General features: G+C 72.7%; 105 protein-coding genes, 2 tRNA genes and 1 riboswitch (2 of these 108 cut by a window edge). Of the genes, 69 read left to right on the forward strand and 38 right to left on the reverse strand.

Annotation, left to right across the window (positions count from 1 at the left end; genetic code table 11):
* The 4 genes in view from ACH4TP_RS11690 to ACH4TP_RS11705 are tightly spaced (at most 46 nt apart) and all read left to right on the forward strand, a layout consistent with a single transcriptional unit that may run on beyond the window.
* Positions 1–35, forward strand: the final stretch of a protein-coding gene (locus ACH4TP_RS11690) for an ABC transporter ATP-binding protein (protein ID WP_398437259.1). 709 nt of this gene lie to the left of the window's left edge; 35 of the gene's 744 nt are visible here — the last part of the coding sequence; its start codon lies beyond the left edge, outside the window; its stop codon occupies positions 33–35.
* Positions 32–895, forward strand: a complete 864-nt coding sequence (locus ACH4TP_RS11695) for an ABC transporter substrate-binding protein (RefSeq protein ID WP_398437262.1) — start codon at positions 32–34, stop codon at positions 893–895. The genes ACH4TP_RS11690 and ACH4TP_RS11695 overlap by 4 nt, the downstream gene beginning before the upstream one ends.
* A gap of 4 nt (positions 896–899) precedes the next feature.
* Positions 900–1,982, forward strand: a complete 1,083-nt coding sequence (locus ACH4TP_RS11700; RefSeq protein WP_398192154.1) for an LLM class flavin-dependent oxidoreductase — start codon at positions 900–902, stop codon at positions 1,980–1,982.
* 46 nt (positions 1,983–2,028) lie between these two features.
* Positions 2,029–2,280: a WhiB family transcriptional regulator gene (locus tag ACH4TP_RS11705; RefSeq protein ID WP_389230764.1), complete on the forward strand. Its 252-nt coding sequence runs from the start codon at positions 2,029–2,031 to the stop codon at positions 2,278–2,280.
* 24 nt (positions 2,281–2,304) lie between these two features.
* On the opposite strand, the gene ACH4TP_RS11710 is transcribed toward ACH4TP_RS11705, so the two are convergent.
* From ACH4TP_RS11710 to ACH4TP_RS11720, 3 genes are all read right to left on the reverse strand, one after another.
* The gene (locus tag ACH4TP_RS11710) at positions 2,305–3,279 is read right to left on the reverse strand and encodes an acyl-ACP desaturase (RefSeq protein WP_389230766.1); all 975 of its coding nucleotides are present in this window, start codon (positions 3,277–3,279) and stop codon (positions 2,305–2,307) included.
* Between the two features lie 236 nt (positions 3,280–3,515).
* The gene (locus ACH4TP_RS11715; protein WP_398437266.1) at positions 3,516–3,740 is read right to left on the reverse strand and encodes a hypothetical protein; all 225 of its coding nucleotides are present in this window, start codon (positions 3,738–3,740) and stop codon (positions 3,516–3,518) included.
* A gap of 16 nt (positions 3,741–3,756) precedes the next feature.
* Positions 3,757–4,608 (reverse strand): helix-turn-helix domain-containing protein, encoded by an 852-nt coding sequence (locus ACH4TP_RS11720; RefSeq protein WP_398437269.1) that lies wholly within the window; start codon positions 4,606–4,608, stop codon positions 3,757–3,759.
* Positions 4,609–4,789: 181 nt separating this feature from the next.
* Between ACH4TP_RS11720 and ACH4TP_RS11725 the strand changes: the two genes are divergently transcribed.
* The gene (locus ACH4TP_RS11725; RefSeq protein ID WP_389230775.1) at positions 4,790–5,263 is read left to right on the forward strand and encodes an ATP-binding protein; all 474 of its coding nucleotides are present in this window, start codon (positions 4,790–4,792) and stop codon (positions 5,261–5,263) included.
* Between the two features lie 10 nt (positions 5,264–5,273).
* Here the strand turns inward: ACH4TP_RS11725 and ACH4TP_RS11730 are convergent, their stop codons facing one another.
* The 3 genes from ACH4TP_RS11730 to ACH4TP_RS11740 all read right to left on the reverse strand — a co-directional run bounded on the left by ACH4TP_RS11730 (position 5,274) and on the right by ACH4TP_RS11740 (position 8,215).
* Positions 5,274–6,935 carry an ABC-F family ATP-binding cassette domain-containing protein gene (locus ACH4TP_RS11730; RefSeq protein WP_398437272.1) on the reverse strand — a complete coding sequence of 554 codons (1,662 nt, stop codon included), beginning with the start codon at positions 6,933–6,935 and terminating at the stop codon, positions 5,274–5,276.
* A 276-nt stretch (positions 6,936–7,211) separates the two neighbouring features.
* Positions 7,212–7,628 (reverse strand): SsgA family sporulation/cell division regulator, encoded by a 417-nt coding sequence (locus ACH4TP_RS11735; RefSeq protein WP_189832601.1) that lies wholly within the window; start codon positions 7,626–7,628, stop codon positions 7,212–7,214.
* Between the two features lie 119 nt (positions 7,629–7,747).
* Entirely contained in the window at positions 7,748–8,215 is a 468-nt protein-coding gene (locus ACH4TP_RS11740) for a (4Fe-4S)-binding protein (protein ID WP_398437275.1), read from the reverse strand.
* Positions 8,216–8,290: 75 nt separating this feature from the next.
* On the opposite strand from ACH4TP_RS11740, the gene ACH4TP_RS11745 reads away from it, so the two are divergent.
* Positions 8,291–9,376: a WD40/YVTN/BNR-like repeat-containing protein gene (locus tag ACH4TP_RS11745; RefSeq protein ID WP_389230785.1), complete on the forward strand. Its 1,086-nt coding sequence runs from the start codon at positions 8,291–8,293 to the stop codon at positions 9,374–9,376.
* Here the strand turns inward: ACH4TP_RS11745 and ACH4TP_RS11750 are convergent.
* Positions 9,373–9,672: a YciI family protein gene (locus ACH4TP_RS11750; protein WP_389230788.1), complete on the reverse strand. Its 300-nt coding sequence runs from the start codon at positions 9,670–9,672 to the stop codon at positions 9,373–9,375. The two genes, ACH4TP_RS11745 and ACH4TP_RS11750, sit on opposite strands and share 4 nt — an antisense overlap.
* A gap of 222 nt (positions 9,673–9,894) precedes the next feature.
* On the opposite strand from ACH4TP_RS11750, the gene ACH4TP_RS11755 reads away from it, so the two are divergent.
* From ACH4TP_RS11755 to ACH4TP_RS11770, 4 genes are all read left to right on the forward strand, one after another.
* Positions 9,895–10,590: an endonuclease V gene (locus tag ACH4TP_RS11755; RefSeq protein ID WP_398437277.1), complete on the forward strand. Its 696-nt coding sequence runs from the start codon at positions 9,895–9,897 to the stop codon at positions 10,588–10,590.
* Positions 10,591–10,765: 175 nt separating this feature from the next.
* Positions 10,766–10,900 carry a morphogenic membrane protein MmpA gene (mmpA, locus tag ACH4TP_RS11760; RefSeq protein ID WP_389230794.1) on the forward strand — a complete coding sequence of 45 codons (135 nt, stop codon included), beginning with the start codon at positions 10,766–10,768 and terminating at the stop codon, positions 10,898–10,900.
* Positions 10,897–11,262: a VOC family protein gene (locus tag ACH4TP_RS11765; protein WP_398437279.1), complete on the forward strand. Its 366-nt coding sequence runs from the start codon at positions 10,897–10,899 to the stop codon at positions 11,260–11,262. The genes mmpA and ACH4TP_RS11765 overlap by 4 nt, the downstream gene beginning before the upstream one ends.
* Before the next feature lie 54 nt (positions 11,263–11,316).
* Positions 11,317–11,697, forward strand: coding sequence for a DUF6191 domain-containing protein (locus ACH4TP_RS11770; protein ID WP_398192142.1), 381 nt, complete (start codon positions 11,317–11,319; stop codon positions 11,695–11,697).
* Here the strand turns inward: ACH4TP_RS11770 and ACH4TP_RS11775 are convergent.
* A complete protein-coding gene (locus ACH4TP_RS11775) occupies positions 11,694–12,116 on the reverse strand; it encodes a hypothetical protein (protein ID WP_398437281.1) in 423 nt (140 codons plus the stop codon). The genes ACH4TP_RS11770 and ACH4TP_RS11775 overlap by 4 nt on opposite strands.
* Positions 12,117–12,214: 98 nt before the next feature.
* On the reverse strand, positions 12,215–13,402 hold the full coding sequence (locus tag ACH4TP_RS11780) for a saccharopine dehydrogenase family protein (RefSeq protein ID WP_398437283.1): 1,188 nt from the start codon (positions 13,400–13,402) through the stop codon (positions 12,215–12,217).
* A 220-nt stretch (positions 13,403–13,622) separates the two neighbouring features.
* Between ACH4TP_RS11780 and ACH4TP_RS11785 the strand changes: the two genes are divergently transcribed.
* Genes ACH4TP_RS11785 through ACH4TP_RS11800 form a run of 4 tightly spaced genes read left to right on the forward strand, consistent with a single transcriptional unit; the run spans position 13,623 to position 19,392 of the window.
* On the forward strand, positions 13,623–14,768 hold the full coding sequence (locus ACH4TP_RS11785; protein ID WP_398192136.1) for a CaiB/BaiF CoA transferase family protein: 1,146 nt from the start codon (positions 13,623–13,625) through the stop codon (positions 14,766–14,768).
* On the forward strand, positions 14,765–15,916 hold the full coding sequence (locus ACH4TP_RS11790) for an acyl-CoA dehydrogenase family protein (RefSeq protein WP_398437285.1): 1,152 nt from the start codon (positions 14,765–14,767) through the stop codon (positions 15,914–15,916). Before ACH4TP_RS11785 ends, ACH4TP_RS11790 begins: the two co-directional genes overlap by 4 nt.
* Before the next feature lie 46 nt (positions 15,917–15,962).
* A complete protein-coding gene (locus ACH4TP_RS11795; RefSeq protein ID WP_389230815.1) occupies positions 15,963–17,177 on the forward strand; it encodes an acetyl-CoA C-acetyltransferase in 1,215 nt (404 codons plus the stop codon).
* A 40-nt stretch (positions 17,178–17,217) separates the two neighbouring features.
* Positions 17,218–19,392: a 3-hydroxyacyl-CoA dehydrogenase NAD-binding domain-containing protein gene (locus tag ACH4TP_RS11800; protein WP_398192132.1), complete on the forward strand. Its 2,175-nt coding sequence runs from the start codon at positions 17,218–17,220 to the stop codon at positions 19,390–19,392.
* Here the strand turns inward: ACH4TP_RS11800 and ACH4TP_RS11805 are convergent.
* The 3 genes from ACH4TP_RS11805 to ACH4TP_RS11815 are packed head-to-tail and all read right to left on the reverse strand — an operon-like array spanning position 19,379 to position 20,929.
* On the reverse strand, positions 19,379–20,113 hold the full coding sequence (locus ACH4TP_RS11805) for a MerR family transcriptional regulator (RefSeq protein WP_389230821.1): 735 nt from the start codon (positions 20,111–20,113) through the stop codon (positions 19,379–19,381). The two genes, ACH4TP_RS11800 and ACH4TP_RS11805, sit on opposite strands and share 14 nt — an antisense overlap.
* 55 nt (positions 20,114–20,168) lie before the next feature.
* On the reverse strand, positions 20,169–20,720 hold the full coding sequence (locus tag ACH4TP_RS11810) for a Clp protease N-terminal domain-containing protein (RefSeq protein ID WP_398192130.1): 552 nt from the start codon (positions 20,718–20,720) through the stop codon (positions 20,169–20,171).
* The gene (locus tag ACH4TP_RS11815) at positions 20,720–20,929 is read right to left on the reverse strand and encodes a helix-turn-helix domain-containing protein (protein WP_030315760.1); all 210 of its coding nucleotides are present in this window, start codon (positions 20,927–20,929) and stop codon (positions 20,720–20,722) included. The genes ACH4TP_RS11810 and ACH4TP_RS11815 overlap by 1 nt, the downstream gene beginning before the upstream one ends.
* Positions 20,930–21,013: 84 nt before the next feature.
* Here ACH4TP_RS11815 and ACH4TP_RS11820 point away from each other — a divergent pair, with 84 nt between their 5' ends.
* Both ACH4TP_RS11820 and ACH4TP_RS11825 read left to right on the forward strand, forming a co-directional pair.
* Positions 21,014–21,496: a macro domain-containing protein gene (locus ACH4TP_RS11820; RefSeq protein WP_389230827.1), complete on the forward strand. Its 483-nt coding sequence runs from the start codon at positions 21,014–21,016 to the stop codon at positions 21,494–21,496.
* Between the two features lie 71 nt (positions 21,497–21,567).
* Complete coding sequence (locus ACH4TP_RS11825) at positions 21,568–22,044, forward strand: hypothetical protein (protein WP_398437288.1); 477 nt, start codon at positions 21,568–21,570, stop codon at positions 22,042–22,044.
* Positions 22,045–22,052: 8 nt separating this feature from the next.
* On the opposite strand, the gene sph is transcribed toward ACH4TP_RS11825, so the two are convergent.
* Positions 22,053–23,045: a sphingomyelin phosphodiesterase gene (sph, locus tag ACH4TP_RS11830; protein WP_389230833.1), complete on the reverse strand. Its 993-nt coding sequence runs from the start codon at positions 23,043–23,045 to the stop codon at positions 22,053–22,055.
* 158 nt (positions 23,046–23,203) lie between these two features.
* On the opposite strand from sph, the gene ACH4TP_RS11835 reads away from it, so the two are divergent.
* Complete coding sequence (locus ACH4TP_RS11835; protein WP_389230836.1) at positions 23,204–23,689, forward strand: hypothetical protein; 486 nt, start codon at positions 23,204–23,206, stop codon at positions 23,687–23,689.
* A 98-nt stretch (positions 23,690–23,787) separates the two neighbouring features.
* A complete protein-coding gene (locus tag ACH4TP_RS11840; RefSeq protein ID WP_398437290.1) occupies positions 23,788–24,738 on the forward strand; it encodes an oxygenase MpaB family protein in 951 nt (316 codons plus the stop codon).
* An 89-nt stretch (positions 24,739–24,827) separates the two neighbouring features.
* On the opposite strand, the gene ACH4TP_RS11845 is transcribed toward ACH4TP_RS11840, so the two are convergent.
* Positions 24,828–26,375, reverse strand: coding sequence for a M1 family metallopeptidase (locus ACH4TP_RS11845; protein WP_398437292.1), 1,548 nt, complete (start codon positions 26,373–26,375; stop codon positions 24,828–24,830).
* 214 nt (positions 26,376–26,589) lie between these two features.
* On the opposite strand from ACH4TP_RS11845, the gene ACH4TP_RS11850 reads away from it, so the two are divergent.
* The 3 genes from ACH4TP_RS11850 (at position 26,590) to ACH4TP_RS11860 (ending at position 30,339) form a co-directional block, all read left to right on the forward strand.
* Positions 26,590–28,614, forward strand: a complete 2,025-nt coding sequence (locus ACH4TP_RS11850; RefSeq protein WP_398437294.1) for a Xaa-Pro dipeptidyl-peptidase — start codon at positions 26,590–26,592, stop codon at positions 28,612–28,614.
* Complete coding sequence (locus ACH4TP_RS11855) at positions 28,611–29,918, forward strand: M14 family metallocarboxypeptidase (protein WP_398192121.1); 1,308 nt, start codon at positions 28,611–28,613, stop codon at positions 29,916–29,918. Before ACH4TP_RS11850 ends, ACH4TP_RS11855 begins: the two co-directional genes overlap by 4 nt.
* A gap of 118 nt (positions 29,919–30,036) precedes the next feature.
* Positions 30,037–30,339, forward strand: coding sequence for a hypothetical protein (locus tag ACH4TP_RS11860; RefSeq protein ID WP_389230851.1), 303 nt, complete (start codon positions 30,037–30,039; stop codon positions 30,337–30,339).
* A gap of 82 nt (positions 30,340–30,421) precedes the next feature.
* Here the strand turns inward: ACH4TP_RS11860 and ACH4TP_RS11865 are convergent, their stop codons facing one another.
* Positions 30,422–31,384 (reverse strand): FAD-dependent oxidoreductase, encoded by a 963-nt coding sequence (locus tag ACH4TP_RS11865; RefSeq protein WP_398437296.1) that lies wholly within the window; start codon positions 31,382–31,384, stop codon positions 30,422–30,424.
* A gap of 70 nt (positions 31,385–31,454) precedes the next feature.
* Here ACH4TP_RS11865 and ACH4TP_RS11870 point away from each other — a divergent pair, with 70 nt between their 5' ends.
* The 4 genes from ACH4TP_RS11870 to ACH4TP_RS11885 all read left to right on the forward strand — a co-directional run bounded on the left by ACH4TP_RS11870 (position 31,455) and on the right by ACH4TP_RS11885 (position 34,758).
* On the forward strand, positions 31,455–31,904 hold the full coding sequence (locus tag ACH4TP_RS11870) for a hypothetical protein (protein ID WP_398437297.1): 450 nt from the start codon (positions 31,455–31,457) through the stop codon (positions 31,902–31,904).
* A 13-nt stretch (positions 31,905–31,917) separates the two neighbouring features.
* The gene (locus tag ACH4TP_RS11875; protein ID WP_398187225.1) at positions 31,918–33,555 is read left to right on the forward strand and encodes an ABC-F family ATP-binding cassette domain-containing protein; all 1,638 of its coding nucleotides are present in this window, start codon (positions 31,918–31,920) and stop codon (positions 33,553–33,555) included.
* 76 nt (positions 33,556–33,631) lie between these two features.
* Positions 33,632–34,360, forward strand: a complete 729-nt coding sequence (locus tag ACH4TP_RS11880) for a 2-phosphosulfolactate phosphatase (RefSeq protein WP_389230863.1) — start codon at positions 33,632–33,634, stop codon at positions 34,358–34,360.
* A complete protein-coding gene (locus ACH4TP_RS11885; RefSeq protein WP_389230866.1) occupies positions 34,357–34,758 on the forward strand; it encodes a hypothetical protein in 402 nt (133 codons plus the stop codon). Before ACH4TP_RS11880 ends, ACH4TP_RS11885 begins: the two co-directional genes overlap by 4 nt.
* Before the next feature lie 74 nt (positions 34,759–34,832).
* Here the strand turns inward: ACH4TP_RS11885 and ACH4TP_RS11890 are convergent, their stop codons facing one another.
* The 3 genes from ACH4TP_RS11890 to ACH4TP_RS11900 all read right to left on the reverse strand — a co-directional run bounded on the left by ACH4TP_RS11890 (position 34,833) and on the right by ACH4TP_RS11900 (position 38,898).
* Entirely contained in the window at positions 34,833–35,282 is a 450-nt protein-coding gene (locus ACH4TP_RS11890; RefSeq protein WP_389230869.1) for a DUF2690 domain-containing protein, read from the reverse strand.
* Positions 35,283–35,494: 212 nt separating this feature from the next.
* Positions 35,495–37,924 carry a helix-hairpin-helix domain-containing protein gene (locus ACH4TP_RS11895; protein ID WP_398437300.1) on the reverse strand — a complete coding sequence of 810 codons (2,430 nt, stop codon included), beginning with the start codon at positions 37,922–37,924 and terminating at the stop codon, positions 35,495–35,497.
* A 107-nt stretch (positions 37,925–38,031) separates the two neighbouring features.
* A complete protein-coding gene (locus tag ACH4TP_RS11900; RefSeq protein WP_389230874.1) occupies positions 38,032–38,898 on the reverse strand; it encodes a hypothetical protein in 867 nt (288 codons plus the stop codon).
* Between the two features lie 111 nt (positions 38,899–39,009).
* Between ACH4TP_RS11900 and ACH4TP_RS11905 the strand changes: the two genes are divergently transcribed.
* Together ACH4TP_RS11905 and ACH4TP_RS11910 are read left to right on the forward strand one after the other, a co-directional pair.
* Entirely contained in the window at positions 39,010–39,981 is a 972-nt protein-coding gene (locus ACH4TP_RS11905; RefSeq protein WP_398437302.1) for a GlxA family transcriptional regulator, read from the forward strand.
* Positions 39,982–40,142: 161 nt separating this feature from the next.
* Entirely contained in the window at positions 40,143–40,769 is a 627-nt protein-coding gene (locus ACH4TP_RS11910; protein ID WP_389230880.1) for a DJ-1/PfpI family protein, read from the forward strand.
* Positions 40,770–40,772: 3 nt separating this feature from the next.
* Here ACH4TP_RS11910 and ACH4TP_RS11915 read toward each other — a convergent pair whose 3' ends face one another.
* Positions 40,773–41,516, reverse strand: a complete 744-nt coding sequence (locus tag ACH4TP_RS11915; RefSeq protein ID WP_398187238.1) for an enoyl-CoA hydratase/isomerase family protein — start codon at positions 41,514–41,516, stop codon at positions 40,773–40,775.
* A 66-nt stretch (positions 41,517–41,582) separates the two neighbouring features.
* Here ACH4TP_RS11915 and ACH4TP_RS11920 point away from each other — a divergent pair, with 66 nt between their 5' ends.
* Positions 41,583–42,248: an HdeD family acid-resistance protein gene (locus tag ACH4TP_RS11920; protein WP_389230886.1), complete on the forward strand. Its 666-nt coding sequence runs from the start codon at positions 41,583–41,585 to the stop codon at positions 42,246–42,248.
* 94 nt (positions 42,249–42,342) lie between these two features.
* Positions 42,343–42,831 carry an ATP-binding protein gene (locus ACH4TP_RS11925; RefSeq protein WP_398437304.1) on the forward strand — a complete coding sequence of 163 codons (489 nt, stop codon included), beginning with the start codon at positions 42,343–42,345 and terminating at the stop codon, positions 42,829–42,831.
* A gap of 117 nt (positions 42,832–42,948) precedes the next feature.
* On the opposite strand, the gene idi is transcribed toward ACH4TP_RS11925, so the two are convergent.
* From idi to ACH4TP_RS11940, 3 genes are all read right to left on the reverse strand, one after another.
* Positions 42,949–43,569 (reverse strand): isopentenyl-diphosphate Delta-isomerase, encoded by a 621-nt coding sequence (gene idi / locus ACH4TP_RS11930; protein WP_389230889.1) that lies wholly within the window; start codon positions 43,567–43,569, stop codon positions 42,949–42,951.
* A gap of 153 nt (positions 43,570–43,722) precedes the next feature.
* Positions 43,723–44,982 carry a GNAT family N-acetyltransferase gene (locus tag ACH4TP_RS11935; RefSeq protein ID WP_398187244.1) on the reverse strand — a complete coding sequence of 420 codons (1,260 nt, stop codon included), beginning with the start codon at positions 44,980–44,982 and terminating at the stop codon, positions 43,723–43,725.
* A gap of 201 nt (positions 44,983–45,183) precedes the next feature.
* Positions 45,184–46,125 carry a cation diffusion facilitator family transporter gene (locus tag ACH4TP_RS11940; RefSeq protein WP_389230895.1) on the reverse strand — a complete coding sequence of 314 codons (942 nt, stop codon included), beginning with the start codon at positions 46,123–46,125 and terminating at the stop codon, positions 45,184–45,186.
* A 399-nt stretch (positions 46,126–46,524) separates the two neighbouring features.
* On the opposite strand from ACH4TP_RS11940, the gene ACH4TP_RS11945 reads away from it, so the two are divergent.
* The 18 genes from ACH4TP_RS11945 to ACH4TP_RS12030 all read left to right on the forward strand — a co-directional run bounded on the left by ACH4TP_RS11945 (position 46,525) and on the right by ACH4TP_RS12030 (position 65,273).
* Complete coding sequence (locus ACH4TP_RS11945) at positions 46,525–48,336, forward strand: DUF5941 domain-containing protein (RefSeq protein WP_398437840.1); 1,812 nt, start codon at positions 46,525–46,527, stop codon at positions 48,334–48,336.
* Positions 48,333–49,085 (forward strand): sugar phosphate nucleotidyltransferase, encoded by a 753-nt coding sequence (locus tag ACH4TP_RS11950; RefSeq protein ID WP_389230898.1) that lies wholly within the window; start codon positions 48,333–48,335, stop codon positions 49,083–49,085. The genes ACH4TP_RS11945 and ACH4TP_RS11950 overlap by 4 nt, the downstream gene beginning before the upstream one ends.
* Positions 49,073–50,134 carry an iron-containing alcohol dehydrogenase family protein gene (locus ACH4TP_RS11955; RefSeq protein ID WP_389230901.1) on the forward strand — a complete coding sequence of 354 codons (1,062 nt, stop codon included), beginning with the start codon at positions 49,073–49,075 and terminating at the stop codon, positions 50,132–50,134. The genes ACH4TP_RS11950 and ACH4TP_RS11955 overlap by 13 nt, the downstream gene beginning before the upstream one ends.
* Positions 50,112–50,924, forward strand: coding sequence for a CDP-alcohol phosphatidyltransferase family protein (locus ACH4TP_RS11960; protein WP_389230903.1), 813 nt, complete (start codon positions 50,112–50,114; stop codon positions 50,922–50,924). Before ACH4TP_RS11955 ends, ACH4TP_RS11960 begins: the two co-directional genes overlap by 23 nt.
* A 47-nt stretch (positions 50,925–50,971) precedes the next feature.
* Positions 50,972–51,817: a glycosyltransferase family 2 protein gene (locus ACH4TP_RS11965; protein ID WP_389231299.1), complete on the forward strand. Its 846-nt coding sequence runs from the start codon at positions 50,972–50,974 to the stop codon at positions 51,815–51,817.
* Between the two features lie 49 nt (positions 51,818–51,866).
* A complete protein-coding gene (locus ACH4TP_RS11970; protein ID WP_389230906.1) occupies positions 51,867–52,799 on the forward strand; it encodes an ABC transporter permease in 933 nt (310 codons plus the stop codon).
* Positions 52,792–53,577, forward strand: coding sequence for an ABC transporter ATP-binding protein (locus ACH4TP_RS11975; protein WP_389230909.1), 786 nt, complete (start codon positions 52,792–52,794; stop codon positions 53,575–53,577). The genes ACH4TP_RS11970 and ACH4TP_RS11975 overlap by 8 nt, the downstream gene beginning before the upstream one ends.
* A 111-nt stretch (positions 53,578–53,688) precedes the next feature.
* The gene (locus ACH4TP_RS11980; RefSeq protein WP_398437308.1) at positions 53,689–54,336 is read left to right on the forward strand and encodes a TetR/AcrR family transcriptional regulator; all 648 of its coding nucleotides are present in this window, start codon (positions 53,689–53,691) and stop codon (positions 54,334–54,336) included.
* A gap of 303 nt (positions 54,337–54,639) precedes the next feature.
* Positions 54,640–55,551, forward strand: coding sequence for a squalene synthase HpnC (gene hpnC / locus ACH4TP_RS11985; RefSeq protein ID WP_398437309.1), 912 nt, complete (start codon positions 54,640–54,642; stop codon positions 55,549–55,551).
* Positions 55,548–56,498, forward strand: coding sequence for a presqualene diphosphate synthase HpnD (hpnD, locus tag ACH4TP_RS11990; RefSeq protein WP_398437311.1), 951 nt, complete (start codon positions 55,548–55,550; stop codon positions 56,496–56,498). Before hpnC ends, hpnD begins: the two co-directional genes overlap by 4 nt.
* A gap of 94 nt (positions 56,499–56,592) precedes the next feature.
* The gene (hpnE, locus tag ACH4TP_RS11995; RefSeq protein WP_398437313.1) at positions 56,593–58,113 is read left to right on the forward strand and encodes a hydroxysqualene dehydroxylase HpnE; all 1,521 of its coding nucleotides are present in this window, start codon (positions 56,593–56,595) and stop codon (positions 58,111–58,113) included.
* Positions 58,110–59,210, forward strand: coding sequence for a polyprenyl synthetase family protein (locus ACH4TP_RS12000; RefSeq protein WP_389230920.1), 1,101 nt, complete (start codon positions 58,110–58,112; stop codon positions 59,208–59,210). Before hpnE ends, ACH4TP_RS12000 begins: the two co-directional genes overlap by 4 nt.
* 107 nt (positions 59,211–59,317) lie before the next feature.
* The gene (gene shc / locus ACH4TP_RS12005) at positions 59,318–61,303 is read left to right on the forward strand and encodes a squalene--hopene cyclase (protein WP_398437317.1); all 1,986 of its coding nucleotides are present in this window, start codon (positions 59,318–59,320) and stop codon (positions 61,301–61,303) included.
* On the forward strand, positions 61,303–61,974 hold the full coding sequence (locus ACH4TP_RS12010) for a 1-hydroxy-2-methyl-2-butenyl 4-diphosphate reductase (protein WP_398187268.1): 672 nt from the start codon (positions 61,303–61,305) through the stop codon (positions 61,972–61,974). The genes shc and ACH4TP_RS12010 overlap by 1 nt, the downstream gene beginning before the upstream one ends.
* Before the next feature lie 7 nt (positions 61,975–61,981).
* Positions 61,982–63,007, forward strand: coding sequence for an adenosyl-hopene transferase HpnH (hpnH, locus tag ACH4TP_RS12015; protein ID WP_365221590.1), 1,026 nt, complete (start codon positions 61,982–61,984; stop codon positions 63,005–63,007).
* Positions 63,004–64,389, forward strand: coding sequence for an aspartate aminotransferase family protein (locus tag ACH4TP_RS12020; RefSeq protein WP_389230929.1), 1,386 nt, complete (start codon positions 63,004–63,006; stop codon positions 64,387–64,389). Before hpnH ends, ACH4TP_RS12020 begins: the two co-directional genes overlap by 4 nt.
* 65 nt (positions 64,390–64,454) lie before the next feature.
* Positions 64,455–65,084, forward strand: coding sequence for a helix-turn-helix domain-containing protein (locus tag ACH4TP_RS12025; RefSeq protein ID WP_389230932.1), 630 nt, complete (start codon positions 64,455–64,457; stop codon positions 65,082–65,084).
* A 33-nt stretch (positions 65,085–65,117) separates the two neighbouring features.
* Positions 65,118–65,273: a DUF6126 family protein gene (locus ACH4TP_RS12030; RefSeq protein ID WP_189803391.1), complete on the forward strand. Its 156-nt coding sequence runs from the start codon at positions 65,118–65,120 to the stop codon at positions 65,271–65,273.
* Between the two features lie 7 nt (positions 65,274–65,280).
* On the opposite strand, the gene ACH4TP_RS12035 is transcribed toward ACH4TP_RS12030, so the two are convergent.
* Positions 65,281–66,102 (reverse strand): tyrosine-protein phosphatase, encoded by an 822-nt coding sequence (locus ACH4TP_RS12035; protein WP_398187275.1) that lies wholly within the window; start codon positions 66,100–66,102, stop codon positions 65,281–65,283.
* Positions 66,103–66,442: 340 nt separating this feature from the next.
* Positions 66,443–66,631, forward strand: a riboswitch (cyclic di-AMP (ydaO/yuaA leader).
* Between the two features lie 4 nt (positions 66,632–66,635).
* Between ACH4TP_RS12035 and ACH4TP_RS12040 the strand changes: the two genes are divergently transcribed.
* From ACH4TP_RS12040 to ACH4TP_RS12050, 3 genes are all read left to right on the forward strand, one after another.
* On the forward strand, positions 66,636–67,568 hold the full coding sequence (locus ACH4TP_RS12040) for a peptidoglycan DD-metalloendopeptidase family protein (protein ID WP_398437322.1): 933 nt from the start codon (positions 66,636–66,638) through the stop codon (positions 67,566–67,568).
* A gap of 152 nt (positions 67,569–67,720) precedes the next feature.
* On the forward strand, positions 67,721–68,515 hold the full coding sequence (locus ACH4TP_RS12045) for an SGNH/GDSL hydrolase family protein (RefSeq protein WP_389230941.1): 795 nt from the start codon (positions 67,721–67,723) through the stop codon (positions 68,513–68,515).
* A gap of 152 nt (positions 68,516–68,667) precedes the next feature.
* Positions 68,668–69,441 carry an SIMPL domain-containing protein gene (locus ACH4TP_RS12050; protein ID WP_398437324.1) on the forward strand — a complete coding sequence of 258 codons (774 nt, stop codon included), beginning with the start codon at positions 68,668–68,670 and terminating at the stop codon, positions 69,439–69,441.
* 108 nt (positions 69,442–69,549) lie between these two features.
* On the opposite strand, the gene ACH4TP_RS12055 is transcribed toward ACH4TP_RS12050, so the two are convergent.
* A complete protein-coding gene (locus ACH4TP_RS12055; protein WP_398437325.1) occupies positions 69,550–70,254 on the reverse strand; it encodes a TetR/AcrR family transcriptional regulator in 705 nt (234 codons plus the stop codon).
* Positions 70,255–70,319: 65 nt separating this feature from the next.
* Positions 70,320–71,498, reverse strand: a complete 1,179-nt coding sequence (locus ACH4TP_RS12060; protein ID WP_398187287.1) for a Glu/Leu/Phe/Val dehydrogenase dimerization domain-containing protein — start codon at positions 71,496–71,498, stop codon at positions 70,320–70,322.
* Between the two features lie 101 nt (positions 71,499–71,599).
* Here ACH4TP_RS12060 and ACH4TP_RS12065 point away from each other — a divergent pair, with 101 nt between their 5' ends.
* Positions 71,600–72,829, forward strand: coding sequence for an MBL fold metallo-hydrolase (locus ACH4TP_RS12065; protein ID WP_398437327.1), 1,230 nt, complete (start codon positions 71,600–71,602; stop codon positions 72,827–72,829).
* 94 nt (positions 72,830–72,923) lie between these two features.
* On the opposite strand, the gene ACH4TP_RS12070 is transcribed toward ACH4TP_RS12065, so the two are convergent.
* Together ACH4TP_RS12070 and ACH4TP_RS12075 are read right to left on the reverse strand one after the other, a co-directional pair.
* Complete coding sequence (locus ACH4TP_RS12070; RefSeq protein WP_389230956.1) at positions 72,924–73,364, reverse strand: nucleoside deaminase; 441 nt, start codon at positions 73,362–73,364, stop codon at positions 72,924–72,926.
* Complete coding sequence (locus ACH4TP_RS12075) at positions 73,361–74,173, reverse strand: LLM class flavin-dependent oxidoreductase (RefSeq protein ID WP_398437329.1); 813 nt, start codon at positions 74,171–74,173, stop codon at positions 73,361–73,363. The genes ACH4TP_RS12070 and ACH4TP_RS12075 overlap by 4 nt, the downstream gene beginning before the upstream one ends.
* A gap of 93 nt (positions 74,174–74,266) precedes the next feature.
* Between ACH4TP_RS12075 and ACH4TP_RS12080 the strand changes: the two genes are divergently transcribed.
* Both ACH4TP_RS12080 and ACH4TP_RS12085 read left to right on the forward strand, forming a co-directional pair.
* The gene (locus tag ACH4TP_RS12080; RefSeq protein ID WP_389230962.1) at positions 74,267–74,725 is read left to right on the forward strand and encodes an Lrp/AsnC family transcriptional regulator; all 459 of its coding nucleotides are present in this window, start codon (positions 74,267–74,269) and stop codon (positions 74,723–74,725) included.
* Entirely contained in the window at positions 74,722–75,510 is a 789-nt protein-coding gene (locus tag ACH4TP_RS12085; RefSeq protein ID WP_398187298.1) for a hypothetical protein, read from the forward strand. The genes ACH4TP_RS12080 and ACH4TP_RS12085 overlap by 4 nt, the downstream gene beginning before the upstream one ends.
* On the opposite strand, the gene ACH4TP_RS12090 is transcribed toward ACH4TP_RS12085, so the two are convergent.
* Positions 75,507–78,314: an AfsR/SARP family transcriptional regulator gene (locus ACH4TP_RS12090; protein WP_398437331.1), complete on the reverse strand. Its 2,808-nt coding sequence runs from the start codon at positions 78,312–78,314 to the stop codon at positions 75,507–75,509. The genes ACH4TP_RS12085 and ACH4TP_RS12090 overlap by 4 nt on opposite strands.
* Positions 78,315–78,581: 267 nt before the next feature.
* On the opposite strand from ACH4TP_RS12090, the gene ACH4TP_RS12095 reads away from it, so the two are divergent.
* The 6 genes from ACH4TP_RS12095 (at position 78,582) to ACH4TP_RS12120 (ending at position 83,871) form a co-directional block, all read left to right on the forward strand.
* Positions 78,582–79,409 carry a glycoside hydrolase domain-containing protein gene (locus ACH4TP_RS12095; protein ID WP_398187848.1) on the forward strand — a complete coding sequence of 276 codons (828 nt, stop codon included), beginning with the start codon at positions 78,582–78,584 and terminating at the stop codon, positions 79,407–79,409.
* A gap of 569 nt (positions 79,410–79,978) precedes the next feature.
* Entirely contained in the window at positions 79,979–81,889 is a 1,911-nt protein-coding gene (locus ACH4TP_RS12100; protein ID WP_398437332.1) for a sensor histidine kinase, read from the forward strand.
* Between the two features lie 6 nt (positions 81,890–81,895).
* Entirely contained in the window at positions 81,896–82,330 is a 435-nt protein-coding gene (locus ACH4TP_RS12105) for a roadblock/LC7 domain-containing protein (protein WP_388846452.1), read from the forward strand.
* Positions 82,331–82,332: 2 nt separating this feature from the next.
* Positions 82,333–82,704 carry a DUF742 domain-containing protein gene (locus tag ACH4TP_RS12110; RefSeq protein WP_389230974.1) on the forward strand — a complete coding sequence of 124 codons (372 nt, stop codon included), beginning with the start codon at positions 82,333–82,335 and terminating at the stop codon, positions 82,702–82,704.
* On the forward strand, positions 82,682–83,305 hold the full coding sequence (locus tag ACH4TP_RS12115; RefSeq protein ID WP_389230977.1) for an ATP/GTP-binding protein: 624 nt from the start codon (positions 82,682–82,684) through the stop codon (positions 83,303–83,305). The genes ACH4TP_RS12110 and ACH4TP_RS12115 overlap by 23 nt, the downstream gene beginning before the upstream one ends.
* Complete coding sequence (locus ACH4TP_RS12120; RefSeq protein ID WP_389230980.1) at positions 83,302–83,871, forward strand: GAF domain-containing protein; 570 nt, start codon at positions 83,302–83,304, stop codon at positions 83,869–83,871. Before ACH4TP_RS12115 ends, ACH4TP_RS12120 begins: the two co-directional genes overlap by 4 nt.
* Before the next feature lie 79 nt (positions 83,872–83,950).
* Here the strand turns inward: ACH4TP_RS12120 and ACH4TP_RS12125 are convergent, their stop codons facing one another.
* Positions 83,951–85,159 carry an acyl-CoA dehydrogenase family protein gene (locus tag ACH4TP_RS12125; protein WP_398187309.1) on the reverse strand — a complete coding sequence of 403 codons (1,209 nt, stop codon included), beginning with the start codon at positions 85,157–85,159 and terminating at the stop codon, positions 83,951–83,953.
* Positions 85,160–85,742: 583 nt separating this feature from the next.
* On the opposite strand from ACH4TP_RS12125, the gene ACH4TP_RS12130 reads away from it, so the two are divergent.
* A tRNA-Pro gene (locus tag ACH4TP_RS12130) sits at positions 85,743–85,816 on the forward strand.
* Between the two features lie 196 nt (positions 85,817–86,012).
* Here the strand turns inward: ACH4TP_RS12130 and ACH4TP_RS12135 are convergent.
* From ACH4TP_RS12135 to ACH4TP_RS12155, 5 genes are all read right to left on the reverse strand, one after another.
* Positions 86,013–86,549, reverse strand: coding sequence for an SLATT domain-containing protein (locus tag ACH4TP_RS12135; protein ID WP_389230986.1), 537 nt, complete (start codon positions 86,547–86,549; stop codon positions 86,013–86,015).
* Positions 86,550–86,616: 67 nt separating this feature from the next.
* Positions 86,617–87,981, reverse strand: a complete 1,365-nt coding sequence (locus ACH4TP_RS12140) for a hypothetical protein (RefSeq protein ID WP_398437335.1) — start codon at positions 87,979–87,981, stop codon at positions 86,617–86,619.
* Entirely contained in the window at positions 87,978–89,126 is a 1,149-nt protein-coding gene (locus ACH4TP_RS12145) for a hypothetical protein (protein WP_389230991.1), read from the reverse strand. Before ACH4TP_RS12145 ends, ACH4TP_RS12140 begins: the two co-directional genes overlap by 4 nt.
* The gene (locus ACH4TP_RS12150) at positions 89,102–90,766 is read right to left on the reverse strand and encodes a hypothetical protein (protein WP_398437337.1); all 1,665 of its coding nucleotides are present in this window, start codon (positions 90,764–90,766) and stop codon (positions 89,102–89,104) included. The genes ACH4TP_RS12145 and ACH4TP_RS12150 overlap by 25 nt, the downstream gene beginning before the upstream one ends.
* An 8-nt stretch (positions 90,767–90,774) precedes the next feature.
* A complete protein-coding gene (locus tag ACH4TP_RS12155; protein WP_398437339.1) occupies positions 90,775–94,173 on the reverse strand; it encodes a hypothetical protein in 3,399 nt (1,132 codons plus the stop codon).
* A gap of 626 nt (positions 94,174–94,799) precedes the next feature.
* On the opposite strand from ACH4TP_RS12155, the gene ACH4TP_RS12160 reads away from it, so the two are divergent.
* The gene (locus ACH4TP_RS12160; protein WP_398437340.1) at positions 94,800–97,346 is read left to right on the forward strand and encodes a discoidin domain-containing protein; all 2,547 of its coding nucleotides are present in this window, start codon (positions 94,800–94,802) and stop codon (positions 97,344–97,346) included.
* Between the two features lie 73 nt (positions 97,347–97,419).
* Here the strand turns inward: ACH4TP_RS12160 and ACH4TP_RS12165 are convergent, their stop codons facing one another.
* Positions 97,420–98,847, reverse strand: a complete 1,428-nt coding sequence (locus ACH4TP_RS12165) for an amidase (RefSeq protein ID WP_398437342.1) — start codon at positions 98,845–98,847, stop codon at positions 97,420–97,422.
* 118 nt (positions 98,848–98,965) lie between these two features.
* Positions 98,966–101,197: an ADP-ribosyltransferase domain-containing protein gene (locus tag ACH4TP_RS12170; RefSeq protein ID WP_398437344.1), complete on the reverse strand. Its 2,232-nt coding sequence runs from the start codon at positions 101,195–101,197 to the stop codon at positions 98,966–98,968.
* A 132-nt stretch (positions 101,198–101,329) separates the two neighbouring features.
* Here ACH4TP_RS12170 and ACH4TP_RS12175 point away from each other — a divergent pair, with 132 nt between their 5' ends.
* Together ACH4TP_RS12175 and ACH4TP_RS12180 are read left to right on the forward strand one after the other, a co-directional pair.
* Positions 101,330–101,884 carry a PadR family transcriptional regulator gene (locus tag ACH4TP_RS12175; protein WP_398437346.1) on the forward strand — a complete coding sequence of 185 codons (555 nt, stop codon included), beginning with the start codon at positions 101,330–101,332 and terminating at the stop codon, positions 101,882–101,884.
* A gap of 75 nt (positions 101,885–101,959) precedes the next feature.
* Entirely contained in the window at positions 101,960–103,684 is a 1,725-nt protein-coding gene (locus tag ACH4TP_RS12180) for an acyl-CoA dehydrogenase family protein (protein WP_389231010.1), read from the forward strand.
* 7 nt (positions 103,685–103,691) lie between these two features.
* On the opposite strand, the gene ACH4TP_RS12185 is transcribed toward ACH4TP_RS12180, so the two are convergent.
* Positions 103,692–103,991 (reverse strand): SCO0607 family lipoprotein, encoded by a 300-nt coding sequence (locus tag ACH4TP_RS12185; protein ID WP_398187339.1) that lies wholly within the window; start codon positions 103,989–103,991, stop codon positions 103,692–103,694.
* A 128-nt stretch (positions 103,992–104,119) separates the two neighbouring features.
* The gene (locus ACH4TP_RS12190; RefSeq protein ID WP_398187342.1) at positions 104,120–104,965 is read right to left on the reverse strand and encodes a serine protease; all 846 of its coding nucleotides are present in this window, start codon (positions 104,963–104,965) and stop codon (positions 104,120–104,122) included.
* 235 nt (positions 104,966–105,200) lie between these two features.
* Here ACH4TP_RS12190 and ACH4TP_RS12195 point away from each other — a divergent pair, with 235 nt between their 5' ends.
* The 6 genes from ACH4TP_RS12195 to recQ form a co-directional block, all read left to right on the forward strand.
* The gene (locus ACH4TP_RS12195) at positions 105,201–105,479 is read left to right on the forward strand and encodes a polyprenyl synthetase (protein ID WP_389231019.1); all 279 of its coding nucleotides are present in this window, start codon (positions 105,201–105,203) and stop codon (positions 105,477–105,479) included.
* On the forward strand, positions 105,472–106,524 hold the full coding sequence (locus tag ACH4TP_RS12200; protein WP_398437348.1) for a polyprenyl synthetase family protein: 1,053 nt from the start codon (positions 105,472–105,474) through the stop codon (positions 106,522–106,524). The genes ACH4TP_RS12195 and ACH4TP_RS12200 overlap by 8 nt, the downstream gene beginning before the upstream one ends.
* 26 nt (positions 106,525–106,550) lie before the next feature.
* Positions 106,551–107,714, forward strand: coding sequence for an oxygenase MpaB family protein (locus tag ACH4TP_RS12205; RefSeq protein ID WP_398437349.1), 1,164 nt, complete (start codon positions 106,551–106,553; stop codon positions 107,712–107,714).
* Between the two features lie 116 nt (positions 107,715–107,830).
* Positions 107,831–107,915 (forward strand) — tRNA-Leu (locus tag ACH4TP_RS12210).
* 149 nt (positions 107,916–108,064) lie between these two features.
* Positions 108,065–109,900 (forward strand): ABC transporter ATP-binding protein, encoded by a 1,836-nt coding sequence (locus tag ACH4TP_RS12215; RefSeq protein WP_398437351.1) that lies wholly within the window; start codon positions 108,065–108,067, stop codon positions 109,898–109,900.
* A 117-nt stretch (positions 109,901–110,017) separates the two neighbouring features.
* On the forward strand, positions 110,018–110,724 hold the beginning of the coding sequence (gene recQ / locus ACH4TP_RS12220) for a DNA helicase RecQ (RefSeq protein WP_398437352.1). 1,357 nt of this gene lie beyond the right edge of the window; the window shows 707 of its 2,064 coding nt (coding positions 1–707); its start codon is at positions 110,018–110,020; its stop codon lies beyond the right edge, outside the window.

Here is a 110,724-nt window from a genome sequence, read left to right on the forward strand (position 1 = left end):
CCACCGTCCCGTCTCTCGAAGGAGTCTCCGCATGACCGTCGTCATCGGTGTCCACCGCAGCAACCCCTCCCTCTACCACCTCTCCCGCCTCGGCTACGCGGAGGAGGAGCTCGCGGCCCTCGGCGAGACCGTGACCTGGCACCCGTACACCGACGGCGTCCGCACCGGTGCCTTCCTCGCCGAGGGCACCATCGACTTCGGCGGCACCGGCTCCACCCCGCCGGTCACCGCGCAGGCCGCGGGCCACGACATCGTCTACACGGCCGTCTCCGCGCCCCGCCCCGACCACGGCGCCCTCCTCGTCCCCGAGGACAGCCCGGTCCGCGCCGTCGCCGACCTCAAGGGCGGCACCGTCCACCTCGCCGTCGGCTCCTGGCAGACCCACCTCGTCGCCAAGGCCCTGGACGACGCCGGCCTCTCGTACGCCACCGACATCACCCCCGTCCGCGCGGACGGGGACAGCGAGGCGAAGCTGCGCGCCGGGGAGATCACCGCCTGGGTCGCCCAGGGCGCCGAGCTCGCCGCCGCCCGCCGCACCGGCGGCCTGCGGACCCTGATCCGTACCGGCGAGGTCATCAGCGACCGGTCCGTCTTCTTCACCCGCCGCGACCTGGCCGAGCAGCGGCCCGAGCTCGTCGAGGTGCTCACCCGGGCGCTGCGGCGGGCCGACGCGTGGGCCGCCGCGCACCCGCGCGAGGCCGCCGAGCTCGCCGCCGCCGACCAGGGCGGCACGGTCGAGGACTGGGAGACCGCGCTGAAGGCCCTGCCCTGGACCATCGAGGAGGTCACGGAGGAGTTCATCGCCGAGCAGCAGCGGGCCGCCGACATCTTCCACCGCACCGGATTCGTCGACCGCGCGATCACCGTCGCCGACGCCCTGCCCCGAAAGGCCTGACCCGATGACGCACCCCGCACCCGAAGTCCTCTGGTACGTCATCCCGCGCGAAGGCGCCTATCCGTGGGAGCCGGAGGGCCGCCGCCCCGTCGACCTCGGCTATCTCACCCAGCTCGCCGGCACGGTCGAGCGCCTCGGCTTCACCGGCGCGCTGCTCGCCACCGACCTGTACGACGTGTGGCCGCTCGGCTCCGCGCTCGCGGCCTCCACCAGCACCCGCTTCAAGCCGCTGCTCGCCGTCCACCCGGGCCTGATCTCCCCGACCCTGCTGGCCAAGATGGCGCTGAGCTTCGACAACCTCTTCGGCGGCAGGCTCCGGTTCAACGTCGTCAACGGATCGACGAACTCCCTGCGGGAGTACGGCCTGCACGTCGAGCACGACGAGCGGTACGAACTGAGCGCCGAGTACTGGTCGATCGTCAAGCGCCTCACGGCCGGCGAGGTCTTCGACCACAAGGGCCGCTTCTACGACCTCAGGAACGCCGGCGCCTCCTTCCGCGACCTGCGCCCCGTCCAGGCGCCGCACGTGCCGCTCTGGTTCGGCGGTTCCTCGGCGCCCGGCATCGAGATGGCCGCCGAGCACGTCGACGTCTACCTCACCTGGGGCGAGCCCCCGCACCTGCTGAAGGAGAAGCTCGACCACGTCCGGGCCCGGGCCGCCGCCCACGGCCGCACCCTCCGCATCGGCCTGCGGCTCCACCTGATCGTCCGGGACACCGAGGACGAGGCCTGGGCCGCGGCCGACCGGCTCCTGGACGTCACAAGCGAGGCGACCTACGCACGGCAGCTCGGCGACCGCGCGGGCGAGGACGGCGTCGGCTGGCAGCGCCAGTTCCGCCAGCACGGCGGCAAGGTGCCCGCCCGGGCACGCGAACTGGAGACCCACCCGAACCTCTGGCCCGGCATGAGCCTCTTCCGCCCCGGTCCCGGCACGGCCGTCGTCGGCTCCACGGCCCAGGTCGTGGAGCGGCTCAAGGAGTACCAGGACCTGGGAGTGGACACCTTCATCCTGTCCGGGAACCCGCTCCTGGAGGAGGCGTACCGGGTGGCCGAGACGGTGCTTCCGGCGCTGGGTATACGCCATTGATCGAACGTTGATGGCGTGTTTACGGCGCTTCGGCAGGCTGTCGGTCATGCAGACGGATACCGACGTGCTGACCGCCCCCGACCTCTCCTGGCGCGAGACCGCCCTGTGCGCCCAGGCCGGCCCGGAGTTCTTCTTCCCGGCCCCCGGAGCGTCGACGCGCGAGGCGAAGCAGCTGTGCGGGGCGTGCGAGGGACGCCTGGCGTGCCTGGAGTACGCGCTGACCCACGACGAGCGGTTCGGGGTGTGGGGCGGGCTCTCCGAGAAGGAGCGGGTCCGGCTCAAGCGGCGGAGCCGCTGAGCCGGGTCCCCGCCGGGGCGCGGCTCAGCCGGCCGCGCGCGCGGCCATCCGCGCCTTGCGGGCGGCGAGCTTCTCGTCGAACTTGCTGGCCTCGCTGTCCAGGCCGTTCATGTAGAGCCCCAGCTCCTCCTGGGCACGCAGGCCGTCCGGGCCGAGGCCGTCGATCTGGAGGACCTTGAGGAAGCGCAGGACGGGCTGCAGGACGTCGTCGTGGTGGATGCGCATGTTGTAGATCTCGCCGATCGCCATCTGCGCGGCCGCCCGTTCGAAGCCCGGCATGCCGTGTCCGGGCATCCGGAAGTTGACCACGACGTCCCGCACGGCCTGCATGGTCAGGTCGGGGGCGAGCTCGAAGGCCGCGCCCAGCAGGTTGCGGTAGAAGATCATGTGCAGGTTCTCGTCGAGCGCGATGCGCCCGAGCATCCGGTCGCAGACCGGGTCGCCGGACTGGTGGCCGGTGTTGCGGTGCGAGATGCGGGTGGCGAGCTCCTGGAAGGCCACGTACGCGATGGAGTGCAGCATCGAGTGCCGGTTGTCGGACTCGAAGCCCTCGCTCATGTGCGCCATCCGGAACTGCTCCAGCTTGTCCGGGTCGACGGCGCGCGAGGCGAGCAGGTAGTCGCGCATCACGATGCCGTGGCGGCCCTCCTCGGCGGTCCAGCGGTGCACCCAGGTGCCCCAGGCGCCGTCGCGGCCGAAGAGGCTGGCGATCTCGTGGTGGTAGCTCGGGAGGTTGTCCTCGGTGAGCAGGTTGACGACGAGGGCGATCTTGCCGATCTCGGTGACCTTGGACTGCGAAGGCTCCCAGGCCTCGCCGTCCTCGAAGAAGCCGGGGAAGTTCCGGGCGTCGGACCACGGCACGTACTCGTGCGGCATCCAGTCCTTGGTGACCTTCAGGTGCCGGTTGAGCTCCTTCTCCACGACCTCTTCGAGCGCGTAGAGCAACCGTGCGTCGGTCCACCCTGTCGAGCTGCCGAGGGGGGGAGAGGTGAGCGTCACGGGGACTCCTGGGGACGGAGAGGGGCATACGGGTGTACCTACGGATTCGTAGGTTACGAAACCGTAGGTTAAGGCCCTGTAAGGCGTCGGCCAAGCCCGTCCCGGCGATGTCCGGTTACGTTCCGTTATGTGTGCTGCTCCGGCGGGGTGCCGGAGACGCAGGTCACGTCCGGGTCGGCGCTCGCCGGCCATCCGGCCGACTACGCAGCGCAGATGTCCGGCGGCTCAGAGCAGGCTCAGAGCAGGTGATCGGCCGCTCCGGCCTTCACGGCCGAGATGAGCGCCCGCAGCGCCTCCACGGAGTCGCTGACGTACGCGTCGGGGGAGAGCGTCGAGCCGATGTAGGCCCGGCCGGAGTCGTCGAGGCCGAAGCGGAAGCAGTTGGCGCCTTCGCTGCAGAAGGCCTCGTTCCAGTCGATGGCGACGGCGGTGGGGTCGGGGGCGGTGGTCGTGGTGTTCATGGTGTGGGGGGTCCCTTCACAGGTCCAGGGATATGGCGCGGACGAACGCGCGTGATTCGGTCGCGGACAGCGCGAGCCCGCGCAGCCGGTCCAGCAGCTCGCGGTACCGGCGCAGTTGCATGTCGGTGTCCAGCAGCATCGAGCCGTGGGAGGAGTCGAGCTGCACGGTGTCGAGCTGCGGCACCGGCGCGGCTACGTAGGTGAACGACTGGCCCGCCCCGGGGAAACCCCCCGCGGTGAAAGGGATCACGCGTACGGAGACGCCGTCCCGCTCGGTGTGGTTCAGGATGTGTTCCAGCTGGGCCCGCGCGACCTTCGGTCCGCCGAACCGCATGCGCAGCGCCGCCTCGTGGATCACGGCCTCGTAGGGCACCGGCCGGTCCCGCTCCAGGACCTCCTGGCGGCGCAGCCGCAGGGCGAGCCGGGCCTCCAGGTCGGGGCCGGGCAGCGGGGGGACGGCGGTGTCGAAGACCGCCCGGGCGTGCTCCTCGGTCTGCAGCAGGCCGGGGATGTGCGTGGTGACCGAGGTCTCCAGCCTCGCGGCGTGGAACTCCAGTTCGGCGATGTCGAGGAGCGCGGGCGGCAGCAGCCCGCGGTGCTCCTCCCACCAGCCCCGGTCCCGCTCCTGGGCGATGCCGGCGAGGAGGTCGACGAGCCCGGTGTCCGGGCAGCCGTAGTTGAAGGCGAGGGTACGGACGCGTTCGGCGCTGATCCCGAAGCGGCCCGACTCGATGTTCGGGATGCGGGTGCGGTCGACGCCCAGGAGGGCGGCGGCCTGCTGGACCGACATCCCCGACTGTTCGCGCAGTCTGCGCAGTTCGCTCCCGAGGCGCCGCTGTCGCGCGGTCGGGCTGTTCCTGGGTGGCACGCTCCGTCTTCCTCTCACTGTGCGGCGTCGAGGCTCCAAATGGACCGTCGTTTTTGGCCGAAATGACACGAGTACCCGCAAGTAGTAGCACTGTGCTCCGCTTGTGGGCTACGGTCGGTAGCGCAAGTCTCACACGGGGCTACCGCGCCCGTGTGCGTGTATCCCCCATGCACCAGGAAATGTGAGCAAACCGATGAAGGGCGCCCTGCGTTGCCTTCCGGCCGCCGCCGCGGCCGGGCCCGTACCTCCCGCCGCGGAGAACCTCAGCTACTCGATGATGCTGCCCGGCGGTGCCTACTGCGCGGGGCTCGCGCGCGAGGCGGTCCGCTCGCTCCTCGACCGGCACGGCCTGGCCGGACTCCGCGAGACCGCCGTCCTCGCCGCCTCGGAACTCGTCTCCGCCGCCTACCGGTTCACCCCCGACCGGGAGATGGTCCTGCGGGTCCGCTGGCAGTTCGAGGCGCTGCGGATCGTCCTCTACGACCAGCACCCGGCCCATGCGGCGCCCGACAGGGCCGAGGAATGCCGCGACCGCCGCAGCCGCAGCATGTGGCTGCTGGCCGCGGCGGTCGACGCGCACGGCGGGGACTGGGGACTCGCCCCCGTCCTCACCCCCGGCGGAGGCACCAAGTCCTGGGCCTTACTCCACCACTAGACCCGGGCGCCTAGACCCCGGCACCGCTCCGGCGAGGGCTCGGGGCCGTCCCCCTGACCTCCTCCGCCGTCGTCGGCCGCAGCTCGCCGTCGAGCAGCAGCCAGCGGGTGATCCCCAGCGACTCCAGGAACGCCACGTCGTGGCTGGCCACGATCAGCGCCCCCTCGTAGGCGTCGAGGGCCGCCGTCAGCTTCCGCACCGACGCCATGTCCAGGTTGTTCGTCGGCTCGTCCAGCATCAGCAGCTGCGGAGCCGGCTCCGCGAGGAGCAGCGCGGCGAGCGTCGCCCGGAACCGCTCCCCGCCCGACAGGGTGCCGACGGGCTGATCCGCCCGCGCCCCCCGGAAGAGGAACCGGGCGAGCCGGGCCCTGATCGTGTTCGGCGTCGCCGCGGGCGCGAAACGGGCCACGTTGTCCACCACGCTCAGCCCGTCGTCGAGCACGTCGAGCCGCTGCGGCAGGAAGCGCAGCGGCACCTTCCGCTCCACCTCGCCCGACAGCGGTTCCAGCTCCCCGGCGATCGTCCGGAGCAGCGTCGTCTTCCCGGCGCCGTTCCGGCCGACCAGGGCGATCCGCTCCGGGCCGCGCAGGTCGAACTCGCCGTCGACCCGCGCCCCGTACCGCAGTTCGAGCTCCCGCAGGTAGAGCACCTCGCGGCCCGGCGGCACCGAGGTGCGGGGCAGCTCGACCCTGATCTCGTCGTCGTCCCGCACGGCCTCGACCGCCGCGTCGAGCCGCTCCTTGGCCTCCGAGAGGCGCTCCGCGTGCAGGGTGCGCTGCTTGCCGGCGGTGACCTGGGCGTTCCTCTTGTTGCTGTTGGCCACGAGCTTCGACGCGACCCTGTTCTCGAAGCTCTTCTGCCCGTACCGCCTGCGGCGGGCCAACTTCATCTGTGTCTCGGACAGTTCGCGCTTCTGGCGCTGCACGTCGGCCTCGGCGACCCGCACCATGCGCTCCGCCGCCTCCTGTTCGGCGGCGAGCGCCGTCTCGTACGCGGACCAGTTGCCGCCGTACCAGTCGACCTCGCCGTCCCGGAGGTCGGCGATCTGGTCGACCCGCTCCAGGAGTTCACGGTCGTGGCTGACCACGACCAGGACCCCGGACCACTTCTCCACCGCCTCGTAGAGGCGCGCGCGGGCATGCAGGTCCAGGTTGTTGGTGGGCTCGTCGAGCAGCAGCACGTCGGGCCGGGCGAGCAGCAGCGCGGCGAGGCGCAGCAGGACGGACTCGCCGCCGGAGATCTCGCCGACGGTCCGGTCCAGGCCGACGTGGTCGAGCCCGAGCTGGTCGAGGACGGCCCGGGCCCGCTCCTCCACGTCCCAGTCGTCGCCGATCGCGGTGAAGTGCTCCTCCGCCGGGTCGCCCGCCTCGATGGCGTGCAGGGCGGCCCGCTCGGCGGAGATGCCGAGGATCTCGTCCACCCGCCGCGAGGTGTCCAGGACCAGGTTCTGCGGGAGGTAGCCGAGTCGGCCGTTGACCCGGACGGTGCCGTCCTGCGGGGTCAGCTCGCCCGCCAGCAGCCTCAGGAGCGTGGACTTGCCGGAGCCGTTGAGGCCGACGAGGCCGGTGCGGCCGGGGCCGACGGAGAGCCGGAAGTCCTCGAAGACCTCGGTGCCGTCCGGCCAGGAGAAGAAGAGGGAGGAACAGGTCAGGAAGGTGGGGTGATGCGCCATACAGGCCTCCGGGGTCGCGCAAGCGTGGGAAAGGGCAACGCGGGAGACACCGGGGCGCGGGCAGTGTGGAGAACGGCTCGTACGCCGAGGTCGAGAACGGCACACGCGGCACAGGGGGCACGCGCGGCTCGGTGTCTCGCAACCTCAGACGAGCAACGTCCTTCTCCGATCGGGTGACGACAAGGTCAGGAACGACCGTACGCCTCGGCCGGAGGAGCGGCAAACGATTTAACGCGGATTCCCCTGCGAGGGGTTCACGAGGGGTTCACGAGCGGTCTACGGGCGGTCGCGGAGCAGCTCCGCCAGGTCCTGGTCCCAGTCCAGGTACTGGTGCTCGCGTCCCGCCGGCACCAGGTGCTGCGAGCGCTCCAGGAAGCGGCGCAGCTCGGAGGTCCGCACATGGACCATGGCCACCCCCTCCGGGGCGTGGAACTCGACCACCGTGCGGTCGTACCCGTACGGACGCAGGCGCACGTCCCCGACCCCGGCCGGGCGCTCGACCCCCTGGACGAGCAGCTCGCGCGCGAAGGCCCAGGAGACCTCGACGCCCTCCAGGGTGGCCGGCGGCGGAAAGGCCATGCTCACGGCGTACGGATCCTCGCGGTCGTACCGCAGGGTGGCGGGGACGGTCTCCATCCGGGGCGCGGACGCGACCAGACGGGCCTGCACGGCCTGCTCGATGACGGCGGACAAGACCGGCTCCTCTCACGCGGGCTTCGGATCCTGTGCGTCTCCCCGACACCAGGGCACCTGACACCCCTCTAGACGAGCGGGACGACCGGAACGTGCACTCCGCTCCGGGGTGAGCTGCGTCACCGCTCCTCGGGGACGTCGTCGTCCTCCGGTTCCGCGCAGGGGCCCGAGTGGTCGCAGTACGGCTGGTTCCCGGAGGCTCCGCAGCCGCAGAGCATGACCCGGGTCTCGTGCCGGTTCCCGTAGGCGCCGGTCACCACCAGGTCGCCCCGCACCACCAGCTGCCCGGCCGGGGTGCGCCGCACCGTGGTGGGGAAGTCCGGGGGCTCGGGCGCGGCGTCCCCGGGGTGGTGGTGGTACTGGAGCGCCCCGGAGGGGCAGCGCCGTACGACCTCCGCGACCAGGTCCGGTTCGGCGGCGTCGGGCAGCACCCACGGGCGCCGGGAGGTGTCGAAGACCTCCGGCAGGCCGCGGACGCACTCGGCCGCGTGCAGACAGCGGCGCGGCTCGAACGTGACGGTGATCCCCTCGCCCTCGTACTCCTTGAGGCGGGGCCGTTCCTCCGTCGTACCTTCACCTTCCGTCATGCGACCAGCCTAGGAACGCCGGGCCGGGGACGCACCCTGGACGGGGAGCGGCCCGGGGCACTAGCTTCCGGCGCCATGACGTCCATGGGGAAGACGAGACGAATGATGTCGGTGGGGCTGATCGGGGCGGCGCTCGCGCTGACCCTGGCCGCCCCGGCGCGGGCCGGGGAGACCCCCGCGGCAGCGGCCGGCTGGCAGCTGACACCGACCGGCACGGACGCCCGCTTCCGGGGCCTCGCGCCGGTCGACCGCAGGACCGCGTGGGCCGCCGGTTCGAAGGGCACGGTGCTGCGCACCACCGACGGCGGCCGGAGCTGGCGGAACGTGTCGCCGGCCGGCGCGGGCGACCTGGAGTTCCGCGACGTCGAGGCCTTCGACGCCCGCCGGGCCGTCGTCCTCGCCATCGGGGAGGGCGAGGCCTCCCGGGTGCTGCGCACCGAGGACGGCGGCGCCACCTGGACCGAGTCCTTCCGCAACACCGACGCGCGGGCCTTCTACGACTGCATGACCTTCTTCGACCAGCGGCACGGGCTCGCCCTGAGCGATCCGGTCGACGGGAAGTACCGCATCCTCTCCACCCGCGACGGCGGCCGCTCCTGGGAGGTCCTGCCGGGCGCCGGGATGCCGGACGCGCTCCCCGGCGAGGCGGCCTTCGCCGCGAGCGGCCAGTGCCTCGTGTCGGCCGGGCCCCGGGACGTGTGGCTCGCGACGGGCGGCGGGGCCACCGCGCGCGTGCTCCACTCGGCCGACCGGGGACTGACCTGGACCGCCACCGAGACGCCGGTCCCGGCCGGCGACCCGGCCCGCGGCGTCTTCGGCCTCGCCTTCCGTGACCGCGCCCACGGCATCGCCGTCGGCGGCGACTACCGCAAGGACCAGCCGTCCCCGCGGGCCGGCGCGGTCAGCGCCGACGGGGGCCGCACCTGGCTGCCCTCGGCCACGCCGCCGCCCGCCTACCGCTCCGGCGTCGCCTGGCTCCCGCACGGCAAGGCGGCCGCGCTCGCCGTCGGCCCGACCGGCACCGACCTCACCACCGACGGCGGCCGCACCTGGCGCACGGTCGACACCGGTTCGTACGACACGGTCGGCTGCACCCCGGACGGCTCCTGCTGGGCCTCCGGCGAGAAGGGCCGCATCGCCCGCCTCGCCACCAAGGGCTAGGAGGGCAGCTCTTCCCGGTACGCGGCGATCCCGTCGGCCGTCTTGGTCGCGTAGAACTCCGTGATCCGGTACGCGCACACGCCCCCGACGCTGAACGGGTCGGCCGCCGTGATCCTCTCGATCTCCGCGCGGTCGACCCCGGCGGCCAGGATGATCCCGCCGTCCCGCGGGTTCTTCCGCCCCGACGCCAGGAACACGCCCTCGGCGTACTGCGCGTCCAGCCACTCGATGTGCGCGTCCATCAGCGCGTCCACCCGCTCGACGGGCGCGGTGTAGGTCAATTCCAGTACGAACATGATCGCCAGGCTACCCGGCCCGGTCCGGGACGCCCGTTCGGCGTACGCCCGTTCCCGGATCGGGGCGAGCGGGCGCGCGGCCGACCACCACGGGCCCCGTCGCCGGCATCGGCGTCGCGGGAGCCCCGAGCGGCCTCACGGACGAGCGGTACGCGGCGGAGGGCACCGCGGCCGTCAGCCACTGACCCCGGCGGGGCGCCCGGTCGTAGGGTGTCCCGCATCATGACGATCATCGAGATTCCGGCGGGCTGGCCCGCCGACGAGAGCGCCGCCCGGGCCGTCCAGCAGGAGCTGCGCGGGCGGCTCGTGCACGACGAGGAGGGACCGGCGGTCGGCGAGGGCCACGTCACAGGCCTCGACGTGGCCTACGACGACGAGCGGGACCTCGTCGCCGCCGCGGCCGTCGTGCTCGACGCGCGGACCCTCGACGTGGTGGAGGAGGCCACGGCCGTCGGCCGGGTCTCCTTCCCGTACGTCCCCGGGCTCCTCGCCTTCCGCGAGCTGCCGACCGTGCTCGCCGCGCTGGACGCCCTGACCGCCGACCCGGGCCTCCTGGTCTGCGACGGATACGGCCTCGCCCACCCGCGCCGCTTCGGCCTCGCCAGCCACCTCGGGGTGCTCACCGGGCGACCGTCCATCGGGGTCGCGAAGAACCCCTTCACCTTCACGTACGAGCAACCCGGCTCCGCGCGCGGCGACTTCGCCCCGCTCCTGGCCGGGGGCGAGGAGGTGGGCCGGGCCCTGCGCACCCAGACCGGGGTGAAGCCCGTGTTCGTGTCGGTCGGCCACCGCGTCTCCCTCGACAACGCCTGCGCCCACACCCTCCACCTCGCCCCGCGCTACCGGATCCCGGAGACCACCCGGCATGCGGACTCGCTCTGCCGCCGGGCCCTCAAGGAAGCACTCGGGGAGGCATGAGGAGGCACGTCCGAGGACGCGCACGCCTGAGCGCGCGTACATCTGAGGACGCGCATGCCTGAGGACGCGCATGCCTGAGGACGCGTACGTCTGAGCACGCGTACGCCTGAGCGTGCGTACGTCTGAGTACGCGTACGGATACCGGCCCGCCGCCCGGCCCGGAAGAGTGGGATCCATGACAACTCCCCTTTCCGCTCCGCCGCGTCCGACCGGGCGCGGCCTGACCCTGGTCCTCGCCACCGCCGGAGCGCTCGCCCTGGCCTGGACCTGCGCCGTCCTGTACGTCCTCACCAGCTGGACGTTCGGATGATCGGGCGGCTGCGGTGCCTCGTCATCGACTGTCCCGACGCCCTCGAACTCGCCGGGTTCTACCGTCAGTTGCTCGGTGGGGAGATCGAGAGCCCGGACCCCCGGTGGGCCGTCGGCGAGGGCTCCGCCGTGCTGCGCGGCGACAGCGGCCCCGTCCTCGCCTTCCAGGGCGTCGCCGACCACCGCCCGCCCGTCTGGGGCGCGCCCGAGCAGCAGTTCCTCCTCGACGTGCGGGTCGACGACCTGGCCGCCGCCCATGAGGCCGTCCTCGCGCTCGGAGCCGTACCGCTCGGCGGGGAGACCGGCGACGCGCGCGTCTACGCGGACCCGGCCGGCCACCCCTTCCGGCTCGTACGGCCCTGACCCGGGGGATCCCCGAGGAGGGAACGCTCCCGTGCCGCCGGCCGTTGGGCGGGCATGGTGATGATGGTCAGCGTGATGGTCATGGCGGTGGTCGTCATGGTGCCGTTCCTGCTCGGCGCGGCCCGGCACGTGGTCCTGCGGACGGGCCGGCCGAAGTGGGTGCGGCGCCTCCTCGCAGCCCGCGCCAAGGACACGCCGACCGGAGCCGGCGCCACCGCCACCGACGAACTCCTCGCCTTCCTGAACGCGAACAAGCGCGTCCAGATCGAGCAGCGCGAGGAGGAGCGACTGATCCGCCACGACGTCCAGGACGGCGCCCCGCCCCGCACCGGCGTCGACCTGGACGCGGGCACCGCCGTGATCCGCTCCGGCGGTCCGGGGCGGCCGGGCGCCCGCCAGGGCCTGCCCGGCGGGTCGGGGTCGGACGGGCCCTAGTCCGCCGTGACCCCCCAGTAGCCGATCTCCGACGGCTCGCCGTCCGCGTACAGGACCGTGCAGCGGCCGAGGCCGCGGCGGGGGAACAGTTCGTGGTCGGCGCGCAGGGCCGCCTCCCACTCCGCGGACGTGGGCTTGCCGTGCGGGCACCAGGCGCGCAGCTCCTCCTCCGTCACCGGGCGCATGTAGGGGCCGCGTTCGGGCTCCGTCGCGTCGACCGTGTGGATCTGGTCCAGGACGGTGGCGGTGCCGCCGGTGAAGATGAACTCGGCCCAGTCCTCGCTCTCCCACAGCTCCGCGACGGTGCGGCCCGGGAAGCCGTGGTCGTCCTCGGCCAGTTCCGCCTCCTGCGCCCGGCGGAACGCCACCGCCGGGTCGCTGTCGTACGGTCCCGTCTGCCACCAGCAATCGCCGCCCATGGTCCTGCCTTCCTGTCGCTCCGACGTTCGGGGGAACCCTAGGGGCGGGGTACGACAACGGGGAGCGGTACGCCGCCGGGTGGAAGTCGCGGGGCCGTTCAGCCCCGGTGCGCCACCCGGAAGCGGATGCCGGCCGCCCGCAGCCGTTCGGTCAGCGCGTCGCCCATCGCCACCGCCGTCGTCACCTGGCCGGAGGTCTTCGGCAGGGGGTCGAAGGCGAGGCAGAGGGCGGACTCGGCGAGCATCCTGGCCGTCTCGTCGTAGCCGGGGTCGCCGCCCGACACCTCGGTGAAGACCCGTCGTCCGCCGCCCTCGCCGACGAAGCGGACCGAGAACCAGCTGCGGGCGCGCCGCTCGGGCGACGGGCCCTGTCCCGCCGAGTAACGGTCCATCAGCCAGGATCGGAAGGGCGGGAGTTGGGCGGCGGTGACGCCCGCGCCGACGGCGGCCGCGCCGCCGAGGGCCATCGGGAGGGTCCTGACGGAGGCGTAGTGCCGGTAGCGGAAGTCCGGTCCGTACCGTTCGAGGGCCGCCGCCGAGCGGGCCACCACCTGCGGGTCGAGCGTCGGCAGCGGCAGCGCCCAGGTGCCGGTCTCCCGGCTGAACCGGGGGCCGCCGAGCGGCGCGCGGGCCCGGCGGCCCACCAGCCTCGGCTCGTGCAGGCGCCGTTCGTGCGCCGCCCGCAGGATCTCCCGGCCCCGGCCGAAGGCCGTCAGCGCCGAGGCGAAGGTGCCGCCGGAGAAGGCGGCCCCGGCCCGGACGAAGCCGTCGACCCGCAGGGGCACGTCCTCCGGCAGCTGCTGGACCGTGAAGTACACGCCCAGGTCGTGCGGGACGGAGTCGAAGCCGCAGGCGTGCACGATCCGGGCGCCGGTCTCCCGGGCCCGCGCGTCGTGCCGGACGAACATGAGGTCCACGAACTCGGACTCGCCCGTCAGGTCCAGATAGTCCGTGCCCGCCTCCGCGCAGGCCTCGACCAGGCCCTCGCCGTACCAGACGTACGGACCGACCGTGGTCGCCACCACCCGCGCGGACCCGGCGAGTTCCCGCAGCGAGCCGGGGTCGGCCGAGTCGGCCACGAGCAGCGGCAGGCCGGCGAGGTGCGGGCGTCCGGCGGCGAGCCGGTCCCGCAGTGCCTCCAGTTTGCCGAGACCGCGTCCGGCGATCGCCCAGCGGCAGTCCACCGGGGCGTGCTCGGCCAGGTACTCCGCGGTGAGTTCGCCCACGAAGCCGGTCGCCCCGAAGAGGACCACGTCGTACGGTCTGGCCCCGGTCCCGCGTCCCATGCCCGCCCCTGTCTCCATCAAGCCCCTCGTCTCGGCCGTACCGCGCCGCCGCGCGCGGTTGTCGTCGGCGGAGGATAGCGGAACCGGGACGGGCCTCCGCCCCGGCCCCGGCCCTCGGAATTTCCAAGCGCTTGCTCGGCCGGGGGGCTTGTGCCGAGTGGAACACGTTCCTAGCATCTCCGGTGTTACATCATTGGTGTCACACACTCCTGGGGGCTCGATGAGCACGACGCACACCGCCCGCAACGGCCCGCTCACCGGGGTGCGCGTGGTCGAACTCGCCGGGATCGGCCCCGGGCCCTTCGCCGCCATGCTCCTCGCCGACCTCGGCGCCGACGTCGTCCGCGTCGACCGCCCCGGCGGCGCCGGCCTCGGCATCGACCCCGCCCGCGACCTCACCAACCGCAACAAGCGCTCCGTCCTCGTCGACCTCAAGGCCGAGGACGGCCCCGCCACCGTGCTCGACCTCGTCGAGCGGGCCGACATCCTCGTCGAGGGCTACCGGCCCGGCGTCGCCGAACGCCTCGGCGTCGGCCCCGAGGCCTGCCTCGCCCGCAACCCGCGCCTCGTCTACGGCCGGATGACCGGCTGGGGCCAGGACGGGCCGCTCGCCCCGACCGCCGGACACGACATCGGATACATCGCGATCACCGGCGCCCTCGGCATGATCGGCCCCGACCCGGACGGCCCGCCCACCATCCCCGCCAACCTCGTCGGCGACTACGCGGGCGGCTCCCTCTACCTCGTCGTCGGCGTCCTCGCCGCCCTCCAGCACGCCCGGACGCACGGCGAGGGCCAGGTCGTCGACGCCGCCATCGTCGACGGCACCGCGCACCTCACCACCATGATCCACGCCATGCTCGCGGCCGGCGGCTGGCAGGACCGCCGGGGCGTCAACCTGCTCGACGGCGGCTGCCCGTTCTACGGCGTGTACGAGACCTCCGACGGCGGCCACATGGCGGTCGGCGCCCTGGAGGAGCAGTTCTACGCCGAATTCGTCCGCCTCCTCGGCGTCGAGGACCTCGCCCCCGTCCGCCGTGACCTCGCCCGCTGGCCCGAGTTGCGCGAGGCCGTCGCCGAGCGCTTCCGGAGCCGTACCCGCGAGGAGTGGACCGCCGTCTTCGACGGCTCCGACGCCTGCGTGGCCCCCGTGCTCTCGCTGCGCGAGGCGCCCTCGCACCCCCACCTGGCCGCCCGCGCCACCTTCGCCGAGCGGGACGGGATCGCCCAGCCCGCCCCCGCGCCCCGCTTCTCCGCCACCCCCGGCACCCTCCGCACGGGCCCCGCCCTGCCCGGTGCCGACACCGCCGAGGTCGCCCGTGACTGGGCCGTACCCAGCCTGAAGACCCAGGAGCCCGAAGCATGAAGCGTCAGCTGTACACCGAGGACCACGAGGCCTTCCGGGCGGTCGTCCGCACCTTCCTGGAGAAGGAGGTGCTGCCCCACTACGCGCAGTGGGAGAAGGACGGCATCGTCTCCCGCGAGGCCTGGCTCGCCGCCGGCCGGCAGGGACTCCTCGGCCTCGCCGTCGAGGAGGAGTACGGAGGCGGCGGCAACCCCGACTTCCGGTACGCCTCCGTCCTCGCCGAGGAGTTCACCAGGGCGGCCGCCCCCGGGCTCGCCATCGGCCTGCACAACGACATCATCGGCCCCTACCTCACCAAGCTCGCCACCGAGGAGCAGCGCCGCCGCTGGCTGCCCGGCTTCTGCTCCGGCGAGATCGTCACCGCCATCGCCATGACCGAGCCCGGCGCCGGCTCCGACCTCCAGGGCATCCGCACCACCGCCGAGGACCACGGCGACCACTGGATCCTCAACGGCTCCAAGACCTTCATCTCCAACGGCATCCTCGCCGACCTGGTGATCGTCGTCGCGAAGACCACGCCCGAGGGCGGCGCCCACGGCCTCTCCCTCCTCGTCGTCGAGCGCGGCATGGAGGGCTTCGAGCGCGGCCGCAACCTCGACAAGATCGGCCAGAAGTCCCAGGACACCGCCGAGCTCTTCTTCAAGGACGTCCGCGTCCCCAAGGAGAACCTGCTCGGCGAGCTCGACGGCGCCTTCGTCCACCTCATGACCAACCTCGCCCAGGAACGCCTCGCCATCGCCGTCGCCGGCATCGCCGGCGCCGAGCACCTCCTGGAGCTCACCACCCGCTACGTCAAGGAGCGCGAGGCCTTCGGCCGGCCGCTCGCCAAGCTCCAGCACGTGCGCTTCGAGATCGCGGAGATGGCCACCGAGTGCGCCGTCACCCGCACCTTCGTGGACCGATGTATCGCCGAGCACGCCGACCAGACCGGCCTCGGACTCGACCCTGTCAACGCCTCCATGGCCAAGTGGTGGGCGACCGAACTCCAGAAGCGGGTCGCCGACCGCTGTCTGCAACTGCACGGCGGATACGGCTACATGAGCGAATTCCCGGTCGCCCGAGCCTTCACCGACGGCCGGATCCAGACCATCTACGGCGGTACGACGGAGATCATGAAGGAGATCATCGGCCGCTCCCTCCTCGGCTGACCCCGTCCCGCACCCCTCGAAGAACCCTCATCGCGAAAGGCTTCCCGTGAGCACCGAAGCGTACGTGTACGACGCGATCCGCACCCCGCGCGGACGCGGCAAGGCCAACGGCTCCCTGCACGGCACCAAGCCCATCGACCTGGTCGTCGGCCTCATCCGGGAGATCCAGTCCCGCAATCCCGACCTCGACCCGGCCGCCATCGACGACATCGTCCTCGGCGTCGTCGGCCCGGTCGGCGACCAGGGCTCCGACATCGCCCGGATCGCCGCCATCGCCGCCGGACTCCCCGACACCGTCGCCGGCGTCCAGGAGAACCGCTTCTGCGCCTCCGGCCTCGAAGCGGTCAACATGGCCGCCATGAAGGTCCGCTCCGGCTGGGAGGACCTCGTCCTCGCCGGCGGCGTCGAGTCCATGTCCCGCGTCCCGATGGCCTCCGACGGCGGCGCCTGGTTCGCCGACCCGATGACCAACCTGGAGACCAACTTCGTCCCCCAGGGCATCGGCGCCGACCTCATCGCCACCATCGAGGGCTTCTCCCGCCGCGACGTCGACGAGTACGCCGCCCTCTCCCAGGAGCGCGCCGCCGCCGCCGTCAAGGACGGCCGCTTCGCCCGCTCGATCGTCCCCGTCAAGGACCGCGCCGGACTCACCGTCCTCGACCACGACGAGTTCATCCGCCCCGGCACCACCGCCGACACCCTGGCCCGCCTCAAGCCCTCCTTCAAGGACATCGGCGAGCTCGGCGGCTTCGACGCGGTCGCCCTGCAGAAGTACCACTGGGTCGAGGAGATCGACCACGTCCACCACGCGGGCAACTCCTCCGGCATCGTCGACGGCGCCTCCCTCGTCGCCATCGGCTCCAAGGAGGTCGGCGAGCGGTACGGACTGAGGCCGCGCGCCCGGATCGTCTCGGCCGCCGTCTCCGGCTCCGAGCCGACCATCATGCTCACCGGCCCCGCCCCGGCCACCCGCAAGGCCCTCGCCAAGGCCGGCCTCACCATCGACGACATCGACCTCGTCGAGATCAACGAGGCCTTCGCCGCCGTCGTCCTGCGCTTCGTCAAGGACATGGGCATCTCCCTGGACAAGGTCAACGTCAACGGCGGCGCCATCGCGCTCGGCCACCCGCTCGGCGCCACCGGCGCGATGATCCTCGGCACCCTCGTCGACGAGCTGGAGCGCCAGGACAAGCGCTACGGCCTCGCCACCCTCTGCGTGGGCGGCGGCATGGGCATCGCCACCGTCGTCGAGCGCGTCTGACGTCCCGTCCGCACCCCTTACTCACGGAGAAGCAGCAGTCATGAGCGAGAGCACCACCATCCGCTGGGAGCAGGACGAGACCGGGATCGTCACCCTCGTCCTCGACGACCCCAACCAGTCCGCCAACACCATGAACCAGGCCTTCCGGGCCTCGATCAAGGCGATCGCCGACCGCGTGGAGGCCGAGCAGGACTCCATCCGCGGCATCATCTACACCTCCGCGAAGAAGACCTTCTTCGCGGGCGGCGACCTCAAGGACATGATCAAGGCGGGCCCCGAGCACGCCCAGGACATCTTCGACAGCGCCATCGAGATCAAGAACGCGCTGCGCCGCATCGAGACCCTCGGCAAGCCCGTCGTCGCCGCCATCAACGGCGCCGCACTCGGCGGAGGCTACGAGATCGCCCTCGCCTCCCACCACCGCGTCGCCCTCGACGCCCCCGGCTCCAAGATCGGCCTCCCCGAGGTCACCCTCGGCCTGCTGCCCGGCGGTGGCGGCGTCGCCCGCACCGTCCGCCTCATGGGCATCACCGACGCCCTCCTCAAGGTGCTGCTCCAGGGCACCCAGTACGCCCCCAAGCGCGCCCTGGACAGCGGACTCGTCCACGAGGTGGCCGCCACCGCCGAGGAGATGATGGCCAAGGCCATCGCCTTCATCGACGCGCACCCGGAGTCCCGCCAGCCCTGGGACGTCCCGGGCTACCGCATCCCCGGCGGCACCCCGTCGAACCCGAAGTTCGCCGCCAACCTGCCGGCCTTCCCGGCCAACCTGCGCAAGCAGCTGAACGGCGCGCCCTACCCGGCGCCGAAGGCCATCATGGCCGCCGCCGTGGAGGGCTCCCAGGTCGACTTCGAGACCGCGATCACCATCGAGTCCCGCTACTTCACCGAGCTGGTCATCGGCCAGACCGCGAAGAACATGATCCAGGCGTTCTTCTTCGACCTCCAGGCGGTGAACTCGGGCGCGAGCCGCCCGAAGGACGTGGAGAAGCGGCAGGTCCGCAGGGTCGCCGTGCTCGGCGCGGGCATGATGGGCGCCGGCATCGCGTACTCCTGCGCCCGCGCCGGCATCGAGGTCGTCCTCAAGGACGTCTCCGCCGAGTCCGCCGCCAAGGGCAAGGCGTACTCCGAGAAGCTGTGCGCCAAGGCCGTCTCCCGGGGCCGTACGACCCAGGAGAAGGCCGACGCCCTCCTCGCCCGCATCACGCCCACCGCCGACGTGGCGGACCTGGCCGGCTGCGACGCGGTCATCGAGGCGGTCTTCGAGGACACCGCCCTCAAGCACAAGGTCTTCCAGGAGATCCAGCACGTCGTCGCCCCCGACGCCCTGCTCTGCTCCAACACCTCCACCCTCCCCATCTCCGTCCTCGCCGAGGGCGTGGAGCGCCAGACCGACTTCATCGGCCTGCACTTCTTCTCGCCCGTCGACAAGATGCCGCTCGTCGAGATCATCAAGGGCGAGCGGACCGGCGACGAGGCGCTGGCCCGCGCCTTCGACCTGGTCCGGCAGATCAACAAGACGCCGATCGTCGTCAACGACTCGCGCGGCTTCTTCACCTCCCGGGTGATCGGCCACTTCATCAACGAGGGCGTCGCCATGGTCGGCGAGGGCATCGAGCCCGCCTCGATCGAGCAGGCCGCCGCCCAGGCCGGCTACCCGGCGAAGGTCCTCTCCCTCATGGACGAGCTGACCCTCACCCTCCCGCGCAAGATCCGCAACGAGACCAAGCGGGCGATCGAGGAGGCCGGCGGGACCTGGGTCACCCACCCGGGCGAGGCCGTCATCGACCGCATGGTCGACGAGTTCGGCCGCCCCGGCCGCAGCGGCGGCGCGGGCTTCTACGAGTACGGCGAGGACGGCAAGCGCGGCAAGCTCTGGCCGGGCCTGCGCGAGCACTTCACCAAGCCGGGGTACGAGATCCCGTTCCGCGACATGCAGGAGCGGATGCTGTTCTCCGAGGCCCTGGACACCGTCCGGCTCCTGGAGGAGGGCGTCCTGACCTCCGTCGCCGACGCCAACATCGGCTCCATCATGGGCATCGGCTTCCCGGCCTGGACCGGCGGCATCCTCCAGTACGTCAACGGCTACGAGGGCGGTGTCGCGGGCTTCGTCGCCCGGGCGCGCGAGCTGGCGGCGACGTACGGCGAGCGGTTCGAGCCCCCGGCCCTCCTGGTGGAGAAGGCGGACCGCGGCGAGGTCTTCACCGACTCCTGAAGGCAGTCCTGAGCTCCTCGCTCAAGGACCGCTGAAAGGCCGTGAGGAGGGCCTGGACCACCATCGGCTGCATGTGCGCCGAGAGCGACTTCATCGCGCTCAGGTGGTCCGGGTCCTCCCCGCTCTCCCGGTACGGGCTCCACACCTCGTCCCGGAAGAGCCGGGACAGCTCCTGGGCGGCCGCGCGCGCGTGCTCCAGGAGCACGGTCCGCGAGGCGAGGATCGTCTCGTGCTCGATGGGCACGTCGAGCAGCTCGACCCCGAGCCGCAGCAGCGCCCCGTCGAGCCGGTACGTGTCGTCCTCGTCGGTCCGGTCCAGCACCCCCATCGCGGCCAGCCGGTCCACGTCCCGCTCGGTCAGCCCCCGCCCGGCCCGCCGCTCCAGCTCGCGCCGGGTGATCGTCTCGGCGGACTCGGGGGCCCAGGAGGCCACGAGGGCCCGGTGGATGGCGAGGTCCTGCGCGCTGAGGTCCTCGGGCAGCTGCTCCAGATACCGCTCGATGGCGGCCAGCGTCATTCCCTGCCGCTGGAGCTCCTCGATCAGCGCGAGCCGCGACAGATGGTCCTGCCCGTAGTGCCCCACCCGCCGCGCGCCGATGACGGGCGGCGGCAGCAGCCCCCGGGTCCCGTAGAACCGCACGGTCCGCACCGTGACCCCGGCCCGCGCGGCCAGCTCGTCCACGGTGTACACGGGCCCCTGCGCGTCGCTCGCCTGCTCCATGGTTCAACAGTATTGCTGTCTCACCATCGCTGTAAAAGACCCTGACGGGACCGGATCAGGAGGGCGCGGGGGAGGACAGGGCCGTGTCGACCGAGGTGAAGGTGACGCCGTGGTCGGCCAGCGCCTCGGCGACGACGCCGCCGAGGGCGGTGAGGGCCAGGAGGAGGTGCTCGTCGCCGATCTCGCGGTCCTTGCGGGCCACGGCCACGCGGAGCGACTTCTCCAGCACGGTCTTCGCCTCGCGGGAGAAGCCGAGACGGCCCGACCGCCCGGCGTCCTTGCGGTCCCCGGCCAGCGCGCCCGCGCCGTGGGTCTCCTCGACGCGCTCGACGATCGCGCCGAGGTCGATCCCGAGCCCGGCCAGGGCCTCCTCGTCCGCCCGGGACAGTCCGGCCCTGCGCCGCGCGTCGGACAGCGCGGAGACCAGGGACGCGCGGCGCTCCGGCGGGCACAGCCGCCCGAGCACCGCCGCCGCGCGGGTGTCCTCGCGGTCGAGCAGGGCCAGGAGGAGGTGCTCCGGGGTGACGACGGCCGCGCCCCCGCGCTCCGCATGCGTGGCCGCGCCCTTCACCGTGGCGCGCGCGGCCTTCGTGAACCGTTCGAACATCACTGCCTCCCGTACTTCTTGTGGACGGCCTGCCGGCTGACACCCAGCTCGGTCGCGATCTCCTGCCACGACCACCCCTGGTTGCGCGCACTGCGCACCTGGACGGCCTCCAGCTGTTCCAGCAATCGCCGCAGCGCGGAGACGGCCCGCAGCCCGACCCGGGGGTCGCGGTCACCGGCCCGTGCGGCGAGATCGGTCGCATCGGTCATGCTGTCAATGTAGGTTGACACCTGGAGATGTGTCAACCCTGGTTGACATGCCCGGTTGTCGGTGCCGCCTCCTACGGTGATCCCATGACCGTGATCGAGTACGTACGCGGGGACGCCACCGCGCCCCGGGGCAAGGGCGTCCGGATCGTCGCCCACGTCTGCAACGACCTGGGCGGCTGGGGCAAGGGCTTCGTGCTCGCCGTCTCGCGCCGCTGGCCGGAGCCCGAGGCGGCCTACCGCCGCTGGCACCGGGAGCGGGCGGGGAACGACTTCGGGCTCGGCGCGGCCCAGTTCGTGCAGGTCTCGCCGTACCTCTGGGTGGCGAACCTGGTGGGCCAGCGGGGCATCCGCACCGGGCGGAGCAGTGGGGTCCCCGTGCGGTACGAGGCGATCGACACCGCCCTCGGCCTGCTGGCGGACAAGGCCGTCGAGCTGGGGGCCTCGGTCCACATGCCCCGGATCGGCTGCGGACTCGCCGGGGGCAGCTGGAACCGGGTGGAGCCCTTGGTCCGGGAGCGGCTGACGGCTCGGGGGATACCGGTCACCGTGTACGACTTCGGCGGGTGACGGGTGTCGGAGCGGACCTTATAGAGTCGGCCGCTGTTCGGGTCGGGGGAACGGGAACACAGGGGAGTCGGATGTACGCGCAACTCAGGGAGACGGCCGGCGAGTTGGCCGGGGTTCTGTGGCGGGAGCACACCGTCTACCGGGAGCGGGGCGGGGGTGTGGTGATCCGGGGCGAGCACGTGGGCCGCTGGATCAGCCTCGCCCCGACCGGGGGTGAGAACCGGGCCCTGATGAGGGCGGGGCGGCTGCTGGACGGGGGGACGACCGCCCCGGCCCGTACGGAGGTGGTCGTCGACCTGACGGTCGGGACGGCGGAGCTCGCGGCGGTCTGCCGCCGGCTGCTCGCCGAGGTCGCGGCGGCGGCCGAGCCGGTGCGGGAGGCGGGGAAGGACAGGAAGAAGGCGGGGCGGACGGCTCGCGCCGCCCGCCCCGCCCGGCCGCCCCGCAGGGAGCGGCACACCAGCCTCGGTTCGTGGTTCGTCCTGCTGTGTGTCGCCGGAGTGCTCGGTGCCTGGCTGTACAGCCTCTTCGGCGGCTACGGGTACTGACGGACAGGTCAGTACGCGGTCACGGGGTAGTGGTCGGAGAGGTTGGTGTAGGTGTACGACGTGCCCCAGCTGGAGACCGTCCACGGCGCGCTCTGCTCCAGGACCACGTTGTTGGTCCAGTTGGCGGGCCGGGCGTTCCCGGCCCGGTAGAGGACGTAGTCGAGGTCCTCGCGCGGGTCGGTCGGGTAGCGGTAGTTCGCGATCGAGTTCAGCTGGGTGTCGAAGGAGTACGGGTGGCCGGTGCGGGCGTCGGCCGCCACCAGGCCCGCGTCGGCGAGCATCGTGTCGTACTCGGGCGTGTGCGAGTCGACGTTCATGTCACCGGCGACGATGACCTGCTCGTCCGCCGGGATGTTCTTGGCGTCGAGGAAGGCGTCGATCGCCTTGAACTGGCGGCTGCGCATCTGCGCCGCCTCGCCCGCCGAGCAGCCCGGGTCGGTCGAGTTCGCATGCGTGCCGAGGACGTGGACGAGGGTGCCGTTCACGTTCAGGACGACGTAGGCGAAGCCCTTGTTCGCGTACCAGTCGGCGCCGCAGGCGTCCTTGTAGACGTACTGCTCCTTGCGGACGATCGGCCACTTGCTGAGGATCGTCACCCCGCCGTCCTCGGGCGTGGTCGAGGAGTAGGCCCCGCCGGTCGCGTCCCAGCCGGTCTTGCTGCGGCCGACGACGGGGGTCTGGTACGGGTACTGGGCGGAGGCGTTCGCCTTGAGGGCGTCCGAGGCGGAGTTGTCGAAGGTCTCCTGGAGCACCACGACGTCCTGCCCCTGGAAGAAGGGGGCGGCGGGGATCGCCTTGGCCCGGTGGTCCTGGCCCCAGTTCGGGTAGAGGGTCTTCGACATCAGGAACGTGTTGTACGTGAGCACCTTCAGGCGCGGCGCCTCGGTGGTCGCGGCGGACGCGGCCGGGGCGGCCGTCGCCAGGGTGGCGGCGGCGAGCGCGAGCGAAAGGACGGCGCCGGGGGCGCGGCGGAGCGCGGCGAACGACACGTGAACTCCCATGAGTACGTGGGGGGTTGGGCTGGCGCCGCACATACAATCAGCCAGGGTTACCTTCCGGTAGCCTTTGGATGCCGGGAATCTGGCCGAGCTCGCAAGATCACGCCAACTCTGGCGCCGGTGCCTGAATTGTCCTGTTTTGGAGCAGGTAGAATGCGCGCATGACCCTCGCGAACTCCACTGTCTTCAAGATGGACCTCGGTCCCCTCAACCCCGTCTGGGCCGAGCTCATCCTCGGCGCGGTGCTGTTCGGGCTCACCTTCCTCATCCTGGCGAAGGGCATCCTCCCGAAGATCAAGCGCACCCTCGACGAGCGTGACGACGCCATCGAGGGCGGCACCGAGCGCGCCGACGACCTGCGCTCCGAGGCCACCGCCATCCGCGAGCAGTACGAGGCCGAGCTCGCCGAGGCCCGCCACGAGGCCGCCCGCATCCGCTCCGCCGCCACCGAGGAGGGCTCGGCCGCCATCGCCGCCGCCCGCGCCGAGGGCCAGGCCGAGCGCGACGCGATCCTCGCCGCCGGCACCGCCAAGATCGCCGAGGAGCGCGCCGCCGCCGAGCGCGAGCTCAACGCCGACGTCGACGCCTGGGCCCACGCCCTCGCCGCCCGCATCGTCGGCGAGCCGGTCGGCGCCGACCGCGCCTGACCCCGTACTTCCACGGAAGGGGCCGTCACCCGGGCCGCAGAGCCCGGGCGACGGCCCCTTCGTCATGCGTGGCAGCCTGGACACATGAGGAGAAGGCCATGGACCGCGTGAAGCCGCTCGACCGGGCCCCGGCCGGTCACGACCCCGTGCCGCCGCCCGTCGGCGGAGTGCTCTGGAGCGTCGCGGGGGACGTCCGGGCCCTCCTCATGCTGCCCGCCGCCCTCACCCTCCAGGTCGCCCACCCCGCGATCGGCGCCGGCGTCGACGACCACTCGGTCTTCCGCACCGACCCCTGGGGCCGCGGCGAGCGCTCCCTGCGCTCGCTCCAGCTGTGGATCTACGGCGGCGAGGAGGCCGCGCGGGAAGGCCGCCGGCTCCGGGAGCTGCACCGGACGATCCAGGGCACCGACGCCCACGGCCGCCGCTACCACGCCCTCACCCCGGCCTACTACTCCTGGGTGCATGCGACCGGCTTCCCCGTCTACCAGCACGGGCTCCGCCTCCTCGCCCGCCCCCTCACCGAGGCGCAGGAACGGCAGCTGTACGCCGAATGGCTCCAGGTCGGCCGGATCCTCGGGATCCACGACCGGGACATGCCGCAGACGATCGAGGCGTTCTGGCCGTACTACCGGAAGGTCCTCGCCGAGGAGATCGAGGCCACCACCGTCGTACGGGAGCTGCTCGACACCGACCTGCCGGTGCCCGCCCCCGACCGGGGCCCGCTCCCGCTCCGGCTCGCCCTCCGCCTCCTCTGGCCGCTCCTCCGCCGCCCGTTCCTGCGGCTGCGCGCCTTCCTCACCGTCGGCCTGATGCCGCCGGACGCCCGGGAGGCCATCGGCCTGGAGTGGACGGACGCCCAGGAACGCACCCTGCGCCGCTTCGCCCGGGTGGTCCGGGTCGTGGTCCCGGCCCTCCCCGAGCGCCTGCGCTACCTCCCCCTGGCCCGCAAGGCCCGCGCGAACGCCGTTGCGGGCAATCGTTCCGCCGGGGCGGAACGGGTGGGCGCAACGGACAGTGCCCTTGCCGGCACCGGAGGCTCCCGCGCCTGAACCCGCACCCCGTGCGAGCTGTGCACGGGGTGCGGGCCAGGGCTCGGAACGCGGAGGCGCCGCTGAAAGGCGCCGCCCCGTGTGCCGGATCAGCGCCCGGCGTGGCCCTGGTGGGCGTCGTCGTGGATCGTGTTCGTCTCCGCGATCTTCTTCCACGACTTCGGCTGCGCGGGCTTCGCCGGCTTCGCGGTGGTGCGGCCCGACGGTGCCGCGGCGGGAGCGGACAGGCCGGCCGCGGTCGCCGAGGAGGCGGCCGGCTTCGACGGCTGGTACAGCCAGGTGTCGAAGAGCCCGGCCAGCGGCCGGCCGGAGACCCGCTCCGCGTACTTCACGAAGTCCGACACGTGCGCGTTGCCGTAGGCGTTCTCCTGCGGCCAGCCCTTCAGGATCGCGAAGAAGGTCTCGTCGCCCACCTCGTTGCGCAGCGCCTGGAGCGCCAGCGCGCCCCGGTCGTAGACGGCGATGTGGAACTGGTTGTCGGCGCCCGGGTCACCCGGCTTCACCGTCCAGAACGGGTCGTCGGCCGCCCGCGTGGCGTACACGTAGTCCGCCAGCTCCTGGGCCGTGCCCTCGCCCTCCTTCTCCGACCACAGCCACTGGCTGTACCGGGCGAAGCCCTCGTTGACCCAGATGTCCTTCCAGTCCTTCACGGACACGCTGTCGCCGTACCACTGGTGGGCCAGCTCGTGGACGACCACCGACACGTTCGCGCCGTTGGCGAACTGCCGCGGGCTGTAGAACGGACGGGTCTGCGTCTCCAGGGCGAAGCCGCTGGTCACGTTGGGCACGTAGCCGCCGAGGGCGTTGAAGGGGTACGGCCCGAAGACCGACTCCAGCCACTCCGCCACCTCGGTCGTGCGCTCGATCGAGGCACGCGCCGCGCCCGCGTTGTCGCCGAGGTCCTTGCTGTACGCGTTGAGGACGGGCAGCCCGTTCGCCGTCTTGTCCGTCGTGATGTCGAACCTGCCGACGGCGAGCGTCGCCAGGTACGTCGCCTGCGGCTTGTTGGAGCGCCAGTTGAAGCGGGTCCAGCCGAGCCGCGAGGACTGCGACTGCAGCACGCCGTTGCTGATGGCCTGGACGCCGTCCGGCACCAGGACCGACACGTCGAAGGTGGCCTTGTCCAGCGGGTGGTCGTTGGACGGGAACCACCAGACGGCCGAGTCCGGCTCCTGCGCGGCGACACCGCCGTCCGGGGTGCGGGCCCAGGCGGACCAGCCGTCGATCTTGAACTCGGAGGGCTTGCCCGCGTAGCGGACGACCACCGTGACCGGCGTGTTCTTCGCCAGCGGGCTCGCCGGGGTGACCTCCAGCTCGTGGTCGCCCGAGGTGGCGAACTTCGCCAGGCGGCCGTTCACCCGGATCTCGCCGACCTTCAGACCGAGGTCCAGGTTGAAGCGGGACAGGTCCTGCGTGGTGGTGGCGAGGATCGTCGCCGTGCCCTCCAGGAGGTCCGTCGCGGGCTGGTACTTCAGGCGCAGGTCGTAGTGCGAGACGTCGTAGCCGCCGTTGCCGCTGGCGGGGTAGTAGGAGTCGCCGATGCCCGGGGCGCCCGGGGTGAAGGAGGCGGCCGATGCCGGGATCGCCAGCAGCAGAGAGGCCGCGAGGGCGCTCGGAACGATGAGTCTGCGGTGCACGGGTGCTCCCCAAGTCATAAGAAACGTAAGACGCACGGGTGGTCGTCGGTCCTTAACTCGGAGCCTATTCAGCCTCCAGACGCACCGTCACGTCCAGAGGACCCCCTGTCACACGATCGCCATTCGGCCGACATGAACCTTCCGCCACCCGAATCCCACCCGAATGCCTCCGGCACTCTTTTGCACGGGACTTGACCGGGGTACGTTCCGGCGCATGCCGATGCGAAAGCGGAGAACCCGCGGAGCCCGACTGACCTGTGGAACCCTCGTGTCCGCGGCCACGGCCGCCCTGTTCGCAAGCCTCGTCACCCCCGCCGGGGCACAACCGGAACAGGCCGCGCCCGCCGCGCCCCTCGTGCGCGAGTCCCGCCCGGTCCACTCGTACGCCGACGCCGTCCGTGAGTCCGTCTGGGTGGACACCGGCCTCGACGGCGACGGCGACGGGCGCGCCGACCGGGTCGCCGTCGACATCGTGCGCCCCCGCGAGCCCGCGGCGGCCGGCCGGAGGATCCCGGTCATCATGGACGCCAGCCCGTACTACGCCTGCTGCGGGCGCGGCAACGAGAGCCAGAAGAAGACCTACGACGCCGACGGCGACCCCGTCCAGTTCCCGCTCTTCTACGACAACTACTTCGTCCCGCGCGGCTACGCCTTCGTCGCCGTCGACCTCGCCGGGACCAACCGCTCCGACGGCTGCGACGACGTCGGCGGCCGCTCCGACGTCCAGTCCGCGAAGGCCGTCGTCGACTGGCTGAACGGCCGCGCCCGCGGCTACACCTCCCGCACCGGGGACACCCCGGCCCGCGCCACGGCCTGGTCCACCGGGAACGTCGGCATGATCGGCAAGAGCTGGGACGGCACCATCGCCAACGGCGTCGCCGCCACCGGCGTCGAAGGGCTGAAAACGATCGTTCCGATCGGCGCCATCTCCTCCTGGTACGACTACTTCCACTCGCAGGGAGCCCCGCTCTACGACGCCAACCCGAGCTGGCTCTCCGACTACGTGAACAGCCCCGAGGCCCAGGGCCGCTGCGGCGCCGTCCAGGACCGCGTCACCGCCGGCACCCCCTACAGCGGCGACCTGACCCCCGCCTGGGACGAGCGCGACTACGTGAAGGACGCGGGCAAGGTGAGGGCCAGCGTCTTCGTCGTCCACGGACAGCAGGACCTCAACGTGCGCGCCGGCCAGTTCGGCCAGTGGTGGGACGCGCTCGCCGCCCACGGCGTCGAGCGGAAGATCTGGCTCTCCCGGACCGGTCACGTCGACCCCTTCGACTACCGGCGCGCCGACTGGGTCCACACCCTGCACCGCTGGTTCGACCACTACCTCCTGGGCTACGACAACGGCATCGAGCGGGAGCCCGCCGCCGACGTCGAGCGCGCCCCGGACGTCTGGACCACCGACCGGCAGTGGCCGCCGCGCGCCACCACGACCACCACCCTGCGCCCCGCCCCCGGTGCCGCCTCCGGCCCCGGCGTCCTCGGCCGCGCGCACGCCGCCCCCGGCTCCACCGCGACCTTCACCGACGACCGGGGCCTGGGCGAGCTGGACTGGGCCGCCCGGATCGACTCCGCGACCCCCGAGAAGGCCGGGTTCGTCACCCGCCCGCTCTCCCGGGACCTGCGGATCGCCGGCTCCTCGAAGGTGACGGTCACCGCGACCCCCACCACCTCCACCGCGCACCTGACCGCCGTCCTCGTCGACCTCGGGCCCGCCACGATCCGGGACTACACGGCCGAGGGCGAGGGCATCACCACCCTCACCGACCGCAGCTGCTGGGGCGCGAGCACACCGGGCGACAGCGCCTGCTTCAAGGAGACGGCGGCCCGGACGGCGGACGTCACGTACGACGTCGTCAGCCGGGGCTGGGCCGATCTCGGCACCTGGGCCGACCCGCGCGAGGGGCGCCCGCTGACCCCCGGCAGGGCGTACACCCTCACCCTGGACCTCGCCGCGGCCGACCACGTCGTCCCGGCCGGCCACCGGCTCGCCCTGATCGTCGGAGGCACCGACAAGGACCTCCTCGATCCTCCGTCGACCACCCCGACCCTCACCCTCGACCTCGCCCGCACCTGGGCGAAGCTGCCCCTGGTCGGCGGCGCCGGGGCGTTCGAGCGGGCGACGAAGGGCCGGGCCCCGGTCCTGCCGTCGCCCACCCGCCTCCCGTCCCTGACCGCCCCCGTCCCGCCGGCCGCCGCCACCGGCCCGCGCCTGCCGGTCCCGGGGGTGGCGCGATGAACCCCCGTACCGGAAAGCGGAGTTCCCGGCGGACGCTCGCCCTCGCGGTGGGCGCCGCCGCCCTCGCCCTGCCGCTCGTCACCGTCCCCGCCAAGGCGGCGGACAGCGCGCCCGCGCAGGCCCTCCCGCGCACCGGCTTCGAGGAGAGCCGGGGCGCCCGCTGGACGAGCGAGGCCGAGGAGAGCGCGTTCCTCGCGGCCGTCGAGCGGGGGAGCGACCGGGTGTCGCTGCGCCGGATCGGCACCACCGGGCAGGGCCGCCCGCTGCGGCTCGCCACCCTCGGTACGGGGGCCACCACCGTGCTGCTCGTCTGCAGCCAGCACGGCGACGAGCCGGCGGGCCGGGAGGCCTGCCTGAGCACGGTGCGCGACCTCGCGTACGCCCGGGACAAGGAGACCTCGCGCTTCCTCGCCCGCACCACCCTCCTCGTCGTCCCCACCGCGAACCCCGACGGCCGGGAGGCCGACACCCGGGGCAACGGCGACGGCGTCGACGTCAACCGCGACCACCTCGCCCTGCGCACCGCCGAGGCGCGCGCGATCGCCGCCGTCCTCCGCGACCGGAAGCCCGCGCTCGTCTACGACCTCCACGAGTACGGCGCCACCCCCCGCTACTACGACAAGGACCTGCTCGCCCTCTGGCCCCGCAGCCTCGACACGGACCCGCGCGTCCACGACGAGTCCCGGACGCTCTCGGAGTCCTACGTCCGGCCCGCCGCCGGGCTCGCCGGGTACAGCAGCGGCATCTACGGCATCTGGACCGACCCGATCACGGGGGAGCCGGTCAAGCAGGTCGCCGGCGACGGCCAGGAGCGGATCCTGCGCAACACGGCCGGCATCAAGCACTCCGTCGGACTGCTCGTCGAGACCCGCGTGAACGCCTTCGACCAGGCCGAGAAGGACGACCCGGCCCTCAACCACCGGCGCCGCGTCGCCACCCAGCACGCCGCCCTGGAAGGGGCCTTCGCCTACCTCGACGAGCGGCGCGGGCCGCTCGCGGCGGCCACCGCCCTCGCCCGGGCCGCCGGCTTCGCCGACCGGGGCCCGGTCTACCTCGGCGGCGCCGACAACGACCCGGCCGAGCCGGCGGAGATCCTCGCCGACCCGCCCTGCGGCTACCGCCTGGACGCCGCCCAGTACGCCGAGGTGGGCGACGAACTCGCCCTGCACGGCGTGACCGTACGGGCGGAGGGCGCCGGGGCGTTCGTACCGCTGCGCCAGTCGCGGCGGGCGCTCGTGCCGCTGCTCCTGGACGCGCGGGCCACCTATCACCTCGTCAGTGGGAGTCCTGTGGAGGAGTGTTGACGATCGGGTGACCCCGGCCCGGTGTGGCGCGATTCCGGTATTTGCCGAGGTAAAGTTACCGGTCGGTACTGACCATGCCTCGAAAGGGCTGTCGCAGCCCTGGAGTTGGAGAACCACCATGCGCCACACCAAGCCCGCGCGCCGCGCCCTGACGGCCCTGCTCGCCACGACGCTGCTCGCCGGGGGCGTGCTGCTCGGCCAGACGGCGACCGCCGAGCCGGCCGCCGCCAAGACCGTCACCTGCAACATCAGCAAGCTGCGGGCGGACGCCCGCAAGGAGCGCGACCGCGCCGCCCGACTCAAGAGGGACGGCGCCCCGACCGAGGCCCGCAAGGCCCTCGCCCACGCCGACGCCCTGGAGCGCCGGGCCAAGCAGTGCGCCGACGCGGACAACAACAGCAGGCCGCCGCTCTGGAAGTAGGAAGCGGTACGTCGCGCGGGGCGGTTGCCATCCGAAAGGACGGCAACCGCCCCGCAGGCGTCCCGGTCCTGCCCCGCGGCCGTCAGGGCATCGCCGTCGCCAGCTCCGTCGCCGCGTCCGCGCAGCCCCAGGCGACCGTCACCCCCGCGCCGCCGTGCCCGTAGTTGTGGACGAGCCGTCCGCCGCCCGGAGGCGTCACCGCCTCGATCCGCACCCCGCCCGCCCGCGCGGGCCGCAGCCCCACCCGGTGCCCGAGGATCCGGGCCTCCGCGATCTCCGGCCGCACCCGCGCGCACCGCGCCACGATCGCCGCCGCCGTCGCCGGATCCGGGGCGAGCCGCTCGTCGCCCTCCTCCGCCGTCCCGCCGAGCACCAGCCGGTCGGAATGCGGGAAGAAGTACGTGGTCTCGTCCGCCGACTCGTCCGCCGCCGTGAACCACTCCTCGATCCCCGGGTTCTCCACCAGGACCAACTGCCCCCGCACCGGCCGCAGTCCGGGATCCGGTACGAGCTCCCGCGCCGCGAGCCCCGTGCAGTCGACCACCACCCGCGCCTGCGTCGTCGCCTCCTCGAAGTCGCTGATCCCGTGCCGCTCGAAGATCCCGCCCATGGCCTCGAAACGGCTCCGCAGGAAGGCCAGGTGGACCGGCATGTCGATCAGCGGCAGGCGCGCCGCGAGCCCCGTGCGGTACGGCCCCGGAACCGCCTCCGGCGGCAACTGCCGCAGCCCCTCGACCTCCCTGGCCCACGGACCGAGACCTCCGAGCTCGGTGCCCGCGTGGACCCCGGCCACCCACCGGACCCCGGTCCGCTCCGGGTCGCCGGCCAGATCCGCGTACACCCGCAGGGAGTTCAGCGCCCAGGCGCCGACCTCGGCCGCCGGTTCGATCCGGTACGGCCACCACAGGGCACCCGCCACCGCCGAGGTCGTCGCCCGCGGGTCGTCCCGGGACCAGATCCGTACCCGACGCCCGCGCTCCGCCAGCCGCGTCGCCGTCGCCAGGCCGACGACCCCGCCCCCCACCACGATCACGTCGTTCTTCATGCCCGGGACCGTACCGGGACCATGACATTTCCGGGACGGCGCGGCCACGGAAGGCGGAAACACTGGAGTCATGCCGGTCCCGTACACCTCCCTCGCCCTCGTCCCCGCCGACCCGACGGGCGGCGGCCACCCCCACCACGACTTCCTCGTCGACGGCAGGCCGCTGCTCCACCGGCTCGACGAGACCGAGGGCTTCGGCACCGTCTCGCCCCTCGCGGCGGACATCCCGCCCACCGTCCGCCCCGAGCACGCCCACCGGCTCCTCCTGGCCGACGGCACCCGCCAGGTGATCCACTCCTGCCCCGACTGCGAGGACCCCGGCTGCGGCGCGGTCACCGCCGTCGTCGCCCGCGAGGGCGGGGACGTCGTCTGGCGGGACTTCGCCTGGCAGACCGGTACCGCCGCCGACCCCGTACGCGAGGGCTACCCCGGCGTCGGCCCGTACCGCTTCCCAGCCGCCGCCTACCGGTCCGTACTGCTCCGGCTCCTCGAATCCCCGGCGTGTCGCCGCGTCGCCTAGGATTCGTTCCCTGATGACTGCCACTCTCGTCGCCAAGGACCTCGCCGCCGGCCACGGCGAACGCACCCTCTTCGCCGGGCTCGACCTCGTCGTCGCCCCCGGCGACGTCATCGGCCTCGTCGGCGTCAACGGCGCCGGGAAGTCGACCCTGCTGCGGCTGCTCGCCGGGCTCGACACCCCGGAGGAGGGCGAGCTGAGGCTCTCCCCGCCCACCGCCGCCGTCGGCCACCTCCCGCAGGAGCCCGAGCGGCGCGCGGGGGAGACCGTGCGGGAGTTCCTCGCCCGCCGCACCGGCGTCGCCGCCGCCCAGGCCGCCATGGACGAGGCCACCCAGGGCCTCGTCGACGGCACCCCCGGCGCGGACGACGCGTACGCGACCACCCTGGACCGCTGGCTCAACCTCGGCGGCGCCGACCTCGACGAGCGCGCCGAGGAGGTCGCCGACTCCCTCGGCCTCACCGTCGGCCTCGACCAGCCGATGACCGCCCTCTCCGGCGGCCAGGCCGCCCGCGCCGGCCTCGCCTCGCTGCTCCTCTCCCGCTACGACGTCTTCCTGCTCGACGAGCCCACCAACGACCTCGACCTCGAAGGCCTGGAGCGCCTGGAGGCCTTCGTGAAGGGGCTGCGCGCCGGCACGGTCGTCGTCAGCCACGACCGCGAGTTCCTCACCCGCACCGTCACCAAGGTCCTCGAACTCGACCTCGCCCAGCAGCAGATCACCCTGTACGGCGGCGGCTACGAGGCCTACCTGGAGGAGCGGGACACCGCACGCCGCCACGCGCGCGAGGAGTACGAGGAGTACGCCGACAAGAAGGCCGCCCTGGAGGGGCGCGCCCTCATGCAGCGCAACTGGATGGACAAGGGCGTCCGCAACGCCCGCCGCAAGGCGACCGACAACGACAAGATCGGCCGGAAGCTGCGCGGCGAGGCCAGCGAGAAGCAGGCCGCGAAGGCCCGGCAGACCCAGCGCATGATCGAACGCCTCGACGTCGTCGAGGAGCCCCGCAAGGAGTGGGAGCTGCGCATGGAGATCGCCGCCGCGCCCCGCTCCGGCTCCGTCGTCGCGACCCTGCGCGAGGCCGAGGTGCGCCGCGGCGACTTCGCCTTCGGCCCCGTCACCCTCCAGATCGACTGGGCCGACCGGGTCGCCGTCACCGGGGCCAACGGCGCCGGGAAGTCGACCCTGCTCGCCGCCCTCCTCGGCCGCCTCCCGCTGGACTCCGGCGACGCGGTCCTCGGCTCGGGTGTCGTCGTCGGCGAGGTCGACCAGGCCCGCAAGCTCTTCCACGGCACGGAGACGCTCCTGGAGGCCTTCTGCGCGGCCGTGCCCGAGACCGAGCCCGCCGAGGTCCGCACGCTGCTCGCCAAGTTCGGCCTCAAGGCCGTCCACGTGCTGCGGCCCGCCACCACGCTCTCTCCGGGCGAGCGGACGCGCGCCGCGCTCGCCCTGCTCCAGGGCCGGGGCGTGAACCTGCTCGTCCTCGACGAGCCGACCAACCACCTGGACCTGCCGGCCATCGAGCAGCTGGAGTCCGCGCTCGACTCGTACACCGGCACGCTGCTGCTCGTCACCCACGACCGGCGGATGCTCGACGCGGTCCGCACCACCCGCCGCATCGAGGTCGCCGACGGCAAGGTGACCGAACTCTGATGCCGGTCCCCTGCGGACGGGGGCCCGGGACGACGGGTCTCCGCGCGGTGCCGGTCGCCTTCGGAGCGGGCCCGCGATGACCGTGTCCTTCGGCTGGGGGCCCGTCGGGGCGCGGGCCCTCGCCCCGGCGGCCGCCTGCGTGGTCGTCGTCGACGTGCTGTCCTTCACCACGGCCGTCGGCGTCGCCGTCGAGGGCGGCACCGCCGTCCTCCCGTACCGCTGGAGGGACGCCACGGCCGCCGCGTACGCGCGGGAGAAGGACGCCGTGCTCGCCGTCGGCCGGCGCGAGGCCACCGGGACGCACCCGTGGTCGCTCTCCCCGGCCGCCCTGCGCACCGCCCCGAGGCCGCCGCGTCTGGTCCTGCCGTCCCCGAACGGCTCCACCATCGCCGCGGAGGCCGCCGAGCGCGGCACGGCGGTCGTCGCGGCCTCCCTGCGCAACCACTCGGCCGTGGCCCGCCGGCTCGTCGACGAGGGGTACGGGACGGCGGACCGCCCGCTCGCCGTCATCGCCTCCGGCGAGCGGTGGCCCGACGGCTCGCTGCGCCCGGCGCTCGAAGACCTGCTGGGCGCCGGAGCCGTGCTCTCCGCCCTGCGGGGCACGCACCCCCTGACCCCGGAGGCGACCGCGGCGGCCACGCTGTGGGACGCGACCGAGGACCCGGTCGCCGCCTTGCACGGCTGCGACTCGGGCCGTGAACTGTACGAGTACGGCTTTCCGCAGGACGTGGCCGTGGCCGCCGAGCTCGACCGCTCGACCGCCGTTCCGGTCCTCGTGGACGGCGCATTCCAGGAGGCACCATGACCGACCTACTGACCCGGCTGACCGAGATGCTGGACGATCTGGACGCCGACGTGGACGAGACGATCGACCTCGCCGACGAGATCGCGGCCTCGGGCGACGCCGGTCTCCTGCCGCGCCTCCAGGAGGAGCTGGACCGCGCCCTCGGCGAGCGGAACGCCTACGCCCGGGAGCTCCTCGGCGGCGTCCTCGCCGCCCTCGGCGGCCCGGAGGTCCTCCCGACGCTGATCCGCGCCTCGGCCGTCGACCTCGGGGACGACCAGGACGGGCTGGCCACCGAGATCGTCGAGCTGGTCCAGGCGGACCCGAAGACGGCCCGCCGCCTCCTCCAGCCGATGACGGAGGACGGGGACCTCGCCGTCGCCAACCGCGCCGACTGGGCGCTGCGCTTCCTGCCGTAACGGGGACCGAATGCGAAGAGGCCACGGCCCCGTGGGGGCCGTGGCCTCTTCGCACGGACGCGGGGGTCTGCGGTCTACCAGAAGGTGCTGCAGTTGACCTTGCCCGTGCCGGTGTCCTTGAGGCACACGCGGTAGTAGTAGCTGCTGCCGCCGAGCATGTTGGACCAGTCGGAACCCGGGTCGGGGATCTTCACGGAGAGGCTGCGCTGGAAGTCGGTGCCGGCGCCCAGCCACTTCTCGACGTAGCCGTAGTGGTCCCACCAGTTGTCGGGGCCGTACGGGTCGGTGACGCGGACCCAGCCGGCCTGACAGGTGGCCGACCAGCGCAGCTCGGCCTTGTCGATGCCGTCGGAGACGGACACCTTGGTGACGGCGTCCTTGTCGCAGGCCTGGGAGACGGGGCCGAGGTTGTCGCAGCCGGAGCCGGAGCAGCCGGCGGCGTACGAGGTGCCCGCGAGCGGGACCAGGGCCATGGTCATCGCGGCGGCGGACACGCCCGCCACCTTCGCGATCATGCGCTTCATCTTGTCGTCTCTACCTCTGGGAGCAGGAGCATGTGCGACCTTCCGCGGAGGCCGGAGATGATCTTGGTGCCTTGTCCTGCGCGCGTCAATGGAAAAAACGGACGATCCGATTCAGCATCCGGTGAACGCGCGTCGTCCCCGCACGCGCCCGGTCGGGGTGTACGGGGACGACTCCGGCAGTCCGGTCGGAAACCGCCTCCGACCTGCGGGTTCTATCGGCGCTTGGCGCCGCCCTCGCCGAGCAGGCCGGCCTTGCGGAGGGCGTCCGCCATCGCGCTGTTCGCGGGCGCGGGCGCCGCCGAGCGGTCCCGGCCGCCCCGGTCGTTCCGGTTGCCGCCCCGGTCCCCGCGCTCGTTCCGCCTGTCGCCCTCGGAGCGGCGGCCGCCGCCCTGGCGCTGCTGCGGCGGCCGACCGGAGCGCTCGCCCCGGTCGCCCCGGTCGCGCTTGGGCGCACCGCCCTGGCCGTCCGCGCCCGGCTCGTCGTCGAGCCGCAGCGTCAGCGAGATGCGCTTGCGCGGGACGTCCACGTCCAGGACCTTCACCTTGACCACGTCGCCGGGCTTCACGACGTCGCGCGGGTCCTTGACGAAGGTCTTCGACATCGCCGACACGTGGACCAGGCCGTCCTGGTGCACGCCGACGTCCACGAACGCGCCGAACGCGGCCACGTTGGTGACGACGCCCTCCAGGACCATCCCGGACGCCAGGTCGCCGATCTTCTCGACGCCCTCCTTGAAGGTGGCCGTGCGGAACGCCGGACGCGGGTCGCGGCCCGGCTTCTCCAGCTCGCGCAGGATGTCCGTCACCGTCGGCAGACCGAAGGTCTCGTCGACGAAGTCGTCCGCCCGCAGCGAGCGCAGCGTGCCCGTGTCGCCGATCAGCGCCGCGACCTCGCCGCCCGTCGCCTTCACCATGCGGCGGACCACCGGGTACGCCTCCGGGTGCACCGAGGAGGCGTCGAGCGGGTCGTCGCCGCCCCGGATGCGCAGGAAGCCCGCGCACTGCTCGTACGCCTTCGGGCCGAGCCTGGCCACGTCCTTGAGCGCCTTGCGGGAGCGGAAGGGGCCGTTGGCGTCCCGGTGCGCGACGATGTTCTCGGCGAGGCCCGAGCTGATGCCCGAGACCCGCGAAAGCAGCGGCGCGGAAGCGGTGTTGACGTCCACGCCGACGCCGTTCACACAGTCCTCGACCACCGCGTCGAGCGAGCGCGAGAGCTTCACCTCGGCCAGGTCGTGCTGGTACTGGCCGACGCCGATGGACTTCGGGTCGATCTTCACCAGCTCGGCCAGCGGGTCCTGGAGCCGCCGCGCGATGGAGACGGCGCCGCGCAACGACACGTCCAGGTCCGGGAGTTCCTGCGAGGCGAAGGCGGAGGCCGAGTAGACCGAGGCGCCGGCCTCCGAGACCATCACCTTCGTCAGCTTCAACTCGGGGTGCTTGGCGAGGAGTTCGCCCGCCAGCTTGTCGGTCTCGCGGGAGGCCGTGCCGTTGCCGATCGCGACCAGCTCGACCGCGTGCTCCTTCGCGAGCCGCGCCAGCTTCTCGAGGGCCTGGTCCCACTTGTTGGCGGGGACGTGCGGGTAGATCGTGTCGGTCGCGACGACCTTGCCGGTCGCGTCGACGACGGCGACCTTCACGCCCGTACGGAAACCGGGGTCGAGCCCGAGCGTCGCCCGGGTGCCGGCCGGCGCGGCGAGCAGCAGGTCCCGCAGGTTCGCCGCGAAGACCCGGACCGCCTCGTCCTCGGCGGCCGTCCGCAGCCGCAGCCGCAGGTCGATCCCCAGGTGCACCTGGATGCGGGTCCGCCAGGCCCAGCGGACCGTGTCCTGGAGCCACTTGTCCCCGGGACGGCCCCGGTCGGCGACGCCGAAGCGGCCCGCGACGATCCCCTCGTACGAGGAAGGACCCTCGGTGGGCTCCTCCGGCTCGAGCTCCAGGCTGAGGACGTCCTCCTTCTCGCCGCGCAGCATGGCCAGCACCCGGTGCGAGGGCAGTGCCGTGAAGGGCTCGGCGAAGTCGAAGTAGTCGGCGAACTTCGCTCCCGCCTCCTCCTGCCCCTCGCGGACCTTCGCCACGAGCCGTCCGCGGCCCCACATGCGCTCGCGCAGCTCGCCGATGAGGTCGGCGTCCTCGGAGAACTTCTCGGCGAGGATCGCCCGCGCGCCCTCCAGGGCCGCGGCGGCGTCCGCGACGCCCTTGTCCCCGTCCACGAAGGCCGCGGCGGCGGCCGCCGGCTCGACCGAGGGATCGGCGAGCAGCCCCTCCGCCAGCGGTTCCAGACCGGCCTCGCGGGCGATCTGGGCCTTCGTCCGGCGCTTCGGCTTGAAGGGCAGGTAGATGTCCTCCAGGCGCGCCTTGGTGTCGGCGGCCCGGATGCTCGCCTCCAGCTCCGCCGTCAGCTTGCCCTGCTCGCGCACCGAGTCGAGGATCGCCGACCGGCGGTCCTCCAGCTCGCGCAGATACCGCAGCCGCTCCTCCAGGGTGCGCAGCTGCGCGTCGTCGAGCATCTCGGTCGCTTCCTTGCGGTAGCGCGCGATGAACGGCACGGTCGAACCGCCGTCGAGGAGCTCGACGGCTGCCCTCACCTGTCGCTCGCGTACGCCGAGCTCCTCGGCGATCCTTGCTTCGATGGACGTCGTCACGGTGTCCCGACTCGCCTTCTCGTGCCTCAAGCTTGCGAGTGCATTCTGCCGGGTCGCTCACCCGTACGCGGCAACCGACCCGTCCCGCGCGCGTCCCCGGGGCCGGATCAGCCCTTGCCGACCAGGTCCGCCGGGAAGGCGCCCGCACCGGCCGCCGCGAACAGGAAGCCGCGCCCCAGCTCGGTGAGGCGCTCGACCCCGGCCGCGCCGAGGTGCTCGTACGGGGCGGAGTCCAGCCGGTCGGTCCGCTCCTCCAGTTCGGTGCGCAGGGCCGTGCCCGACTCCGTCAGCTCGCCGTCCGCGTCGAGGAGCCCGCGCTCGCGCAGCCGCTCCGCCGCCGCGTCCCAGTCGGCCCGCCGCCAGCCGCGCGTGCCGAGGATCCAGCGCGGCGCCATGCCCTTGCCGGTGGCGGTGTGCGAGACGAGGGCCTCGACGGGGTCGAGCCCGGCGGAGAGCAGCGCCGCGAGGTGCCCGTCGCCCCGGTGCTCGCGCAGCAGCGTGGCGGCGTACCAGTAGGCGAGGTGGGGCTGCTCGGGCACCGGGAGGTCGGCATGGGCCGAGTAGAGCGGCCGGGCGTGCCGGGTGCAGGCCTCGGTGGCGCGCAGGGCGAGCTCCGCCGCCTCGGCCATCTCCGGGGAGGAGACGGCCTCGTCGCCGAGCAGCCGGCGCAGGGTCGCGTCGGCGGTCCGCAGGCGCGCGTCCAGGACCTCGGCGGGGGAGGCGGTCTCCCAGACGGCCGGGAGGTGCCGGGCGAGGAACTCGTGGTTGTAGTTGTAGAAGGTCGCGGCGACCGTGCCCGCGCCCACCGCGCCAAGGGCGGCGCTGCGCGCGGCGAGCCGCATCGCGCTCTGGTCGGTGAAGCCGAGGGCGGCGAACTCGCGGTCCAGATCGGGCGAGAAGTACAGCGTGGAGTGCAGCGGGTTGAGGGCGTTGTGACAGTGGCGTCCCGCGCGCGGGGGGAGAGAAGTCGTCATGGACCCGAAGATTACCGACTGGTCGGTACGACGGGAACGGCGGGAACACATGGCAGGAAAGGTGGGTTCCCCGTCGTTGCGGACACCGCCGGGTCCGCGAAGGATGGAGCCATGACGCAACGACCCGTCCTCGTCGTCCTCTTCGACGACGTGCAGAGCCTCGACGTCACCGGCCCCGTCGAGGTGTTCGCCGGTGCCGCCCGCGCCGCCGGGGACCCGTCCGCGTACCCGATCCGCACCGCCTCACTGGACGGCGGACCGGTCCGTACGCGCAGCGGACTGCGCCTCCTCCCGGACGCCTCCCTGGACGCGGCGGTCGCCGACGGGCCGCCGCACACCCTCGTCGTCCCCGGCGGCGAAGGCACCCGCGCCCCCGAGCCGGCCCTGGTCGACTGGCTGCGCGAGCACGCCCCGCGGGCCGAGCGGCTGGTCTCCGTCTGCACCGGGGCCCTGCTCCTCGCCGAGGCCGGGCTCCTCGACGGACACCGGGCCACCACCCACTGGATCGCCTGCGAGCACCTCGCGCGCCGCTACCCCCGGGTCGAGGTCGACCCGGACCCCATCTTCGTGCGGGACGGGCGGCTCTCCACCTCCGCCGGGGTCACCGCCGGCATCGACCTGGCCCTCGCCCTCGTCGAGGAGGACCTCGGCCGGGACGTCGCCCTCGCCGTCGCCCGCCGCCTGGTCGTCTTCCTGCGCCGCCCCGGCAACCAGGCCCAGTTCAGCGCCCAGCTGTCCGCCCAGACCGCCCGCCGGGAGCCGCTGCGGGACCTCCAGCAATGGATCAGCGAACACCCCGACGGGGACCTCTCCGTCGACGCGCTGGCCGCCCGCGCCCGGCTCTCGCCCCGCCACTTCGCCCGCGCCTTCCACGCGGAGACCGGCGTCCCGCCCGGCCGCTACGCCGACCGGATCCGCCTCGAACACGCCCGCCGCCTCCTGGAGGAGACCTCGGGCGGCGTCGAGGAGATCGCCCGCGCCTCGGGGTACGGCACCCCAGAGACGATGCGCCGCGCCTTCCTGAAGGCCCTGGGCACCGCCCCGACGGAGTACCGCCGCCGCTTCCACGCTGTGCGCGCCTGACCCGTCAGCCTCCGCCGTCGTCGGCTTCCGCCGTCGTCATCCAACCCGTGGTCGACCGAGCGCCGTCCGGAAGGGATCCCTCTGTGTGCCGACCCTTCGCCGATGGACCTGTGGTCGACCTGCCGCGCCACCAGCGACCCCGCCCCTCGAAAGGAACCCGCATGCAGATCGCCGTCCTGCTCTACGACCGCTTCACCACCCTCGACGCCGTCGGCCCGTACGAGCTGCTCGGCCGGCTCCCCGGGGCCGAGACCGTGTTCGTGGCCAAGGAGGCCGGACCCGTCCGCAACGACCAGGGGAGCCTGGCGCTGGTCGCCGACCGGAGCCTCGCCGAGGTTCCGAGCCCGGACATCGTCCTGGTCCCCGGCGGGCCCGACGCGCGGGTGGCCATGGACGACCCGGAGATCCTCGACTGGCTCCGCACTGCCGACGCCACCAGCACCTGGACCACCTCCGTCTGCACCGGCGCGCTGGTCCTCGCCGCGGCGGGCCTGCTGAAGGACCGGCGGGCGACCACCCACTGGCTCGCCTTCGACGAACTGCGGGCCCTCGGCGTCGAACCCACCGGCGAGCGGGTCGTCTTCGACGGCAAGTACGTGACGGCCGCCGGCGTCTCCTCCGGCATCGACATGGCGCTGCACCTGCTCGGCCGGATCGCCGGTGACGAGACCGCCCAGACGATCCAGCTGCTCACCGAGTACGACCCGCAGCCGCCGTACGACGCGGGCTCGCCGGAGAAGGCCCCGGCCGCGATCGTGGCGCAGTGGCGCGGCCAGAAGGTCGGCTGAGCCTCAGAGCCCGTACGTGAAGCGGGGTGCGCGGCGCTCCAGGAAGGCGGCGACGCCCTCGGCGGTGTCGCCGCTGCCGCGCGCCTGCTCCGCCCAGTGGGCGTCCCGGTCCAGACGTCCGTCGGCGAACTCCTTGGCCGCCGCCTGGGTGAGCAGCGAGCGGGAGGCGAGCAGCCGGGAGAACTCGGCGACCCGCTTGTCCAGCGCGCCCGCCGGGTGCAGCTCGTCCACGAACCCGGTCCGCAGCGCCCGCTCCGCCTCCATCAACTCGCCCGAGAACAGCAGGTACTTGGCGGTCGAGGGCCCGACCAGGGCGGTGAGCCTGCGGGTCGAGGAGGACGGGTAGACGATGCCGAGCTTCGAGGGCGTGATCCCGAACCGGGCGCCCTCCTCGGCGAAGCGCAGGTCGCAGGCGGCGGCGAGCTGGCTGCCGCCACCGACGCAGAAGCCCCGGACTGCGGCGAGGGTCGGCTTGGGGAAGGCCGCGAGGGCCTCCTCGGCCCGCACCGCGAGGGCCTGCTGCTCGTCCCCGGGCTCCCGCAGCGTCGAGATGTCCGCCCCGGCGCAGAAGGTGTCGCCCTCGCCGGTGAGCACCAGGACCCGGACGGCCGAGTCGGCGGCGAGCCGCTCCAGGACGCCGGGCAGGGCGCGCCACATCCCGGCGCTCATGGCGTTGCGCTTGGCGGGGTTGGCGATGACGACGGTGGCGATCCCGTCCGTGACGCTGTCCTTCAGCTGCGGCTCCATGGGGCGGATGCTATCGGCCGGGCCCGAACGTACGATCAGGAAGGGGCCGCTCCGAGGAGGCAGCGCATGGCCGAGGACGCCCGCGGGACGCAGAGCGGCCCGGACCCGGTCCGGGAGATGAGGCGCGAGGGGAAGAAGCTCAGCCGCAGCTTCAGCCGGCTGGCCGTCCTGGGCGTCCTGCTCGTGGTCGGCGGTGTCGTCGGCCTGATCTACACCGCCGCCGCCACGCTCACGTCCATGCTGCTCTTCGGCTGGCTGCTGCTGATCGGCGGTGTCGTGGGGCTGCTCCAGGCCGTCCAGTCCCGGGGCACCAGCTACTTCTGGCTCGCCGCGGTGGTGGCCGCCCTGAACATCGCGGCCGGTGTCGTGGTCATCCGCCATCCGGAGGGCTCGGCGGAGGCGCTGACGATGTTCGCCGCGCTGCTGTTCCTGACCGGTGGGCTCTTCCGGCTGGTCGGCAGCGTGGTGGTGCGCGGGCCGCAGTTCGGCTGGACGCTGCTCCAGGGCGCCTTCGGTCTGCTGCTCGGCCTGCTCGTCCTGTTCGACTGGCCGCACAGCAGCCTGTACGTCCTCGGCGTCTTCTTCTCGCTCGCGCTGCTCTTCGACGGGCTCGGGCTGATCGCGATCGGGGTGGGCGGCAGACGGATCGTCAGTATGGTGACTCCGTCGGCGCCGACGGAGGACCCGCTTCCGGAATCCTCAGAAAGCGCACAGGAACAGTCGAACAACTGACGTTGGCATACTCAGCCGATCAGAAGGCGGCCGATAAGTGTCGACTTCTGGTCAGTAGGCCGGTCTGCCCGCGCGCATTGCCAAGACTCGATCCGTGGCGAGAATCGAGCACGAGGGTGGGAACGGGACCGTGGGGACCCACGGAGGCGTCCCCGCCCGGCAACCGTCCTACGAAGGAGTCTGGCGCTTCACCGCTGCGGCGGTCGACGTCTCCGTCCCGCAGGCCCGGCACGCCGTACGCGACCTGCTGGTCCGCCAGGGCGTCCCCGTCCATGAGGAGATCATGGACGGCCTGCTGTTGATCGTCTCCGAGCTGGTGACCAACGCCGTGCGGCACGCGGCCCTGCTCTCCCCGGAGATAGCGGTGGAGGTCGCGATCGGCCCCGAGTGGATCAGGGTGTCCGTCGAGGACAACCACCCGTACCGCCCCAAGGCCCTGGAGGCGGACTGGGGGCAGACCGGAGGCCGGGGACTCCTCCTGGTCCGCGAGATCGCCCAGGAGGCCGGCGGCACCTGCGACGTCGAGCACACCGCGAGCGGCGGGAAGATCATCTGGGCGGCGCTGCCCCTGGGGCCCGCCTGACCCTCCCGCCCGGCCCTCCCGCCAGGTGCGAAACAGAGGGGTCGGCGCGGAGGGGCGGACGGGCGCCCCGGCCCCGATGGCACCGGGGCCGGGGAGGCGCGCCCGTGACGCCGGAGGTCACCAGCCCCCGGACGGGCCCGTCAGCTCCCTGATCGCCGGACGCGCCGCGTCCAGGACCGTCATGAACCAGGCGGAGAAGGGCACGGCCTCGTGCCGCTCGATCAGCTCGTCGGCGGTCACGAACTCGGTGGACTCGATCTCCTCCGGGTCCGGCCGCGGGTCGGCCTGCACCAGGCCGACGAAGAGGTGGTTGAACTCCTGCTCCACCAGGCCCGAGGCCGGGTCCGGGTGGTTGTAGCGGACGGTGCCGGCCTCCGCGAGCAGCGTCGGCGAGACGCCCAGCTCCTCGAAGGTGCGCCGGGCCGCCGCGGCGAACGGCGCCTCGCCCGGGTAGGGGTGGCCGCAGCAGGTGTTCGACCAGACGCCGGGGGAGTGGTACTTGCCGAGCGCCCGCCGCTGGAGCAGCAGCCGGCCCGACTCGTCGAAGAGGAAGACGGAGAAGGCGCGGTGGAGCTGCCCCGGCGCCTGGTGCGCGGCGAGCTTCTCCGCGGTGCCGATGGTCCTCCCCTCCTCGTCGACCAGTTCGAGCATGATCGGCGCCGGGACTCCGGACGGCTGGACGCCGTTCGACGCGATCTCCGGCGAGATCTGAGCCGCGGTGGCTGGTGTGATCGGCATACCCATCCTTCGCATCGGTCCTCGGCCCGGTGGGGCCACCACAGTCTGCCGTACAAAACCGGCTTGTCCGTACTTCGGCGGCCGGACGTGGCCGCTCCCACCGCACCGGAGTACGCCCCGGCGCGGTGGGAGCGGCGGACCGTCAATCGGGCACTACACCCCGAAAGGTGCCGGATAGACGAGCGTGCCCGCGGGTACGGGTGCGGAACCGTCCAGGACGAGCGCCATCATCGCTTCGTCCGGCACCTCGAAACCTGGCTTGATTCCGTACTCGGACGCCCGTACGAACCCGAACCGCGGGTAGTACCCCGGATGGCCCAGGACGAGCACGAGCGGCTCACCGCGCAGCCTGGCCGCGTCGAGCACCGCCCGGACGACGGCCTGCCCGGCCCCCGTCCGCTGGTGCGCCGGAGCCACCGAGACCGGGGCGAGCGCGGCCGCGGGGGCGCCGCCCACCCGGCAGCGGGTGATCAGGGCGTGCGCCGCGACCGTGCCGTCCGGGGCCTCTGCCACGTACGACAGGCCCGGCAGCCAGGCGTCGTCGGCCCGGAGCGCCTCGACGAGGTCGGCCTCCGTCTCCGAGGGGGCGGCCTCCGACCCGAAGGCCGTCGACACCACCCGCCGGATCTCCGCGACGTCCGCGTCCGTCTCCGGGCGGGTGCGCCAGCGCGGGTCGGCGGGCCGCAGGACGAAGCCCGCGTACCCGTACTCGGAGCCGTGCTCGCGCCGCAGCGCGATCTCGGCGCGCGCCCCCGCCACCGCCTCGGCCATGCCGGGGACGGCGGTGTCGGCCGCGTCGGCATGCGCGGCGAGCGGGACGTAGTACTCGTCCCAGTCGCCCTCGGGCTGCGGGACGGTCCCCAGGACGTGGTAGCCGGCCCCGATCGCCGCCGCCGCGTTCCCGGCGACCGTACGCAGGGTGTAGTGGTCCTCCCAGAAGGCGCGGGCCACCGGGCCCGGCTCCCCGGTGGTCCAGACGCACTCGGTGAGCACCAGGGTGCCTCCGGGCGCGAGGAGCCTGCGCCACTCGGCGAGGGCCCGGTCGAAGCCGAGGACGAAGACCGAGCTCTCGGCCCAGACCAGGTCGAAGGAGCCGTCGGGGAACGGCAGCGCGCCCATGTCGGCGTTCAGGGTGCGGACTGAACCGTCGAGCCCGCGGGCGGCGGCGGTCTGCCGCAGTTCCGCGAGGAACGGTTCGTGGGTGTCGACGGCGGTCACCTCGGCGTTCGCCTCGGCGGCCAGGAGCAGCGCGGAGCGGCCGGGGCCGCAGCCCAGGTCGAGCACGCGCGGACGCTCGGGAAGCGGCCCCGCGAGCGCGAGGAGCCGACGGGTGGTGGTGTCGGAGCCCGGACCCTGGCGCGGAAGGCCGTGGTGCAGGGCGAAGAAGGAGTCGTGCAGAGCGTTGTCGGACAACGTGGAAACCCTTTGGGTGAAAAAGGGCCCCGGCCGACGACGTGACGTACCGGTGGGAAGAACCGGGATCAGGTCAGCCGGAGACCCGGAGGCTGAGGGACGACCGGGCGCTGCCGCACGGGGCAGCCTCCATCGCGACGGTCATCAACCTCAGCTCCTCTCCACACGCGTTCGTACGAAGAGACTAACAGGCGCCCGGGTTCACAGGCAGAGCTTCGCCTCGTGCTCCGCGTGCCCGACCGGCTCCAGCTGGAAGGTGCAGTGCTCCACGTCGAAGTGGGAGCCCAGGCAGCCCTGGAGGTCGTGCAGCATCTTCTCGTGCCCGACCGAGTCCAGCGCCTCCTGGTCGACGACCACGTGCGCGGAGAGCACCGGCATGCCCGAGGTGATCGTCCAGGCATGCAGGTCGTGCACGCCCTCGACGCCCGGCAGGGCCAGGATGTGCGCCCGTACGTCCGCCATGTCGACGCCCTTGGGGGCCGCCTCCAGGAGCACGTCCAGGGTCTCCCGCAGCAGCTTGACCGTCCGCGGCACGATCATCAGGCCGATCACGATCGAGGCGATGGGGTCGGCGTACTGCCAGCCCGTGGCCAGGATGATCCCGGACGCGACGATCACGGTGACCGAACCCAGCGCGTCCGCGAGCACCTCCAGATACGCCCCGCGGACATTGAGGCTCTCCTTCTGGCCCCGCACGAGCAGCGACAGCGAGACCACGTTGGCCACCAGGCCGATCACCGCGAACGCGATCGCCAGCCCGCCCTTGGTCTCGGCCGGCTCGATGAACCGCTGGATCGCCTCGTACAGCACGTAACCGCCGACGACGAGCAGCAGCAGGCAGTTGGCGAGAGCCGCCAGGATCTCGGCCCGGGCGTACCCGAACGTGCGGTTCTCCGTGGGCGGCCGGTTCGCGAAGTGGATCGCGAGGAGCGCCATCGCGAGGCCGACGGCGTCGGTCGCCATGTGGGCCGCGTCCGCGATCAGCGCGAGCGAGTCGGCGACCAGACCGCCGATGATCTCGATCACCATCACGGAGAGCGTGATGCCGAGCGCGATCCGCAGCCGGTTCCTGTACGCCGCCGCCGCGGTGCCCGTCGGCGGCGGGCCGCCGTGGCTGTGCCCGTGGTCGTGTCCAGCCCCCATGACAAGGCCTCCCGGTCGTGTCGTCCGTGTTTCTCGGCGGTCCCAGATTCGCAAGTGAACTACGGGTGGGGGGTATGCGCAACACGGTACTGAACACCGTTGTCATATGCTCTGACCTGCGGCGACGCCGGAACGGGCAGGGGGTGCCAGTGGCCTCCCGGGTCGAGGTTTGTGGGGCGGGCCGCCGATCGCCCATGATGATCTCCGCGGGACGCTTCGCACCCGGACGGACACGCACCGTCCCGGGGGAGGCCTGCGGGCGAAGCCTCGGTGAACTCACGTTCCGTTCATCCGATAGCCTCAGCCGACGTGTCGCCGCCCGGTGCCGGGCCACACCGCCGCGCCCGGGGCCGCCATGGCCCCGCCGGCCCCTCCGTCAGCTCCAAGGAGTGAGTTCGTCTGTCGACCGCCATCCTCACCGGCCCGCCGGCACCCGGATCCTCGCTCGACGGTGATCTGCGGTCGCTCGGCTTCGACGTCCGGATCGCCTCCGGCGCCGAGGAGGCCGGAGCCCTCCTCGCCGCCGTCCCGGCGGGCGAGCGCGTCGCGCTCGTCGACCCCCGGTTCGTCGGCCACCTGCACGCGCTGCGCCTCGCCCTGACCGACCCCCGCTTCCCCGCGGCCGCCGCCCCCGGCGCGCTCACCGCGCAGCGCGAGGCCCGCCCCGCGCTCGCCCGCGCCCTGGCCGCGGTCTCCGCGACCCCCGGGGCCGCCGGCACCGGCACGCTCACCGACGGCCTGGCGGACGCGCTCGCCGACGCCCTCGACGCCGACGGCGTCGCCGTCCACCGGCCCCAGCTCGGCACCCTCGTCGCCACCGTGCCCACCGACGCCGAGGCCCGCCACGCGGCCCGCGCCGCCGTCGACGCCGTCGACGACGAGGCCGTCCGCCTGCGCTCGGCCGTCAAGGCGCACGACGGCTTCTTCACCACCTTCTTCATCAGCCCGTACTCGCGCTACATCGCCCGCTGGTGCGCGCGCCGCGGCCTCACCCCCAACCAGGTCACCACCGCCTCGCTGCTCACCGCGCTGATCGCGGCCGGCTGCGCGGCGACCGGCGAGCGCGGCGGCTACATCGCCGCCGGCGTCCTCCTCCTGGTCTCCTTCGTCCTCGACTGCACCGACGGGCAGCTCGCCCGCTACGCGCTCAAGTACTCGACGATGGGCGCCTGGCTCGACGCCACCTTCGACCGGGCCAAGGAGTACGCCTTCTACGCGGGCCTCGCCCTCGGCGCCGCCCGCGACGGCGACGACGTCTGGGCCCTCGCGCTCGGCGCGATGGTCCTCATGACCTGCCGGCACGTCGTGGACTTCTCGTTCAACGAGGCCAACCACGACGCCACGGCCAACACCAGCCCGACCGCCGCCCTCTCCAGCAGGCTGGACAGCGTCGGCTGGACGGTCTGGGCCCGCCGCATGATCATCCTGCCGATCGGCGAGCGCTGGGCGATGATCGCCGTCCTCACCGCCGCCACCAGCCCCCGGATCGTCTTCTGGGCCCTGATCGTCGGCTGCGCCTTCGGCGCCTGCTACACCACGGCGGGGCGCGTCCTGCGCTCCCTGACCCGCAAGGCCAAGCGCACGGACCGGGCGGCGCAGGCGCTGGCGGACCTCACGGACTCGGGCCCGATCGCCGGGACCGTCGCGCGGCTCCGGTCCCGTGACGCCCGCCACTATGCGAGCACGCCGCTGCTCGCGGCCCTCGGCGCGGTCGCCCTGCTCGGCTCGGCCCTCGTCCAGGGCGACCCCTGGGCCGCGTCCGGCGGCGCCGTCGCCTACGCGCTCCTGTCCGGACTCGCCGTCTCCCAGCCCCTCAAGGGCCCCCTCGACTGGCTGCTCCCCCCGCTCTTCCGCGCCGCCGAGTACGGCACGGTCCTGATCCTCGCGGCGAAGTCGGACGCGCCCCAGGCGCTCCCCGCCGCATTCGGGCTGGTCGCGGCCGTCGCCTACCATCACTACGACACGGTGTACCGCATTCGCGGCGGCACCGGCGCGCCGCCCGCCTGGCTGGTGCGCGTCACCGGCGGACACGAGGGGCGCACGCTCCTGGTGACCGTCCTCGCCGCCCTCCTGGCGGACCGCGGCGACGACTTCACCCTGGCGCTGACCGCGCTCGCGGCAGCCGTCGCCCTCGTGGTGCTCGTGGAGTCCATCCGCTTCTGGGTCTCCGCCGGAGCACCCGCCGTTCACGACGAAGGAGAAACAGCATGATCGGCCTCGTACTGGCAGCCGGTGCCGGACGGCGTCTGCGCCCCTACACCGAGACGCTTCCGAAGGCCCTCGTGCCCGTGTCCGGCGAGGGCACCGAGAACGAGCTGACCATCCTCGACGGCACGCTCAAGAACTTCGCCGAGATCGGCCTCACCGAGGTCGCGATCGTCGTCGGCTACCGCAAGGAGGCCGTCTACGCCCGCAAGGAGGCCCTGGAGGCCAAGTACGGCCTGTCCCTCACCCTCGTCGACAACGACAAGGCCGAGGAGTGGAACAACGCCTACTCCCTGTGGTGCGCCCGCGAGGTCCTCAAGCGCGGTGTGATCCTCGCCAACGGCGACACCGTCCACCCGGTCTCCGTCGAGAAGACCCTGCTCGCCGCCCGCGGCGAGGGCAAGAAGATCATCCTCGCCCTCGACACGGTGAAGCACCTCGCCGACGAGGAGATGAAGGTCGTCACCGCCGAGGGCAAGGGCGTCCAGCGCATCACCAAGCTCATGGACCCGGCCACCGCCACCGGCGAGTACATCGGCGTCTCGCTCATCGAGGCCGAGGCCGCCGAGGAGCTCGCCGACGCCCTCAAGGCGACCTTCGAGCGCGACCCCGACCTCTACTACGAGGACGGCTACCAGGAGCTCGTCAACCGCGGCTTCGTCGTCGACGTCGAGCCCATCGGTGACGTCAAGTGGGTCGAGATCGACAACCACGACGACCTCGCGAAGGGCCGTGAGATCGCGTGCCAGTACTGACCCGGCTGATCCCCTCGCCGGTCGTCGTCGACATCCGCCGGGGAGCGCTGGACGACCTGTCCGCGCTCCTCGCGGACCAGCGGATCTCCAGCAACGGCAAGATCGCCGTCGCCATCAGCGGCGGCTCGGGCCTCAAGCTGCGCGACCACTTCGCCCCCGAGCTGCCGGGTGCCGACTGGTACCCGGTCTCGGGCGGCACCATCGACGAGGCCGTCAAGCTCGCCGACGCCATGCGCGGCAAGCGGTACGACGCCGTGGTCGCCCTCGGCGGCGGCAAGATCATCGACGTGACCAAGTACGCGGCGGCCCGGGTCGGGCTGCCGCTGGTGGCCATCGCCACCAACCTGTCGCACGACGGGATCTGCTCGCCGATCTCCACGCTGGACAACGACAACGGCCGCGGCTCCTACGGCGTGCCCACCCCGATCGCGCTGGTCATCGACCTGGACGTGATCAGGGACGCGCCGGTCCGCTACATCCGCTCCGGCATCGGCGACGCGATCTCCAACCTCTCCGCGATCGAGGACTGGGAGCTCTCCCACCGCGAGACCGGCGAGAAGGTCGACGGCCTGGCCGCCGCCATGGCCCGCAGCGCCGGCGAGGCCGTGCTCCGCCACCCCGGCGGCGTGGGCGACGACGACTTCCTCGTCACGCTCTCCGAGGGCCTGGTGATGTCCGGCATCGCCATGTCCATCAGCGGCGACAGCCGCCCCTCCTCGGGCGCCTGCCACGAGATCAGCCACGCCTTCGACCTGCTCTTCCCGACCCGCGCGGCCAGCCACGGCGAGCAGTGCGGTCTCGGCGCGGCCTTCGCGATGCACCTGCGCGGCGCGCGGGACACCTCCGCGGTGATGGTCGAGACCCTGCGCCGGCACGGGCTGCCCGTCCTGCCGGAGGAGATGGGCTTCACGGTGGACGAGTTCGTCCAGGCGGTGTCCTTCGCCCCGCAGACCCGGCCGGGCCGCTTCACCATCCTCGAACACCTCGACCTGTCCGACGACGAGATCAGGGACGCGTACGCCGACTATGCAAAATCCATCGGTAGCTGAGCCCCGTCCTGCGCGGAAGCCCACGGTGGCCGAACTCCGCCCGGTCGTCCACCCGCCGGGTGTGAAGGACCGGCGGAGCGGCGAGCACTGGGGCGGCCGCCTCTACATGCGGGAGATCTCGCTCAGGATCACCCGTCAGCTCGTCGGCACCAGGGTCACGCCGAACCAGCTGACGTACGTCATGACGCTCGCGGGCGTCCTCGCCGCCCCGGCGCTGCTCGTGCCGGGGATCCCGGGGGCGCTGCTCGGCGCGCTCATGGTCCAGCTCTACCTGCTGCTCGACTGCGTCGACGGCGAGGTGGCCCGCTGGAAGAAGCAGTACTCGCTGGCCGGGGTCTACCTGGACCGGGTCGGCGCCTACCTGTGCGACGCGGCCGTGCTCGTCGGCTTCGGCCTGCGCGCCGCCGACCTGTGGGGCACGGGCCGGATCGACTGGCTCTGGGCCTTCCTGGGCACGCTCGCCGCCCTCGGCGCCATCCTGATCAAGGCCGAGACCGACCTCGTCGGCGTCGCCCGCCACCAGGGCGGTCTGCCGCCGGTCAAGGAGGCGGCCTCCGAGCCGCGCTCCTCCGGCATGGCGCTGGCCCGCCGGGCCGCCGCCGCGCTCAAGTTCCACCGGCTCGTCCTCGGCATCGAGGCCTCGCTGCTCATCGTGGTCCTGGCGATCGCGGACCAGGTCCGGGGGGACCTCTTCTTCTCCCGGCTCGGTGTCGCCGTCCTCGCCGGCATCGCGCTGCTCCAGACCGTGCTGCACCTGGTGTCGATCATGGTCTCCAGCAGGCTGAAGTGAGGCCGGCCGTGAGCACGCCGCTCAGGGTGGGTGCCGTCATCATCACGATGGGCAACCGCCCCGACGACCTGCGCGCGCTGATCGACTCGGTCGCGAAGCAGGAGGGCGACCCGATCGAGGTCGTCGTCGTCGGTCAGGGCACCCCGGTCACCGGGGTGCCCGACTGGGTCCGGACCGTCGACCTGCCCGAGAACCTCGGCATCCCCGGCGGCCGGAACGTCGGCATCGAGGCCTTCGGCCCCGGCGGCACCGACGTCGACGTCCTGCTCTTCCTCGACGACGACGGGCTGCTCGCCCACACGGACACCGCCGAGCTGGTCCGGCAGGCCTTCACCGCCGATCCGCGCCTCGGCATCATCAGCTTCCGGATCGCCGATCCGGAGACCGGGGTCACCCAGCGCCGGCACGTGCCGCGGCTCCGCGCGGCCGACCCGATGCGCTCCTCACGGGTCACCACCTTCCTCGGCGGAGCCAACGCCGTCCGCACCAAGGTCTTCGCCGAAGTCGGCGGTCTGCCGGACGAGTTCTTCTACGCGCACGAGGAGACCGACCTCGCCTGGCGCGCCCTCGACGCCGACTGGATGATCGACTACCGTTCCGACATGGTGCTGTTGCACCCCACCACGGCCCCGTCACGGCACGCCTCGTACCACTTCAACGTGGCCCGCAACCGAGTGTGGCTGGCACGTCGCAATCTGCCCGCACCGCTGGTGCCGGTCTACCTCGGCGTCTGGCTGCTGCTCACCCTGGCCCGGCGGCCCTCGCCCTCCGCGGTGAAGGCGTGGCTCGGCGGATTCCGCGCGGGTTGGACGACCCCCTGCGGACCGCGCCGGCCCATGAGGTGGCGTACGGTGTGGCGGCTGACCCGGCTGGGTCGCCCCCCGGTCGTCTGACATCGTGGTACTTCACGTGCCGCGCATCTTGAACACGAAAGTTTCGACTGTGAGTGACACACACCTGGGCGGGGCGGTCGCGACGAGCGCGCCTCCGTCCTCCGTCGACGAGGGCCTGGAGCCGGCCGCCCTCGCCGCGAAGTACGGCCTGGCCGTCAGCGGCGCCCGGCCCGGCCTGTTCGAGTACGTCCGCGACCTGTGGAGCCGCCGCCACTTCATCGTGGCCTTCTCCTCCGCGAAGCTGACCGCCCAGTACAGCCAGGCCAAGCTCGGCCAGATCTGGCAGGTGGCGACCCCGCTGCTGAACGCCCTGGTCTACTACCTGATCTTCGGGCTCATCCTGGACGCCGGCCGGGGCATGTCCAAGGGGGTCTACATCCCCTTCCTCGTCACCGGCATCTTCGTGTTCACCTTCACCCAGAACTCGGTCATGGCCGGTGTGCGGGCGATCTCGGGCAACCTGGGCCTCGTCCGGGCCCTGCACTTCCCCCGCGCCACCCTCCCGATCTCCTTCTCGCTCCAGCAGCTCCAGCAGCTGCTGTACTCGATGATCGTGCTCGTGCTGGTCGCGGTCTTCTTCGGCAGCTACCCCTCCCTCCGGTGGCTGCTGCTGATCCCCGCGCTGCTGCTGCAGTTCGTGTTCAACACGGGCCTCTCGATGATCGTGGCCAGGATGGGCGCCAAGACGCCCGACCTCGCGCAGCTGATGCCCTTCATCATGCGCACCTGGATGTACGCCTCGGGCGTCATGTTCTCGATCTCCGCGATGCTGGCCGACAAGCCCGCGTGGATCGCCGACGTCCTCATGTACAACCCGGCGGCCGTCTACATGGACCTCATCCGCTACGCCCTCATCGAGGGCTACGGCGCGCACAACCTGCCGGACCACGTCTGGATCACCGCCCTCGCCTGGGCCCTGGTCTTCGGCATCGGCGGTTTCGTCTACTTCTGGAAGGCCGAGGAGAGGTACGGCCGTGGCTGACACGACCCAGAGCAACGTCCCCACCGTCATCTGCGACGACGTCCACATCGTCTACCGGGTCAACGCCGGTGGCGGAGGCAAGGGCAGCGCCACCGCGGCGCTCAGCCGGATCGTCGGCCGCGGCCAGGCCGAGGTCTCCCGCGGCGTCCGCAAGGTCCACGCCGTCCGCGGCGTCACCTTCACCGCGTACAAGGGCGAGGCCATCGGCCTCATCGGCACCAACGGCTCCGGCAAGTCCACACTGCTGCGCGCCATCGCCGGACTGCTCCCCACCGAGAGCGGCAAGGTCTACACCGACGGGCAACCCTCGCTCCTGGGCGTCAACGCGGCCCTCATGAACGACCTCACCGGCGAGCGCAACGTGATCCTCGGCGGCCTCGCCATGGGCATGAGCCGCGAGGAGGTGAAGTCCCGCTACGAGGACATCGTCGACTTCTCCGGCATCAACGAGAAGGGCGACTTCATCAGCCTGCCGATGCGGACGTACTCCTCCGGCATGGGCGCCCGGCTCCGCTTCGCCATCGCGGCCGCCAAGAACCACGACGTCCTCCTCATCGACGAGGCGCTGGCGACCGGTGACCGCAAGTTCCAGATCCGCTCCGAGGCGCGCATCCGCGAGCTCCGCAAGGAGGCCGGCACGGTCTTCCTGGTGAGCCACAGCAACAAGTCCATCCGGGACACCTGCGACCGGGTGCTCTGGCTGGAGAAGGGGCAGCTCCTGATGGACGGCCCCACGGACGAGGTCCTCAAGGCGTACGAGCGCGAGACCGCGCGCTGAGGCCCGTGAAGAGCCTCTACCGGATTCATCCGGTAGAGGCTCTTCCGTTTTTCGCGCGTCGCGACCCCCACCTGGAATGTTCATGCGGTTAACTTCGGGCAGGATGAGCCCATGGCTGCGACCTCGGCGGGAAAGACGTACCACCACGGCGATCTGCGCAACGCGCTGATCTGTGCGGCCGTCGACCTCGCCACCGAAGGCGGCCCCGAGCGGGTCGTCCTGCGCGAGGCCGCCCGCCGGGTCGGCGTCTCGCCCACCGCCGCCTACCGGCACTTCGACGGCCGCGGCGAACTCCTGCGCACCGTCCGGGCCCACGCCCGGCGGGAGCTCGCCGCCTCCATGGAGCGCGCCGCCGCCCGCGAGCCCGGCGCCGACGACCCCGTCCTCGCGGCCGAGCGCCGGGTCGCCGCCCTCTGCCGGGGCTACGTCGGCTTCGCCGTGGAACAGCCCGGCCTCTACCGGTCCGCGTTCTGCGTGCCCCGCCCCCACGCGGCCGGCGAGAGCACCCCCGAGCGGCCGCCCGGCGAACCCGAGATCCGCGCGTTCACCCTGCTCAGGGAGGCGCTCGACGTGCTGGGTCGGCCCGGCACCGGGCGCCCCGGGGCCCGCCCCGCCACCGGCGCCGCGGCGTGGTCGGCCGTGCACGGACTGTCACTCCTCCTGGTCGACGGGCCGCTGCGCCGCCTCTCCCCGCAGGGGAGGAGCGTCGTCGTCGAGGCCACCCTCGCCATGGTGGTCTCCGGAGCGGGCACCGTCTGACCCCCAACTCCCTTGTGGTGCGGGCTGGTTGACGACCCGTACGGGTGGGGTCCGCGACGCCCGCCACCCCGGAATGGCGAAGGTCGTCGTACAACGTAAGCTGGACCGGTCTGTTTCGCGGCAAGTAGGGCGATACCCCGCGGCCATCGGGCCCCGCGGGTGGCGGCCCCACGGGCAGGGGTCGGCGGCGTGTCCGAAATAGGATGGATTGGATCGGCAGTGTAGAACGGGAGTCGTGACGGCCATGACGCAGAATCTCCAGCTCCACGAGGGTGTCGCCGTCCCTCCGTCGGGAAGCGCCCAGTGACGGAGACCCGGCAGGCGCGCACCGACGCCTCCTCGCGCGCCACACTCGGCAAGGCCGCGGACGAGAACTTCCCCGTGGCCCCCTTCTTCCTGCCCCGCGCCTGGCGCGACGACCTCATGGCCGTCTACGGATTCGCCCGGCTCGTCGACGACATCGGCGACGGCGACCTCGCCCCCGGCGGCGCCGACGCCCGCCACCTCGGCGTCGCCCCCGAAGCCGCGGAGGACCGGCTCGCCCTCCTCGACGCCTTCGAGACCGACCTCCACCGCGTCTTCGACTCCACCCCGCACCACCCCCTGCTGCGCGCCCTCCAGCCGACCGTCCGCCGGTGCGGGCTCACCCCCGGTCCCTTCCTCGGCCTGATCGCCGCCAACCGGCAGGACCAGCTGGTCCGCCGCTACGAGACGTACGACGAGCTCCTCGCGTACTGCGAGCTCTCCGCCAACCCCGTCGGCCGGCTCGTCCTCTCGATCACCGGCACCGACACCCCCGAGCGGATCCGGCGCTCCGACGAGATCTGCACCGCCCTCCAGATCGTCGAGCACCTCCAGGACGTCGCCGAGGACCTCGCCCGCGACCGGATCTACCTGCCGGCCGAGGACCTGGAGCGCTTCCGCGTCACCGAGGACGACCTCGCCGCGCCCACCGCCGGCGCCTCCGTGCGGGCCCTGGTCGCCTTCGAGGCCGAGCGGGCCCGCGCCCTCCTGCACGCGGGCGCCCCGCTCGTCGGCAGCGTCCACGGACGCCTCCGCCTCCTCCTCGCCGGATTCACCGCCGGGGGCCTCGCGGCGCTCGACGCCGTCCGGGACGCCGGGTTCGACGTACTGGCCGGCCCGCCGAAGTCCACCAAGCCGAGCCTGATGCGCCAGGCGGGAGCGGTACTGCTCCGGGCGCGGAAAGAGGGGTGAGCGCGACCGTGGAGGCACAGCACCAGCCGTCCGCACCGGTCCAGGCCGCCTACAGCTACTGCGAGGCGGTCACCGGACAGCAGGCCCGCAACTTCGCCTACGGCATCCGGCTGCTGCCGGCCGAGAAGCGGCAGGCGATGTCCGCGCTGTACGCCTTCTCGCGGCGCGTCGACGACATCGGCGACGGCACGCTCGCGCCCGAGGAGAAGCGGGAGCGGCTCGAAGCCACCCGGGACGTCCTCGACCGCGTCCGCAAGGGCCTGGTGGAGGAGGACGACATCGACCCCGTCGCCGTCGCCCTCGCCGACTCGGCCCGTCGCTTCCCGATCCCGCTCGGCGGCCTCGACGAGCTCATCGACGGCGTCCTCATGGACGTCCGCGGCGCGACCTACGAGACCTGGGACGACCTCAAGGTCTACTGCCGCTGCGTCGCCGGCGCGATCGGCCGGCTCTCCCTCGGCGTCTTCGGCACCCAGCCCGGCGCCCAGGGCGCCGACCGCGCCCCCGAGTACGCCGACACCCTCGGCCTCGCGCTCCAACTCACCAACATCCTCAGGGACGTACGCGAGGACGCCGGGAACGGCCGTACCTACCTGCCCGCCGACGACCTCGCCAAGTTCGGCTGCTCGGACGGCTTCGGCAGCGACACCCCGGCCCCCGGCGCCGACTTCGCCGGGCTCGTCCACTTCGAAGTGCGGCGCGCCCGCGCCCTGTTCGCCGAGGGCTACCGGCTCCTGCCCATGCTCGACCGGCGCAGCGGCGCCTGCGTCGCCGCCATGGCCGGCATCTACCGGCGCCTCCTCGACCGGATCGAGCGCGACCCCGGGGCCGTCCTGCGCGGCCGCGTCTCGCTGCCGGGCCGCGAGAAGGCGTACGTCGCGGTGCGCGGGCTCTCCGGCCTCGACACCCGCCACATCGCCCGCCGCACCGTCAGGAGGCGCGCCTGATGCGCCCGTCCCCCTCCCGGGCAACCCCGGAGGCCCTCACGGCGTCCCTGCCCGAGGTGCCCGATCCGACCCCGACGACCCGAACGGAGGCCGCGTGAACCCCGAAGAGACCGAACGGAACACCCCGCCGGCCGCCGCCGGGCCGCTCCCCGACACGGGCGCGTCCACCGGAGCCGGACCGGCCTCCCGTACGGACACGGGTGGGAGCACCGGCACGGGGGTCGGTGCCCGCACCGGCGGTGACCCGCGGTCCAGTGCCGTCGTCGTCGGTGGAGGGCTCGCCGGGATCACCGCCGCGCTCCAGCTGGCCGAGAGCGGTGTGCGGGTCACCCTGCTCGAAGGGCGGCCCCGGCTCGGAGGGCTCGCCTTCTCCTTCCGGCGGGGGGACCTGACCGTCGACAACGGTCAGCACGTCTACCTGCGCTGCTGCACCGCGTACCGCTGGTTCCTCGACCGGGTCGACGGGGCCGCGCTCGCGCCCCTGCAGGACCGCCTGGACGTCCCCGTCCTCGACGTCGCGCACCCCCGCGGCCCCCGGCTCGGCCGGATCCGCCGCGACGGCCTGCCCGTACCGCTGCACCTCGCGCGCAGCCTCGCCACCTACCCGCACCTCTCGCTCGCCGAGCGGGCCTCCGTCGGCCGGGCCGCGCTCGCCCTGAAGAAGCTCGACCCCGCCGACCCGGCGCTCGACGGCATCGACTTCGCCACCTGGCTCGGCCGGCACGGACAGTCCCCGCGGACCGTCGAGGCCCTCTGGGACCTCGTCGGCATCCCCACCCTCAACGCCCCCGCCCCGCAGGCCTCCATGGGGCTCGCCGCGATGGTCTTCAAGACCGGACTCCTCTCCGAGCCCGGCGCCGCCGACATCGGCTGGGCCCACGTCCCGCTCGGCGAACTCCACGACACCCGGGCCGCGAAGGAGCTCGACGCCCTCGGCGTCCGCACCGCGCTGCGCACCAAGGCCGAGCGGATCTCCCGTACCGACGACGGGCGTTGGGCCGTCGACGTACCGGGGGAGCGGATCGAGGCCGACGCCGTCGTCCTCGCCGTACCCCAGCACGAGACCCACGGCCTGCTCCCCGAAGGCGCCCTCGACGACCCCGACCGGCTCCTCGACATCGCCACCGCCCCCATCCTCAACCTGCACGTCGTCTACGACCGCAAGGTGCTGAAGCGGCCCTTCTTCACCGCGCTCGGCTCCCCGGTGCAGTGGGTCTTCGACCGCACCGACTCCTCCGGGCTCACCGGCGGCGGCCAGTACCTCGCCATCTCGCAGTCCGCCGCCCAGGACGAGATCGACGAACCCGTCGCCGCCCTGCGCGCGAAGTACCTCCCCGAGCTGGAGCGGCTGCTGCCCGCCGCCCGCGGCGCGGGGATCCGCGACTTCTTCGTCACCAGGGAGCGGACGGCCACGTTCGCCCCCGCCCCGGGCGTCGGCCGCCTCAGGCCCGGCGCCCGCACCAGGGCCCCGGGGCTGTATCTGGCCGGGGCCTGGACCGCCACCGGCTGGCCCGCGACCATGGAGGGTGCCGTCCGCAGCGGGTTCAGCGCCGCGGGCGCCGCGCTCTCCGCCCTCGGCCGCCGCCATGACCATCCGCTGCAGGAGGCGGTATGAGTGTGAGTACCGGAACAAGAGGAGAGACCGTGCCGACAGTGCAGCCGGAGAATCCGGCCGTCGACACCGCGGACGTGTCCGCACTGCTGGAGCGGGGGCGGACCCTGTCCACCCCCGTACTGCGGGCGGCCGTCGACCGCCTCGCACCACCCATGAACACCGTGGCCGCCTACCACTTCGGCTGGATCGACGCCCACGGCAACCCGACGGACGCCGACAGCGGCAAGGCCGTCCGCCCGGCGCTCGCCCTGATGTCGGCCGAGGCCGCGGGCGTCGCGCCCGAGGTCGGGATCCCCGGCGCCGTCGCCGTGGAGCTCGTCCACAACTTCTCGCTGCTCCACGACGACCTGATGGACGGCGACGAGCAGCGCCGCCACCGCGACACGGTGTGGAAGGTGCACGGGCCCGCGCAGGCGATCCTCGTCGGCGACGCGCTCTCCGCCCTCGCCAACGAGGTGCTGCTCGAACTCGGCACCGCCGAGGCCGGCCGCGCCACCCGCCGCCTCACCACCGCCAACCGCAAGCTCATCGACGGGCAGGCGCAGGACATCTCCTACGAGCACCGCGAGCGGGTCACCGTCGAGGAGTGCCTGGAGATGGAGGGCAACAAGACCGGCGCCCTGCTCGCCTGCGCCGCCTCCATCGGCGCCGTCCTCGCGGGCTGCGACGACCGGACCGCCGACAAGCTGGAGGAGTACGGCTACCACCTCGGCCTCGCCTTCCAGGCCGTGGACGACCTGCTCGGCATCTGGGGCGACCCGGACGCCACCGGCAAGCAGACCTGGAGCGACCTGCGCCAGCGCAAGAAGTCCCTCCCGGTCGTCGCCGCCCTCGCCGCGGGCGGCGAGGCCTCCGAGCGGCTCGGGCGACTGCTCGCCGAGGACGCCAAGTCCAGCGAGTTCGCCTCCTTCACGGAGGAGGACTTCGCCTACCGGGCCTCCCTCATCGAGGAGGCCGGAGGCCGCGAGTGGACCTCCCAGGAGGCCCGCCGCCAGCACGCGGTCGCGATCGCCGCGCTGCACGAGGTGGACATGCCGGCGCGGGTGCGGGAGCAGTTCACCGCACTGGCCGACTTCGTGGTCGTACGGAAGAGATGATCACCATCACCCTGATATGAGTTCGCAGTCGCCGGCCGGTGCCCTCCGGCGCCGGCCGACGGCAGACCCGCAGAAGCAGAAGGAACCGACTGCGCAAAGGGGAAGCCATGACAGCGACGACCGACGGAAGCGCCGGGGCCGTGGGCCCCCGGGCAGCCTCGGCCAGCAAGACGAACGACACCGACGCCTTCGCGTCCGGCCTCGACGGCACCGCCGCGCGGGCCGCCGAACGGGCCGTCGAGCACCTGCTCGCCCGGCAGGACCCGGCGGGCTGGTGGAAGGGCGACCTGGAGACCAACGTCACCATGGACGCCGAGGACCTCCTCCTCCGCCAGTTCCTGGGCATCCTCGACGCCGACACCACCCGCGCCGCCGCCCTCCACATCCGCCGCGAGCAGCGCGAGGACGGCGCGTGGGCCACCTTCTACGCCGGACCCGGCGAGCTCTCCGCCACCGTCGAGGCCTATGTGGCCCTGCGGCTCGCCGGAGACCCGCCCGAGGCCCCGCACATGGCCCGCGCCGCCGCCTGGGTCCGCGCCCGGGGCGGGATCGCCGCCGCCCGGGTCTTCACCCGGATCTGGCTGGCCCTCTTCGGCTGGTGGCGCTGGGAGGACCTGCCCGAGCTGCCGCCGGAACTGCTCTTCCTGCCGAAGTGGTTCCCGCTCAACATCTACGACTTCGGCTGCTGGGCCCGGCAGACGATCGTGCCGCTCACCGTGGTCTCCGCGAAGCGCCCGGTCCGGCCCGCGCCCTTCCCCCTCGACGAGCTGCACACCGACCCGGCGCGACCGAACCCGCCCCGGGCACTCGCCCCGGCCACCGGCTGGGACGGGATCTTCCAGCGGCTCGACAAGGCCCTGCACGTCTACCACCGCTTCGCCCCGCGCGGGCTGCGCACCACCGCCATGAACGTCGCCGCCCGGTGGATCGTCGAGCGCCAGGAGAACGACGGCTGCTGGGGCGGCATCCAGCCCCCCGCCGTGTACTCGGTCATCGCCCTCCACCTCCTCGGCTACGACCTGAAGCACCCGGTCATGCGGGCCGGACTGGAATCCCTCGACCGGTTCGCCGTGTGGCGCGAGGACGGCTCGCGGATGATCGAGGCCTGCCAGTCGCCCGTCTGGGACACCTGCCTCGCCACCATCGCCCTCGCCGACGCCGGGCTCGCCCCCGACCACCCGGCGCTCGTCAGGGCCGTGGACTGGATGCTCGACGAGGAGATCACCCGGACCGGGGACTGGGCGGTGCGACGGCCCGGACTCCCGCCCAGCGGCTGGGCGTTCGAGTTCCACAACGACAACTACCCCGACATCGACGACACCGCCGAGGTCCTGCTCGCCCTGCGCCGGGTGAAGCACCCCGACCCCGCCCGGGTGGAGGCCGCCATCGCCCGGGGTGCCCGCTGGACCCTCGGCATGCAGTCGAAGAACGGAGCCTGGGGAGCCTTCGACGCCGACAACACCAGCATCCTCCCCAACAAGCTGCCGTTCTGCGACTTCGGCGAGGTGATCGACCCGCCCTCCGCCGACGTCACCGCCCACGTCGTCGAGATGCTCGCGTACGAGGGCATGGCCCAGGACCCGCGCGCCCGCCGGGGCATCGAGTGGCTGCTCGCCGAACAGGAGCCCCACGGAGCCTGGTTCGGCCGCTGGGGCGTCAACCACGTGTACGGCACGGGCTCGGTGCTCCCCGCGCTCGCCGCCGCCGGACTGCCCGCCTCCCACCCGGCGATGCGCCGTGCCGTCTCCTGGCTCGGATCCACACAGAACGACGACGGCGGCTGGGGCGAGGACCTCCGCTCGTACAAGGAGGAGGAGTGGGTCGGGCGCGGTCCCTCCACCGCCTCCCAGACCGCCTGGGCCCTGATCGCCCTCCTCGCCGCCGGGGAGCGCGACTCCGAGCCCGTCCGCAGGGGCGTCGCCTGGCTGGTCGAGACCCAGCGGGAGGACGGCTCCTGGGACGAGCCGCACTTCACCGGCACCGGCTTCCCCTGGGACTTCTCCATCAACTACCACCTCTACCGGCAGGTGTTCCCGCTCACGGCGCTCGGGCGTTACGTGTACGGGGAGTCCTCGCCGCGCAAGGAGGACTGATGGGCCGCGAGCCCGGCCCGGGCGCCGGACCGCCGCTGCTGATCGCCTGCGCGCTGGGCATCGAGCAGTTCGCCCTGCGCAGCGGGGACCGGGGCGGCGCGCCGGGCCCCGTGACCGTGCTGCGCACCGGCATGGGGCCCGAACGGGCGCATCGGGCCGTGTCCCGGATGCTCGGCGAGGAGCAGTGGCGCGACGCCGCCGTGATCGCCTCCGGCTTCTGCGCGGGCCTCGCCCCCGGGATGCACCCGGGGGACCTGATCGTCGCCGACGAGACCCGCGCCCCCGACGGCACGACCCTCTGCGCCGGGACCGACCTGCTGGTGAAGGCCCTGGTCAAGGCGGTGCCGGGGCGCGCCGTCCACACCGGGCCGCTGATCGGCTCCGACCATGTGGTGCGGGGCCCCGAGCGGGCCGCGCTCGGGGCCGGCGGGGCGATCGCCGTCGACATGGAGTCCGCCGCCACCCTCCGTACCGCCCGGGCCGCCGGAGCGTTCGGGGAGGGGCCGGACGCCCGCCCGGTTGCGGCCGTCCGGGTGGTCGTGGACGCTCCGGAACATGAACTGGTTCGGATCGGCACGGTACGCGGGGGAATATCAGCCTTCCGTGTTCTTCGTGCCGTCCTTCCCGCATTCTTCGAATGGCACCGTTCTTTGCTGCTCCCCAGGAGGTGAACGAGTTATGGCCATGCCGCTCCGTCAGTCCATCCGGGTCGGGACCTACCTCTTCGAACAGAAGCTCCGCAAGCGGGACAAGTTCCCGCTGATCGTCGAGCTGGAGCCGCTCTACGCCTGCAACCTCAAGTGCGAGGGCTGCGGGAAGATCCAGCACCCGGCGGGCGTCCTCAAGCAGCGCATGCCGGTCGCCCAGGCGGTCGGCGCGGTCCTGGAGTCCGGCGCCCCGATGGTGTCCATCGCGGGCGGCGAGCCCCTGATGCACCCTCAGATCGACGAGATCGTGCGCCAGTTGGTGGCCCGCCGCAAGTACGTCTTCCTCTGCACCAACGCCATGCTGCTGCGCAAGAAGCTGGAGAAGTTCACCCCCTCCCCGTACTTCGCCTTCGCCGTCCACATCGACGGGCTGCGCGAGCGGCACGACGAGTCCGTCGCCAAGGAGGGCGTGTTCGACGAGGCGGTGGCGGCCATCAAGGAGGCCAAGCGGCGCGGCTTCCGGGTCACCACCAATTCGACCTTCTTCAACACCGACACCCCGCAGACCATCATCGAGGTGCTCAATTTCCTCAACGACGACCTCCAGGTCGACGAGATGATGATCTCGCCCGCCTACGCCTACGAGAAGGCCCCCGACCAGGAGCACTTCCTCGGCGTCGAGCAGACCCGCGAACTCTTCAAGAAGGCCTTCGCCGGCGGGAACCGGCGCCGCTGGCGCCTCAACCACTCGCCGCTCTTCCTGGACTTCCTGGAAGGAAAGGCGGACTTCCCCTGCACCGCCTGGGCCATTCCCAACTACTCGCTCTTCGGCTGGCAGCGCCCCTGCTATCTGATGAGCGACGGATACGTCCCCACGTACCGCGAACTCGTCGAGGACACCGACTGGGACAAGTACGGCCGGGGCAAGGACCCGCGCTGCGCCAACTGCATGGCGCACTGCGGCTACGAGCCCACCGCCGTCCTCGCCACCATGGGCTCCCTCAAGGAGTCCCTGCGCGCGGTCCGGGAGACGGTCTCCGGGAACAGCACGTCATGACCGGCGGGTTCGACCTGCGGGCGCTGCTCTCCGAGCGCGGCGCCGAGCGGTACGAGCTGCATGCCAGGTACCTCAACCACCAGTTGCCGCGCATGCTGCACACCATCGGCTTCGACAAGGTCTACGAGCGGGCCGAGGGCGCCCACTTCTGGGACGCCGACGGCGCCGACCACCTCGACATGCTCGCCGGCTTCGGCGTGATGGGCCTCGGACGGCACCACCCCGTCGTCCGCAAGGCCCTCCACGACGTCCTGGACGCCCAGCTCGCCGACCTCACCCGCTTCGACTGCCAGCCGCTGCCGGGACTCCTCGCGGAGAAGCTGCTCGCCCACAGCCCGCACCTCGACCGGGTCTTCTTCGGCAACAGCGGCACCGAGGCCGTGGAGACCGCCCTCAAGTTCGCCCGGTACGCCACCGGGCGGCCGAGGATCCTCTACTGCCACCACGCCTTCCACGGGCTCACCACCGGCTCCCTCTCCGTCAACGGCGAGCAGGGCTTCCGGGAGGGCTTCGACCCGCTCCTGCCGGACACCGCGATCGCCCTGGGCGACCTCGGCGCCCTGGAGCGGGAGCTGCGCAAGGGCGACGTGGCCGCCTTCGTCGTCGAGCCCGTCCAGGGCAAGGGCGTCCACGAGGCGCCTCCGGGCTTCCTGCGGGGCGCCCAGGACCTCCTCCACCGGCACGGGGCGCTGCTCATCGCCGACGAGGTGCAGACGGGCCTCGGCAGGACCGGCGACTTCTACGCCTACCAGCACGAGGAGGGCGTCGAACCGGACCTGGTCTGCGTCGCCAAGGCGCTCTCCGGCGGCTATGTGCCGGTCGGCGCCACCCTCGGCAAGGACTGGATCTTCAAGAAGGTCTACTCGTCGATGGACCGGGTCCTGGTCCACTCGGCGAGCTTCGGATCGAACGCGCAGGCCATGGCCGCCGGGCTCGCCGTCCTCTCGGTCATGGAGGACGAGGGCACGGTCGCCCACGCCCGGCGGATCGGCGACCTGCTCTCCGGCCGTCTGAAGGAGCTCGTGCCCCGGTACGAACTCCTGCACGAGATCCGCGGGCGCGGCCTGATGATCGGGATCGAGTTCGGGCGGCCGTCCTCGCTGGGGCTGCGCGGGCGCTGGACGATGCTCCAGGCCGCCCGCAAGGGCCTCTTCGCGCAGATGGTCGTCGTCCCGCTGCTCCAGCGGCACAGGATCCTCACCCAGGTCTCCGGGGACCACCTGGAGGTGATCAAGCTGATCCCGCCGCTGGTCATCGACGAGGCGGACGTGGACCGGTTCGTCACCGCCTTCACGGCGGTCATGGACGACGCCCACGGCGGCGGCGGGCTGATGTGGGACTTCGGGAAGACACTGGTCAAGCAGGCGGTCGCGCAGCGTTAGCGCCGCCGCTTTGCCTCTGAGGCAAGAAACTTGCCTCAGAGGCACGATCCTGGCGGAATGGACGCATGGACCACGTCCCCGGGGAGACCTCCCCGGACCCCGTCACCCCCGACGTCCTGCCCGACGTCGCCCCCCAGCTGCGGGCCCTGCGCCGCCGCCGGGGACTCACCCTGGAGGCCGCCGCCCAGCGGGCCGGCCTCTCGCCGGCCCACCTCTCGCGCCTGGAGACCGGGAACCGGCAGCCCTCGCTGCCGATGCTGCTCGCCCTGTCCCGTATCTACGGTACGACGGTCTCCGAGCTCCTGGGGGAGACGCCCCCCGAGCGCGACCCCGTCGTCCGGGCCGGCCGCTCCGAACCCGTCGAGGCCGACGGCTGGATCTACCGCCAGGCGGGCGGCGCCGGACGCGCCCTCCAGTGCCTGCGGGTCCACGTGCCGTACGCCACCCGGGCCGACATCGTGCGCGTCCACCCCGGCGAGGAGTGGATCCACGTCCTGGAGGGCCGGGTGCGGCTCGCGCTCGGCGAGGCCGTCCACGTCCTCGACCCCGGGGACAGCGCGCACTTCGACTCGCTGACCCCGCACCGGATCGGCGCCGCCACCCCCGGCGGGGCCGAGCTGCTCTTCGTCCACACCCTGATGCAGAGCCCCGCTGCCGAGCTGTGCCTCGGCGACGGGACCCCGCACCGGCGCTGACGTTCCATGATGATTCTTCAGGAAAGGGCCGACATGTCCGAGAAGTCCGTACCGGTCACCGGCGAGGAGCGCGGTGAAGGCAAGTTCCCCAAGGGGCTGGTGCTCCGCCTCTTCGCCTATCTGATCGCCGGCCACCTCTTCGCCGGCTTCCTCTACCTGCTCTTCATGCTGGGCGGGCAGAACCAGTAGGGGCCGGCTACGCCTCCGTGACCAGGCGCTCCCGCAGCCGCTCACGGGTCTCGGGGGCCAGCTTCAGGCCCTCGGACAGATAGGCGTCGACCGTGCCCCAGGTCGCCTCGATCGTCTCGAAGGCGGCCCGCAGGTACTCCACCCGCGCGTCGAAGAGCGGGCTGAGCAGCTCCATCACCTCGGGCGACATCGCGTCCGCGCTGGTGGAGCTGCGGCGCACCTTGTAGCGGCGGTGCGGGTCGTTCGACTTCACGTAGTCGGCCTCGATCGCCTCCCGCTCGACCCCGACCGCGAGCAGGGTGATCGCGATGGCGAGCCCGGCCCGGTCCTTGCCCGCGGCGCAGTGCATGAGGGCCGGGACGCTCTCCTCCGCCATGGCGTGGAGGATCCGGCTGTGCTCCGCGGTCCGCTCGACGATCATCTTCCGGTACGAGTCGGCCATCCGCGCGGCCGCCTTGCCGTCGCCGAGGACCTCGCGCAGCTGCGCGGTCTCGCCGTCGCGCACCAGCTTCCAGAACTCCTTGCCGTCGGCCGGGTCGTTGAGGGGTATGTTCACGTTCCGCACGCCGGGCAGCTCGACGTCCGCGCCCTCGACCTTCCGGTCCGACTCGTTGCGGAAGTCGAAGACGGTGTGCAGCCCCAGCGAGGCCAGGAAGGCGGCGTCGTCCTCCGTCGCGTGGGCGAGGTGGCCGCTGCGGAAGAGGCGGCCGGGGCGGACGGCGCGCCCGTCCGTCGTCGGCAGGCCGCCCACGTCCCGGAAGTTGCGGACCTCCGTCAGCTCGGGCTCGGCGCCTTCGGCGGGCGGGACCTGCGGCAGCTGCTGCGTCACGGCTGCTCCTGTTCTGTAGATCGGTTCCTGGGGCAATCATCTCGGGTGGGGGCCGGGACTCGCACCCCCTGGGACGGGAATGGGTGATCTGTCCGTATTGACTGATTGCGCATAACCCGCCCCGGTTGCAGGGGAGATGGGGATCGGCGCGTGAGCAGCGTCATAACCGTGACGGACCGTGCCTGATCGTCTTTTCCAAATACCCCCGGGGAAAAGGAGGTCGAGGGGGAGTCATCCACGGAGGGTGACCGGAATTCCGGCCGCATTCCACCGGATTCCGAAGCGCTTGGAAATCGTGGCTTGTTCGCCCCGACCCCCCTCGTCTAGCGTCGCGCTCAATCCGGACGGACCGCCGAATCCTGCCACCGACCGGAATCCGCACTCACCCGAAGAAGGCAGGAGCGGGGGACCCAGGTAGTACGCCGATCCCTTCGAAGAAGGACGGCTCGGGGTGAAGTCGCGCGAGAACGCGGCCGGACATCTCCAGTCCGAACCCGACAGCTCACCTCGCAGGCGCCGGAGAGGAATTCGCCATGCCCGCGAAGGGTAAGCACCGCCGCCCCAAGTCCAGCCGTCTGACCCGCGGCCTCGCCGCCGCCGGCACCGGTGGCGCCGTCGTCGCCCTCCCGCTCCTCGGAGCCACCGGCGCCCACGCCGCCGAGCAGGCCGCCCCGGCCGCCGCTCCCGCCGTCGCCCCGGTGAAGGCCGCGCCCGCCGCCCCCGCGAAGGCCGCGCCGAAGACGTACTCCGTCGTGCGGGGCGACTACCTGTCGAAGATCGCCTCGGAGCACCACCTCGCCGGCGGCTGGCACAAGCTCTACGAGGACAACCGCCGGGTCATCGGCGAGAACCCCTCGCTGATCATGCCCGGCATGAAGCTCACCCTCGGCGCCAAGAGCACGGCCGGGGCCGACCACCGGGGCACGTGGAGCTCCGGCAAGAACGGCGACGAGGCCCCCCGCGCCTCCCGTGGCGGCGAGCGCGCCCCGGCCCCGGCCGCCGCCGCGACCGCCACCTCCTCCTCGACGCCCGCCCCGTCGGCCGGTGCGACCTCCTCCTCCGGCTGGGTCGCCCCCATCCCCGGCGCCGGCATGTCGACCCCGTACCACCAGGCCGGCTCCATGTGGTCCTCCGGCTACCACACCGGCGTCGACTTCATCGCCTCCACCGGCACCCCCGTCCACGCGGTCGGCCCCGGCACCGTCTACTCCGCCGGCGACGGCGGCGCGTACGGCAACCAGGTCGTCATCCAGCACGCCGACGGCACCTTCTCGCAGTACGCCCACCTGTCCTCGATCTCCGTCTCCGCCGGCCAGACCGTCACCGGCGGCGAGCAGATAGGCCTCTCCGGCGCGACCGGCAACGTCACCGGCCCGCACCTGCACTTCGAGATGCGCACCGGGCCGGAGTACGGCTCCGACATCGACCCGCTGGCTGCCCTGCGCGCGCACGGCGTGAGCATCTGACGCGACGTCGCCTCCCGGAGGCCCGGCACCCCTGTGCCGGGCCTCCGGCGTATTCCGGTTTGGCGGAATCTTTATCGGTGGCATATGTCACCCTGCGTCAACCCTTCCTTACGGTCGCGTAGGTCACATCAGAAGAGGAAGGATGTGGTCCCGTGGCAGACGATTCGAGATCAACAGACAAGAACGCATTCGGGTCGTACGCGGCGATCGGTGACAGCTTCACCGAGGGCGTCGGGGACCCCGGGCCCGAGGGGGCGTACGTCGGCTGGGCGGACCGCTTCGCGGTCCTGCTCGCCGACCAGCTGCCGGAGCACGACGCCTTCCGCTACGCCAACCTGGCCGTACGCGGGCGCCTCCTCGACCAGATCGTGGCGGAACAGGTCCCCCGGGCGAAGGAACTCGCCCCCGACCTGGTGACCTTCTGCGCGGGCGGCAACGACATCATCCGCCCCGGGACGGACCCCGACGAGGTGGCCGAGCGCTTCGAGCGCGCCGTCGCCGACCTCACCTCCGCCGTCGGCACCGTCATGGTGACCACCGGCTTCGACACCCGCGGCGTGACCCTCCTCAAGCACCTGCGCGGCAAGATCGCCACGTACAACGGGCACGTCCGGGCCATCGCGGACCGCTACGGCTGCCCGGTCCTCGACCTGTGGTCGCTGAAGTCCGTGCAGGACCGGCGCGCCTGGGACGACGACCGGCTGCACCTCTCGCCCGAGGGCCACACCCGCGTCGCCCTGCGCGCCGCCCAGGTACTCGGCATGGAGGTGCCCGCCGACCCGGACCAGCCCTGGCCGCCGGAGCCGCCGCGCGGCACGCTGGAAGTCCGCCGCGACGACATCCACTGGGCCCGGGAGTACCTGGTGCCCTGGATCGGACGCCGGCTGCGCGGCGAGAGCTCGGGCGACCACGTGGAGGCGAAGCGCCCCGACCTCATGCCCCTGTAGCGGAGGACGGACCGGCGGGGACGAGCGGCCCCGGTTGGTGCGGAGAGGTGAAGGGCGCCGGCGGTCAGGAGTGGCGCGCGGGAGGCGGCGGCGCCGGGTGCTGGGATGTGCCCGCCGGAGCCCCGGCACCCACCGCCCGAAGGGACCCGCCCGTGACGATTCGCCGGCCCAGCGCCGCCCGCACCGCCCGTCTGCTCGCCGCCACCGCCGTGCTCGGCGGCCTCCTCGCCGGCACGGCGGCCCCCGCCCTGGCCGCCGCGCCCGGGCGGGCCGCCCTCCGCACCTCCGTCCGGGACGCCGCCCCGGCCACGGCAACGGTCACCGTCACGGGCGACGGCCGGGCGTCCGCCGCGCCCGACCTGGCGATCCTGTCCGTCGGCGTCGAGGCCACCCGCGCGACGGCGAAGGAGGCGATGGCGGCGCAGCGGACCGGGGCAGAGGCGCTGCTCGGCGTGCTGCGCCGGCAGGGCATCGCCGACCGGGACGTCCGCACCGACAGCCTCTCGCTGTCCCCGGTCTACACCCAGACCAAGGAGGGGGACAGCAAGGTGACGGGCTATCAGGCGGGGCAGTCGTTCTCCGTGAAGGTCCGCGACATCGACAGGACCGGCCAGGTCGTCGGGGCCGTCAACGAAGCCAGCGGGAGCGCGGGCCGGATCAACGGGGTCGTCTTCGACGTCGCCGACCCGTCGGCGCTGCGCGCCAAGGCCCGCGAGGCCGCCTACCGGGACGCCTACGACAAGGCCTCCCAGCACGCCCGGCTCAGCGGTCACCAGCTCGGCCGGCTGGTCTCCCTGAGTGAAGGCGAATCCGTCCGCCCCGGCCTCGGCACGGCCCCCCTCCCCGCGGACGAGCCCGGCGTCCCCCTGGCACCCGGCGAGATCGAGGAGCAGGTCACGGTCTCGGCGGTGTACGAACTGATCTGACGCGCGGGACGTACGGGGCCGCCCCGGCGGGCGGGGGCGCGGCCGGGCCGGCCGGGGCGGATCGCCCGGGTCCGGACCGGCCGCGGCGGCCTTTTCGGGCCCGGTCGGCTACGGCCTCGGCCTCGGCGGGCGGCGGTCCGGCACCTCCGGCGCGTCCGGGGCCTCCGGCACCTCCGGCGCGTCCGGCCCTCCCGGCTCCTCCGGTGCGGCCGGATCCGGTGCCGGCAGGTCGAGTTCCCGGGTGAGGGCCGCGTCCGCCCAGCGGAGCATCGTGGTGCGGGGGAGGGCGCCGGGGTAGGCCGTGGTCTGGACGGCGAGGCCGTCGAGGAGGGCGGTGAGGCGCCAGGCGGTTCCGGTGGGGTCCGGGCAGCGGAACTCCCCGGTGGCGACGCCCTCCTCGATGACCTGGATCAGGGCCGTCTTCCACGCGCGGTCGAGGGAGGCGGCGACCCGGCGCAGTTCGGGATCGCGCAGGGAGGCCGCCCAGCCCTCGATCCACAGGCGCCAGCCCTTGGCCTGACCGGTCGGGGCGTACCAGCGGATCGCGGCCCGCAGCCGCCGGAGGGCGGTGGAGCGCCGCCCGAGCAGCCGGCGCAGCTGGGCGAGGTCGTCCTCGGCCGCGTGGGCGAAGGCCGCGGCGACCAGCCGCTCCTTGGACGAGAAGTGGTAGAGCACGAGCGCGTTGCTCACGCCGAGCGCGGCGGCCACGTCGGAGATCCGGACGGCGGCGACGCCACGGGCCTCGATCTGCTCGACGGCGGCCCCCAGGAGTTCCTCCCGCCGCTCGGCCACGCTCAACCGCACTCTCGCCACGCCGTGCAGCCTACACAGCACATGACAAGGGCATGATCGCCAAACGGCTCCGGCGCGTGGCCGGTTCAGTACCAGCCGTAGCGTTCGGCGATCACCGGCAGCCGCTCGTCGACCAGCGCGTGCGCCGCGGCGCGCGGGCTGACGCCGTCCGCCTCCGCCCGGTCGAGCATCCCGCCGACGAGCGTCCGCATCGCCTGCCGCACCCGCGCGAAGGCCTGCTCCGCGTCGGCCTCGATGTCGCCGAAGAGCGTCCACCACCACCAGGCGTTCGTGCACGAGTTCACGACCACGTCCGGAAGGACGGTCACCCCGCGCGCGGCGAGCGCCTCCTCGGCCTCCGGCAGGACCGGCATGTTGGCCGCCTCGGCGATCCAGCGGGCGGTGATCCGGCCCTGGTCCGCGGCGCCGATCGCGTACGAGACGGCCGCCGGGACGAGGACCTCGGCGTCGGCCGAGAGCCAGGCGTCCCCGGACTCCTCGCGGTCGCCGGGCCGCAGCGCGGAGCGGTCGACGGTCCCGTGCGCGTCGCGGGCGGCGAGCAGCGCCTCGACGTCGAGGCCGTCGGGGTTCACGATCGTGCCCCGGACGTCGGCGACGGCCACCACCCGCAGTCCGGCCCGGGCGAGGAAGCGGGCGGTCGCCCCGCCCATGGTGCCGAGGCCCTGCACGGACACCCGGGTCCCCTCGTACGGCCGCCCGGCCCGGTCGAGGGCGACGAGCACGGACTCGGCGACCCCGAGGCCGCCGACGAGCTCGTCGAGCCCGATGCCGTCCACCTCGATCGCGAACGCGTCGGCGAGCCGCTTCCGGGCCTCCGCCTCGTCCTCCAGGAGCGGGTACACGGCCTGTACGGAGGAGACGAGCCCCGCCTCGGCCACCGCCCGGTCCACCAGGTCCTGGGTGAGCCCGAGGTCCTCCCCGGTGGTCCAGAACCGCTCGACGTACGGCCGCATCGCCCGCAGATAGCGCACGAGGACGCCGTACGCCTCGGGGGAGCGGGGGTCGCAGTCGATGCCGCCCTTGGCGCCGCCCAGCGGCACGTACCGGGCGGACGGGTCGTAGTGCAGGGCCTCCTTCATGGTCATGCCCCGGGCGAGTCCGGCGACCTCCTCCGCCGTGCAGCCCTCCCGCATCCGCAGGCCGCCGCTGGCCACGCCGCGCACCAGCCGGTCGACCACCAGATGGCCCCGCCGCCCGGTCACGTGATCGGTCCAGTCGACGGACAGCAGGGGGGTGGGGCTCATCGCGGATCTCCTCGGAGGGGACGGGGCGGCCGGGCGGATCGTACTGAACGACGATTCAGTATGGCCGACCGCCCGGCCGTCTCCGGCCCGGGCCGCCCATAATGGAACGACCCCAGAGATCAGGAGGTCCTGTGACCGGTACCGGCTCCGACCGTTCGCCGCGGGCCCGGCTGCGCGCGCTGCGCCCCGAGTCCTTCGGCGCGGACCCCACGGGCGAGCGCCTCGCCCGGATCCGCCGTTCGCCGAACTTCGCGGACGGGATCTTCCAGAACCCCGAACCGGCGAGCCGCCGCCCCTCCGGGTCCGGCGTCGAATTCGCCAAGGTCTACTTCGAGAAGGAAGGACGCGCGCGCCGCGCCCCCACCGGCGCGATCCCCGTCCACCCCACCACCCTCGCCGACCTGGCCGAGCCCCCGGCCACCGGCCTGCGCCTGACCTGGATGGGCCACTCCGGCATCCTCGCGGAGATCGACGGCCACCGGGTCCTCTTCGACCCGGTCTGGGGCGACCGCTGCTCCCCGTTCCCCTTCGCGGGCCCCAAGCGGCTCCACCCCGTGCCCGTGCCGCTCGCCGAGCTCGGCCCGGTCGACGTGGTCGTGATCTCGCACGACCACTACGACCACCTCGACCTGCCGACGATCAAGGCGCTGGCCGGCACCGACACGCTCTTCGCGGTGCCGCTCGGCGTCGGCGCGCACCTGGAGCGCTGGGGCGTGCCCGCCTCCCGCCTGCGCGAGCTGGACTGGAACGAGTCCACCGAGGTCGGCGACCTGCGGCTCACGGCCACCCCGGCCCGGCACTTCTGCGGTCGCGGCCTGCGCAACACGCAGCACACGCTCTGGGCGTCCTGGGTGGTGAGGGGCCCCGAGCACCGCGTCTTCCACAGCGGCGACACCGGCTACTTCTCCGGCTTCCAGGACATCGGCGCCGCCCACGGCCCCTTCGACGCCACGATGATCCAGATCGGCGCCTACTCGGAGTTCTGGACCGACATCCACATGACCCCGGCCGAGGGGATGCGGGCCCATCTGGACCTCCAGGGCGGCAAGCCCGCCGGGGTGCTGCTGCCGATCCACTGGGGCACCTTCAACCTCGCCCCGCACCCGTGGGCGGAGCCGGGGGAGTGGACGAAGGACGCGGCCGAGGAGGCGGGCCAGGCGGTGGCGTTCCCGAAGCCCGGTGAGCCCTTCGAGCCCGCCGGGAAGCTGCCGGGGGAGTCCTGGTGGCGGGCGGTCTCCCGGCCGATCCCGCGCCCGTGGCGCCGCCCCCGGCCGACGGGGACCGTGGCCGGGGCGCGGAGCGACGATCTCGACCTCGCGGGCGACAGGTGACGCCGGTGGGGGAGGACCTCGCCGGGGCCGTGCGGACACCCGGAGCGCCGGACCGCGGCTCCGGGGACGGGCCGGTGGCGCGGCCGCCGCGGTGTCAGCGGCTCGGCCGGTAGTAGGCGTCGACGGGGACGCGGGCCTCGTCGACCAGGGCGGGGCCGTCCTGCGGCACCGCGGGCCAGGCGCCTGACGGCGGGTTGAGTGCGACGAGCTGTGCGGTGGACAGCGCGTAGACGACCCGCCCGATACCGGAACGGGCGATGCCGCCCTCGCACATGCCGCACGGCTGGCAGCTCGTGTACAGCGTGGTGCGGGCGGCGGCGTCCGGGTCGAGTTCGCGGGCCGCCCAGCGGGCGAGCTTCAGCTCCGGGTGGGCGGTGATGTCGTCGTCCCGCCGGACCGTGTTGTGGGCCTCCGCGAGCACGGTGCCGTCCGGTCCGGCCAGAAGGGAACCGTACGGTGCGTCGCCGAGGGCGACCGCGTGGGCGGCGATGCCGATGGCGCGCCGCAGCAGGGCCTCGTCGGCCGAGGTGATCATGATCGGTTCCTCCAACGGGTGGCCACGGTGGTGAGTGCCCGCCATGCCGCCTCGGGCCGACGGGTCTCCTCCGGATCTCCGTGGTAGGGGTCGAGTACGACGGTGTCCGCTCCCAGCAGACGCAGCTGGTCGAGATCGTCGAGGATCTGCGCGACGGTGCCGACGCCGACGGGCCGGTCGGGGGCGTCGACCGGTGTGCTGGTGACGCGCAGGGCGATGCGGGGCGCGAACCCCGGCAGCGCATGCCGTCGCAGGACCGCGCGCATGTGGGGGAGGGAGAGCCGCAGGGGGTGCCAGGCGTCGCCGGACCTCACCGCGCGCCGCAGGGCCGCCTCGCTGTGGCCGCCGATCCAGAGCGGCACGTCACCCTCCGGGCGCCCCGCGTCCCTGGCCTGCCGGAGGACGCCGAGACACTCGTCCGTCAGCCGGCCACGGGCGGTGAACGGCACGCCCAGCGCCTCGAATTCCTGCCGGGCCCAGCCGACGCCCACCCCGAGGACGAAGCGACCGCCGCTCAGCAGGTGGAGGTTGGCGGCCATCCGGGCCACCAGCAGGGGATGCCGGTACGGCAGGACGAGCACGGTCGTGCCCAGCCGCACGGTGGTGGTGAGACCGGCCAGCCAGGACAGCGTGGTGAACGGCTCGTAGAAGGGCTCCGGATACCGCTCCGCCACGTCCGGGGTGACGGCCACGTGGTCCGACACCATGAGGACGCCGAGGCCGAGGTCCTCCGCGAGCCGCGCCCCTTCGCGCAGGACCCCGGGATCGGTCCCGGGGCCGAAATTCGGTACGTTGACACCGAGTTGCATGGCCCGAGGCTATCCCGGTGATCACGGGCGAAGGAACCGGGAACTCCTCGTATCAGAGCTGTTCCTCCGTGAATTTACTGGTAGTTTCGCCGCGTGACCGGGAATCTTGACGACGTCGACTGGGCGATCATCGAACAGCTGCAACGAGAAGCCCGCATCTCCCTCAGCGAGTTGGGCCGACGCGTGAACCTCAGCCCGTCGGCCACCACCGAACGCGTCCGCGGCCTGGAGGCCCTGGGCGTCATCACCGGCTACCGGGCCGAGATCGACCTGGCCAAGGTCGGCTACCCCCTCCTCGCCGTCGTCCGCCTCAAATACCCCGGCAGCCGCCACGAACCGCTCCGCCGCCTCCTCGCCGAACGCCGCGAGATCCTGGAGTGCCTGCGCACCACCGGCGACGACTGCTACACCCTGAAGGTGGCCGCGACCTCCATGGGACACCTGGAGACCCTCATGGACGAACTCGCCGGCTTCGGCACCACCACCACGAGCGTCGTCTACAGCCAGACCCTTCCCTACCGCGGCCCCGTCGCCCCCGGGGGAGGGTCGTGAGGGACACGGGCAGTCAGCGGCAGCGACGGCAGCGCCTCGCGAGGCAGCGGCCCGCACCGGACTCCGTACGGATCCGGGGACGGGCCGGTGGGCCCCGCGAGGGGCGGTCCTGGTGGCACCGGACCGACTGGGCGCGACTCGCGACCGTGGTGGGCGTCGGTGCCGGCATCGGGACCTTGCTGTTCACGGGAGTCGCCACGTACTACGGCGCCATGGTGTCGCGCGACCAGTTGACGCAGTCCCGCGAGGACGCCGACAAGAAGTCCCGCGCACAGGCTTCGCGCGTGTCGACGTGGGTCGACCACGGGAAGGACGGCGGCATCCGGTTGCACCTCATGAACCGGTCACCTGATCCGGTTTCGCACGTCGAGCTCTACTTCACGGCGACCACCGGCGACGTGGACCACACGAAGCTCGCCGTGCAGTACAGCGTGGACCTGCCGAGCCTGCCCCCTTGCACGGATTCGGTGTTCGACCCCGACGACTGGATGTACCGCGTTCCCCGGGGCGGCGGCCCGCAGGGGTTTCCGCCGAGCCACAGCGCACGGCTCCGCCCGGACGACGGCTGGAAGAAGCAGCCGGAGCCGGACGGCATCCAGGTGCCGTACCTGACCTTCGCCGACCGCGAGGGCGTCACCTGGCAGCGCGCTTCAGGGGACCTCGAACCGTGGAGGCCCGCAGGCGAGTTGAGCGTGCCGGAAGCCGACCGGTACGGCATCGGAGGCATGGCGCGCGACCCCGAGGCGGAACCGGTGGCGGCCTGTGAGGAACCAGCGGGCGGCTAGGACGTGCCCGGCCGGTCCTCCGACCGGGCCAGGCCGCTCAGCGCGGCCCCCAGGCGGACCACTCCCCGGGCCCTGACCAGCGAGGTCCCCTGGGTGTCCACGCGGCGCATCAGCGGTGTCATCAGGGGCAGCCCGGAGGGCGGCCGGTCCGCGCCCACGGCGATGTGCAGCCGGACCACGAACCGGGCGAAGCCGGCGGGACTCGCCGGATCGTCCGGATCACCCGCGAACCGCTCGGCCCGGGCCATCGCGGCCTCCGACTCCCCGACGCGTCCCGTGGCGCGCAGGACGAGGGCGAGCAGCACCCCCGAGATGTGGAGGCGCCGGCCGTCGCCGGCCTCCTCCGCCCAGCCGAGCGCCGCGCGCAGGTCCGCCTCCGCCGCCGCGTACTCGCCCACCAGGCACGAGAGCCAGGCCCGCGTGTGCAGCGCCCGGGCCCGGTACTCGGGCTCGCCGGCCTCCTCCGCCCGCCGGGCGGCCTGTCCGGCGAGCCGGCAGGCGTCCTCGTAATGGCCACGGCTCGGGAACAGGCTGCAGACCGCGATCAGCGTCAGCAGGTCCACCGCCGGCCCCAGGGCGTCGGGGACCGACGCCAGCGACTGCTCCACGGCGGAGGTCAGCACCGCGTGCTCCGCGCGGAACCAGGTCCGGGCCTGCTCGGTGTCCTCGAAGGCGAGACCCGAACCGCCCGCCGCGCGGAGCCACGCCGGGGAGGGGACGTCGTCGGGCAGAGCCGTCCGGGCCACCCGCACCGCGCTGTCGTAGAGGAGGGCCAGGACCCGGCGCAGCGCCGCCGCCCGGTCCTCGGCGCGCTCGGTGGACTCGGCGCGGCGCCGGCCGTAGAGCCGGAGCAGGTCGTGCAGGCGGTAGCGCCCCGGAGCGGGGGACTCCAGCATCCCGGCGTCGACCAGGGCCTCCGCGAGGTCCTCGGCCGCGTCCTCCGCCATGCCGAGCAGTGCGGCGGCGACGGGCAGCGGAAGGTCGGGGGCGTCGAGCAGGGACAGCAGCCGGAAGGCCCTGGCCTGGGCGGACGACAGGGCCCGGTAGCCGAGGCGGAAGGCGGACTCCACCGTGTGGTCGCCGTGGCTCAGCTCGCCGAGCAGCGTGGCGGTGTCGGTCAGCCGCGCCCCGAAGGCGCCCAGGCCGTGCCGGGGCAGCGCGGCGAGGCGGGCCCCGGCGATCCGTACGGCGAGCGGCAGACGGCCGCAGGACTCGGCGAGGGCCAGGGCGGCTTCGGGCTCCGCGGCCACGCGCGCGGAGCCCGCGAGCGTGCCGAGCAGGGCCACCGCCTCGGCCTCGGTGAAGACGTCCACGGCGAAGGAACGGGCGCCGGGGAGCACGAGATGAGGAGCCCGGGTGGTGACGAGCACGGCGGAGTCGGCCGTGCCGGGCAGGAGCGGGCGGACCTGCGCGGCGTCCCGGGCATCGTCCAGGACCAGCAGCACGCGCCGGTCCGCGAGCAGGGTGCGCAGCAGCGCGGCACGCTCCTCCGGGTCCAGCGGCAGCCGGTCGGACGGGGTGCCGAGCACGGAGAGCAGATCGGCGAGCACCCCGGCCGGGTCCGCCGGAACGGCACCGGCACCCAGAGCGACGTACAGCTGCCCGTCGGGGAAGGCCGCGCGCAGGCCGTGCGCCACGTGGACGGCGAGCGCGGTCTTGCCGACCCCGCCGATGCCGGTGACGGTCGCGACCGCCATCGCCCGGCCGGGCCCGGGGCGGGCCCGGAGCAGGTGATCCCGTATCTCGCCGACGAGCCGGCCGCGCCCGGTGAAGTACCCGATGCCGGAGGGGAGCGGTGCGGCGGTCTTCCTTCTGTCGCCCCGCCCGCCGCCCGCCCCCAGGGGCGGTCTCCGCAGCTGGGCGGTGGCCTCGGCGGGCCGGTCCGGGCGGAGGTGCGGGACCGCGGGGCCGCCCGCGGCGGGTGCTCCCGGTGGTCGGCGGGCCTCCGCGGCGGCCGGGCGGGACGGGGGCGACGGGCGGACGCCGGGGGCGCCGGGCCGCGCGGGGGAGGGCGCCGTGCGGCCCGTACGGAGGCCATGGCGCAGCTCCCTCAGCTCGGCCGACGGCCGCGCCCCCAGCTCCCGCGCCAGTACCTCGCACGCCTCCTCGTACACCCGGACCGCCTCCGCCTGGCGCCCGGTGCGCTGCAGCGCCGTCATCAGCAACCCGTGCGAGCGCTCCCGCAGCGGGAACTCCCCGACCATCGAGCGCAGTTCGGCCACCACCTCCCCGTACCGCCCCAGTGCGAGGGCGGCGGCGCACAGCTCCTCGCGCGCCGCCGCCAGGGACTCCGTCAGCTGCTCGCGGCGGCGCTCCGCCCAGGGCCCCGGCACCCCGGCCAGGGGGACGCCCCGCCAGCGTCCGACCGCGCGCGTCAGCCGCTCGTACACGGCCTCGGCCGAACCGCTCCGGTCCGCGGCCTCCCGCGCGAACACCTCGGCGTCCACGTCCACGCCGATCGCCGACGCCGGGAACCGGTAGCCGTCCTCCGCGGTGACGATCAGCCCGCTCCGGTTCCGGGTCCGAGCCGGCCGGTCCGGCTCCAGGGCCGCGCGCAACCGCCAGACGTACGTGCGGACGGCCGAGGGCGCGCTGCGCGGCGCGGCCGCCGGTCCCCACACCCCGTCCACCAGCTGCCCGACCCCGACGACATGGCCGCGCCGCAGCACCAGCATCGCGAACACCGCCCGCTGCTGCGGCGGCCCGAGCTCGATCCGCTCCCCGCCCAGCCGGGCCCCGACCGGCCCCAGCAGCCGCACGGCCAGGTGCCCCGCCGCTCCCTCCGCCTCCGTCGGCCTCCGCATGGCCACCTCCCCTCCCGGCCCGAGTCCCCCGAACGGGCCGCCGACCAGCAGTAGGCCAGCTTCCGATCGACGACCGATCGACGGCCGATCAACAACCGATCAACGCCCGGCCGGCAGGACGTTCCACGAGGTCGGGGCCGTGCCACCCGGGCCGTCCGGCGCGGATCGCCCTCCGTTACAGTGCGGTCTGCTCCGCACGGGCGGAGCGCACAGCGCCGCTCAGCCGGCCGCGGCCGTGGGCCGCGTTTTCTCATGAACGAGGTGGGTATGGCCGGCCATCGGCTTTCCAAGAAGCGTCGCCACATCGCGGTGGCGACGGGAGCGGCCGTCGCCGCCGTGGGTGCCGTCGTCGCGGCGCAGACCTCGATGGCGGCCACGACCTGGCCCGCCCAGAAGACCTTCACCGGCCGGGCGTTCGACACCTGCACGGCCCCTTCCCTCGCCGCCATGAAGGCGTGGAACACCGGGTTCTACGGCGCCGCCGCGGTGTACGTCGGAGGGAAGAACCGCGGCTGTGCGCAGCCGAACCTCACCGCGTCCTGGGTGAAGTCGGTCAGCGCCACGGGCTGGAAGCTCATCCCGATCTACGTCGGCGCCCAGCCGCCCTGCCAGACCAGCGCCAACCCCGAGAAGCTCACGGCCTCCACCGCGGCGTCCCTCGGCGTCGCCGACGCCACGGACGCGGTGGCCAGGGCGTCGGCGCTCGGCATGAAGACGGGCAGCCCGATCTTCCTCGACATGGAGCCGTACGACGTCACCGACAAGGCGTGCAACGACGCCGTGCTGACGTACGTGCGCTCCTTCACCAAGACGCTGCGCGCCAAGACCTACCGGGGCGGCTTCTACGGCTTCACCAGCTCCAGCGCCAAGGCGATCGCCACCGCGACCGACCGCACCGACCTGCCGGGCAACCTCTGGTACGCCCTGTGGGACAAGCAGAACACCACCACCGCCGACTGGCCGTGGGGCGCCGGCCAGTACACCGACCACAGCCGTGGCCACCAGTACCTGGTCAACAGCAAGGAGACCCGCGGCGGCTACACCCTCACCGTCGACCAGGACGCCTGGGACGGCCCCGTCGCCCTCGTCGGCTGAGGGCGGCGGCCGGAGGGCCTCCGCTCTTACCGACCGTTACCGGGCGCTTGCGGGCGAGGCCGACGTACGGCCGGATACGGGCACCCGGGGCGGGGCGGATCCGGGGGCCGGAGCCCCGTCCGGGGGTCCGGAACGGGTCAGGAGCGGGCGCGGGAGGGGTGCGCCAGAGGCCGTGCGCACCCCCTGGGGCGAGGGGGCCGCGACGGGCCGCCCCTCCTCCGGGGGATTCCGGTCGGGGAGGATTTCCGCAGGGGGCGGAGGCGCGAGGACGCCTCCGCCCCCTTCCGTTCCCGCTCGACGGGGCCCCCGCGGGGAGCCCTTCACGCCATGGCATCGACTTTCGGCCGATCGTTCTCGGCCGGTGGCGGGAAGGGCGATACCAGACCGGCCCGCTCTACGGGTAAGTTTGTCAACTGCGCACCGCACCTGAACGGTTGACGACTACAGTGTGTGGCTGATGATCATCGGTAGGCTCGTCGCACGTCTGTAGAAAACCTCCCCCGTAGACCCCTGCAGCACACACCACCCCCCGCAGTACGCCGACTCCTGGGCACGTACCAAGGACACTCATGTCTCAACTTCGCGCACCCGCCTCGCGGCCCGATCGACGCGAGGGCGGGCGGCACGGCCGGCCAGGCGCCCGCTCCGCCACCGGTACCCACAGCAACCCCCCGGCGCAGACCCCGGCACCGCTTCCCACGGAAGCCCGCATACGCCCCCAACTCCTGCGCACCTCCGTACTTCCCGCCGTCGCGGTGGCCCTCGGCGGGGCGGCGGCGGTCCTCTTCACCATCCGCTCCACGGGAGCCAGCCCCACCCCCGCCCTCTGGGCCGCGCTCACCGGCGCCGCCGCCCTCACCATCGCCTCCGTGACGGCCGCCGCGCTCGGCGCGGACCGGGCGGCCAAGGCCGTCCTCGACCGCTGCAACTCCCTGCGCCGCACCACCGCCCGCGGACAGAGCGAACTCCAGACGGTCGTCGAACAGTTGCGCAAGGGAGAGGGCCTCCCGCCCCGCCCCGCGCAGCCGACCGCCCCCGTCCCCGGCGACGAGTTCGACCTGCTCTCCCAGGAGTTGAACCGGTCCCACGAGGCCGCCGTGGCGGCCGTCGTGCAGGCCTCCCGGCTCTCCAGCAGCGTCGGCAACGAACAGAAGGTCGAGGTCTTCGTCAACCTCGCCCGGCGCCTGCAGTCCCTGGTCCACCGCGAGATCCAGCTCCTCGACGAGCTGGAGAACGAGGTCGAGGACCCGGAGCTGCTCAAGGGCCTGTTCCACATCGACCACCTGGCCACCCGCATCCGCCGCCACGCCGAGAACCTCGCCGTGCTCGGCGGCGCCATCTCCCGCCGCCAGTGGTCGAATCCGGTCACCATGACCGAGGTGCTGCGCTCCTCCATCGCCGAGGTCGAGCAGTACCCGCGCGTCAAGCTCGTCCCCCCGATCGACGGTACGCTCCGGGGCCATGCCGTGGCCGACGTCATCCACCTCCTCGCCGAACTCGTCGAGAACGCGACGCTGTTCTCCGCGCCCAACACGACGGTGCTGCTGCGCGCCCAGTACGTCACCGCGGGTCTCGCGATCGAGGTCGAGGACCGGGGACTGGGCATGCCCGTCACCGAGCAGAACAAGATGAACGCGCTGCTCGCCGACCCCGACCAGGTCAACGTCGCGCACCTGCTCCAGGACGGTCGCATCGGACTCTTCGTCGTCTCGGCGCTCGCCCGCCGCCACGGCATCGCCGTACGCCTCCAGTCGAACATCTACGGCGGCGTCCAGGCCGTCCTCGTGCTCCCGCAGGGCCTCCTCGGCGCCGACCCCGAGGGCCTCGCCCAGCACGAGCGCCAGACCGCCGCGACCCCCGGTTCCGCGGCGATCCCGCCCGGCCAGGTGCAGATGCAGCCGCAGGACCGGCCCGCCGCCCCGGCCCCGATGCCGGCCCCGGCGCCGGTTCAGCCCCCGGCCCCGGTCGCGGCCCACGCCCCGGCCCGCCCGCAGACGCCCGCGGCCGACGGCCCGATCGGGACGCCCCCCACCAACGGCACCGCGCCCACCGCCCCCGTGCCCCCCTCCGTACCCTCGCCCTCCCCGGAGCGGGCCGCCGCCCGTCACGAGGAGGCCCCCGCCCCGTACGCGTACCCCCGTGCGCAGACGCCGCCGAGCGGGTACGGGAACCCCGGCCACGCCCCCGCGATACCGGCGCGACCGGCCGGCGCCGAGCACTCCGGCCCGCCGGAGCACCTGCTCTCGCCGCTCCCCCCGGCCCCCCGTGCCGAGGACGACGGCCGGCCCCTGCTCCCCAAGCGGCGCGCACAGGAGCACATCGTCCCGCAGCTGCGGGACGAGCCCGCGACCCGCAGGACCGAGGAGCACGCCCTGCACGACCCGGGCCTGATGGCCGCGTTCCAGCGCGGTATCGGCCTCGCCGAATCCCAGCCCGCCCCCCATGAATCGCTGCGTCCCGGCGACGCGCACAAGGAGTAGATCACCATGGCGAGCAATGTGCCGACCGGCCATTCCTCGGACCTCGACTGGCTGCTCAGCGGCCTGGTGCAGCGGGTCCCGTACACCCGCAGCGCCGTCCTGCTCTCCTCCGACGGTCTCGTGAAATCCGTGCACGGCCTCGACCCCGACGCCGCCGACCACATGGCGGCCCTCGCCTCCGGGCTCTACTCGCTCGGCCGCAGCGCGGGCGCCCGGTTCGGCGACGGCGGCGAGGTCCGCCAGGTGGTCGTGGAGCTCGACTCCACCCTCCTGTTCGTCTCCACCGCGGGCTCCGGCACCTGTCTGGCCGTCCTCGCCGGGCGCGAGGCGGACGCCGCCGTCCTCGGCTACGAGATGGCGATGCTCGTCAAGAGCGTCCGGCCGTACCTGGTGACCCCCGCCCGGCAGGCCGCCGGCGCGGTGGGCGGTCTCGGGCAGTAGACGTGACGTCGCATCAGGAAGGACCCTGGCTCGACGACGCGGCCGGGCGGCTGATCCGCCCGTACACCGTGAGCGGCGGCCGGACCAAACCCACCACCGCGCTGGACCTGCTGTCCCTGGTGATGGCGACCGGATCGTCACCCCAGGCGCACATGGGTCCCGAGCACAGCCTGGCCCTCGGGCTGTGCGAAGGACCCACCTCGGTGGCCGAGATCGCGGCGCACTTACGGCTCCCGGCCGTCGTCACCAAGGTCCTGCTCTCCGACCTCGTGGACTGCGGGGCGCTGACCGCCCGGGCGCCCCGCTTCCACGCCAACCCAACCGACCGTTCCTTGCTGGAGGCAGTGCTCGATGGCCTACGACAACGGCTCTGAGCGCCACGACAGTTTTGCCGGCGACCCCTTCCCCACCGCACTCAAGATCCTGGTGGCGGGCGGATTCGGCGTGGGCAAGACGACCCTCGTGGGCGCGGTCAGCGAGATCGAACCGCTGAGCACCGAGGAGCTGCTCACCTCGGTCAGCGCGGCCACCGACAGCCTGGAGGGCGTGGAGTCCAAGACGACGACCACCGTCGCCATGGACTTCGGCCGCATCACGCTCGACAAGCGCCACGTCCTGTACCTCTTCGGCACCCCCGGCCAGGAGCGTTTCTGGTTCATGTGGGACGAGCTCTCCGAGGGCGCGCTCGGGGCGATCGTCCTCGCCGACACCCGCAGGCTCCAGGAGTGCTTCTCCGCCGTGGACTTCTTCGAACGGCGCGGGATCCAGTTCATCGTGGCGGTCAACGAGTTCGACGGCGCCTACCGCTACGAGCCGGACGAGGTACGGGCCGCGCTCGACCTCAAGCCGGAGGTGCCGGTCGTCCTCTGCGACGCCCGGATCTCCAGCTCCGGCATCCGCACCCTGCTGACCCTCGTCCAGCATCTGCTCACCACCATCCCGGACACCGTGCCGAGCTACGGAGCCACGCCATGACCTACGACCCGACCGGTCACCTCCTGCTGACCCCCATCGACAAGGAGGCGCCGGCCCGCGTGCAGCGGCTGCGCGAACTCGGTCTGGGGGAGCGGCCGGACCCGGCGTTCGACGACTTCGCCCACCGGCTCGCCGAGGTGACCGGCGCCCCGTTCTCGATGGTGAACTTCATCGACGAGAACCGGCAGTTCTTCGCGGGTCTTCACACCCCCGAGGGCACCCACTCCGGCAGCGACCTGGGCGCGGCCGCCGCGGGCGGTGGCGTCGGCCGCTTCATGGCCCGCGACCACGGCTACTGCCCGCACGTGGTGGTGCGCCGCAAGGCCCTGGTCCTGGAGGACGTCTGCGACTACCCGCGGTTCGCGGGGAACCCGGTCGTGGACGAGATCGGCATCCGCTCGTACATGGGCGCTCCGCTGATCGACCGCACCGGGGTCGCGCTCGGCACCATCTGCGTGGTGGACACGGACGTACGTCCCTGGGGGCGGGCCGGTCTGGAGACGATCAAGGCGATGGCGGCGGAGCTCGTGGAGCAGATCCACCGCCGCGAGGACGGCATGTTCTGACCGCCGGACCCCTTCGCACGCCCGGGAGCCCCGGTACGGCAGCGGCCGTGCCGGGGCTCCCGGGCCGTGGGGGCGGGGATCAGACGTGCACCGGCTCCCGCTCCGGCGTGCGGACCAGCTCGGACAGCCGCTCCGACCAGCTGCCCTTGTCCTGGCCGAGGGCGACCTCGGCCAGCCGCAGGAGCTGGACGTCGGAGGTGCCGGCCGGGGCGAAGATGTGGTGCGCGTCGCGCAGGTACCGCTCGATGGCCCGGTCCGTGAAGAGACCGGCGGCCGCGTGGATCTCCATGGCGTTGCGACCGGAGTCGATCGCCGACTCGACGTTGACGAGCTTGGCGTTCATCAGCTCGGTGTCGCAGGAGAGGCCCTGGTCGAGCAGGTGCACGGCGTGGTACGCGGCCAGCCGGGCGGTCATCAGCCGGGACTGCATCTGCCCCAGCTTCAGCTTGACCGTGGGCAGGTCGTGGAGCGGCTTGCCGTAGCGGATGCGCTCGGAGGCGAAGCGCGTGGTCTCCTCCAGGATCGCCTGGTGGATGCCGAGGGAGACGGCGGTGAGGTTGGCCCGGCCGTAGAGCACGCTGGAGGAGTACGCGACGGCGAGGCCGTCGCCCTCGTCGCCGAGCCGGTTGGAGGCCGGCACCCGGCAGTTCTCGAAGATCAGCTCGCCGAAGCTGAAGCCGTGGAGGCCCATGGCCGGCTGCTGCGGACCGGTCCTGAACCCGGGGCGATCGGATTCGACCAGGAAGGCGGTGAGCCCCTTCGAACCCGGGCCGGTCCTGGCCACGACGCCGTGCAGATCGCCGACGTGGCTGTTGCCGACGTAGACCTTGCTGCCGTTGAGGATGTAGTCGTCGCCGTCCCGGACCGCGCTGGCGCTCATGCCGAGGACGTGACCGCCGGACTCGGGCTCGGTGACCGCGATGGTGGGCAGGCAGGCGCCGGCGGCGATCTCCGGGAGCCAGGTCTTGCGCTGCTCGTCGCTGCCGAAGTGGACGATCTTGGCCGTACCCAGCTGCGAGGCCTGGACCATGGCGCCCATGGCGCCGCTGACCCGGGAGAGCTCCTCGATGATGATCGTCTTGGCCAGGTGGCCGGCGCCCATCCCGCCGTACTCCTGGCTGATTGTCGCGCCCAGCCAGCCCTGCTCGGCGATCTTGCGGGACAGCTCGTGGTGGACCGTCCGGGACTCTTCCATCTCGGCTATTCGCGGCCGGACCTCACGCTCGGCGAAGTCACGGACCGTTTCCCTGAGCTCATGATGCAGTCGGCTGTTGAAGTAGTTGTTCATGCGAGTCCTCCCCTGCGGAACGCCTGCTCGGCGAGTTGTCCGAGCAGGTGGAGCATCGGCAGTGGTCCCGTCCCGAACAGGCCGACCCATTCATGGTGTTGATCTTTCCGGAACGGATCAATATCGCCACGGAGTTTGTCTGAAACAGGCGTGGTTGACGATCGTGTCTGACTGTGTTTCGTGTGCTCTTGGCCTGCTCGACCTGGCCCCGAGTCCCTTCCCCATGGTCATCTTTCTGCCACATGCCAACGGCAACAAAGTCGCGGGCATATGGCGACGAGCCCTTTCGTATCGCCACATGCGTCACTACTTCCCCAGAGTGAGGACATTCCCGAAGCCCTCCACCCCCCTTTCCGCCCAGGTGGCACCGCCCTCCGACCCGCCGGACCCCCCTCCCGCCCCCACCGGCGCGGGCGTGCGGACGCACTCCAGGGCGTAGGGGCGCGTCACGGAGGGTGAACATCACCCGCTCTGCGCGTCCCCCTCACACGAGCGCCGGGAAACGCGTGCGTGACCACCGGGGAAAGTGCGGTATGGTTCTCATGCGCGTTCGGCCGGGGGAAACCCCAGGTCAGACGGGTATCGGGACGTGGCGCAGCTTGGTAGCGCACTTGACTGGGGGTCAAGGGGTCGCAGGTTCAAATCCTGTCGTCCCGACTTGCAAAAGTCGCAGGTCAGGGGCCGTTTCAGAGCGATCTGAAACGGCCCCTGACTCGTTTTCGGTGACCACTTGGGGACCAGCGCACTTGACCGGCCGGAGCGCACCTCGATCCGGTCAAAGCGTGTCGCACCGTCAGTCGAGTTCCTGCCCCGGCAGCGAGCGCCGGACGTAGCCGATGGGGTGGCATGCCCCTCAGGTGTCCCCGTCGACCGCGTACGTCTGCGTCCCCGCCCGCAGGTTCGCCTGTGCCTTGCGGTAGGCGCGGCGGCTGGGAACCTGTGCCTTGGTGTTCTGTTCGTCGCGCCGGGCTGTCAGTGCGGTCAGGGCTTGGCGGGCCTCTTCCGAGGTCCAGTGGTCGAGGTCGATCTCGCGGTGCTGACGGGCGGCGGTCTGGATCTCCAGGAAGGCATTGGCCGATGCCGCGGCCTGGGCGGATCGCTGGGGTGCGTTGACCGTGGTCAGGACGGCGCCGAGGCCGGAGGCGACCAGGGCGAGGATGCCGGCGATGGTCCGCCCCGTGGATTCGACGAGGGCCGTGGTGCCGGCGAGGGCGGCGAGCAAGGTGGCGGGGACGCCGAGGAGGACGTGCACGGTGCGCCAGCGCTTGGTCTCCTCGAACTGGGACTGCGCGCTGTACATGGCGCTCTCTTCGATCCGCCTGAGTTCGGCTTCGATGGCCCGGCGACGGCGGGTGTCGCTGTCGAGGCCGGCCGGATCTTCGGTATCCACGCGCCCACGGTACCGGTGTCATATTCCGAGTGGGGCAGAACCGTGAGGCAGGCCAAAGGAGTTGGCGTCATGCACGGCGGGCCGCGTAGGCGGTTAGGGCGGCATGGGCCGGGTGGTGCGGGGGCAGGCCGTCGATCAACCGGTGCCACTGGGACAGCGTGACACGTTCGTTGGCGGTGAGCGATGCCTCCAGTTCCTCCCGAGAGACCCGGTCCAGGAAGCGTAGGGGTACGGGCGGTGCGTCGAGGTCGACCTCGAAGGTGGTGTCCGGCGCGGTCACCGCCACGAAGCCGTGCAGCATGCCCTCGGTGGCGTCGAGGACCATCCAGTATCGGATGCCCGCGCCGGAGCCGACGGTGTCCGTGCCCGGCCGTACGGTCACCGGATGGCAGAGCGCGCCGTCGGCGAGGCGTCGGAAGGGCGGGACGGGGTGGTCCTCGACCTCCATTTCGATCTCCAGCAGTCCGCCGCCGGTCACGGTGAGGCCCACGGCGACCGGCCATTGCTCAAGGAACTCGGTGTGGCCGGTCCGCCGGTTCCCCGAAGACGCCCGGAGGACGAATTCCGAGTCCAGGCGCCTTGTCAGGGCGATCGGTTCGATGTGTCGCAGCCCGGTCAGCCGCTCGGAAACCAACCGCGCGGAGTGGCGCAGAGCCCGGTCCGCCTCGCCGAGTGCGTCGACGAGCCCCGCCAGGGCATGCCGGGTCGGGGTGGGCAGACGCGCGGGTTCCGCGGCGCGGAGACCGCTCAGCAGGTGCGCGGCCTCCCTGCCGAACCAGGGGCCGGTCCGCTCGGTGCGAAGGCCGGCTTCGAGGACCTGAAGGGGGCCTGCGAGCGATGACGCGGCCGGGGTGAACCAGTGGCGCAGTTCTCCGTCCGGTGGGGGGATCGGCAATGCGGGCGAGGAGCTGGTTTCGGTATGCAGTCGGGCTGTGGCCGAGCGGGCCGCGGCGTCGACGCGCTCCCAGGGAAGACAGTGGAAGAGGCGCGGTGGCGGGAGGGTTTCACGGGTGAGTCGGTGGAGGAGGAAGTAGCGCAGCGCGAGGCTCTCGGCATGGAGGCCGGCGACGATCTCCGGATGGGCCGGGGGGTCGGCCCACTGCTCCTCCAGACTGGCGACCAGGTCGGTGCCCGGCTCCGAGACAGGTACGGGCGCGCCGTGGTCGTCGAGTTCGACGACCACGTGCCCGTCGGGCGCCCGCAGTGCCAGGGCGCGGCAGAGCTCGCCGGCCCGTTCGACGACCGCGCTGGTCCGTGTCCAGGGCTGGGTGCGGAACCGCGGGAAGAAGCGGGCGTCGGCGCGCTCGTCACCGTCGTTGATGCGGCCGAGTGCGGGAGGCTGCCCCGGCGCGCCCGGCAGGACACGGGCGATCCAGTCGCTGAGGGGCCGATGTGGGGGCAGGACGGTCCCTTCGGGGTGGGGGGCCGTCATCTGCCTGCCCGTTCGCATCGTGCGTGGAGTTGGGCGGCGACGGTTCCGAGTCGGCGGATCGTCTCCTTCAGCGCGGGGGACATGGGGTCGGGGACGCACTGGGCCCAGAGCCCCGCCAGACGGTGCCACGTCTCCTCGCCGCACCGGTCGAGCCGGTCGAGCAGATCGTCCGGCAGAGCCAAGGCCCATGCGCGCAGGGGGCCGTCGTCCAGGACGCGATCGTCCCAGCGCAGCCGGAACTTCACGCCGCGCAGGAGTACTTCGGCGCACACCAGCGGATCCGTCGAGGTGTTCACGGGGACGAGGCGGCGCTTGCCGTCGGCGTCGGTCAGGTCGTCGAGTGCCGTGTCCAGCGGGTCGACGACCAGGTTCTGCACGGGTTCGTAGAGCAGCGTGTTGACGGTGAGGTCGCGCTGCAGGCTGTCCTGGATCAGGTCGGTGCCCGTGGCCGGGAAGGACGTGCCGTCGAGCCCGAGGCCGAGGCCCCGGTAGTCGAGGCTCGGTCCGCCCGTGCGGGCGACGGGGTCGAGGACCGTACAGACGAGGGTGTCGGGGCTGAACCGCTGGGGGTGCTCCGCACTCGTGCCGTCGAGGTCGAGCACCTGACGGGTCGTCTCGGTGAAGGCTCCGGCGGGCGCGGTGCCCGTCAGGTCCAGGTCGTTGACCTCGTCGGGGGTGGCCCCGGACAGCAGGTCCCGGGGGGCGCCTCCACTCAGCCAGGTGTGGTGGCCCGAGGCGGCCAGGTGCTCGATCAGCACCGCGGTGAAGTGCGGCGTGCACGGGCCGTGGATCAGGTCCCGGAAGCGGTCGGCCAGACCGGGGCGCAGGTCGTCGGGCCGGTGGGTGCGGACCGGGTCGGTCCGCATCTGGCTGCCCGGTCGCCGGCCCGTGCGCAGCAGGCTCGGCTGGTCCGCGGGGTCGGAGCTCCGCCGGGGTGGGCGGTCGGCGTGTTCATCACCCCGGAGGAGCAGTTGGTCGTCGGCCGCGGTGGGCGCGGCCCGCGCGGTGCAGGTGAACCCGAGCACCCGCCGGCCCTCGACGGTGTCGCCGGTCAGGATCGGCTCCGTGGTGTCGGTGTCCGGTGCCTGGCGGGGGGTGGGTGGGGTGACGGCGGGGCACGTCACCCCGCGGCGAGCCCGGTCCATCGCGCGGTTCCTCCCTCGATGCGCAAGGTGAGCGGTACGCGTACGGCTTCCGCCGCTGAGTAGGAGGGGCCGAGTCCGGGTTTCAGACCGAGGACGGCGGCGTCCCGGAGCTGCTGCGGGGTACAGGTGTCCTCCCGGTCGATCGCGTCCGCACAGCTGCCCGGACCCGGGTAGACCAGCTCGGCGTCCACCCTCCTGGGGTGGGTGCGGATGGCGCGCAGGACGGCCCGCGGGCCTTCGGCGGAGCGGATCCAGTCGTGCTCCGCCGTGCTGCAGGGATCGCAGAGTGCGTCGAGGCGGCCGGTGTCGCCCTCCGCAGCCGCGGCCTCGATGTTCCGGGCCAGTACGCGCACGGCATCGGGCAGGGGGGCGCCGTGGTCGTCCTCTGCGGTCACGCCTTCCGATGGTTGGGGAGCCGGTGCCGAGGGAGGCCGGGCGGCCGCGCTTTCGGCAGGGGTGAAGGCGAAGAGGGACACTCCCTCGCCCAGGACGTGTCTCTCGCCACCGGTGGTGAGGGTGAGCCTGCCGGTGGTCGGACCGGAGTCGATGGTGGCCTTCCCGTACACGGGGGCGTCGAATCGCGCGACCCGGCCGTCGGCCCCGTACGCGATGCCGAGCATGCCGCTGCCGAGATAGGTCCACCGACCGTCGTGCACGTAGTAGGAGGCGGAACGCTCCGGGTACATGACACTGCAGTTCGGCAGGGCGCTGAAGGTGACGGTGAGGCCGTCACCCGCCCAGTCCAGAGAGGTCACCAGGCGCGCTTCCGGCACCAGGGCGTGGCGGAACGCCGCGTCGTCGGGGAGCGGTCGTCGGGGGCCACCCGTGGTGACGGCGTGGGTGAGCACGCTCTCCCTGCCCCAGCAGACGCCCCCCGAGTCGTGGTTCGACCAGGCCACGGCCGGGCCTCCGGGCTGTCGCCGGGTCTCGTGGAGGGTGGTGTGCCCCTTGCCCGGCAGCAGCTGCCGGACCTTGCCCCGGCGGTCGGCCACGGCGAGCGTGCCCTCTCCGCGGAACACGCCCAGGCCGGGCCCCTCGGTGAGTTTGGAGAACAGGACGACGTCGTCGGCCCCACCGGCGGCCAGCTTCGAGTAGGGAAGCAGGTGTTCGGACAGGGCGATGCGCCGCGCGGTGCCGTCGGGCGGGAACAGCAGCAGGGAGCGGCCGTCGGTGCTCAGGCTGACGGCGTCCTCACCCAGGAACCCGACTCCGCTGCAGGGGCAGGGGCGTGAGGTCTCTCGGCCGGTGCGCACGTCGAGCAGGTGGATCTCTCCCGTCTCGGCCCAGTCGTCCTCGTCCAGCCAGGCCAGGCGGTCGGCGTCGGGCGACCACACCAGCCGGGTCGGCCACGACCGGCTGCCCGACAGGGGAGAGTAGACAGGGGGCACGTCGGCGGCCTTCCAGGTCCGGCCCGCCGCGTCTGCCATCACGACCGCCATGTCCGGCTCCTTCTCGTACCGGAGGAAAGCGAGGACGGGGTGCTGCCGGTCGGGGGCCCGGACGGCGGGAGTCGACGTGGTGGCGCGGGGCGTCGGCGGTCCACCGCCGGTGGAGGTGCATGCGACGGTGGCGAGGAGCGTGGCCAGGACGCAGGTCAGGAGCCTGCGGGGTCGGTGTCCGGCGCGGGGCCCGCGGGGCATGAGGCGGCTCATTTCGTCTCGGCGCAGAGGTCGGCATAGGGATGGCGGTCGCCGATGTGGCTTCGCCATTCCCCGGTGCTGAGGCCCGTCCCACCGGTCCACCGGCAGATCTGTCGGCGCCAGTCGATTCCGCCGACTCGCCACACGTTCGCGGCGCCGGCGGCGTAGTAGTCGCTGTCGTCCCGGCGGCCCACCCCGGCGAGGAAGTCGCCGTCCGGTGACCAGGAGAGGCGGAGGGTGCCCGGCACGGCGGCGGCGGGCAAGGTCGGAAGGGCCTGCAGGCCGGTGGCGGTTTCGTGGACGAGGACCTGGTCGTCGACGGCGATGGCGATGCGGCGGCCGTCGGGAGACAGGGCCATCGCGGTCGGAGCCTCGGCGGTCTCGGGAAGGACGAGGGGTGCGCCGGTCTCCTTCAGGGCGGTGTCCCGGTAGTGCACGGTGTTGTCCTGGGCGAGCACGGCGATACGGGTGCCGTCACGGCTCCAGTCGAGGAACCGGGCACCGGGAGCGGCGGCGGACCGGGTGATGGCGCGGGTCGTCAGGTCGACGAGGACGATGCGGGGACCCTCGGCTCCGCGGTTCTCCAGGGCGAGGGCCTGGGTGCCGTGCACGGCCAGACCTGATCCCGCCGTGAGAGGGATGGTGGCCACGAGCTGCCAGGTCTTGGTGGACCAGATCATCAGGGGACCGGTGGCATGCCGGGCGACGAGCAGGTCCGCCTCCGGCACGAAGGCGACGCTGGTGAGGAGGCGTTCACCGGCGGCGACCCGGCCCGGACCGGGTACGGGCAGGACCTTCGGGTCGGCACCCTTACCGCGCCACACGACGGCCGCCGCCGCGTTGTCGTCGCTCCGGCCGACGGCCGCGACGAGCGATCCCGCCGTGGCGGCGTCGCGGAACTCGAAGGTGTCGCGCAAGGGGTACTCCGCGACGTGGGCGTACTGCTGCGCTGCCGGATTCAGCGCGATCTCGGGGGTGGTGCGCGGATCGATCGTGTAGACGCTGTCGGAGCTGAACGGCTCGCCGCCGTCGGCGAGCAGCAGCAGCCCGTCCGGACCGAAGGACACGACGTCCGCGTGCGAGGTGGGGCTGAGGCCGAGGGGATCGGGCCGGTCGTCGAGCACGTTCACCCGGCCGCCGCGCCCGCCGGACACGACCGTGAACAGATCGCCGACTGCGGCGGTGAACGCCGTTCCGCCACGCGGGACTTCGAGCCCGCGGCTGGCGATCCTGTCGTCGCCGCCGCCCACGGGGACGAGGGCGGTGCCGTCGTTCCCGGCGATGGCCACACTGCCCCTGTACGCGGCCACGGCGCGGGGCCGGTAGCTCAGGCCGCCGACCGGAAAGGAGAGGGTCCGACGGCCGCGCCGGTCCCAGGCCTGTACCCCGAGCGGCGTTGCCAGCAGCACCGTGGTGTCGCCGGCGTCGATCTGGAGTGCGTTTCCCTGGACATCGCTGCTCCTGATCTCGGTGGTGAGCTTGTGCGTGTCGAGTCCCAGCGCCATGACGTCACCGGAACTGAGCAGCAGCAGGGCCTGGTCCTCGCCGTGTCGCTGTCCGGCGAGGGCCGGCGGCGGGCTGGGCGCGGTCGTGGCGTCGACCACACTGTCGTCGGCCGCGCGGATGAGATAGCCCTGGTTGACGACGTCCCCGGTGCGTCGGCAGTCGAGCTCCTCCAGGGTCGTGGTGTCGTACTGAGCGACGGCCCCGTCGCTCAGCACCTCCACCAGCCTCGCCCCGTTACCTGCGAACGCGTTCGCGACGGGCTTGCCGCCCTTGCCCCCGCACGAGGGGGCTGCGAGCCGGCCCATGAGCCGGGGCACGGGCCGGAGCACCGAGTACACCGACACCATCGTGCCGTCGCGGGCGGCCAGCAGACCACTCGCGTGGTCGAGCACGAGGTCGGTGACGGCTCCGCCGGTCCTGCCGAGCTCCTTGCCGGTGAGCAGGTCCCAGGACTTGAGGTACGGGTCGTCTCCGGTGGTGTACACCCGGCCGTGCCGGTCGTCGACGGCGATGCTGTGCACCTCTTCCGGGCTGGCCCGCCACGACAGGCGGACCCCGGAGTTGGCCTCCAGCACGTCCCGCATGGCCTGGACGGCGCGCGGGGTGTCCGGTTCCATCGTGTACCCCGCGAGGCCGAGCAGGGCGGCCAGCCTCGGATCGGTCTCGCGTAGCAGCATCGCCTCGGCCGCGAGGTCTGAGGCAAGCGCCCTGCGCGCTTCCGCCTCGCTGGTGGCGCCGAGCCGGTTGGCCAGGTACAGGCTGAGCAGAACGAGCACGGAGAGCGTGGCGACCACGGTGTAGCTGACCCGCTTGACCACCGGGAAGTCCCAGACGCGCGCCTTGCGGGCCGCCTCCCCGACGGTGGCGGCGAACAGGAGCCGGTCCGCGGTGCCGCCCGGCAGGGCCTGGCGGGCCTCCTCCCGGTCGGCGGCGGGCACGACGACGTTGGCGCCCTCTCCGGCTGCCTTCAGCTTGGCCGCGTACCCGCCCACGGACACCAGTGCGCCGGGCCGCGCGGCGTCGAGGCCACCGACCAGAGCGGTGCGCGGGTTGATCCGGCGTAGTGCGGGTGGCCGTAATCGGCGTCCGGCCCGTTCGGCTTCTCCCAGCAGGACCGCGAAAGCGCAGCCGAGGGAGTTGTCCTCGACCATGCCCACCACGCCGTCCGGGTCGGTCAGCGACCAGAGCACGGTAGTGGTGACGCCTCTCCCGATGTCGTCCCAGGCGTCGCGCAGTGACTGCAGGAACCGCTCGTCGCCGCGGAATCCCGACATGGTGCGCGGATCGGGCAGCAGCGCGGGCGGCCCTTGCGGCAGCACAGCGAGGGTGAGGGTGCCGCGGACACCGCCCCGTCCGTCGTCGAACAGGACGGTCGCCTTCGCTGTGGGGCGGGGCTGTGGCAGAGCGTCGTCGAGGGCCAGCAGCCACGTCAGCGCGGACAGGGCCAGGTCCTGGTCGGTTGCGGGCACGGCGTCCATGAGGCGGTGCAGCCGAGTGGCGTGCCCGGCGTCGGTCCGCTTCAACATTTCCCGGGGGCAGAAGTGTTCGTGGCCTGGGTGGGCCTGGTTGGCCCGTAGCCAAAGCAACCCGGTCGCCAACTCGTCGGCGCTCTGTTCGGCCTCACCGACGAGCGCCAGACCCATGGCAGCGGACGCCCGCAGAGACTGGGTCGCGGCGGGCTCCTCCGACAGGAACGGTCGACGTCCCACGAGCGAGCGGACACTGGACGCGGCGGCCGCCCGGGGCGTCAGCAGCCGGTGCAGGGGCGTGTTCCCGTCCCGTAACACCCGCAGAGCCGTGACATCTTCCGCGGCGACGCGCTCCTTGACGTACGAGAAGGCCGGTTGCCGGGGGGACAGCAGGGCGCGCCTGATCTCCTCGCGCTGCCTGAGCGGTGGCATCGCATCCAGCAGAACGGCGACGTCCACCCCTACGGAAGGCCCATCGGCCACTGGTTTCCCGCTCCCCCCGTCGGCCCCGGCGCAAGCGCCGAGACGGCCCAGCGGGCCCATTGTGGCAAGGGAGGGTCTTGATTTCACGCAGACTGCGAGATCCGTCCTTCATCGTCCCGCGTGGGTGCCGGCGAACCAAGGGCCCATCGAATCGTTCCGGCCAGGGCGTGGCCGGTGTGGGGACCACTTGGGGACCACACGGTGTGCGCGATGGTGCACGGCGGACCCTCGCCCGCACGAAGTGCACCCTGATTGAGTCCGCTATGTCCAGAAAATACCCTTGATCCTCATTCCTGGGGGCCAAGGGGTCGCAGGTTCAAATCCCGTCGTCTCGACTCGAAAGAGTCGTAGACCGAGGGACCGTTTCAGAGTGATCTGAAACGGTCCCTTGGTCGTTTTGCGGGGGAGATCGGGGTCGACCGGGGATCGGCCGGGGGCCGGGGGCGGCCCGGATAGCGTCAACTCGTCTGTTCTGCGGTCGAGTTGACCTGGGCTGCCCTATGTTCTAGGGGTTCGCAGCGGTTCACGATTCGCGGTTCGCCCAGGAGGTCCGATTGCGGTCCAGACGCATACGCGTGCAGCCCAGACGCATACGCGCCCTTGCCGGAGCATTCCGTCGCTCCCCTCTGCTCATCGCCCTCGCCCTCGGCTCGCTGTTCGTCGGGCTCACCCCCTGGCTCGGAGTGGCGAGCGCGGGGACGGGGGGCCGCGGCCCGACGCCCCCGCCGGGGACCTTCGACCAGCAGGTCGCGAAGCAGTCGCCGCACCACGGAGTGGCCCCGGCGAACGCCATGGAGCCCATGGCTCCCGTGCTCGACCGGACCGGGTGGACGGCCACGGCGAGCGACGAGGAGACCACCAGGGAGAACGGGCGCGCCGCCAACGTCCTGGACGGTGACGCCGCCACCCTCTGGCACAGCAGGTACTCCGGGACCACGGCCCCGCTGCCGCACAGCATCACCGTCGACATGCACCGCACGACGGTGGTCTCGGCGCTCGTCTACCAGCCCCGCGCCGTCGGGATCAACGGGCGCATCGGTCAGTACAGCATCAGCGTGAGCACCGACGGCCGGAGCTGGGGCAGTCCGGTCGCCACCGGCACCCTCGCCGACGACGCCGGCACCAAGACCCTCGGCTTCGCCCCGCAGGGCGCCCGCTTCGTCCGGCTCACCGCCGTCACCGAGGCCGGCAACCGCGGCCCGTGGAGCTCCGCCGCGGAGCTCAACATCCTCGGCGACCCCGGAACCCCGGCCGCCACCGTCGACCTGCCGAGGACCGGGTGGACGGCCACGGCGAGCGACGAGGAGACCACCAGGGAGAACGGGCGCGCCGCCAACGTCCTGGACGGTGACGCCGCCACCCTCTGGCACAGCAGGTACTCCGGGACCACGGCCCCGCTGCCGCACAGCATCACCGTCGACATGCACCGCACGGCGGCCGTCTCCGCCCTGGTCTACCAACCCCGCAAGAACGGCGTCAACGGGCGCGCGGGCGCGTACACCGTCACCACCAGCACCGACGGCACCACCTTCGGCGCACCGGTCGCATCGGGCACCTGGCGCGACGACGACACCGTCAAGACCGCCACCTTCATCCGCGCCGCGAACGCCCGCTACGTACGGCTGACCGTCACCAGCGAGGCCGGGAACCGCGGGCCCTGGACCTCCGCCGCCGAGATACGCCTGAGCGGACCGGCGAACCCGGCCGCCCACGGCTCCTGGAGCCGGATCACCGGCTTCCCCCTGGTGCCGGTGGCCACCGCCGTCCTGCCGGGCGACAAGCTCCTGGCCTGGTCGGCGTACGCGATCGACCGCTTCGGCGGCAGCAACGGCTACACCCAGACCGCGATCCTGGACCTCAAGACGGGCAAGGTCACCCAGCGCCGCGTCGACAACACCGGCCACGACATGTTCTGCCCGGGCATAGCGATGCTCGCCGACGGCCGGGTCCTGGTCACCGGCGGCAGCAACGCGGAGAAGGCCAGCGTCTACGACCCGGCCACCGACACCTGGTCCGCGACCAGCGACATGAACATCGCCCGCGGCTACCAGGCGATGACCCTGCTCTCCACCGGCGAGGCCTTCGTCCTCGGCGGATCCTGGAGCGGAGCCGCGGGCGACAAGTCCGGCGAGGTCTGGTCCCCGGACACCGGTACCTGGCGCAAGCTCCCCGGCGTCCCCGCCGTCCCGGCGATGACGGCCGACCCCCGCGGCGCCTACCGCGCCGACAACCACATGTGGCTGTACGCCACCTCGGGCGGCAAGGTCCTCCAGCTGGGCCCGAGCAAGCAGATGAACTGGATCACCACCGACGGGAGCGGCAGCATCGCCTCCGCCGGCACCCGGGCCGACAGCCAGGACGCCATGACCGGCAACGCCGTCCCGTACGACATCGGCAAGGTGCTCACCCTGGGCGGCTCGCCCGCGTACGAGAACACGCCCGCCACCCGGCGCGCGTACACCGTGAGCGTCGACGGCGATCAGGTCCGGGTCGCCCGCACGGGCGACATGGGGTACGCCCGCGCCTTCGGCAACAGCGTCGTCCTGCCCGACGGCAAGGTCGCCGTGTTCGGCGGGCAGGCGTACCCCGTGCCGTTCAGCGACGCCACCTCCGTGCTGACCCCCGAGCTGTGGGACCCGGCGACCGGACGCTTCACCCCGCTCGCCAGCATGGCCATCCCGCGCAACTACCACAGCGTGGCGAACCTGCTGCCCGACGGGCGGATCTTCTCCGGCGGCGGCGGCCTGTGCGGCGACTGCGCCACCAACCACTCCGACGGAGCCGTGTTCACCCCGCCGTACCTGCTCAACGCGGACGGCTCGCCCAAGCCGCGCCCCGCCATCACCGGCGGCGTCCCGCCCCGGGCCGCCGCGGGCGCCTCGCTCACGGTCACCACCGACGGGCCGGTGACCTCCTTCGTCCTGATGCGGGCCGCGGCCGCGACCCACTCCACGGACAACGACCAGCGGAGGGTCCCGCTGACCTCCACGGCCACGGACACCGGCACGTACACGGTGTCGATCCCGGCCGACAAGGGCGTGGTCCTGCCGGGCACGTACATGCTCTTCGCCCTGAACGCCCAAGGGGTGCCGAGCACCGCCCGGTTCATCACCGTCTTCTGACGGCACGGGGGAGTGGCGGGCCGGGGGCCGTTCCGGAGCGTCCGGAGCGGCCCCCGGCCCTGCCCGGCGCGCGTCAGAGGGCCGGGCGGCCGTTCCACGGGCGCACGGCCTCGATCGCCGAGGCGACGCGGAACACGCCGGCGTCGTCGTACGTGCGCCCGACGACCTGGACCCCCGTCGGCACGCCGGCCGAGGAGAGCCCGGAGGGCACGCTCAGGACCGGGCAGCGACTGGCGATGTTGAACACGGTGGTCAGGGAGGCCTCCAGGTAGAAGTCCAGTTCGACGCCGTTGACCACGACCTTCGTCGAGAGGTAGTCGTCGTCCGCCCTCAGCGCCGGTATGGCGGTGGTCGGACAGAGCAGGACGTCGTGGCGGTCGAGCAGCAGGCCGAGCGTCGTCTGTATCGCGGCCTCCAGCTCCAGACCGCGCAGGAAGCTGCCGGGCTCGCGGACGGCCTCGGCGGTCCGCTCGGCGAAGTCGAGCGCGTACGCGGTGAGCAGATCGCCGTGCTCGGCGGCGACCGAGGCGACGTACGGGCCGAATATGGAACCGAAGTGGATCATCGCCGCCTCCATCACGTCCGCCCGCATGATCGGGACCTCCACCTCCTCGACGAGGGCTCCGGCGGCGCGCAGGGCCTCCGCGACCGCGCGGGTGTTGGCCTCGACCTCCGGATCGACCGGCCAGTCCCCGAGGGTGACCGACAGCGCCACCCGCACGCCCTCGACGCCCTCGAACCGCTCGGGCAGCGTGAGCCCGGGGCGCAGGGAGACCGCGTCGAGCGGATGGGGCCCCGCGATGACGTTCTGCAGGAGGAGGGTGTCGCCGACGGTCCGCGCCATCGGGCCGTCGTGGCAGTACGTGTCGAGGTTGAACGGCGCCATCGCCGGCACGCGGCCGTACGGCGGCTTGTAGCCGACCGTGCCGGTGAACGAGGCGGGGAGGCGGATGGAGCCGCCGATGTCGGAGCCGGTCGCGAGCGTCGTCTCCCCGGCCGCGAGCGCGGCGGCGGAGCCGCCCGAGGAACCGCCCGGGCTGAACTCCAGGTTCCACGGGTTGCGCGTCACGCCCCACAGCCGGGACTGCGTGAAGGCCGCGCAGCTGAACTCCGGGGTGGTGGTGCGCGCGTGCACGATGCCGCCCGCCTCCTGGACCCGCTGGACGACCGGGTGCGTCTCCTCGGAGACCTCGTCGCGGAAGGCCAGCGAACCGTCCGTGCTGCGGCGGCCCGCGATCGGCTGCTCCTCCTTGGTCGCGACCGGGAGCCCCTCCAGCGCGCGGGGCGCCTCCCCCTTGCCCCCGTACCGGGCCTCGGCCTCGCGCGCGGTGGCGAGCGCCTCCTCGAAGGTCCGCTCGGCGAGGGCGTTGACCTTGGGCTCGACGGCTTCGGCGCGCGCGATGACGGCGGTCATCAGCTCCACCGGTGACAGAGAGCGGTCCCGGAAGCGGCTCAGGGCCTCGGTGGCCGGCAGATAGGCGAGATCGGTGAGGTCGGTCATGGGCGGGTCTCTTCCTGAAGCGACGGAGGAGTCGGACGGGCGGACGGCCGACTCGGTGGCAGCATCGAACCGCCGCCCGCCTTGGGCGTCAACGATGTTGACGTAAGCCCGCCGGTGACTAGGACACCAGGCCCTGGCCCTCCAGTTCGGTCAGGCGCACGGTGCACAGACCGCCGCGCTCGGTCGTCACCTCCGTCACCTTCAGCTGGGTGCCCGGGGTGAGGATGTACTCCTCCTCGCCCGTGAACGCGGAGAACCGCCGGATGCCCACCGCCCGCGCCGGCGTCACCTCGAACAGGGTCCGCCGGCCGCGGCTGCCGAGGAAGCCCCGGGCCACGCCCTGCTCGGACGTGCAGGAGGAGATGCCCCACCAGGTCACCGTGCGCCCCAGCGGGTACTGGGAGCGCAGGTCCAGCGCCACGCCGCGCCACAGCGGCCGCGTCTGCGCCGGCAGGCCGGCCACGGCGGAGAACAGGAGGCGCAGGTACGGCAGGTACGGGGTCAGCCTCTCCCGGTCCGGGGACCTCAGCACGGCGTTGATCTCGCGGTAGAAGGCCGACTCGCACGTGTACAGGTACAGCGCGGAGATCGCGTCGGCCGACAAGCCGCCCGAGATCTCCGGCTGCGCCGCCTTCGTCTCCGCGAACCGGCTCGACCGCTCGATGTAGCGGTCCAGATTCCCCAGCACCCGCGTCACCGGCTCGACGGCCTTCCGGAAGTCCAGCAGCGGCGTGTCGAACACCCCGGTGATCGGCGGCAGGACGAGCCCCTCGTCCTTGACGCTCGTGAGCCGCTCCAGATACAGCTGGTGCAGCTCCATCGTCGACGCGATGAACGCCCCCATGCGCGCGGAGCCGGCCGCGTCGGGCGTGTGCCGGTCCCACCCCTTGCTCGGCAGCCAGTCGACCGGCTCCGCTCCCACCGCCGCCAGGGCGTCGTTCACCTGGGCGAAGTGGTCCCCCTCGCAGAAGGCGTCCCCCTGCGCCGCCGGATTCACGTGGTCCAGATGCCGGACCTCGACCCCCGGGTACTTCTTCTCCAGGCGCTGGACGACCCTCTTCAGGCTCCGCGCGTGCGCGCCCCACCAGGCGAACACCACCCCGCGGTCCTCCTCCTCGGCGTCCTGCTTCGCCCGGAGGATCTCCTCGACGATCTGCTCGGCCACCGGCCGCCAGAAGGAGGTGTGCCGCTCGGTCGGCACCGCCCCGTCCGCGCTCGCCGTGAGCGAGGCGTTCAGCAGGAGCACGCCCTGGGTGAGCATCGCCTGGAACCACTCCGGCGGCTGGACCGTGTCCTCCTTCCGCAGCAGGGCCCGGACCTCGGCGATCGGCGTCTTCTTGGCGATGCCGTACTTCCACATCGCGGCCGCCTTGATGAGGCAGCGGATGCTGACCACACGGCCGAACTGGCTGTCCTTCCAGTCGTGGAAGGTGTTGTCGAACATCGCGATGCCGGTCGCGCTCTCCGCCCGCGGATACGGGTTCTGCCCGAAGGCGACCACCTTCCACTTGTGCGGCGGATGCGGCTTCAGCGCCTGGAACGTCAGCTCGCGCACCGGCACCACCTCCGGGCTCCGCTTCGGGCCGATGAAGGCCCCGGCCCCCGGCTGCGCCTCGATCACCGGGGCGAGCAGCGGCAGCCACGGCTCACCGCCGCCCTTGAACAGCTCGGCGAGACCCAGGGGATCCGCCGGGGGCGTCTGCGCCGGCACCTTGATCCGCACCCGCTGCCCCGGCCCCGCGCCCTCGATGTCGTCCAGCTGGCCCAGTACCGCCGCCCGCAACGCGTCGTAGTCCGCGAACCCGTGGTCGTGGAACAGGGTGTAGCCCGTCCACATCAGATTGGCGCACACCTGCGCCGGCACCCGCCCCGTCCGGGCGCCCATCCCGACGAGCGCCACGGACCGGATGCTGCCGGGCTTCGCCAGGTTCTGCAGGTGCACCGCCTGGAACGCCGCCGCGCACGCCAGTGCCACGTTTATCGTGTCGCTGACGTTCTGCGAGGACTGCCGCATCGTCGGCGCCGAGATCAGATACCGGGGCACGGCCGCCCCGGACGGCACGCACACTGCGCTGCCCACCGGCAGACTCCCGCCGAACCCCTCGCGGATCGCCCGCTGCACCCGCACCTGGACACCGGCCCCCAGGTGCCGCTTGACGACGGCGTCGACCCCTCCGTCCATCCGGCCCCGCGCGTTGGTGGGGGACACCCACGCGTCGACGTCCACGTCGAGAAGGGAACCCCGCCGGATCTCGACCTCCGGCGTGTCCGCGAACGCGGACTTCCAGGCCGCCACCACCTCTTCGTCGACATCGACGAGAACGACCTTCAACGCACGCTCGACACCCACGATTTCCCCCTCTTCGTGCACCTTCTCGAACGTTCTCGAAGCTATCGCCCGCCACTGACAACGCCCGTGAGCCGTGTCTCACCGGGCCGGTCCGCCTTGCTATGCAACTCGTTGCATAGCAAGATCGGGCGCATGGCGCTCGACCACGCGATCCTCGTGTCCCTGCTCGAGAAACCCGGATCCGGCTACGAGCTGGCCCGGCGCTTCGAGCGGTCCATCGGATACTTCTGGACCGCCACCCACCAGCAGATCTACCGCGTGCTCAAGCGCATGGAGAACGACGGCTGGGTGGCCGTCCGGGAGGTCCCGCAGCAGGGGCGCCCGGACAAGAAGGAGTACTCCGTCGCCGCCGCCGGGCGCACCGCGCTCTCCGCGTGGCTGGCCGCGCCGATCGAGCCCGAGAGCGTACGGCACGACCTCGCCGTGAAGATCCGGGGCGCCGCCTTCGACGATCCGGCCGCGCTGACCGGCGAGGTCGAGCGGCACCGGCGGGCGCACACGGACCGCCTGGCCCACTACCTCGCGGGCGAGGCGCGCGACTTCGGGGAGCCGCCGGCCGGTCCGCTCGACGCCGAGCGCGAGCTCCAGCACGCCGTGCTGCGCGGCGGCATCGCGTACGAGCGGATGATGATCGCCTGGCTCGACGACGTCCTCGCCACCCTCGCCCGGTTCGAAGCCGGGAGCTGAACCGCGCCCGCCCGGTTCGAAGCCGCCCGCCGAACCGGGCCCCATCCACCCCTCGATCCCTGAAAGGCGGACGTCATGGCCGACCCGCTGCTGTTCAACCCGCACACCTACGATCCCGCCCACTTCGACCCGGAGACCCGCCGGCTGCTTCGCGCCACCGTCGACTGGTTCGAGGCGCGCGGCAAGCGCCGGATCATCGAGGACTACCGGACCCGCGCCTGGCTCGGCGACTTCCTCGCCTTCGCCGCGGAGGAGGGGCTCTTCGCCACCTTCCTCACCCCGTCCTCCGCCGCCGGCGCGGACGAGGGCGACAAGCGCTGGGACACCGCCCGCATCGCCGCCCTCAACGAGATCCTCGGCTTCTACGGCCTCGACTACTGGTACGCCTGGCAGGTCACCATCCTCGGCCTCGGCCCGGTCTGGCAGAGCGACAACGCCGCCGCCCGCGCCCGCGCCGCCGAACTCCTCTCCCAGGGCGAGGTGTTCGCCTTCGGCCTCTCCGAGAAGTCGCACGGCGCCGACATCTACTCCACCGACATGCTGCTGACGCCCGACGGCGAGGGCGGCTTCCGCGCCAGCGGCTCCAAGTACTACATCGGCAACGGCAACGCCGCCGGGCTCGTCTCCGTCTTCGGCCGCCGCACCGACGTCGAAGGCCCCGACGGCTACGTCTTCTTCGCCGCCGACAGCCGCCACCCGGCGTACCACCTCGTCAAGAACGTCGTCGACTCCTCGAAGTACGTCAGCGAGTTCCGCCTGGAGGAGTACCCGGTCGCCGCCGAGGACGTCCTGCACACCGGCCGCGCCGCCTTCGACGCCGCCCTCAACACCGTCAACGTCGGCAAGTTCAACCTGTGCACCGCCTCGATCGGCATCTGCGAGCACGCGATGTACGAGGCCGTCACCCACGCGCAGAACCGCATCCTGTACGGCAGGCCGGTCACCGTCTTCCCGCACGTGCGGCGCGAGTTGACCGACGCGTACGTCCGGCTCGCCGGCATGAAGCTGTTCAGCGACCGCGCCGTCGACTACTTCCGCACGGCGGGTCCCGACGACCGCCGCTACCTCCTCTTCAACCCGATGACGAAGATGAAGGTGACCACGGAGGGCGAGAAGGTCATCGACCTCATGTGGGACGTGATCGCCGCCAAGGGCTTCGAGAAGGACAACTACTTCGCCGAGGCCGCCGTGGAGATCCGCGGGCTGCCGAAGCTGGAGGGCACGGTCCACGTCAACCTGGCGCTGATCCTGAAGTTCATGCGCAACCACCTCCTCGACCCGGTCGCGTACGAGCCCGTCCCGACCCGTCTGGACGCGGCCGACGACACCTTCCTGTTCCGCCAGGGGCCCGCCCGCGGTCTCGGCTCGGTCCGCTTCCACGACTGGCGCCCGGCCTACGACACGTACGCCCACGTGGCGAACGTCGCCCGCTTCCGCGAACAGGCCGACGCACTCTGCGAGTTCGTTCTCAAGGCCGCCCCCGATGAGGAGCAGAGCCGCGACCTCGACCTCCTGCTCGCCGTCGGCCAGCTCTTCGCGCTGGTCGTCCACGGGCAGCTGGTCCTGGAGCAGGCCGCGCTGACCGGCCTCGACGAGGACGTCCTCGACGAGCTGTTCGCCGTCCTCGTCCGCGACTTCTCCGCGCACGCGGTCGAGCTGCACGGCAAGGACTCCGCGACCGAGCAGCAGCAGCTCTGGGCCCTCGGCGCCGTCCGCCGCCCCGTCGTCGACGAGGCGCGCTCGGAGCGCGTCTGGCAGCGCGTCGAGGCGCTGTCGGGGGCGTACGAGATGAATCCCTGAGGATCGGTCAGTTCGGTACTACCCGGCCGTCCTTGTCCACGGTGACCGTGTCCCAGTAGCGGTCCCATTCGTCGCCCACGTACTCGGGCACCTTGCCCGCCGGGTAGCGGACGTAGCCCTCGGGCGGCTCCTGGCCGTCGACGACGCAGTCGCCGCCGTCGGGGTTGCCGACGGCCTTGACCGGGTAGCTGCCGGAGCCGCAGACCCGGTCCTGGATCTGGAACGCGCAGCCCGTCAGCAGGAGGGGCGCGGTCAGGGCCGTGACGAGCAGGCCGGGGAGGGTACGACGGGTTTTCCTGATGGTCACTTTCACGGGCCTCTCTCGCTGGTGCACACAGTCTCGGCGAGAGGGGGAACCCCGTGATGAGTACGCGTACTCATCACGGGGTGAGTCGTGCGCCGTCTCCGCGGGCGACCCGCGGAGACGGCGGGGCGTCACGGCTTGGGCAGGGCGCAGCCGGCGCGGTTGAGGTCGATCACGCTGCCGGGGCCGATGCAGGGGACGATGATGTACGTCTCCTGGGCGTAGTTGATGCCCTGGCGGACGGTCACGGCGCCGCTCTCGTCGATCTCGCACGGGTTGTTCACGGTGCAGCTCTCACCGTTCTCGTTGCCCGTGTTGTTGACGGCGACGACCTTTCCGGTGGTCGCGTCGACGACGGGCGAGCCGGAGGTGCCGCCGATCGTGTTGCACGCCGAGGTGTAGCGGACCGAGTCCTTCCAGGTCCAGTCGCCCTCCTTCATGCGGTACACGAAGCCGTCGACGTTGCAGTTGTAGATCCGCTTCCAGTACCCCGAGACCACGCTGATCGCCGAACCCTGCACCGGGTGGGTGTCGTTGAGGGTCAGGGCGCTGATGCCGTACGTGCTCTGTATCTGCGCGTACGTCTTGGTCAGCTGGTAGATCGAGATGTCCGTGTCGGTCATCGTGCCGTACGCGATCTTGCTGGCGCGCAGGGTGCCGACGCCGGTTCCGGCCGAGTTGAGCAACGTGAACGAGCGGGTGGAGCGCTTGTTCACGACGACCTCGCCGGCCGCCGGGAAGCCGGTCTCCAGGCAGTGCCCGTTGGAGAGGACGAGTGCGGGGTCGCTCGGCAGGGAGCTGGGCGTGCGGACGACGGAGCCGGAACAGTTGCTGAGCGCGACCGTTCCCGCGAAGTTCACGGCGGTTGCGGCCGGTGCCTGTGCGACCGTCTCCCGGGGTGCGGAGGCCGCGGCCGGAACCGCCGCCGCTCCGGTCAGGAGCAGGGCGAGCAGGGCGCCGGCGAGAGGCTTCTTCATGTGGGGGTTCCCCTCTGGAATGACCGTTGAGTGACCGGACGACCGAGAATCCTTCGGTTGTCATGTGCATTCTTTGAAAGGAGTCGCCCAAGTGGCAAGAGGGCGTGCCTGGTTGGGGTGAGGTGTGCGTGTCAAGCGAACCGGCGAGATGATCACTCGTTCGTGAGTTCCGGCGCGGTCGCCGCACGTCCGGCGGGAGGCTTGGGGGGTGACGTCGTGGGGCGAGGGAGTGGGTGTGACGCGAGAGACGGGATCCTCCGGGGGCCTGGACGAGCGGGCGGTGCTGCTGGCGGCGGGGCTCGCCGATCTCGCGGTGAGCACGGTCGGTTCGGGCATCGGGCTCGTACGAGGACTGCTGCGGCGCTCGGACGCGGCCGAGGTGGCGGCGGAGGCCGAGCGGGACCTGGAGGCGCGCGGTCGGCTCGTCATCGACCGGTACGTGTCCCCGCCCCCCGCCCACCTGGAAGTGCTCGCCCGGCACGTGCTGGCACGGCGGGCCGGCGACGGTGGCTGAGCGGTGGGAGCCGGCCGCGTTCAAGGCGCGCGTCGACGAGGTGCTGCGGCGTCACGTCGCCGACGAGGCCGACGGGCTCACCGCGGTCGACCCGGCCCTGGGCCCGGTGGCCGGGCAGCTGGAGGCGGCCGTCGCGGACGGCAAGCGGCTGCGGGCGGCGTTCTGCTACTGGGGCTGGCGCGCGGTGGGGCAGCCCGACAGTGAGGCGCTCGTCCGGGCGGCGGCCTCCATGGAGCTGGTGCATGCGGCCGCCGTCGTGCACGACGACCTGATCGACGACAGCCCGCTGCGGCACGGCCGCCCCACCGCGCACGTGGCCCTGCGCGCCGCGCTGGCACACCACCCGCGCGCCGCCGCCGGGGCCAGATCGCTCGCCATGCTCGTCGGCGACCTGCTCATGTCGATCGCCGGGCAGCTCTTCGTCACCAGCGGCCTGCCCGCCGCCTACCTCGGCCGGGCCCGCCCGCTCTGGGCGGCGCTCGCCCGGGACCTCGTCGCGGGGGAGTGCCTGGAGATCCTGCACACCGGAGCAGCCCCGGACACGACGGCCTCGCTGAAGGTGATCCGCTACAAGACCGCCAAGTACACCGTCGAGCAGCCCCTGCTGATCGGCGGCGCCCTGGCCGGGGCGAGCGGGCGGCTGCGCGCAGGCTACTCCGCGTACGGACTGCCGCTGGGCGAGGCCTTCCAGCTGAGGGACGACCTGCTCGGCCTGTTCGGCGACCCGGCGACCACCGGAAAGGCCGGCGCCGACGACGTGCGCGGACACCGCCCCACGGCGCTGCTCGCCGAGACCTGGCGGCTCGCCGGCGAGGAGGACCGCGGGCGGTTGCGCGCGCTGCTCGGCCGCCGCGAGTCCGACGGGGACGCCCTGGAGTCCGTACGCGAGGTGATGCGGCGGCTGAAGGCGCCCGACCGCGTCGAGGCCATGATCGCCGAGCGGGTCGAGGAGGCCCTGCGCGCCCTCGACGAGCTGAACCTGCCGGCGGCCCCCGCCGCCGCGCTCACGGCCCTGGCGCACTCGGCGACGGTCCGCCGTTCCTGAGCACCGAGAGAACGAGGAGCCTTCCCATGACCCTGACCGACGCGTCGATGGACGCCCTGCGGCGGACCGGCGACGAACTCGCCGACGCCACGGTCGCCACCCTCTTCGAACGCGGGGAGGTGGGCACCTTCAACACCCTCATGCGGTACGTCTCCACCGCGGGCTCCCCGCTCCCGGACGGGCTGCCCGAGGTCGCCCGGGAGTACCTCCACGCCACGAGCGCCCCGCCGTCCTGGGTCGACTGGGCGGAGATGGAGAAGGCCCGGCTGTTCTTCATCGACAACAACGTGCACATCTCCACCGCGCTGTCCTTCTCCTCCATGCCCGCCTGCTACCTCGTCCCGCACGTGGCGAAGCTGCTGTCGGCGACGCACGGTCTGAAGTACCCCTCCAAGCGGATGGCGGAGACCGGACAGTTCACCGTCCACCTGATGCAGCCCGACGCCTTCGAGGCCGGCAGCCGCTTCATCCCCGCCGCGCAGAAGGTCCGCCTCCTGCATGCCTCCATCCGGCACCACCTCGGGCGCGAGAACCTCTGGGACGTCGGGGCGCTGGGGGTGCCGATCTGTCAGGAGGACATGATCGGCGGGCAGATGTTCTTCTCGATGCTCGTCCTCGACAGCCTGCACCGCCTCGGCATCCACATGTCCACCGAGGGCGCCGAGGCCTACTACTACGCCTGGCGCGTGGTCGGCGCGATGCTGGGCGTCGACCAGGAGGCCGTCCCCAAGACCCTCGACGAGGCCCGCCGCTTCCTCGACCTGTACATGATCCGCCACATGGGGCCGTCCCCGGAGGGCGCCCATCTCACCCGGCAGCTGATCGACCTCTACGAGGAGGTCGTCCCCGGCACCTTCTTCGACCCCATCGTCTCCGCGCTCATCCGCTACCTCGTCGGCGACACCTGCGGGGACTGGCTGGACGTCCCCCGCACCCCGTGGGACACGGTCGTCAAGTCCGCCCCCCACCTCCTCGGCGTCCTGGAGACCATCGAGGACCGCTCCCCGCTGGGCGCCTGGGCCCTGGACCGCCTCGGCCACCTCACCACGGTCCTCGAACTGTCCTCCCTCACCCGTGGACGCGTCATGCACTACGCCATCCCCGAGCACCTCAAGAAGGACTACGGAATCCCCTCCGGACCGCCCCGCACCCGCCGCTGGACCCCGCCCGCCGCCACGGTCTCCCCGTGACGCCCACCGCCCACCCCCGCTGACCACCGAAAACGTGGGTGAAGAGCACCCCGGAGGCCTGGTAGATTGTTCTCTGTCGCCGCGGGCAGCAGAAATGCGAAACGTGGTAGCTACCGGTCCGGGTGGCGGAATGGCAGACGCGCTAGCTTGAGGTGCTAGTGCCCTTTATCGGGCGTGGGGGTTCAAGTCCCCCCTCGGACACAGGACATGCACCACGTGGCGGTCGGGATTCTCCCGGCCGCCACGTGGTGTTTCCGCGTGTCGGCACGGCGGAAAATGCTTGGACCGCGAGAGCTTCGGCGCGGGAGACTCCCTTTGCTCAGTTTCGGTACGACAGCACAGGGTTGGTCATGGGATCACCTGAAACACCTGGAACATCCGATTCGAAAGAGAGTTTGCCGAACAAGGGCTCGGTACTTCTCGCCGTCCGCTTCTACGGACGGGAACTGCTCCACCTCCGGAAGCTGGCAGCCCCCGCCCTTCTGCTGCCGGCGCTCGCCAACATCGGCACCAGCTACATCGCTCCCCTGGTCGTCGCCAAGCTCGTCGGCCGTATCGCCGGAGAGGGCGCCGGTACGGGGCTCGACCAGCTGCTTCCGTACGTCCTCGGCTTCGCAGGCGTCCTGCTGCTGGGGGAAGCCCTGATGCGCGTCGGGCTGCACTGTCTGAACCGCCTCGACGCCCGGGGCATCGAGAACCTGTACGTCATCGGCATGGACGAACTGTTCGCCAAGGACGCCGCGTTCTTCCACGACAACTTCGCCGGATCGCTGACCAAGCGGGTCCTCAGCTTCGCCTCCCGCTTCGAGGAGTGCGTGGACACGCTGACCTTCTCGGTCATGGGCAACCTCGTGCCGCTGGCGTTCGCCTCGGTGGTGCTCTGGCAGTACGACCCGCTGCTCGTGGTCGGGCTCCTGGTCCTCCTCACGATCACGGCCGTGTGCGTCACCCCGCTGATCCGGCGCCGGCAGGCACTCGTCGCCCAGCGCGAACAGGCCATCGCCCGGGTGTCGGGCCACGTCGCCGACAGCCTGACGAACATGGACACCGTCCGTTCCTTCGGCGCCGAGAAGCGCGAGGCCGCCGAGCACCGCTCCCGCGTCGCGGAGTCGCGGAAGCTCACGCTGCGCTCCTGGGACTACGGCAACCTGCGCATCGAGACGCTCATCGCGCCGATGTCCGTCCTGACGAACGTCCTCGGACTCGTCCTCGCCGTCACCCTCGGCGGCAGGGAGCACGGCGTGGAGGCCGTCATCGTCGCCTTCACGTACTACGCCAACGCCACCCGGATGATGTTCGAGTTCAACCAGATCTACCGGCGCCTGGAGAGCTCGATGACGGAGGCCGCGCAGTTCACCGAACTCCTCCTCGACCGGCCGACCGTCCTCGACCCCGAGACCCCGGAACCGCTCCGGCCCGAGGGCGCGGCGGTGCGCTTCGAGAAGGTCACCTTCGCCCACGCGGGCGCGAAGCCCCTCTTCGAGGGCCTCGACCTGGACGTGCCCAGCGGCGCGAAGATCGGCTTCGTGGGCCGGTCCGGCGGCGGCAAGACCACCCTCACCCGGCTGCTGCTCCGGATGACGGACATCGAGGGCGGCCGGATCACCATCGGCGGCCAGGACATCAGCAGGCTCCGGCAGGCCGAACTGCGCAGCATGATCGCGTACGTGCCGCAGGACCCCGCGATGTTCCACCGCACCCTGCGGGAGAACATCGCCTTCGCCCGGCCGGACGCCACCGAGGCCGAGATCCGGCGCGCGGCCGAGGCGGCGCACGTCACGGAGTTCGTGGACGCGCTCCCCGACGGCTTCGACACCATGGTCGGCGAGCGCGGCGTGAAGCTGTCCGGCGGCCAGCGCCAGCGGGTCGCCCTCGCCCGGGCGATCCTGCGGGACGCGCCCGTCCTCCTCCTCGACGAGGCGACCAGCGCCCTGGACTCCGAGAGCGAGATGCTCGTGCAGGACGCCCTGTGGGGGCTCATGGAGGGGCGGACGGCGCTGGTGGTGGCCCACCGGCTGAGCACGGTGGCCACCATGGACCGGCTCGTCGTCCTCGACCGCGGCCGGATCGTCGAGCAGGGCACGCACCAGGAGCTCCTCACCGCCGAGGGCGCCTACGCGAAGCTGTGGCAGCACCAGTCGGGCGGCTTCCTCGACGACACCCCTGCGGGGGCCGCCACGCGGTGACGCGCGCCGGGGGCCGGTGGGCGCGGGCCGGTGGGCGCGGGCCGGTGGTCGGGAGGTTGTCCACAGGTCGGCATCGGGCGGGCCCGGGGTGTCGGTGGGGACGGCTAGGCTTCACGAATGGTCCTCTCCGACGCCCCTGACGTGCTTGCCGCCCCTGACACCCCGGACACCGACGCCGAGCCATCGGACGCGGCCCGGGTGCTCCACCGTGTCTTCGGTTACAGCTCCTTCCGCGGTGAGCAGGAGGAGATCATCGAGCAGGTCGTCGGCGGCGGCGACGCGCTCGTCCTGATGCCGACCGGCGGCGGCAAATCGCTCTGCTACCAGATCCCGGCCCTGGTCAGAGCGGGCACGGGCGTCGTGATCTCGCCCCTCATCGCCCTGATGCAGGACCAGGTGGACGCGCTCAGGGCGCTCGGGGTGCGGGCCGGATTCCTGAACTCGACGCAGGATCCGTACGAGCGGCAGGCCGTCGAGCAGGCCTTCCTCGCCGACGAGCTGGACCTGCTCTACCTGGCCCCCGAGCGGCTCCGCACGGAGGGCACGCAGCGGCTGCTCGACCGGGGCACGGTGTCGCTCTTCGCGATCGACGAGGCGCACTGCGTCGCCCAGTGGGGCCACGACTTCCGGCCCGACTACCTCGCCCTGTCCATGCTGCACGAGCGGTGGCCGAAGGTGCCCCGGATCGCGCTGACGGCGACCGCCACCCCGGCCACCCACGCCGAGATCGCGAAGCGGCTCGGCCTGGAGGAGGCCCGGCACTTCGTCGCGGGCTTCGACCGGCCGAACATCCAGTACCGCATCGTCCCGAAGAACAACCCGAT

The organism is Streptomyces sp. NPDC021012, from assembly GCF_044333355.1.
Taxonomy (GTDB): domain Bacteria; phylum Actinomycetota; class Actinomycetes; order Streptomycetales; family Streptomycetaceae; genus Streptomyces.

What these genes read in the sequence shown, in the direction of transcription:
- ACH4TP_RS11695 (WP_398437262.1), top strand. Translation starts at nt 32, where the DNA reads ATGACCGTCGTCATCGGTGTCCACCGCAGCAACCCCTCCCTCTACCAC.
- ACH4TP_RS11700 (WP_398192154.1), top strand. Translation starts at nt 900, where the DNA reads ATGACGCACCCCGCACCCGAAGTCCTCTGGTACGTCATCCCGCGCGAA.
- ACH4TP_RS11705 (WP_389230764.1), top strand. Translation starts at nt 2,029, where the DNA reads ATGCAGACGGATACCGACGTGCTGACCGCCCCCGACCTCTCCTGGCGC.
- ACH4TP_RS11715 (WP_398437266.1), bottom strand. Translation starts at nt 3,740, where the DNA reads ATGAACACCACGACCACCGCCCCCGACCCCACCGCCGTCGCCATCGAC.
- ACH4TP_RS11730 (WP_398437272.1), bottom strand. Translation starts at nt 6,935, where the DNA reads ATGGCGCATCACCCCACCTTCCTGACCTGTTCCTCCCTCTTCTTCTCC.
- ACH4TP_RS11740 (WP_398437275.1), bottom strand. Translation starts at nt 8,215, where the DNA reads ATGACGGAAGGTGAAGGTACGACGGAGGAACGGCCCCGCCTCAAGGAG.
- ACH4TP_RS11745 (WP_389230785.1), top strand. Translation starts at nt 8,291, where the DNA reads ATGACGTCCATGGGGAAGACGAGACGAATGATGTCGGTGGGGCTGATC.
- ACH4TP_RS11750 (WP_389230788.1), bottom strand. Translation starts at nt 9,672, where the DNA reads ATGTTCGTACTGGAATTGACCTACACCGCGCCCGTCGAGCGGGTGGAC.
- ACH4TP_RS11755 (WP_398437277.1), top strand. Translation starts at nt 9,895, where the DNA reads ATGACGATCATCGAGATTCCGGCGGGCTGGCCCGCCGACGAGAGCGCC.
- mmpA (WP_389230794.1), top strand. Translation starts at nt 10,766, where the DNA reads ATGACAACTCCCCTTTCCGCTCCGCCGCGTCCGACCGGGCGCGGCCTG.
- ACH4TP_RS11765 (WP_398437279.1), top strand. Translation starts at nt 10,897, where the DNA reads ATGATCGGGCGGCTGCGGTGCCTCGTCATCGACTGTCCCGACGCCCTC.
- ACH4TP_RS11770 (WP_398192142.1), top strand. Translation starts at nt 11,317, where the DNA reads ATGGTGATGATGGTCAGCGTGATGGTCATGGCGGTGGTCGTCATGGTG.
- ACH4TP_RS11775 (WP_398437281.1), bottom strand. Translation starts at nt 12,116, where the DNA reads ATGGGCGGCGATTGCTGGTGGCAGACGGGACCGTACGACAGCGACCCG.
- ACH4TP_RS11780 (WP_398437283.1), bottom strand. Translation starts at nt 13,402, where the DNA reads ATGGGACGCGGGACCGGGGCCAGACCGTACGACGTGGTCCTCTTCGGG.
- ACH4TP_RS11785 (WP_398192136.1), top strand. Translation starts at nt 13,623, where the DNA reads ATGAGCACGACGCACACCGCCCGCAACGGCCCGCTCACCGGGGTGCGC.
- ACH4TP_RS11790 (WP_398437285.1), top strand. Translation starts at nt 14,765, where the DNA reads ATGAAGCGTCAGCTGTACACCGAGGACCACGAGGCCTTCCGGGCGGTC.
- ACH4TP_RS11800 (WP_398192132.1), top strand. Translation starts at nt 17,218, where the DNA reads ATGAGCGAGAGCACCACCATCCGCTGGGAGCAGGACGAGACCGGGATC.
- ACH4TP_RS11805 (WP_389230821.1), bottom strand. Translation starts at nt 20,113, where the DNA reads ATGGAGCAGGCGAGCGACGCGCAGGGGCCCGTGTACACCGTGGACGAG.
- ACH4TP_RS11810 (WP_398192130.1), bottom strand. Translation starts at nt 20,720, where the DNA reads ATGTTCGAACGGTTCACGAAGGCCGCGCGCGCCACGGTGAAGGGCGCG.
- ACH4TP_RS11815 (WP_030315760.1), bottom strand. Translation starts at nt 20,929, where the DNA reads ATGACCGATGCGACCGATCTCGCCGCACGGGCCGGTGACCGCGACCCC.
- ACH4TP_RS11820 (WP_389230827.1), top strand. Translation starts at nt 21,014, where the DNA reads ATGACCGTGATCGAGTACGTACGCGGGGACGCCACCGCGCCCCGGGGC.
- ACH4TP_RS11825 (WP_398437288.1), top strand. Translation starts at nt 21,568, where the DNA reads ATGTACGCGCAACTCAGGGAGACGGCCGGCGAGTTGGCCGGGGTTCTG.
- sph (WP_389230833.1), bottom strand. Translation starts at nt 23,045, where the DNA reads ATGGGAGTTCACGTGTCGTTCGCCGCGCTCCGCCGCGCCCCCGGCGCC.
- ACH4TP_RS11835 (WP_389230836.1), top strand. Translation starts at nt 23,204, where the DNA reads ATGACCCTCGCGAACTCCACTGTCTTCAAGATGGACCTCGGTCCCCTC.
- ACH4TP_RS11840 (WP_398437290.1), top strand. Translation starts at nt 23,788, where the DNA reads ATGGACCGCGTGAAGCCGCTCGACCGGGCCCCGGCCGGTCACGACCCC.
- ACH4TP_RS11850 (WP_398437294.1), top strand. Translation starts at nt 26,590, where the DNA reads ATGCCGATGCGAAAGCGGAGAACCCGCGGAGCCCGACTGACCTGTGGA.
- ACH4TP_RS11855 (WP_398192121.1), top strand. Translation starts at nt 28,611, where the DNA reads ATGAACCCCCGTACCGGAAAGCGGAGTTCCCGGCGGACGCTCGCCCTC.
- ACH4TP_RS11860 (WP_389230851.1), top strand. Translation starts at nt 30,037, where the DNA reads ATGCGCCACACCAAGCCCGCGCGCCGCGCCCTGACGGCCCTGCTCGCC.
- ACH4TP_RS11865 (WP_398437296.1), bottom strand. Translation starts at nt 31,384, where the DNA reads ATGAAGAACGACGTGATCGTGGTGGGGGGCGGGGTCGTCGGCCTGGCG.
- ACH4TP_RS11870 (WP_398437297.1), top strand. Translation starts at nt 31,455, where the DNA reads ATGCCGGTCCCGTACACCTCCCTCGCCCTCGTCCCCGCCGACCCGACG.
- ACH4TP_RS11875 (WP_398187225.1), top strand. Translation starts at nt 31,918, where the DNA reads ATGACTGCCACTCTCGTCGCCAAGGACCTCGCCGCCGGCCACGGCGAA.
- ACH4TP_RS11880 (WP_389230863.1), top strand. Translation starts at nt 33,632, where the DNA reads ATGACCGTGTCCTTCGGCTGGGGGCCCGTCGGGGCGCGGGCCCTCGCC.
- ACH4TP_RS11885 (WP_389230866.1), top strand. Translation starts at nt 34,357, where the DNA reads ATGACCGACCTACTGACCCGGCTGACCGAGATGCTGGACGATCTGGAC.
- ACH4TP_RS11890 (WP_389230869.1), bottom strand. Translation starts at nt 35,282, where the DNA reads ATGAAGCGCATGATCGCGAAGGTGGCGGGCGTGTCCGCCGCCGCGATG.
- ACH4TP_RS11900 (WP_389230874.1), bottom strand. Translation starts at nt 38,898, where the DNA reads ATGACGACTTCTCTCCCCCCGCGCGCGGGACGCCACTGTCACAACGCC.
- ACH4TP_RS11905 (WP_398437302.1), top strand. Translation starts at nt 39,010, where the DNA reads ATGACGCAACGACCCGTCCTCGTCGTCCTCTTCGACGACGTGCAGAGC.
- ACH4TP_RS11910 (WP_389230880.1), top strand. Translation starts at nt 40,143, where the DNA reads ATGCAGATCGCCGTCCTGCTCTACGACCGCTTCACCACCCTCGACGCC.
- ACH4TP_RS11915 (WP_398187238.1), bottom strand. Translation starts at nt 41,516, where the DNA reads ATGGAGCCGCAGCTGAAGGACAGCGTCACGGACGGGATCGCCACCGTC.
- ACH4TP_RS11920 (WP_389230886.1), top strand. Translation starts at nt 41,583, where the DNA reads ATGGCCGAGGACGCCCGCGGGACGCAGAGCGGCCCGGACCCGGTCCGG.
- idi (WP_389230889.1), bottom strand. Translation starts at nt 43,569, where the DNA reads ATGCCGATCACACCAGCCACCGCGGCTCAGATCTCGCCGGAGATCGCG.
- ACH4TP_RS11940 (WP_389230895.1), bottom strand. Translation starts at nt 46,125, where the DNA reads ATGGGGGCTGGACACGACCACGGGCACAGCCACGGCGGCCCGCCGCCG.
- ACH4TP_RS11950 (WP_389230898.1), top strand. Translation starts at nt 48,333, where the DNA reads ATGATCGGCCTCGTACTGGCAGCCGGTGCCGGACGGCGTCTGCGCCCC.
- ACH4TP_RS11960 (WP_389230903.1), top strand. Translation starts at nt 50,112, where the DNA reads ATGCAAAATCCATCGGTAGCTGAGCCCCGTCCTGCGCGGAAGCCCACG.
- ACH4TP_RS11965 (WP_389231299.1), top strand. Translation starts at nt 50,972, where the DNA reads ATGGGCAACCGCCCCGACGACCTGCGCGCGCTGATCGACTCGGTCGCG.
- ACH4TP_RS11980 (WP_398437308.1), top strand. Translation starts at nt 53,689, where the DNA reads ATGGCTGCGACCTCGGCGGGAAAGACGTACCACCACGGCGATCTGCGC.
- ACH4TP_RS12000 (WP_389230920.1), top strand. Translation starts at nt 58,110, where the DNA reads ATGAGTGTGAGTACCGGAACAAGAGGAGAGACCGTGCCGACAGTGCAG.
- shc (WP_398437317.1), top strand. Translation starts at nt 59,318, where the DNA reads ATGACAGCGACGACCGACGGAAGCGCCGGGGCCGTGGGCCCCCGGGCA.
- ACH4TP_RS12010 (WP_398187268.1), top strand. Translation starts at nt 61,303, where the DNA reads ATGGGCCGCGAGCCCGGCCCGGGCGCCGGACCGCCGCTGCTGATCGCC.
- hpnH (WP_365221590.1), top strand. Translation starts at nt 61,982, where the DNA reads ATGGCCATGCCGCTCCGTCAGTCCATCCGGGTCGGGACCTACCTCTTC.
- ACH4TP_RS12020 (WP_389230929.1), top strand. Translation starts at nt 63,004, where the DNA reads ATGACCGGCGGGTTCGACCTGCGGGCGCTGCTCTCCGAGCGCGGCGCC.
- ACH4TP_RS12025 (WP_389230932.1), top strand. Translation starts at nt 64,455, where the DNA reads ATGGACCACGTCCCCGGGGAGACCTCCCCGGACCCCGTCACCCCCGAC.
- ACH4TP_RS12030 (WP_189803391.1), top strand. Translation starts at nt 65,118, where the DNA reads ATGTCCGAGAAGTCCGTACCGGTCACCGGCGAGGAGCGCGGTGAAGGC.
- ACH4TP_RS12040 (WP_398437322.1), top strand. Translation starts at nt 66,636, where the DNA reads ATGCCCGCGAAGGGTAAGCACCGCCGCCCCAAGTCCAGCCGTCTGACC.
- ACH4TP_RS12060 (WP_398187287.1), bottom strand. Translation starts at nt 71,498, where the DNA reads ATGAGCCCCACCCCCCTGCTGTCCGTCGACTGGACCGATCACGTGACC.
- ACH4TP_RS12065 (WP_398437327.1), top strand. Translation starts at nt 71,600, where the DNA reads ATGGAACGACCCCAGAGATCAGGAGGTCCTGTGACCGGTACCGGCTCC.
- ACH4TP_RS12070 (WP_389230956.1), bottom strand. Translation starts at nt 73,364, where the DNA reads ATGATCACCTCGGCCGACGAGGCCCTGCTGCGGCGCGCCATCGGCATC.
- ACH4TP_RS12075 (WP_398437329.1), bottom strand. Translation starts at nt 74,173, where the DNA reads ATGCAACTCGGTGTCAACGTACCGAATTTCGGCCCCGGGACCGATCCC.
- ACH4TP_RS12090 (WP_398437331.1), bottom strand. Translation starts at nt 78,314, where the DNA reads ATGCGGAGGCCGACGGAGGCGGAGGGAGCGGCGGGGCACCTGGCCGTG.
- ACH4TP_RS12095 (WP_398187848.1), top strand. Translation starts at nt 78,582, where the DNA reads ATGGCCGGCCATCGGCTTTCCAAGAAGCGTCGCCACATCGCGGTGGCG.
- ACH4TP_RS12100 (WP_398437332.1), top strand. Translation starts at nt 79,979, where the DNA reads ATGTCTCAACTTCGCGCACCCGCCTCGCGGCCCGATCGACGCGAGGGC.
- ACH4TP_RS12105 (WP_388846452.1), top strand. Translation starts at nt 81,896, where the DNA reads ATGGCGAGCAATGTGCCGACCGGCCATTCCTCGGACCTCGACTGGCTG.
- ACH4TP_RS12115 (WP_389230977.1), top strand. Translation starts at nt 82,682, where the DNA reads ATGGCCTACGACAACGGCTCTGAGCGCCACGACAGTTTTGCCGGCGAC.
- ACH4TP_RS12120 (WP_389230980.1), top strand. Translation starts at nt 83,302, where the DNA reads ATGACCTACGACCCGACCGGTCACCTCCTGCTGACCCCCATCGACAAG.
- ACH4TP_RS12125 (WP_398187309.1), bottom strand. Translation starts at nt 85,159, where the DNA reads ATGAACAACTACTTCAACAGCCGACTGCATCATGAGCTCAGGGAAACG.
- ACH4TP_RS12140 (WP_398437335.1), bottom strand. Translation starts at nt 87,981, where the DNA reads ATGACGGCCCCCCACCCCGAAGGGACCGTCCTGCCCCCACATCGGCCC.
- ACH4TP_RS12145 (WP_389230991.1), bottom strand. Translation starts at nt 89,126, where the DNA reads ATGGACCGGGCTCGCCGCGGGGTGACGTGCCCCGCCGTCACCCCACCC.
- ACH4TP_RS12150 (WP_398437337.1), bottom strand. Translation starts at nt 90,766, where the DNA reads ATGCCCCGCGGGCCCCGCGCCGGACACCGACCCCGCAGGCTCCTGACC.
- ACH4TP_RS12155 (WP_398437339.1), bottom strand. Translation starts at nt 94,173, where the DNA reads ATGCCACCGCTCAGGCAGCGCGAGGAGATCAGGCGCGCCCTGCTGTCC.
- ACH4TP_RS12165 (WP_398437342.1), bottom strand. Translation starts at nt 98,847, where the DNA reads ATGACCGACCTCACCGATCTCGCCTATCTGCCGGCCACCGAGGCCCTG.
- ACH4TP_RS12175 (WP_398437346.1), top strand. Translation starts at nt 101,330, where the DNA reads ATGGCGCTCGACCACGCGATCCTCGTGTCCCTGCTCGAGAAACCCGGA.
- ACH4TP_RS12180 (WP_389231010.1), top strand. Translation starts at nt 101,960, where the DNA reads ATGGCCGACCCGCTGCTGTTCAACCCGCACACCTACGATCCCGCCCAC.
- ACH4TP_RS12190 (WP_398187342.1), bottom strand. Translation starts at nt 104,965, where the DNA reads ATGAAGAAGCCTCTCGCCGGCGCCCTGCTCGCCCTGCTCCTGACCGGA.
- ACH4TP_RS12205 (WP_398437349.1), top strand. Translation starts at nt 106,551, where the DNA reads ATGACCCTGACCGACGCGTCGATGGACGCCCTGCGGCGGACCGGCGAC.
- ACH4TP_RS12215 (WP_398437351.1), top strand. Translation starts at nt 108,065, where the DNA reads ATGGGATCACCTGAAACACCTGGAACATCCGATTCGAAAGAGAGTTTG.